The following is a 112392-nucleotide window of genomic DNA, read 5'->3' on the forward strand; positions in this document are numbered from 1 at the left end:
TCAATGGCCTGAGCCCTGTCGACTACAGGGCTCAGGCTGCTGGTTAATACTGTCCAACTTTAGGGGGGCAGTCCAGTGGATCTGCATGCACCAACCTGTGGGAGCTGGCCTTGCCAGCGATCGAGCGCGAAGCGGTCGTAATCCAGACAACACCAAATGTGTTTGATCTACCGGCCTCATCGCCGGCAACGCCGGCTCCCACAGAGGTTGCGCATGCCGGCCCATAGTTGCCAGGGCACAACCACTATGCCGATTTCGTCATCAGCGCGACATAAAGGCATCAAGCCTGAGCGCTGAGGGACAGGCCACTCTGTCGTTCACTTCCCTGAACGGACGCGGCCTTCGATGAAACGCATTACCGTGATCGACTCCCATACCGGCGGCGAACCGACCCGCCTGGTCACCGACGGATTCCCCGACCTTGGCAACGCCAACATGGCCCAGCGCCGCCAGCGCCTTGCCCAGGAATACGATCAATGGCGCACTGCCTGCATGCTGGAGCCGCGCGGCAGCGATGTGCTGGTCGGCGCGCTGCTGTGTGAACCGGTGGACCCGAGCGCCTGCGCCGGGGTGATCTTCTTCAACAACAGCGGTTACCTGGGCATGTGCGGCCACGGCACCATCGGCCTGGTGGTGTCGCTGGCGCACCTTGGCCGGATCGGGCCGGGCGTGCACCGCATCGAAACCCCGGTCGGCACCGTGCAGGCGACGCTGCACGAGGACCACTCGGTCAGCGTGCGCAACGTGCCGGCCTACCGTTACCGCAAGGACCTGGTGCTGGACGTGCCGGGCCTCGGCCGGGTGGTTGGCGATGTGGCCTGGGGCGGCAACTGGTTCTTCCTGATCGCCGACCACGGCCAGCAGGTCGCCGGCGACAACATCGAGGCGCTGACGGCCTACACCTACGCCGTGCAACAGGCGCTGGAGCATCAGGGCATTCGCGGCGAAGACGGCGGCCTGATCGACCATATCGAACTGTTCGCCGACGACCCCGGCGCCGACAGCCGCAACTTCGTACTCTGCCCCGGCAAGGCCTACGACCGCTCGCCCTGCGGCACCGGCACCAGCGCCAAGCTCGCCTGCCTTGCCGCCGACGGCAAGCTGCAGCCAGGTCAGAGCTGGCGCCAGGCCAGCGTGATCGGCAGCACCTTCGAGGGCTCGTTCGAGGCCGACGGCGAGCGCATCATCCCGACCATTCGCGGCCGCGCGCACATCAGCGCCGAAGCCACGCTGATCCTTGAGCAAGACGACCCGTTCGCCTGGGGCATTCGCCCGTGAGCGGCGCTGCCGTGGCCGATGTGATCGTGATCGGCGCCGGTATCATCGGCGCGGCCTGTGCGCAGTCGCTGGCCGCGCGCGGGCTGCAGGTGCTGGTACTCGATGCCGGCCTGCACGGCGCCACGGCAGCCGGCATGGGCCACCTGCTGGTGCTCGACGACAACCCCGCAGAGCTGGCGCTGAGCCAATATTCGCTGCAACGCTGGCGCGAACTGGCCCCGCGGCTACCCGAGGACTGCGCCTACCGCAGCAACGGCACCCTGTGGCTGGCGGCCAACGCCGAAGAAATGGCCGTGGCCGAGCACAAGTTCAACGTCCTGCAAGCACAGGGGGTGACCTGCGAGCTGGTCGCCGGGCACGCCCTGCGCCAGCGCGAACCGGCGCTGCGCGAGGGGCTGGAAGGGGGTCTGCTGATCAATGGCGACGGCATCCTCTACGCGCCGGCCACCGCCCGCTGGATGCTGCAATCGCCACGTATCGAACAGCGCCGGGCGCGGGTCACTGCGCTGCAAGGCAACCGCGTGCGCCTGGATAACGGCCAGTGGCTGAGCGCCGAGGCCGTGGTGCTGGCCAACGGCATCCAGGCCGTTGACCTATGCCCGGAACTGCCGATCGAACCGAAAAAAGGCCATCTGCTGATCACCGACCGCTACCCCGGCACTGTCACCCACACCCTGGTGGAGCTGGGCTACGTGACCAGCGCCCACACTGCCAGCGGCCCGTCCACCGCGTGCAATATCCAACCGCGCCCGACCGGCCAGCTATTCATCGGCGCTTCGCGCCAGTTCGGCACCACCGACCCGGCCGTGGAAGGCTGGATGCTCGCGCGCATGCTCAAGCGCGCCACTGAATACATGCCAGACCTGGCACACTTGAATGGCATCCGCGCCTGGACCGGCTTTCGCGCCGCCAGCCCCGACGGCCTGCCGCTGGTGGGCCGCCATCCGCACCAGGACGGCCTGTGGCTGGCGGTCGGCCACGAAGGGCTGGGGGTCACCACTGCCCCGGCGACCGCCGACCTGCTGAGCGCGCAACTGTTCGGCGAAACGCCGCCACTGGCGGCCAGACCCTACCTGCCAGATCGTTTCCTGGGAGCACTCGCCCATGCCTGACCTGACCCTCGATGGCCGCCCTCTGCGCGTGGCCGACGGCACCAGCGTGGTCGCCGCCCTGGCCCTGGGCGGCGATGGCTGCTCGCGCACCTCGGTAAGCGGCCAGCGCCGCGCACCGCTGTGCGGCATGGGCATTTGCCAGGAATGCCGGGTGCGCATCGACGGCCGCCAGCGCCTGGCCTGCCAGACCCTGTGCCGTGACGGCATGCAGGTGGAGACCCGCGCATGAACGAACACACCAACCTGCTGATCATCGGCGCCGGCCCCGCCGGGCTGGCTGCGGCACTGGCCGCCGCGCCGCGGGCCGCGCGCATCGTGCTGCTCGACGACAACCCGCTGCCGGGCGGGCAGATCTGGCGCGACGGGCCGCAGGCCAAGGTACCTGCCCAGGCCCGACAACTGCGCGACCAGGTACTCGCCTGTGTCAATGTGCAGTACTACAGCGGCACACGCGTGATCGCCCAGCCCGGCCCGGATACCCTGCTGGTGGAAGACGCCGAGCGTGGCTGGCAGATCCGCTACGACCGGCTGATCCTCTGCACCGGCGCCCGTGAACTGCTGCTGCCCTTCCCCGGCTGGACCCTGCCCGGCGTCACCGGTGCCGGTGGCTTGCAGGCACTGATCAAGGGCGGGATGCCGGTGCACAACCAGCGCATCGTCATCGCCGGCAGCGGCCCCTTGCTGCTGGCCAGCGCCGCCACCGCCAAACACCACGGCGCCCGGGTGCTGCGCATCGCCGAACAGGCCTCGGGCGCTGCCGTCACAGGCTTCGCCGCTCATTTGCCACGCTGGCCGCGCAAGCTGTTGCAATCGATCAGCCTGTTCGACCGCCAGTACCGCACCGCCAGCCATGTACTGGCCGCACTGGGCACCGACCGTCTCGAAGGCGTGCGCCTGAAGCACAAAGGCAAGGTGGTGGAAATGGCGTGCGACCGACTGGCCTGCGGCTTCGGCCTGATCCCCAACATCCAACTCGCCGAGGCTCTGGGCTGCGCCGTGGAACAGCAGGCCATTGCCGTCGACGCCTGGCAGGCGACCTCGCAACCCGGCATCTATGCAGCGGGCGAATGCACCGGTTTCGGCGGCAGCGAGCGCGCGCTGGTTGAAGGCGCGATTGCCGGCTGTGCAGCCACCGGCAATCGCCAGGCGGCGCAGCAGCTATGGCGCCGCCGCGCCCGCTGGCACGGTTTTGCCAGCGCGCTGAACAACGCCTTCGCCCTGGACCCTGCACTCAAGTCGCTGGCCACTGCCGACACCCTGGTGTGCCGCTGCGAAGACGTCCCCTATGCCGCCCTCGTCGGGCATCGCGACTGGCGCCAGGCCAAGCTTGCCAGCCGTTGCGGCATGGGCGCCTGCCAGGGCCGGGTGTGCGGCGCGGCCACCGCGCACCTGTTCGGCTGGCAACCCTCGGCGCCACGCCCGCCGTTCAGCCCGGCGCGCATCGACACCCTGCTGTGCCTGGAGGAAACCGGCGACGCTTGAGATAAACGCCGGGGGCGCACTATGATCCCGACGGTCGCCCCCGGAACGTCAGCGCCATGCACGCCACGCTCAACCACTTCGCGCCCTGCGACCTGCCGACCCTGCTCAGTAGCCTGCAACCCATTGCACCGCTGCTCGACACCCTCAACGACGTGGTGTTCTTCATCAAGGACCGCGAGGCGCGCTACGCCTTCGTCAACCAGACCCTGGCCCGGCGCTGCGGGCGCAAGCACCGCGAAGAACTGCTCGGGCTCACCGCCGAGCACGTATTCCCCGCCCGCTTCGGGCCGCTCTACACCGAGCAGGACCGCCGCGTGCTCAGCAGTGGCCGGGAACTGGCCGACCAGCTCGAACTGCACCTTTACTACGGCAATCAGCCGATCTGGTGCCTGACCCACAAACGTCCGCTCAAGGACGCCGAGGGCAACATTGTCGGGCTCGCCGGTATTTCCCGCGACCTGCAATTACCCCAGTCGAACCACCCGGCGTTCCACAAGCTTGCCGCCGTCGACGCGCATATCCGCGCCCACTTCAGCCGCCCGATCAGCCTCGCCGAACTGACCGCGATCGCCGGGCTGTCGGTGGCGCAACTGGAGCGCCACTGCAAGCGCATCTTCCAGCTCACGCCGCGGCAGATGATCCACAAGGCACGGCTGGAGGAAGCCTCGCGCCTGCTGCAAGACCTCGACCTACCGATCACCGACATCGCCCTGCGCTGCGGTTATACCGACCACAGCGCCTTCAGCCGCCAGTTTCGCGCCCTCACCGGGCTTTCGCCCAGCCAGTACCGCGACAGCCAGCGCTAAGTGTTCCTTTATCGGGCGCCGCGCACAGGCAGTGCTCCGATATGTAACACCTGCGCTACGCCCATCCGTCTGCGCTAAAACCGCCCGCACCCGCCCTTGTTTGCTTCAGGCGCCCTAGCTCACGGGCCGAAGAATTATTCCTACATCCACAACAGAACAGGCACGGCCATTGCACTAGAAAATATCGTATACGAAATTACCAATACGATATCTAACAGCACTTACCCACCCCCGAGGCACCTATGAAAAACCGCACATTTGCCGTAGCCCTCAGCGCTGTTCTCAGTACCGCCTGCATTAGCAACGCCCAGGCCGACAAGCTCGACGACATCATCGGTTCCGGCAAGCTGCGCTGCGCCGTGACCCTGGACTTCCCACCGATGGGCTTTCGCGACGAAGCCAACAAACCTGCCGGCTTCGACGTCGACTACTGCAGCGACCTGGCCAAGGTGCTGGGGGTCGAACCGGAAGTGGTCGAAACGCCCTTCCCCGACCGTATCCCGGCGCTGGTCTCCGGCCGTGCCGACGTGATCGTGGCGTCCACCTCCGACACCCTCGAGCGGGCCAAGACCGTCGGCCTGACCGTGCCCTACTTCGCCTTCCAGATGGTGGTGCTGACCCGCGACAACACCGGCATCAACAGCTTCGATGACCTCAAGGGCAAAGCGCTGGGCAACACCAGCGGCACCTACGAAGCCATTGCCCTGGAAAAAGATGTGAAAAGCTGGGGCAGCGGCACCTTCCGCGCCTACCAGTCGCAGAACGACACCCTGCTGGCCGTCGCCCAGGGGCACATCGACGCCACCGTGGTCACCAACACCGTCGCCGCGGCCACCCTCAAGTCCGGCAAGTACAAGAATCTCAAGGTCGCCGGCAATGCCCCCTACGTGATCGATTACGTGTCGCTGGGCGCCAAGCGCAACGAGTATGGCCTGCTGCGTTACCTGGACCTGTTCGTCAACCAGCAGGTGCGCACCGGGCGCTACAAGGAGCTGTTCACCAAGTGGGTGGGCACCGAGATCGCCCCGACCGACCTGACCGTGCCACAGGTCTACTACTGAGGTGGGCAGCATGACCAGCACACCCATTGCCCTGACCGGGCGCAGCCTGGTCGAGGGCGCGGCCCAGGGCCCCTTGCTGTTCGCCGATACCGGGTTGAGCTTCTGGGGCGGGGTTGACGCCTCAAGCGGCGAAGTCATCGACCGTCATCATCCACTGAGCGGCCAGCGCATCGCCGGGCGCGTGCTGGCGATTCCCAGCGGGCGCGGCTCGTGCACCGGCAGCAGCGTGATGATGGAACTGATCAGCAACGGCCACGCACCGGCGGCACTGGTGCTGGCCGAAGCCGACGAGATCCTGACCCTCGGCGTGCTGGTCGCCCAGACCCTGTTCGGGCGCTCCCTGCCGGTGCTGTGCATCGGCAAGGAGGCCTTCGCCGGTTTGCGCGGTGAAGGCTTTGCGCGGGTCGAAGGGGAGCGCCTGAGCCTGTTTGCCCAGGCGCCCGCCACCCACTGGCAGGCCCCGTCGTTTACCCCGGCTGACCGGCCATTCAACAGCGCCCTGAACCTGAGCCCGCAGGACCAGGCGCTACTCGATGGCAGCCATGGCAAAGCCGCGCAGATGGCGATGCAGATCGTCCTGCGCATGGCCGAGCTGCAAGGCGCCGAGCAGTTGCTGGACGTGACCCAGGCCCATATCGACGGCTGCATCTACACCGGCCCCGCCAGCCTGCGCTTTGCCGAACAGCTGGTGCAGTGGGGGGCGAAGGTGCGGGTGCCGACCACGCTCAATTCCATTTCAGTCGACCAGCGCCGCTGGCGCGAACTGGGCATTGACCCGGCACTCGGCGAGCCTGCCAGTGCCCTGGGCGATGCCTACATGGCCATGGGTGCGCAGATGAGCTTCACCTGCGCGCCGTACCTGCTCGACAGCGCGCCGAGCCAGGGTGAACAGATCGTCTGGGCCGAATCCAACGCCGTGGTCTACGCCAACAGCGTCCTCGGCGCGCGCACCCTCAAGTACCCCGACTACCTCGATATCTGCATTGCCCTGACCGGCCGCGCGCCGCGCATCGGCTGCCACCTGGACAGCCAGCGCAAGGCCCGGCTGATTGTGCAGGTGCCGGCGCTGGCAGCGCTGGACGACAGCTTCTATCCGCTGCTCGGCTACCACATCGGTGCCCTGGCCGGCTCGCGGATACCCCTGGTGTACGGGCTGGAACAGGCGCAGCCAAGCCTGGACGACCTCAAGGCGTTTGGCGCCGCCTTTGCCACCACCTCGGCGGCGCCGCTGTTTCATATCGCCGGGGTCACCCCCGAAGCGCTGGACCCGGCGCAAGTGCTCGAACCTGACGCCAGCCTGGCCACCGAGCGTATTGAACTGAAGGACCTGCTGCACAGCTGGCGCGCGCTCAACAGCGCCCGCGAGCCGCGGGTGGATGTGGTGTCGCTGGGCAACCCGCATTTTTCCTTCAGCGAATTCGCCGCGCTCGCGCAGCTGTGCCGGGGCCGGCACAAGCACCCGGAGGTGGTCGTGGCCATCACCTGCGGCCGCGCGGTGCTCGAACAGGCCCGCGCCGCCGGGCTGATCGCCGGGCTTGAACGTTTCGGTGTAACGCTGGTGACCGACACCTGCTGGTGCATGCTCGGTGAACCGGTGATCCCGCCAGCGGCGCGCACGCTGATGACCAACTCCGGCAAATATGCCCACTACGGGCCGGGCCTGGCCGGCCGCCCAGTGCATTTCGCCAGCCTCGCCGAGTGCGTCGAGTCGGCCTGCAGCGGCCAGGCCAGCGGCCGCTTGCCGGCCTGGCTGCAACCGGCTGCCTGCAAGGAGGGCCCCGCGCATGTTTGACTACACCTTCCAGTGGCGCTCGGCACTGCGCGCATTGCCAGACATGCTGGCCGGCGCCTGGGTCACCTTCGAGACCGCCGCGCTGTCGATGATCTTCGGGGTCCTGATCGCCCTGGCCCTGACCGTGATGCGCGAAGGCAAGCAGCCGCTGCTGCGCGGCTTTGCCAATGGCTGGGTGTCGATCGCGCGCAACACGCCCTCGCTGTTCCAGATCTACATCCTGTACTTCGGCCTCGGTTCCCTGGGCCTGCACGTCAGTTCCTGGATCGCCCTGCTGGCGGGCATCACCTTCAACAACGCGGGGTACCTGGCAGAAAACTTTCGCGGCGGCCTCAAGGCCGTGCCAACCACGCAGGTGCGCGCGGCGCGCTCGCTGGGCATGAGTGCCTTCCAGACCTACCGGATGATCGTCATCCCGCAACTGCTGCGGGTGGTGTTCTACCCCTTGACCAACCAGATGGTCTGGGCGGTGCTGATGACGTCGCTGGGGGTGATCGTGGGCCTGAACAACGACCTGACCGGCGTGACCCAGGACTACAACGTCAAGACCTTCCGCACCTTCGAATACTTCGCCCTGGCGGCGGCGCTGTACTACGTGATTGCCAAGGCGATCGTCGCGCTGGCCCGGCTGATGGCCTGGCGGCTGTTCCGTTACTGAGGAGCTCGGCATGTTTTCCACCGGTTTTACCTGGAACGACTTGGTGTTCCTGCTCGACGGGGCGCGCATCACCTTGCAGTTGACCTTCTGGGCCATCCTCCTGGGCACCTTTGCCGGGCTGCTGTTCGGCCTGGCCCGGGCCCTGTGGCCACGGCTCAGCCTGCCACTGGCGTGGGTACTGGATGTGTTTCGCAGCGTGCCGCTGCTGATCCAGTTCGTGTTGTTCAACTCGTTCAAGAGCATCGTCGGGCTCGACATCAGCGCCTTCAGCGTCGGCTGCATCGTGCTGGGTGTCTACACCGCCGCGTACTTTACCGAGATCGTCCGTGGCGGTGTCCTGGCGGTGTCGCTGAGCGTGCGCCGGGCCAGCCGTTCGCTGGGCATGAGTTACCTGCAGGACCTGCGCTGGATCGTCCTGCCGATGGCCACCCGGGTGGCGTTTCCCGGCTGGCTGAACCTGGTCCTGGGGGTGATGAAAGACACGGCGCTGGTGATGTGGATCGGCATCGTCGAACTGCTGCGCGCCTCGCAGACCATCGTTACGCGGATTCAGGAACCCCTGCTGGTGCTGTGCATCGCAGGCCTCATCTACTACGTCATGAGCCTGGTGGTTGCCCGCCTGGGCGCCCGTCTGGAAAGAAGGTGGCAGGAAAATGATTGAGATCGAGAACGTACACAAATCCTTCGGCGACCTCGAAGTGGTCAAGGGCGTGAGCCTGACCGTGGACAAGGGCGAAGTGGTGTCGATCATCGGCGGCTCGGGTTCAGGCAAGTCGACCTTGCTGATGTGCATCAACGGCCTGGAGCCGATCCAGAAAGGCAACATCCGCGTCGACGGCGTCGAGGTCCACCACCGGGCCACGGACCTCAACCGCCTGCGCCAGAAGATCGGCATCGTGTTCCAGCAGTGGAACGCCTTCCCGCACCTGACGGTGCTTGAAAACGTCATGCTCGCGCCGCGCAAGGTGCTCGGCAAGAACAAGGAAGACGCCGAGGCGCTGGCAGTGAAACAACTGACCCACGTGGGCCTGGGCGACAAGCTCAAGACCTTCCCCGGCAAACTGTCCGGCGGCCAGCAGCAGCGCATGGCGATTGCCCGGGCGCTGGCGATGTCGCCGGACTACATGCTGTTCGACGAGGCCACCTCGGCGCTCGACCCGCAACTGGTGGGTGAGGTGCTCGACACCATGCGCATGCTGGCCGAGGACGGCATGACCATGGTCCTGGTGACCCACGAGATACGTTTTGCCCGAGATGTGTCGGACCGGGTGGCGTTCTTCCGTAACGGCCTGGTGCACGAAATCGGCTCGCCGGACCAAGTCATCGGCAACCCGTTGCAGCCGGAGACGGCGGCGTTCTTGAAGTCGGTGAAATAGAAGCATCGCGGGGCAAGCCCGCTCCTACAGGGATCTTTGTAGGAGCGGGCTTGCCCCGCGATGAGGCCTGCCCTAACAACACAAGGAGTCCTGTGAATGCGTTCATCCAAGATCATCCACATCGTCAACTGCCACGCCGAAGGCGAAGTCGGCGACGTCATCGTTGGCGGCGTCGCCCCGCCCCCTGGCGCCACCGTCTGGGAGCAATCACGCTGGGTCGCCGCAGACCAGACCCTGCGCAACTTCGTCCTCAACGAGCCGCGCGGCGGCGTGTTCCGCCACGTCAACCTGCTGGTCCCGCCCAAGGACCCGCGCGCGCAAATGGCCTGGATCATCATGGAGCCGGCCGACACCCCGCCGATGTCCGGCTCCAACTCGCTGTGCGTGTCCACCGTGCTGCTCGACAGCGGCATCCTGCCGATGACCGAGCCCGAGACGCGCCTGGTGCTCGAAGCCCCCGGCGGCCTGATCGAGGCCGTCGCCCAATGCCGCGACGGCAAGGTGCAGCGGGTGGAGGTAAAAAACGTACCGTCCTTCGCCGACCGCCTCGACGCCTGGATCGAGGTCGAAGGCCACGGCTCCCTGCAGGTCGACACTGCCTACGGTGGCGACAGCTTCGTCATTGCCGATGCCCGGCAGCTGGGCTTTGCGATCCGCCCCGACGAAGCCAAGGACATTGTCGAGATCGGCCTCAAGATCACCCGCGCCGCCAACGAACAACTGGGTTTCAGCCACCCGCTGAACCCGGACTGGGCGCACATTTCCTTCTGCCAGATCGCCGCGCCCGTCGAGTACCAGGACGGCGTCGCCAGCGGCGCCAACGCCGTGGTCATCCGCCCCGGCAAGATCGACCGCTCGCCCTGCGGCACCGGCTGCTCGGCGCGTATGGCGGTGCTGCAGGCCAAAGGTCTGATGAAGGTCGGCGAGCGTTTCATCGGCCGCTCGATCATCGGCTCGCAGTTCGACTGCCGCATCGAATCACTGACCGAAATCGCCGGGCGCCCGGCCATCTACCCGTGCATTTCCGGCCGTGCCTGGATCACCGGCACCCATCAATTGCTGCTCGATCCAAGCGATCCCTGGCCGCAAGGCTACCGGTTGTCGGACACCTGGCCCGGCGCTTGAAGCCTAACCCCTTGATTTCTAACCACCCTTGAAAACCGATCAGCCACAGCCGTGAAAAAATGCTGGTCCACACCAATCACTTGAAATATCGTATACGAAATACAATAAACAACCGGAGAACACCATGAGCAAGTACGTAAACTGGAGCGGCGTCTTCCCTGCGGTCACCACTCAATTCAACGACGACTTCTCGATCAACCTGGAAAAGACCCACGAGGTGATTTCCAACGTGATCCGCGACGGCGTCTCGGGCCTGGTGGTCTGCGGTTCGGTGGGTGAGAACACCTCGCTGAGCGCCGAAGAGAAGATCGCCGTCACCGAGGTCGCCGTCGATGCCTCCCGCGGCCGGGTTCCGGTGATCTGCGGCGTAGCCGAGTTCACCAGCGTGCAGGCCGCCAAGGTGGCCAACGCGGTGCGCCAGGTTGGCGTCGACGGCGTGATGCTGATGCCGGCGCTGGTCTATGGCTCCAAGCCGTTCGAGACCGCCGAGCACTACCGTTACGTGGCCAAGCACACCGACGTGCCGCTGATGGTCTACAACAACCCGCCGATCTACAAAAACGACGTCACCCCGGACATCCTGATTTCCCTGGCCGACTGCGACAACGTGGTGTGCTTCAAGGACTCCTCCGGCGACACCCGCCGCTTTATCGACGTGCGCAATGAAGTGGGCGATCGCTTCGTGCTGTTCGCGGGCCTGGACGACGTGGTCCTGGAAAGCATCGCGGTCGGCGCCCAGGGCTGGGTCTCGGGCATGTCCAACGTGTTCCCCAAAGAGGGCGAGACGATCTTCCGCCTGGCCAAGGCCGGGCGCTTCGCCGAGGCCATGCCGATCTACGAATGGCTGATGCCGATCCTGCACCTGGACGCCCGCGCCGACCTGGTGCAGTGCATCAAGTTGTGCGAAGCCATCGCCGGTCGCGGCAGCGCGCTGACCCGTCCGCCACGCCTGGCCCTGCCGGAAGCGGATCGCGTCTACGTCGAACAGATCATGGCCAAGGCCCTGGCCAACCGTCCGCAGCTGCCGGACGTCGGCCTCTGAGTGATTGCCGGGCCGGCTCCGCCCAAGGAGACCGGCCTGCCTGTTTTGCGTCCATACAGGAAACGCCAGCATGTCCAGTCACCCTTCCAGCGCAACCAGCCCTTCGGGCTTGAAACGTGTCGTGGCCGCGGCCATGGCCGGTACCGTCGCCGAATGGTATGAATTCTTCCTCTACGGTACCGCCTCGGCACTGGTCTTCGGCCAGCTGTTCTTCCGCCAGACCGACAGCCCCGTCGACGGCATCATCGCTGCCTTCGCCCTCTATGCCGTGGGCTTTCTCGCCCGCCCGCTGGGCGGCTTGGTGTTTGGTCACTACGGTGACAAATTCGGCCGCAAGCGCTTGCTGCAACTGAGCCTGGTGGTGGTCGGCATCACCACCTTCCTCATGGGCTGCCTGCCGGGCTTCGACAGCATCGGCTATGCCGCGCCGGTGTTGCTGGTGCTGCTGCGGCTGATCCAGGGTTTCGCCTTCGGCGGCGAATGGGGGGGCGCCATCCTGCTGGTGTCCGAGCACTGCCCGGACAACCGCCGCGGCTTCTGGGCCAGCTGGCCACAGGCCGGGGTGCCGGCCGGTAATCTGGTGGCGACCGTGGCCTTGCTGCTGTTGTCGAGCAACCTCTCGGAAGAACAGTTCCTGGCCTGGGGCTGGCGCGTGGCCTTCTGGTTCTCGGCGGTAGTGGTGCTGATCGGCTACTGGATCCGCACCAGTGTCGACGACGCGCCAATCTTCAAAGAGGCCCAGGCGCGCCAGGCGCAGAAAGCCGAGCAACAACTGGGCGTGGTCGAAGTGTTACGCCATCACTGGCGCGCGGTGCTGGTGGGGATCGGCGCGCGCTTTGCCGAGAACATTCTCTACTACACCGTGGTGACCTTCTCCATCACCTACCTCAAGCTGGTGGTGCATAAGGACACCTCGCAGATCCTCCTGCTGATGTTCGGCGCACACCTGCTGCATTTTTTCATGATCCCGCTGATGGGTTACCTGTCCGACCTGGTCGGGCGCAAGCCGGTGTACCTGACCGGCGCGGTGCTCACCGCGTTCTGGGGCTTCGTCGGCTTCCCGCTGATGGACACCGGCAACAACTGGCTGATCATGGCCGCGATCACCCTGGGCCTGGCCATCGAGTCGATGACCTATGCGCCCTACTCCGCGCTGATGGCCGAGCTGTTCCCGACCCATGTGCGCTACACCGCCCTGTCGCTGTGCTACCAGGTGGCACCGATTTTCGCAGGCTCCCTGGCGCCACTGATCGCTATCAGCCTGCTCAATGAGTTCCACAGCTCGACGCCGATCGCCTGGTACCTGGTCGGCGCCGCGCTGATCTCGATCGTCGCCGTCGGCCTGACCCGCGAGACCCGCGGCAAGTCGCTGCACCAGGTAGACGCCGAGGCCGCTGCGCGTATCGCTGCCGGGCAAGCGGTGCCTGTTCGCCAAGGCCGTTCGCTGGCCTGACCCCCCCATTTTCTCAGGAGTGTTCCATGGCGGATATCATCGGCCACAACTACATCGGCGGCGCGCGCAGCGCCGCTGGCACCCTCACCCTGCAGAGCCACGACGCGGTCAGCGGCGAGGCCTTGCCCTATCAATTCCACCAGGCCACCGCCGACGAAGTGAATGCCGCCGCCAAGGCGGCTGCGCACGCTTACCCGGTGTTGCACAGCCTGTCGCCAGAGCGGCGAGCGCAGTTTCTTGAGGCCATCGCCGCGCAACTAGAAGCCCTGGGGGATGATTTCATCGCGCTGGTGACCCGCGAAACGGCGCTGCCCGCTGCCCGAATCCGCGGCGAGCGCGGGCGCACTTGCGGACAGATGCGCCTGTTCGCCCAGGTGCTGCGCCGGGGCGATTTTCTCGGCGCGCGGATCGACCGCGCGCAACCGGATCGCCAACCGCTGCCACGCGCCGACCTGCGCCAGTATCGCCTGGGCGTCGGCCCGGTCGCCGTGTTCGGCGCCAGCAACTTTCCGCTGGCCTTTTCCACCGCCGGCGGCGACACCGCCGCTGCACTGGCCGCCGGCTGCCCGGTGGTGTTCAAGGCCCATAGCGGCCACATGGCCACCGCCGAACGGGTCGCCGACGCGATCATCCGCGCGGCCGAACTCACCGGCATGCCCAAGGGCGTGTTCAACATGATCTACGGCGCCGGCGTCGGCGAAGCGCTGGTCAAGCACCCGGCCATCCAGGCCGTAGGCTTTACCGGCTCGCTCAAGGGCGGCCGTGCGCTATGCGACATGGCGGCGGCGCGGGCGCAACCGATCCCGGTATTCGCCGAAATGAGCAGCATCAACCCAGTGCTGGTACTGCCCCAGGCACTGGCCCAGCGTAGCGAGCAGATCGCCCGCGAGCTGGCCGCCTCGGTGGTGCTCGGCTGCGGACAGTTCTGTACCAATCCGGGGCTGGTCATCGGCCTGCGCTCACAGGCGTTCAGTGCATTTACCGAACAACTGGCCGCGCAACTGGCCGAGCAACCGGCACAACCCATGCTCAATGCCGGCACCCTCGCCAGTTACCGCAAGGGCGTCGAGGCGCTGCTCGCACATCCGGGTATCCGCCACCTGGCGGGGCGTCCGCAACAGGGCAACCAGGCGCAGCCGCAGCTGTTCAAGGCGGATGTGAGCCTGTTGCTCGACGGCGATGCGCTGTTGCAGGAAGAGGTTTTCGGGCCGGCCACCGTACTGGTCGAGGTGGCCGACAGCAGCCAATTGCAGCAGGCCTTGCACGGCCTGCACGGTCAGCTCACCGCCACCCTGATCGCCGAAGCCGCGGACCTGCACGCCCACGCCGGGCTGGTGCCGCTGCTGGAGCAAAAAGTCGGCCGCGTGCTGTTCAACGGCTACCCGACCGGCGTCGAAGTCTGTGATGCGATGGTGCATGGCGGGCCCTACCCGGCCACCTCGGATGCCCGCGGGACCTCGGTCGGCAGCCTCGCCATCGAGCGCTTCCTGCGCCCGGTGTGTTACCAGAACTGCCCGGATGCGCTGTTGCCGCCCGCATTGCAGAACGCCAACCCGCTGGGCATCGCTCGCCTGGTCGACGGCCTAAGCAGCCGCGCCGCTTTGTAGGAGCGGCGGCGACCCTACAGGGGTTCAGGCCAGCAGCGCCCTGAGATCGTGGTACAGGGCCTGCGGGATCTCCACGCCCTCCACCAGGCTGCGCGCGCGTGCTGCATAACGGCGCGCAGACGGCAGCCGCGCGCCCTGCCCTTCGATGCTCTCGAATACCGCTTCGGCGCGGGCCAGGTGCTGATCGGCGGCATCGCCCAGAAACCTGCGCGGGTCCAGGGCGATCAGCAATTCGCCGTGGTAGGGCGAGGCTTTGCTGCCGTCGGCATGGGCCAAGGATTCGGCACTGGTCAAGTCACCGATCAAGGGACCGGCGATCAGCTCGACCATCGCCGCCAGCGCCGAGCCCTTGTGCCCGCCGAAGGTCAGCATCGCGCCACGGTCCAGGACCACATTGGGGTCGGTGCTGGGCTGGCCGTGCTCGTCGACACCCCAGCCTACGGGAATGGCCTGGCCCGCACGCCGATGCAGTTCGATGTCACCCCGGGCGATGGCGCTGGTGGCGAAGTCGAATACGTAAGGAGGCTTGCCCGCCCGCGGCCAGCCGAAGGCGATGGGGTTGGTACCAAACACCGGCCGATGCCCGCCGGCAGGTGCGACCCAGGCATGGCTGGGGGTAAATGCCAGGGCCACCAGGCCGGCCTCGGCCAGTTGCTCGATCTCGACCCACAACGCGGAAAAGTGCACACAGCGGTTAATCGCCAGGGCTGCGATGCCGTTGCTGCGGGCCTTGGCTTGCAACACCGGCAAGCCGGCCTGGAACGCCAACTGGGAAAACCCGCCGCCGGCGTCCACCCGCACGATCGAGGGCGCCTGGTCAATGACGTCGGGGCGCGCATCGGCGACCACCTTACCGGCTTTGAGCGAACTGACGCAGCCCAGTACCCGGTACAGGCCATGGGACGCGCAGCCATCGCGTTCGCCGGCGACGATGGTGTCGCTCACCGCCTGGGCGTGGTCGGCGCCAAAGCCGTTGTGCAAGAGGATCGAACAGGCAAGCGAATGGGCTTCGGACAGGGTCAGTCGGGTCATGGTCATCTCCTTGGGCTGACTGTCCAGCCTGCCCTAAGCCAGCTGCGCCGACTTGATCGCTTTAGCCCCGTGCGATGACGAACTCGGCACAGTGGGAGCGGCGGTGCGACGACTCGACTTGCCCTGCGATGGCCTCACTCCACAATTAACTACCGCAGGCCGCCCCTATCTCGATGATTCCATGCCACCTCACTCACCACGAGATGCTTGTGATCATGTCCTTTTCCCAAACTTCCTCCTCTGCAAGTACCGTGCGGCATTTTCGCACCCTGCTCTCCCCGCTTGAAACCGCCGACCAACCGCAATGGTTGCTGGCTGCAACCCCGCCCCAGAAGCGTTTGCTCGCCGAACTGCAGCAGCACGGTCGCCAGGCCCGCAAGGCGGCCATGGAGCACTTTGCCAGGCTTTCCACCGTGTACGACTACGCCAGGCAATTCGATGACTTCGGCATCAAGGACAGCAAGGACATCACCCCCGCCGACCTGGCCAGGCACAGCAACGCCGACCTTGTGACCTACACCGCCTACCTCAAGCCGCACTTTCGCCTGGCATCGCTACGCGAGGACAAAATGGATGCCTTCGAAGCAACCCTGCGCGAAGAAGCGCTGATTGCGCAGATCCAGGGCCATGTACAGGCGAGCGGTTCGAGTTGCCTCAAACAGGTCCTGGCCAATCTGGCGCAGGACAAGCGAGGAGAAACACCCTCCCAGGTGCTCTTGAGCACTCGCCATCCGCTGCTGCACCTGACGGTGCTGGGTACTGTCCCCGTGCCGCAGATCCTGCTGATCTGCCACGACAGCAGCGACGATAGCCACTGCGTTGCCTTCGTGCCGGGCCACCCGCAACACCCGCTGAAGGAATACCCCAACCGCCGGCACTTCCTCGCCAGCCTGCAGCGGGAACTGGAGAACGCCGAGTTCCAGGCGTTCTTCGAACGTTTCATTCCCGTGCGTCATCATTCAGCCTTCTGGGCCGGCTGGCACGACACCAGCGATGCCGCCGCCGGCCCGGCGCTGGCCACCGCAGCAGTGGCATCCGGGTTGCGCGGCTGGGCGTTCGACAAGATGGTCGAACGTATCACCGACGATGCCTGGACCCTGGTGCGGGCCACCTTGGCGGATGGCCTGGGTAGCAGCGGCGAGATACGCAATTTTTCCACGCTGATTCAGAGCCACCTGATGTTGGGTGCGGGCGTCGGCGTCAGCGCAGGCGAAGAAGTGGAAGGACGCAGCCCCTCCGACAGCATCGCCCCCCTGCGCTGGGTGCGCTTGCCCGATGGCAGCCTCGAGCGCTGGCCTGTGGACCTGAGTCGCTACCGTCTGCGCGGCGATGTCGAGGCCGGCGAGCCTGATGAGCAAGGCCTCTACCAGATCAACGGCGGCAATGCGATCTGCATCAACGGACACTTCTATCTGGTCGAGAGGGACAACGCGCTGAAAAAATGGCGTATCACCAGCCGGACCGAAGAAAACCGCTACGCGCCGATCCTCGAGCACAACCAGCACGGTGCCTGGCACCATAGCCTGGAGCAGCCGCAGCATTGGAACAGGCTGGCGCTGCTGCGGCGCCTGGGGCCAATGGTGCAGGGCTTCAGCGATGATCAACTGCTGGATTTCGCCTGCATCAGTGGCGTCAGCAACGCCCAACTGCGCCGGGTCTACAGCCTCGACGAAGCGCCGCCGGCAATGTTGCGCGAAACCCTGCTGCGCGCGCGCATCCACGCCTCGGTGGCCGAAACCCTGCAATTGATCAAAGAAGGCAAACCCCTGCCCGACGGCGATGAAGTGCCCGTGCTGTACAGCTTCCGGCAACGGGTGGACATTCGCCTGGACCGCGGCCCGGCGTACAGCCGCCCGCGGCGCAGCCCGGGAGATGCCCCGCCGACGGGTACCTGCTCGGCCGATCAGGCCTGCAACAGGCCACCCGAGGACGTCTACCAGGAGTGGGTCAGCCGCCTGAACGCGGCCATTTTCAACCACCGCTACGAACTGGCGCAGATCAACGTCGACATCACCGTGGTGGAACTGCAACGCCACTACCCGGACATCCCTCTGACCCTGACCCGCTTTGCCCTCGACCGCGTCAGGGCAGAAGTGCGCAATGCGTTGCGCGCCCCCGGCCAGGGTCTGCTGCGCAGCCTGAGCGAAGACTTCGATCCGTTGCAGGAAGACGTGCGCATGACCCGGGCGCTGGAGGGTTTTATCAACCCATCCACCGCCAACGGGGACACCTACAGGCTGGCTGTGGGCTTGCTCGAATACCTACCGGGCTGGCCACCGGGCACCGGCCTGATCCTGCGCGAAACGTACCTGGGGCCAGTCCAGGCTTCGGTCGGCCCGGTACACGTGGATTCCACCAGTGTGTACCGGGACGAGGAAGAAGGCTGGTTCGCCAGCAGTGCGCATCAGGTCCTGCATAGCCAGGACTCCACCGCGCTGGGCTTTTACCGCAGCGTGCTGTACGCCCTGGGTGAATCACTGAGCCAGGGCCTGGGCTTTGGCCTGAACGAGCCTGAACGACTGCACCAGCAGCTTGGCGAGCTGGCCATGGCCCGCCCGGTGCGCGCGCGACTGCTGTTGGGAATGCCGGTGCATCGCCCCTGGCTCACTCCCGTAGCCCTGGATCCAGCCCAGCGCAGCGACCCGCAAGGCGGCGGCCCCGGCCTGTTCGAGCGTGAACCTGTCGCCGTGCGTCTGCGCGCGCTGCACAGCGGCCAAGGCATGTTCGTGCTGAGCGCCCCCTTCGCCGAAGACTTTATTCGGGAGCTGCTCAGGCGTGATGAGCCGGTTCTGGAGCGGGTCCAGCAACTGGAACGCGAACATCACGCCCTGCGCAGCTTGCAGGCCTGGGTCGCAGGCGGCGCGGACATTCGGACCCGGGCTGCCCGTGCCAATGCGGCAGACCGGGTGAGGTTTGCCTGGGAATCGCAACTCAACCTGCGCATGGTCCAACTCGATCTGACTGACGCGAATCTGGACGAGTTGCCACCTGTTCCAGTGCCCTTGCCGGCTGTCGAAGCGCTGACCATCAGCGAGGTGCCCATCACCACGGTGGGCGATGGCTTCCTGCAACGCCTGCCCAACCTGCGCCATATCGACCTCAATAGCCCCACGCTTGCCAACCTGCCGCAATCCCTTGGCGACCTGGCGCACCTGACGCACCTGGATCTGTCACGCACGCGAGTGCTGCCCGGGACCTTGCACATGCTGAGCCGGGCGCGCCATCTGCAGAATCTTTACCTCAATGACATGAACGTCAATGGTTTCCACTGGACTGCGCAGGATATGGCCGCTGTCAGCGCAAGCCCGGTCTTGAGTACCCTGACGATAGAGCGCACCGACGCCTCGTTCGCCGACGGAGTCTTCGAGGTGCTGAGCCGTGCACCCAGCCTTGTAGCCCTCAGACTGGGCGAAAACCACTTGCACCTGGGGGCAAGCGAAGTAGCGGCACTGGCCCGGATGACCCGCTTGCGCATGCTTGATCTGTCTGGCAATGCACTGGTTGCCGCACCTGACTTCAGCCAGATGAGCGACCTGGAGGATCTCAACCTGCGCAACACCGGCCTTACCCATTGGCCTGTCGGCCTGGAGCGGCTTGGGCATCTGGCCGAAGTGGATCTGCGCGGGTTGTTCTTCTACAGCGTGCCAATGGGTGCCGGGAGCAATGCCGCCCTGCAGATCCGTGAAGAGTCGATCCCCCAGGAAGATCGCGTACGTTTTCGCAGTGAACTGGAGGCCGCCGGCGGGGAATTTTTACTGGCGGATCACTCCAGCGCCTCGAGTGCCGGTTCAGAGAGCAGTGGCTCCGGGATTGGCGGCCCCCTGACCCCCGCGGCCCTCACTGCACAGCTGCTCGTCGGCCTTTCACCGCAGGATCGCCAGCAAGCAGACTCCCTGCGTGCCGACCCGGCGGCGGCGAATTTCTTCGCGGTTCTGCGGCGCATGCACGGGCGTAATCGCACGCGGCTGGCTGACATCCAGGCCGTGCTTCGCGCGGCATTCAGCGAAGAGGTACGCCACGCGCTGTTTGAAGTGGTCGACGAGATCACCTGCGTCGACCGGGATGCGCTGATGTTCTCGCAAATGCAGAACCTGGCCGAAGCCGCACGGATCATGTCCGGCATCCCGGAAGACAGCACACCCCATGAGATGCTCGGCTTTGCCATCAGCCAATGGCGTTCGGCGCGGCTGCAGGAATATGTGGCGGAAAGTACTGCCGCCTGGCGTCGCCAGGGCTTTGATGTCAGCGACCCGGTGGAGGTTGAGCTGTACTTTCGCCGGCACCTGGCCGAGCGTCTGGGCCTGAGGCACCCACCCACCGAGCAGGCCTTCAGTGTCTACACCCGCTGGGTAACCCCGAACATGCTTGAGCAGGCGGCCCGCAGTGTGATCGCCGAGCAGCAAAACCTGCTTGAGCTCTATCTGGTCAGGCAAGCGTTCTGGCAACGCTACCTGCGATTCGCCCATGCCCGCCAGATGTCGTTGATCGACACCTGGCGCGCGCAGGTGGGGGGTTACCTGGATAGCCTGGCCAGCGAAGCAGAACTGCCTGGCGAACTGCCCGAGTTCGAGCACCTGCAACTGAGCCGGGTGCTGGCCCAAGTACGCGGCGTGCCAGTAGCAGAGGCACTTTCCGTCGGTCTACGGCTGAACTCAGTCCAATACACCCGAGCCTACGAGGTACTGGCCACCTTGGTCGAGCAAGCCATGCTCGAGCTGAGCACGCCGTTGCTCAGTGCTTACCAGCAGCAAAGCGGCGAACCGCGTCCGGGGCCGTCCTGGCGTTCTTGAGCCAGTAACCCCATCGCAGGGCAAGCCCGCTCCCATGGTTGGAGCGGGCTTGCCCCGCGATGAGTGATATTCACACCCCCTCGACAATAATCACCTCGGCCCTCGCCACTCCCTGCCTGAACGCGCGCGCCTGTTGATACTCATCCGACCGGTAACACGCCAGCGCCCGCTCATAGGATTCGAACTCGATCACCACACTGCGCTGCGGCGTCGCCCTGCCCTCCATGGCCTCGCTGCGCCCACCTCGGGGTCGCTGACATCGACATGAGCAATCCAGTAAGCCTTCATTGCACGCTCCCGCCTTAGATTAATTTGTATTATGGTATACCACAAAATCTAACCCAGACAGCGAGCACGCCGCAATGCCCTTCAACAGCATCGAAGACATCCTCGAGGACTACCGCCAGGGCAAGATGGTCTTGCTGGTGGACGACGAAGACCGTGGCCTGATCTGCCTGACCCTGACCGACGAGCACTGCCAGCGACTGGGTCTTGAGCAAATGGTTCCGGCCAATGGCAGCGCCTTCAGCACCGCCTTTACCGTGTCGATCGAAGCGGCGCGTGGGGTCACCACTGGCATCTCTGCCGCCGACCGCGCCTGTGGCGTGCTGACCCGCGCCGGGCACACCGAGGCCGGTTGCGACCTGGCGCGCCTGGCCGGTTTCAGCCCGGCCTCAGTGATCGTCGAGGTGCTTAACGGTGACGGCAGCATGGCCCGGCGCCCGGACCTGGTCGGCGCCGAGTACACCGGCCCCGCCAACTGGACCTTGTGGGCGGCGCTGCAGAAAGTGGCTGACGAAGGCTGCGGGGTGGTGGTGATCCTCGCCAACCATGAGTCCTCGCAAGCCCTGCTTGAACGGGTACCGCACCTGACCCAGCCACCGCGCCCTTACCCGCGCGGGCAATCGCGCAGCTACTCGCAGGTGGGTACCGGCGCGCAGATTCTCCAGGACCTGGGCGTGGGCAAGCTGCGTCACCTGGGCCCGCCACTGAAGTATGCAGGACTTACCGGCTATAACCTGGAAGTGGTGCAGAGCATCCCGTTCAGCGCTGCCTTGTAGGGCCTATCGCGGGGCAAGCCCGCTCCCACAGTGTGGATCCCCGGGCTAGTCCTGCGCCTCGGGGAAATTGCGGCAACTCTTGCGCTCGGCCAGCTCCTTGTCACTCGGACGCTGCGCCACGAACACGGCACGGCCATCCTTGTAGATTTCCAGATAGCCCCATTCCAGGTCCTGTTCATGTTGACCAGGCTTGGGCGGATTGCGCCACCAGGGTTCGCGACTGATCAATTCCATGGCAATGGCTCTCGCTGAAACACATTACTTCACTATAGACGGTAGACCGCGACGGCTCTGTCTCGGGCATCTACGCCCGTGAACCGGCGCCGGGTGATAGCCGGTAGCCTGCAGCTTCTTGTCAAAAGTTTGGAATACCATGATATGACATCCCGTAGGCCGAAATACCTGTTGATGCTCCCCACTACAAGGCGGGCAACACAAAGCCCGCTCAAAACACAAGAAACGAGGGCGTACCTATGCTGTTCTCCAAACGCGCAAGCGCAGTGCTGGCTGCCAGCCTGCTGACATTGACCTGCCAGGGGGCCCTGGCCGCCGACAGCCTGAACTTCGTCAGCTGGGGCGGTACCACCCAGGATGCGCAGAAGCAGGCGTGGGCCGAGCCCTTCAGTGCCAGCAGCAAGATCCGCGTGGTCCAGGACGGCCCCACCGACTACGGCAAGCTCAAGGCCATGGTCGAAAGCGGCAACGTGCAGTGGGATGTGGTCGATGTCGAAGCGGATTTCGCCCTGCGTGCGGCAAGCGAAGGCCTGCTTGAGCCGCTGGACTTCAATAGCATCCAGCGTGATCGCCTCGACCCACGCTTCGTCTCCGATCATGGCGTCGGCTCGTTCTTCTTCTCCTTCGTCCTCGGCTGGTGGGGCGGTGGTGCGCAATCGCAGCAACTGCTGGCTTCCGGTGAGGCAAGCCTGGGCCAGTTCTGGAACGGCCGGGTCTACGCCCTGTGTTTGCCGTGGCCCTGGGCCTGCCCAGCGCCTTTGCCCTGGTGCGCGGGCGCTTCCCTGGCCGGGAGATGCTCTACGGCCTGTTCACCCTGCCGATGATCGTGCCGCTGGTGATCATCGCCGTGGCGGTGTACGCGCTGTTCCTCAAGCTCGGCTACACCGGCACGCTGTTTGCCTTCGTGGTCAGCCACGTGATCGTCGCCCTGCCCTTTACCATCATCTCGATCATCAACTCGCTGAAGCTGTTCGACCAGTCGATCGAAGATCGCCGCGGTGATCTGCGGCGCCTCGCGCTTGCAAGCGATCGTCAAGGTGACCTTCCCGGCGATTCGCCCGGGGATGATCGCCGGCGCGCTGTTCGCCTTCCTGGTGTCGTGGGATGAGGTGGTGCTCAGCGTGATGATGGCCAGCCCCAACCTGCAGACCCTGCCGGTAAAAATGTGGACCACCCTGCGCCAGGACCTGACCCCGGTGATCGCCGTCGCTTCGACGCTGCTGATCGGCCTGTCGGTGCTGGTGATGATGATTGCCGCCGCTCTGCGCCGGCGCAACCCGGTCAGCGCCTGAGCGCCTGGAGAACAACACGATGAGTGCAGTCCTCAACGACAAGCAACCGACCAGGCCCCTGGTCAGCCTGCGCAACCTGAACAAGCACTACGGCGATTTTGCCGCCGTGGACGACATCAGCCTGGACATCCAGGACGGTGAATTCCTCACCTTCCTCCTGGCCATCCGCAAACGCAGCGCCGCCGAACGCGACAAGCAGGTCGATGCCATGCGCCTGTCCCAGCGCATCGCCATTTTCAGCCACGGCAAGATCGTCGGCCTGGGCAGCGGTTACGACCTCTACCAGAACCCGCCGAATGCCTTTGTCGCCTCGTTTCTGGGCAACTCCAACTTCTTGCGGATCAAGGCCCATGGCAACGGCGCGGCGAGTTTCGAAGGGCAGCCGCTGGCGATGCGTCTTACCCCGGGGCTGGCTGAGGGGCAGGAGGTGCTGTTGATGGTGCGCCCGGAAAAAGCCCTGGCCCTGAGTGTCGAGCAAGCGGCGCGTGAAGCATTGCCAGCGGGCTGGAACGAGGTGACGGCCAAGGTCGGGGAAGTCTTGTTTCTAGGTGAGAGCCAGACCTGCAGCGTGCTGACCGCGGGCGGTACGGCGATGACGGTCAAGGCCTTGTCAGCGGCGGGGATGCCGATGCAGCCGGGCGATACGGTGAAGGTACGTTGGGCGGTGGCGGATGCTTGCGTCTATACCCAGTGGGCGGAGAGTGACCTGAACAAGGCCGCCGGGGCGCATTGAAGCCATCGCCGGCAAGGCCGGCTCCCACAAGGTTTGGTGTTGCTCTTGGGCTTGATGCTGGACCTGTGGGAGCTGGCCTTGCCAGCGATGGGCCGCAAAGCGGCCCCACAATCGATCAGGCTGGCGCCGAGGTGCGGATCAGGTGATCAAAGGCCGCCAACGAAGCCTTGGCGCCCTCGCCCACGGCAATCACGATCTGCTTATACGGCACGGTGGTCACGTCACCGGCCGCGAACACGCCCGGCAGGTTGGTCTGGCCGCGGGCATCGACGATGATCTCGCCGCGCGGGGTCAGCTCGACCGTACCTTTGAGCCAATCGGTGTTCGGCAGCAGGCCGATCTGCACGAAGATCCCTTCCAGCGCCAGGTCGTGCAGCTCATCACTGTTACGGTCCTTGTAGCGCAGGCCGTTGACCTTCTCGCCATCACCAAGCACTTCGGTGGTCAGCGCACTGGTGATCACCTTGACGTTCGGCAAGCTGTGCAGCTTGCGCTGCAGCACTGCGTCGGCGCGCAACTGGCTATCGAACTCGATCAGGGTCACCTGGGCGACGATACCGGCCAGGTCAATGGCCGCTTCCACCCCCGAGTTACCGCCACCGATCACCGCCACGCGCTTGCCCTTGAACAGCGGGCCATCGCAGTGCGGGCAGTAGGCAACACCGCGGCTGCGGTATTGCTGCTCGCCCGGCACGTTCATTTCGCGCCAGCGCGCACCGGTGGCGAGGATCACGGTCTTGGCCTTGAGCGAGGCACCACTGGCCAGGCGCACTTCGTGCAGGCCGCCGTCGGTGGCCGGGATCAGTGCTTCGCCGCGCTGCAGGTTGATGATGTCGACGTCGTACTGCTTGACGTGTTCTTCCAGGGCCATGGCCAGTTTCGGCCCTTCGGTTTCCTGCACCGAGATGAAGTTCTCGATGGCCATGGTGTCGAGCACCTGACCGCCGAAACGCTCGGCGGCAACACCGGTGCGGATGCCTTTACGGGCGGCATAGATCGCCGCTGCGGCGCCCGCCGGGCCGCCACCGACCACGAGAACGTCGAAGGCGTCCTTGGCGTTGATCTTCTCGGCCTGACGCTCACCGGCGCTGGTATCGAGCTTGGCGAGGATCTCTTCCAGGCCCATGCGGCCCTGGCCGAACACTTCGCCGTTGAGGTAGACGCTGGGCACGGCCATGACCTTACGGCTCTCGACTTCGGCCTGGAACAGCGCACCGTCGATGGCGACGTGGCGAATATTGGGGTTGAGCACCGCCATCAGGTTCAGCGCCTGGACCACGTCCGGGCAGTTCTGGCACGACAGCGAGAAGTAGGTTTCAAAGTTGAATTCACCCTTGAGCGCGCTGATCTGCTCGATCACCTCGGCGCTGGCCTTGGACGGATGACCGCCGACCTGCAACAGGGCAAGCACCAGCGAGGTGAATTCGTGGCCCATGGGGATGCCGGCAAAGCGCAGGCTAATGTCAGCGCCCGGGCGGTTCAGCGAGAACGACGGACGACGGGCGTCGCTGCCATCTTCACGCAGGGTAATCAGGTTCGACAGGCCGGCGATTTCCACCAGCAGGTCGCGCAATTCGCGGGACTTCGCGCCGTCATCGAGGGAAGCGACGATCTCGATCGGCTGAGTGACCCGCTCCAGGTAGGCTTTCAACTGAGTTTTAAGCGTGGCGTCCAACATACGGGCGATTCCTTTTTCAAACGGTAGAAATAACAACGCCCGGGCGAAAGCGCCCGGGCGTTTTGCAGGGCGGTGACAACGTCAGGTGCGGTAGACCACCGCCCTCGGCTGGCTCACGGTCTTAGATCTTGCCGACCAGGTCCAGCGATGGCGCCAGGGTCGCTTCGCCTTCTTTCCACTTGGCCGGGCAGACTTCGCCTGGGTGGGCGGCAACGTACTGGGCAGCCTTGACCTTGCGCAGCAGCTCGCTGGCGTCACGGCCTACACCACCGTCGTTGAGCTCGACGATCTTGATCTGGCCTTGCGGGTTGATCACGAAGGTGCCACGGTCAGCGATACCGGCTTCTTCGATCAGCACGTCGAAGTTGCGCGAGATGACGTGGGTCGGGTCACCGATCAGCGGGTACTGGATCTTGCCGATGGTGTCCGAGGTGTCGTGCCAGGCTTTGTGGGTGAAGTGGGTGTCGGTGGACACGCCGTAGATTTCCACGCCCAGGTCTTTGAACTGCGCGTAGTTGTCGGCCAGGTCGCCCAGCTCGGTCGGGCAGACGAAGGTGAAGTCGGCCGGGTAGAAGAACACCACGGACCATTTGCCTTTCAGGTCGGCATCCGAGACTTCGACGAACTTGCCCTGGTGGTAAGCGGTAGCTTTGAACGGTTTGACCTGGCTGTTGATGATAGGCATGAGTGACGCTCCTTCAGGGGGTTGAAAAAACTGATGGGAGAATCGTAGCCAATGCATTGGATTAATGCTCATTGGCAAAGCTCATGTTGGTGATTGGTTTTGGCTATAAGGCGGGGATATTAATAGAAGGGAATGATACTGAGGCTGCTGTGCAGCCTATTGCTGGCAAGCCAGCTCCCACAAAGCCAGTTGTACCTGTACCTGTGGGAGCCGGCCTTGCCGGCGATAGCGTACGCCGCTTAACGCGAAGGCGTACGCAAGGTGACGAACTCTTCGGCCGCCGTGGGGTGCACGCCAATGGTCTCGTCGAACTGTTGCTTGGTCGCCCCGGCCTTGAGGGCGATGCCCAGGCCCTGGATGATCTCGCCGGCGTCCGGGCCAACCATGTGGCAACCCAGCACACGGTCGGTGTCGGCATCGACCACCAGCTTCATCAGGGTCTTTTCCTGCACCTCGGTCAGGGTCAGCTTCATCGGCCGGAAGCGGCTTTCGAAGATCTGCACCTGGTAGCCCTGCTCCAGCGCCTGCTCTTCGGTCAGGCCAACGGTGCCGATCGGCGGCTGGCTGAACACTGCGGTGGGGATGTTCTGGTAATCCACCGGGCGGTACTGCTCTGGCTTGAACAGGCGCCGGGCGACGGCCATGCCTTCGGCCAGGGCCACCGGGGTCAGTTGCACCCGGCCAATGACATCGCCAATGGCCAGGATCGATGGTGCGGTGGTCTGGTACAGGTCATCGACACGAATGAAACCGCGCGGGTCGAGTTCGACACCGGTGTTTTCCAGCCCTAGGCTGTCGAGCATCGGCCGCCGGCCGGTGGCGTAGAACACGCAGTCGGCCACCAGTTCGCGGCCATCCTTGAGGGTGGCCTTGAGGCTGCCGTCGTCCTGACGCTCGATGCGCTGGATGTCGCTGTTGAACTGCAGGTCCATGCCGCGCTTTTGCAGCTCGTCCTTCAGGTGCTCGCGCACCCCGCCGTCGAAGCCGCGCAGGAACAGGTCGCCGCGGTACAACAGCGAGGTCTTGGCCCCCAGGCCCTGGAAGATCCCGGCAAATTCCACGGCGATATAGCCGCCGCCGACCACCAGCACGCGCTTGGGCAGGTCCTTGAGGTAGAACGCCTCGTTGGAGCTGATCGCCAGCTCCTTGCCCGGGATGTCCGGGATCTGCGGCCAGCCGCCGGTGGCAATGAGGATGTGCTCGGCGCTGTAGCGCTGGCCATCGATTTCCACCTCATGGGCGCCGGTCAGCTTGGCGTGGCCTTCGAGCAGGGTAACGCCGCTGTTGATCAGCAGGTTGCGGTAGATACCGTTGAGCCGCTCGATCTCGCGGTTCTTGTTGGCGATCAGCTGGCCCCAGTCGAACTGGGCATCTTCCAGCGACCAGCCAAAGCCTGCGGCCTGCTCGAAATCGTCGGCAAAGTGTGCGCCGTAGACCAGCAGTTTTTTCGGCACGCAGCCAACGTTGACACAGGTGCCACCCAGGTAGCGGCTTTCGGCAACCGCCACTTTCGCACCGAAGCCTGCGGCAAAGCGCGCAGCACGCACACCGCCAGACCCGGCACCAATCACGAACAGATCAAAATCGTAGGTCATCTCGATGCTCTCAAGCTGCAAGTCTCAAGCTACAAGCTACAAGAAAAAGCCACCCGAAGGTGGCTTTATCAAACCGCTAGCTACCAGGCTCAGTACGCTTTGCCGGTCTTGTAGAAGTTCTCGAAGCAGAAGTTGGTCGCTTCGATGTAACCTTCGGCGCCACCGCAGTCGAAACGCTTGCCCTTGAACTTGTAGGCAATAACGCAACCATCCTGGGCCTGTTTCATCAGGGCGTCGGTGATCTGGATCTCACCGCCCTTGCCCGGCTCGGTTTCTTCGATCAGTTTGAAAATGTCCGGGGTCATGATGTAGCGGCCGATGATCGCCAGGTTCGACGGGGCATCTTCAGGCTTTGGCTTCTCGACCATGTTGCGTACACGGTACAGGTCGTCGCCGATCAGGTCACCGGCGATCACACCGTATTTGCTGGTTTCCTGCGGGTCGACTTCCATGATGGCAACAATGGTGCAGCGGTACTGTTTGTACAGCTTGACCATCTGCTTGAGCACGCCGTCGCCTTCGAGGTTGACGCACAGGTCGTCAGCCAGCACCACGGCGAACGGTTCGTCGCCGATCAGTGGGCGACCGGTGAGGATCGCGTGGCCCAGGCCTTTCATTTCAGTCTGACGGGTGTAGGAGAACGAGCACTCGTCGAGCAGACGACGGATGCCGACCAGGTATTTTTCCTTGTCGGTGCCCTTGATCTGGTTTTCCAGCTCGTAGCTGATGTCGAAGTGGTCTTCCAGGGCGCGCTTGCCGCGACCGGTAACGATGGAAATCTCGTTCAATCCAGCGTCCAGCGCTTCTTCAACGCCGTACTGGATCAGTGGCTTGTTCACCACCGGCAGCATTTCCTTGGGCATGGCTTTGGTAGCAGGCAGGAAGCGAGTGCCGTAACCGGCTGCCGGGAACAAGCATTTCTTGATCATATACGTCCTTAACAAGGGCTTTGCGTACGAAATTCGGCGCAGTCTAATCAGGCGGCGGTCAGCTTACAATGCCCCACCACCTGGCGGCCGATGCCATGATAGAGAAATCCTGGGGTAGATAGTTCCCCAGGATCATAAATATTGCGCCGGTGAAAGACCACCGGCACATCACCAGGGGCTTTGTGCTACCTACATGCCCTGCCCGACCAGCACGCCGTCAACCTTCTGCCCATAGAGGTTCACGCCATCATTGGCATGGAACTTCAGCCGGGTTTTCTCGATCGAGCCGTCTACCAGGCGCGGGTCCTGCGGCCGCTCGTGGCGGTTGATGTACGCCGCCACATCCCAGGCCTGCTGGTCGCTCAAGCTGCCGGGCTGACCCAGCGGCATGTTGTGCTTGATGAAGGAGGCTGCGGTGTTGATCCGGTGCATGCCGGCGCCCCAGTTGTAGGAGTCTTTGCCCCATAACGGCGGCATCACGTAGTCCTTGGCCACTTTCTGCCCTTCGCCGTTGGCCCCGTGGCAAATGGAACACTGGGCCTGGTACACCTGCTCACCACGCTTGAAGTCATAGCCTTCAGCCGATTGCGGTACGTCCGGGTAGCCACGGCCAGCACTCTCGACGCCGATCGGCGCTTTGCTCGCCAGCCAGTAGGCATACACCGACAAGGCCGTCATCTGTGGGCTGTCAGCCGCTGGCGGCTTGCCGTTCATACTGAATTGAAAACAGCCCTGGATACGCTCGGCAAAGGTGTTGACCTTGTCGTTTTTTTTGCGATAGGCCGGGTACATCGGGTACGCGCCCCACAGCGGTGCCGAGTTGCCCAGGCGGCCCTGGTCGAGGTGGCAGTTGCTGCAGTTAAGGCCGTTGCCGACATTGTCAGGCATCAACCGCCGGGTATCGACGAACAAGGCATGGCCATCGCGGACCAGCTTGCCGAAGGCATTGTCAGGCAACTCACTCTCGGCAGGCGGGGTGAAGCTTGGTGCGCCAGGCGCAGGCTTGAGCTGCGACTGGTCTTCCATGGCAATCGGGGCGGCGTGAACAGTGCCAAGGTTCAGGGCCAAGGCGGCGAAAATCATCGGTTTCATGGCTTGACCTCCGGGCTGACGGGGTTGGCGAAATAGTTGGCCACAGCCTTGATTTCGTCATCGGTCATGGCCTTGGCCACGCCGACCATCAACTGATTGGGGTCGTTGCTGCGGCTGCCGTCGCGCCAGGCGTTGAGCTGGGCAATCAGGTAGCTTGCCGGCTGATGGGCCAAGGGTGGGAAATGCTCGCCAACACCCGCGCCTCCAGGCCCATGGCACTGCACACAACCGGGGATTTTGCGCTTCCAGTCGCCATACAACGCCAGCTTCTGGACCGGGTCGGCGGCCATTTGCTGGCGATGGCTGTCGCCGGCCGGTGCGCTGGGCATGGCCGCCAGGGTTGCGCTGACCGCCTGGATCTCCTCAGCGCTCAGGGCCTTGGCCAGCGGCTCCATGATCGGGTGCTTGCGGCTGCCATTCTGAAAATCATGCAGCTGCTTGCTCAGGTATGCCGCAGGCAGGCCGGCCAAGCGCGGGAACCCCGCCGGCGCGATACCCTTGGCGTCCGGGCCATGGCAGCCCAGACAGGCCATGGCGGCGGGGTTCTGGCCGCCCTGGGTAAAGATCTTTTGGCCGTCGGCGGCCTGTACAGCAGGCAGAGAAAACAGCAGCAGGCTGCTGATCAGGATGCGATCCAGTGGGATCATCACGGACTCCATTTTCTTGTTATAAGCTTAGGCTTAATAAGTATAAGCCTTTGGATAGTAGGCCTATACGCCGTGAGCTACAACGCAGAAAGATGGCTAGATGCCAGCTGAATCGGTTAGTTCGATCGCGGTGTTACCCGGAGATACAGCGTGTCGCTGCCGTCTTCACATCACCCAGGCGCAGCGGGAAATTGTTCAACCGCTCATACAGCTTGATGCTGCTGCCGCTGCCACGCTTGTCGATATCCACCAGCGCGGCCGGGCCGGCACCCACCTTTTGCGGCACGACCAGGCGCAAACCGTCGTGGCGTTCTTCCACGGCCAGCTGCCCGCGCGTCTCACTCAACTGCTGCTGCACGCAGTCGGCATATTCCTGGGGTTTCTTGCCAGAAATCACATTGAGGGTTTCCGGGCTGCGCTCCAGCTCCGACACACTTACACAGCCACCCAGCGTTACTGCCAACGCTGCTACGACCCACTTCATCAAGCACACCTCCACCACGGAAAAAGAATATGACCACACGCAGACCATTTCGCTCCCTTGATTGGCAGTTTTATCCTGGGCCTGGCATGAAGGCCGACAGTGTAACCGACATCATGGTATCGTTTTGATTTGCTGACAGATCCAATGCGGAGTGCAACATGAAATTCGTACACCAGCGCGAGCACCTCAACGAGGATGACATCGTGGTCATTCACTGCTCCCAGCGCTGTAATATCCGCCTGATGAACGACGCCAACTTCCGCAGTTTCAAGAACGGCGGCCGCCACACCTACCACGGCGGTGCCTTCGTTGACTTCCCGGCCAAGATCACCGTGCCCAGCACCGGCTTCTGGAACATCACGATCGATACCGTCGGCCCACGGGCCCTGTCGGCCGTGACCAAGCCGACCTTTACCCACACCATCAAGATCATTCGCCGTTCGTCGTCGAAGCTGAGATAAGCCCATGAGCCAGACCACCAAGTACGTCATCAAGTACAAGATCGATGGCGAGCAACGTTTCGACTTCGCCCAGATGACCAGTGATGCTCCCGAGCAAGTGCAGGCAGCGCTGCAACAGCTCCACGGCGAAGACGCCAAGAAAATCACTGATATCAAGGTGAGCAAAGCGCTGTAAAACCACCTCAGCACAAGGAACCCCAGGCATGCGCCAATGGCCGGACACCCGTCTCCTCGACCTGCTCGGTATCGAACTGCCGATCCTTCAGGCGCCAATGGCCGGTTCCACTGGCTCGGCCATGGCCATCGCCGTGAGCAATGCCGGCGGCCTGGGCTCGCTGCCTTGTGCAACCTTGAGCCTGGAACAGATCCGCGCCGAGCTTCAAGCCTTCCGCGAGGGCAGCAACGGACCACTCAACGTCAACTTCTTCTGCCATCAGCCAGCGCAGCCGGACCCTGCCCGCGACGCGGCCTGGAAACTGGCACTCAAGCCTTATTACGAGGAATTGGGCGCCGATTTCGATGCGCCGACGCCAGTGTCCAATCGCGCGCCATTCGATGACGCCACCTGCCAACTGGTCGAGCAATTCAAGCCGGCGGTGGTCAGCTTTCACTTCGGCCTGCCCGAAGCCTGCCTGCTCAAGCGGGTCAAGGCCACTGGCGCCAAGGTGCTATCCAGCGCCACCACCGTTGATGAAGCCCTGTGGCTGGAAGATCACGGCTGCGACGCAATCATTGCCATGGGCTATGAAGCCGGCGGCCATCGCGGGATGTTCCTTACCCGCGACCTCAATACCCAGGTCGGTACCCTGGCGCTGGTGCCGCAGGTTGTCGATGCGGTGAACGTGCCGGTGATTGCCGCCGGCGGCATTGGCGATCATCGCGGCATCGTTGCTGCCCTGGCCCTGGGCGCCTCGGCGGTGCAACTGGGCACCGCCTACCTGTTCTGCCCGCAAGCCAAGGTTTCGGCGGCCCATCGCCAGGCCTTGCACAGCGCCAAGGAAAGCGACACGGCCCTGACCAATCTGTTCACCGGGCGCCCGGCGCGCGGGATCAACACACGAATCATGCGCGAGCTGGGGCCTATGAGTGAGCTTGCGCCACACTTTCCGCTGGCTGGAGGTGCGCTGATGCCGCTGCGGGCAATCAGCGAGCCAAAGGGTAATAGCGATTTCAGCAACCTCTGGTCGGGCCAGGCGCTGCGCCTGGGTCAGGCGCTGTCGGCTGACGAACTGACGCGCACCCTGGCTGAAAAAGCCCTCGCCCAGCTCAAACGCTGAAGCAGTACTTCCCGTTGGTCGGGCATTCGCTATATATTCACCTATACAACGAATACCCCTCAGCCTGTGGAGCTGTTTTTCATGAGTAAGTGCGCACCGCGTTTTGCCATGGCCGCCCTGGCCACCTTCATGACCTTCAACAGCGCCTGGGCCGATGAGGTACAGGTGGCCGTCGCCGCCAACTTCACCGCGCCCATCCAGGCGATCGCCAAGGATTTCGAGAAAGACACCGGCCACAAGCTGGTTGCCGCCTATGGCGCCACCGGCCAGTTCTATGCGCAGATCAAGAACGGCGCGCCGTTCGACGTGTTCCTCGCCGCCGACGACAGCACCCCGGAAAAACTCGAGACTGAAGGCAATACCGTCAAGGGCTCGCGCTTTACCTACGCCATCGGCACCCTGGCGCTGTGGTCGGCCAAGGACGGCTATGTCGATGCCAAGGGCGATGTACTGAAGAAAAACCAGTTCAAGCACCTGTCGATCGCCAACCCGAAAGCTGCGCCGTACGGCCTGGCAGCGACCCAGGTGCTGGACAAACTGCAGCTGAGCGAGGCCACCAGGGCCAAGATCGTCGAAGGCCAGAACATCACCCAGGCCTTCCAGTTCGTCTCCACCGGCAACGCCGAACTGGGCTTCGTCGCCCTGTCGCAGATCTACAAGGACGGCAAGGTCAGCAGCGGCTCGGCCTGGATCGTGCCGTCCAACCTGCATGAGCCGATCAAGCAGGATGCGGTCATCCTCAATAAAGGCAAGGACAGCGCCGCTGCCAAAGCCCTGGTTGAATACCTCAAGGGGCCAAAAGCGGCTGCCGTGATCAAAGCCTACGGTTACCAAATCTGATGCCACTGGATGCCAGCGACCTCGGCGCTATCTGGCTGACCTTCAAGCTGGCCAGCCTGACCACGTTGATCTTGTTGCTGGTCGGCACCCCCATCGCCTGGTGGCTGGCACGCACCCGTTCGTGGCTGCGCGGTCCGGTGGGCGCGGTGGTGGCCCTGCCGCTGGTGCTGCCGCCGACAGTGATCGGCTTCTATCTGTTGCTGGCCCTGGGGCCCAACGGCTGGATCGGCCAGACCACCGAGGCGCTGGGCCTGGGCACCGTGGTGTTCAGCTTCAGCGGGCTAGTGATCGGCTCGGTGGTCTATTCCATGCCGTTCGTGGTGCAGCCGCTGCAGAACGCTTTCAGCGCTATCGGTGAACGGCCGCTGGAGGTGGCCGCCACCCTGCGCGCCAGCCCCTGGGACTGTTTCGTCCACGTGGTGCTGCCACTGGCGCGTCCAGGCTTCATCACTGCCAGTATCCTCGGCTTTGCCCATACCGTCGGCGAGTTCGGTGTGGTACTGATGATCGGCGGCAACATCCCCGACAAGACCCGGGTGGTCTCGGTACAGATCTTCGACCACGTCGAAGCCATGGAGTACCTGCAGGCCCACTGGCTGGCCGGGGCCATGCTGGTGTTCTCTTTCCTCGTGCTGCTGGCGCTGTACTCCAGCCGCCGGGGCAAATCGGCCTGGAGCTGAGCATGGCGGCGATGATTCATGCCCGATTGAAGCTTGCCCGCGACGACTTCAACCTGGACGTCGACCTGCAACTGCCCGGGCGCGGCATCAGCGCGCTGTTCGGCCATTCAGGCTCGGGCAAGACCACCTGCCTGCGCTGCCTGGCCGGGCTGGAGCGGGCCCCCGAAGCCTACATCGAGGTCAACGGCGAGATCTGGCAGGACTCGCGCCGCGAGCATTTCGTCGCCCCGCATCAACGCCCGATCGGTTATGTCTTCCAGGAGGCCAGTCTGTTCGCTCACCTGTCGGTGCGCGCCAACCTGACCTTCGGCTACAAGCGCATTCCCACCCAGCAGCGCAAGGTCAGCCTCGAACAGGCCTGCGCGCTGCTGGGCATCGAACACCTGCTTGAACGTAAGCCGGCGACGCTGTCCGGCGGCGAAGCCCAGCGCGTGGGCATTGCCCGGGCGCTGCTGAGCAGCCCGCAACTGCTGCTGATGGACGAGCCGCTGGCAGCCCTGGACGGCCCACGCAAGCGCGAGATCCTGCCTTACCTTGAGCGCCTGCACAGCGAACTGGACATCCCGCTGATCTACGTCAGCCATGCCCAGGATGAAGTCGCACGCCTGGCCGATTACCTGGTACTGCTGGAACAGGGCCAGGTCCAGGCCAGCGGGCCGATTGCCGCCACCCTCGCCCGCCTCGATCTGCCGCTGGCCCAGGGCGATGATGCCGGGGTGATCATCGAAGGCCAGGTCAGGGCCTACAACAGCGACTATCAGTTGCTCAGCCTGCAACTGCCACACAGCGACCTGCAGCTGCGCGTGGCCCACGAGCCGCTGGCCGTCGGCATGCCGTTGCGCCTGAAGGTCCAGGCGCGTGACGTCAGCCTGAGCCTGGGCGCCGACCAGCAATCGAGCATTCTCAATCGCCTGCCGGTGACCGTCAGCGGCCATCGCCCGGCCGACAACAGCGCCCATGTGCTGGTCAGCCTGGACGCGGCCGGCACCACCCTGCTGGCGCGCATCACCCGTTACTCCGCCGACCAGCTCAAGCTGCATGCCGGGCAAGCGCTGTGGGCACAGATCAAGTCGGTGGCACTGCTGGGCTAACCCTGCAGCCCATTGGGCAAGCCCCATCAGCGGCTGCGAGGAAGTGGCGTTGGCGCTGTTCATGTAAAACCTGGCCGTCCCTTGAAAAGCCATTCAGCGAAACCCACCTTGGGTATCATGCAGAGAAATTTCCCATATTCGTTCAACCCCCCTATGCTTGCGGGTACGGGCAGCACTCGCTGTTCGGGAGCGCTCATCCAGCCAATCGGCACCTGCGACTAAAGACTCACGACAGAATCTGTGTTCGGGGGAATTAATATCCGCCGAAAGCGTCTTTAATGAAGGGAAAGAGGGACTCACCCCCTGTGTGATCCCGGCTTCTGCGGGCCCCGCCTGCAAGGCAACTTACGTTACCAAGGAGATATACATGCTGATACTCACCCGCAAGGTTGGCGAAAGCATCGTCATCAACGATGACATCAAAGTCACCATTCTGGGCGTCAAAGGGATGCAAGTGAGGATCGGCATCGATGCACCAAAAGATGTACAGGTGCACCGCGAGGAGATTTTCAAACGCATTCAGGCCGGTAGCCCGGCACCGGAGAAAGGAGGCGACGAGCACTAAGTAGCCCCCCCAGCTGACTCAAGCCGCACGGATGCGCTTGATCCTGTACTGACGGCCCTGCGGCTGCCTCACCAGGTCTCAAGATGCCTCGGGCGCGTCGACCAGTTCCTTCACTTTGGCAATCAGTTGAACGATGTCGAAGGGTTTGTCGAACACGGCAGCGAACAGCCCGGGATTATCCCGCCCCATGTGAGCTTGTGCCCCGCTCATCAGTATGATCGGCAAGCCCTGTAGCAGCGGCTCTGCACGAATGCTGACGGCCAATGCCCCGCCATCCATCACCGGCATCATGTAATCGGTGATCACCAACTCCACTGGCTTGTCTTTCAATACGTCCAAGGCCTTCTGCCCATTGCTGGCCAGTTCCACGTCGAAACCTCTGTCCTCAAGGGCGTATCTGAGGATATCGGCGATCAGGTACTCGTCGTCGACGACCAGAATGGTACTCATGGTGTTACCACCCGCCTCTTCATGATCCCGACACCGGTGAAGGCGTGCCCGTTGAGGCCGCTCGGGTGGCTGTACAGCGACTCCAGGCGCGGGTACACCTGCAGGCCATCCACGTTGATCTCACACTCGTGAATGCCCGACAACGCACCGCTGCCGCGGGGCTTGCGCAACTGGATGCGGCGCAGCGAACGGCTGCCGAGCAACGTGTCTCCCAGCTCGATAACACCATCGACCATGGTGTGCTCCGGGCTTCCGTCATCCAGCTGCGAGCTGGTCAGAAACAGCACGGTGCAGCCGGCGAACGCGGCATGGCCATGCAACTGGGCAATGAATTTTTTGCTATCCAGCGGGGGTTTCGCCCGTGAGCGGGCATTGAGCAAGCCATCGACGATCAGCAAGCTGGCCTGGTGGCGGCTGATTTCACCGCGCAGCAGTTTCACCACTTCGTCCAGCCCCTCTTGCTCCAGGGTGTCGAAGGCCAGCTGGTTGGCAAAGATGGTCTTGCCCGAACCGGGCCGCCCTTGAACAATATAGGAGGCACCCACCACCAGCCCGCCCTTGAGCAATTCATCGAGCCCGGGGATGCCGGTGGCAAGGCGGTTGAGTTGCTCCACGATGCTATGCACCTCCGTACTCAGGTGTAAGGTCGGGGTCAAGAGCGGCGCAGTACAACGGCAGATAGACGCTCATGCAGGTGCCCTTGCCCGCTTCAGTGTTAACGCTGACCGTACCATTGCTCTGTTTGGCGAAACCATAAACCTGGCTCAGGCCCAGGCCTGTGCCCTTGCCAAGATTCTTGGTAGTGAAGAACGGCTCGAAGATGCGCGGCAGCACCTGGCCGTCGATTCCTCGGCCGGTATCGCGCACGCTGATGCAGACAAAGCACCCGGCCAGCCCGTCCGGCTGGCCATCCAGCTCACAATTTCGTGCGTGCACGCTGATCACGCCCTCGCCGTCGATGGCATCGCGGGCATTGAAGATCAGATTGAGCAAAACCATCTGCAACTGCCCGGCATCGACTGCGACATCCCACAGGTCCTCGGCAAGCTTTACCTGAAGCGCCACGGCATTGGGCAGGGCCTGCCCGAGCAGCGAGCGTGTCGACTCGATCAGTGCCGACACCTTGACACGGCCAGACTTCAGCGCCTTGAAGCGGGCAAAACTGAGCAGTTGCTGGGTCATCTGGCTGCCGCGTTCGCCGGCATCGAGGATATGCCCGAGCAGGCGCTGGGTACGTTGTGGATCCCGGCTAGTGAGCGCCAGCCGGGCCGAACCGATGATGATGGTCAGCAGGTTGTTGAAATCATGCGCCATGCCCCCGGTCAGCTGGCCGAGGGCTTCGAGTTTTTGCGACTGACACAGCTGCGCGCGCACTTCATCGAGTTGTAGTGCGGCCTCGCGCCGATCGGTGATGTCGCGAGTAATTTTCGCCAGCCCCAGCACTTCGCCATCGGGCGCCCTGATCACGTCCAGCACCACCAGCGCCCAGAACAACGAGCCGTCCTTGCGCAGGCGCCAACCTTCATCCTGGGCGCCACCGGTACTCAAGGCGCGATCGAGCAGCCAGGCCGGCTTGCCGTCGGCACAATCCTGCGGGGTGAAGAATATCGAGAAATGCTTGCCGATCACTTCATCGGCGCAGTAGCCCTTGATCCGTTGGGCACCGGCGTTCCATGACATCACGTGACCTTCGAGGTCGAGCATGTAGATGGCGTAATCAGCGACGGTTTGCACCAGTTGCTCGAAGCGACTGGCATGCAGATCGGAGTCGGATAAGACCATGGCTGCCCCACGAAACCGCAGATGGCTTGTCTGGATATGACAGCATACGCTGCACGCGATTCCCTTCGCTGGTCTAAAACTTAGTCGGATTCTTCACCCACTGCCAGACCTTGGCAAACGGCACAGGCCAATACCACTTGACCCGGGGGGTTGCCGACGGACGTTTCAGCAGCGCGAGGTGCCTGCCTGGACAGGTGTGCCTGCCTTGAATTGGATCAAACATGAAAGCAACAGTGGCCCAATGACAGTAAGGAGCCACTTGCTCTATAGTCGCCCCGAATTTGCTATCTGCCACCTACCTCGAGGGAACGACACGTGGCCGCAGACCTACGAATGAAAGCCATCCACGATGACCTGCAACACACCGCCGCCGACCTTGAGCGGGTGTCGCACGACTTGCGCGGGCACGTGTTGCACTTGCAGCACTCCATACACCAGGCCGATGCCGCCGCTGTACTGGGCAGGATCGCTGGCCTGCAGACGTCGGTGGCTGACTTGCGCAGCGTCGCCGATACGATCAGCTACTGACCACGCAGGCTGCGTGGCGTCTGCCCCAGCTTGCGGCGAAACAGGCTGGCAAACGCCACCGGGTGGTCATAACCAAGGTCCAGGGCAAATGCTCTGGCGCTCAGCACAGGCGCCGCCCAGAGCCTTGCGCGCGGTTGACTCGAATATAACGATGGGTTATAAAGCTCGCTTGATTGAGGGAGCAAATGCATTTTCCTCAAGGCAATGCGAGTGTGGTGGAATTGGTATACACAGCAGACTTAAAATCTGCCGGCGTGAGCCTTGCGGGTTCGAGTCCCGCCACTCGCACCATCTTCTGAAAAGGCGCCTTATCGGGCGCCTTTTTGCTGTCTGGCGTTTATCCAATTACAGCCTTATGCCCTTTTTGCACCGGCGAGCCGCAAATCCTTGCGGCAACTGCTAAGGTAAAATTGCCCAACAACAAAGGAAGGCCGCCATGCGCTATACCCTGTTCGACAACCAGCGCGACGTTATCATCCTGCTGGCGCGGATACTGCTGATGATCCTGTTCGTGATGTCTGGCTGGAGCAAGCTCACCGGCTTCGACGGCACGGTCGACTACCTGGCATCCCTCGGGGCTCCGCTGCCAACAGTCGCGGCTGGGGTGGCGATAGTCATGGAGTTTTTTGTCGCCATCATTCTCATCCTGGGCTTCTACACCCGACCGCTGGCCTTCCTGTTCGCCCTGTTCGTGATCGGTACCGCCGTCATCGGCCATCCGTTCTGGAACATGGTCGACCCAGCCAAGGCGGCCAACACCGTGCAGTTTTTCAAGAACATGAGCATCGTCGGCGGCCTGCTGTTGCTATCGGTCACCGGTGCCGGGCGCTTCTCGGTGGATGGACGTTAACCGCGCACCACCTCCAGGTGCCAGCGCTGTTGCTGGCGCCTAGAGGTCGTCGAGGGTGTCTACACCTTCATCCCAGAAGGCATCATCGCCCCCCGCGACAGCACCAGGCCCCTCCTCGTCCTCGTCGTCATCTTGCGGATCGAACAACGGATTGACCTCGTCCTGGAACGGGTAATCGTCTTCGGCGAACTCATGATCCAGCAGGTGATCATGTTCAGGTTCGTGAATGTCCAGTTCGTCGTCGTTCATTGCAGGGCCTGTCTTGCCGGTGTGGGGGGCGCCTGTATAAGCGCACTCGCCCACGCCGTCAACTGCGGTTTCAATCGAGCACGTGAGTCAGCACTTCATAAATGATGCCGGTGGCGATCGCCACCAGGATCAGGTCGGTTCCGGCCTGGCGCCATTCGTAACCATCGTAGTGCGGTAGCCTGCCGAGCAGGCGGTCATCGAGTTTTTTCGCAATGCCCGGCGGCAAGGGTTTGCCCCGCGCCAGGTTCTTGCGCACACCCGGGGGCAGGTCGGCGTCGCGGCTCCAGTAATCAGGATAGCCATGCAGCACTTTGATAACGCTGGTGCGATCGATGGTTGGGCCGCGGCTCCATTGCTCGGCGCCCTTGCCGCCTTTCTGGCCGGCACCCTGGCCACCCTGTTTGCCCTGGCCTTGGCCATGCCCCGGATTGCCTTTGCCATTGCCCGGATCGGCAACAGCGCCAAGCGAGCCGAGCATCAGGCTCAGCGAAGTGACAGCGATAACCAGCAAGCGTGATCTGGACATAACGATGCGCTCGATAATGGGATATCCCACAGCAGCTTAGACGTTGTACAGGCACAAGGTTCCATGCCAGGGTAACGGCACCAGGGAGCGGTGCCTGCCAAGGAGCGACAATGAAATACCTGCTGATCTTCATCGCCAGCTACGGGGCAACATTTTTCGTGGTCGGTTCGATCATCGAGGCTCGCCTACAGGACCTGGCCGAGCACCTGCGCTACCGCGAGCGGGCGCCAACCCAGGCGCAATTCCTGCGCGAAGTCCACGCCAGCGCGCGACGCTCGACGTTCGAAGTCAGCGCCTGGCTGGGTACCTTGTTGGCATTGGTTGTGTCGCTAGTGGTCTGGGCGCTGACATGACTGTCGCAGGCTTGCCCAGCGATCGGATCTATCCTCAACCGATAGGCACCTCGCGGAGCATCGCAGCATGTGCGGCAGGTTGTCCCAGTACCGTGGCATCCACGATTTCGTCGACGCCCTGAGCATGCCGGGGGCTCTGGTCAACAACGTCGGTGATCAACCGCTTGGGCACTTCAATCTGGCACCGAGCACACCGGTGGCCCTGCTGCATATCGCGGCCGCCAGCCTGCACGCGGACCTGCTGCCCTGGGGCTGGCGGCCGCACTGGGCCAGGGACCGCGCCGCGCCCATCAACGCGCGAGTGGAGAACGTCGCCCATGGCGCGTTCTTTCGCACCATCTGGCCACACCGGGCCATCGTGCCGATTGACAGCTGGTTTGAATGGGTCGATGAAGGCCACGCGAAAAAACAGCCTTATCTGATCCGCCGCGCCGATCAGCGCCCTGCCCTGTGCGCCGCGATCGCCCAGTTCAGCGGTGAGCACGCAGGGTTTGTCATGCTCACGGCGGACAGTGAAGGCGGCCTGCTCGATGTGCATGACCGCCGGCCGATCGTGCTGGCGCCGGCTTTCGCCCGACAATGGCTGGACCCGGCCACTGCCGGTGAGCACGCCGAACAGATCGCCTTGCACCGGAGCGAGCCGGCCACGCTGTTCGAGTGGTACCCGGTCAGCGCCGCCGTCGGCAATGTGCGTAATCAGGGCGCCGAATTGATCGCCCGCATCCCAGGGTAGCGGCTGATGACAGGTAGCTCGTAGAGCCCGATGACGGCGGCGGCAAGCGACCGGGTAATAGCGCAGTCGCTATCAAGCCGCGGCAAACCATCCGATGAAGGCGATCAATCCTATTACCTGAAGAATCAGTAAGGTAGCAGCGCCTGCGGGTTTTCCGGCGAGCCACCAATAGGCGCCCACCAACGGCAGGCATAAGCCATTGGTTACCCCCAGCGTCAATACCGCGAGTGCGCTACCAAGGCCCGGGAAAGGCCCTTCAGGGCTTAACAGGATAAACACGAAAACGCAGCCGCCTATCGCCGCGACAACAAGGGCGGCCAGTGCAAACAAGCGTTGGGGCAAAAAGGGGTCGTCCATGATCAGTCCTTTGCATGTGCGGGCTGGGCATTTTACCGATGCGCGCAACGTTTATCATGCACTGCATCACGGTGGCCGGCATCAAATTCGAGGTGTTCGCTGTACGCCATGTCCCGTTCGAGCGGCGGATGGCTAGGTCCGTTTACTCGCCCACCCTGCGGCCAGACCGTCGACCAGGCACCAGCCGTTACGCCCCTTGTCCTTGGCCTGGTAAAGCGCCGAATCGGCAGCACCCATCAGCACGTGCGCCGTGACCGGATCGCTGACCGGGTAACCCAGGGCAATGCCGGCACTGGCCGTGACCCGCCCTGACGGGCTTTTCACATGCTCGATAGCCAATGAGCGAATGGCTTCGAGGATGCCCTCGACAATCCGGCTGGCACCTGCGGCATCGGTGTTGGGCAGCAGCAGGGTGAACTCCTCCCCGCCGTAGCGCACGGCCAGGTCGCCAGGGCGCTTGAGGCTGCTCTGAATGGCGGCGCCTACTGCCCGCAAACAGTCGTCACCCGCCGGATGCCCATAGTTGTCGTTGTAGCGCTTGAAGTAATCCAGATCCATCATCACCAGTGCCAATGGATAGCCCTGGCGCTTGGCCCGGCGAATTTCTTCAGCCAAGGCGGTGTCCAGCCGACGCCGGTTGCCCAGGCCGGTGAGGCTATCGCTCAAGGCCAGGTCGCGGACGGTCTGGTGCGCACGGCGAAGCGCGGTCTCCATCACCATACGTTCGCGCAATTGCCTGAGCACCAAGGCGCCGAAGCTGCTCAAGCCCACCAGCAACAACAGCAACAGCACGGCGGTTTTGATCAGGTCTTCACGCCAAGGGTCGATGATCGAAGCCCTCGACAGCCCGGCTTCCACCACCAGCGGATAAGCGTCCAGAGCCTTGTAGGCGTACAGGCGCTGCGTGCCGTCGACCACTGCCGTGGTTTCGACTACACCTTCGGGGGATTGCGGAAGATAGTCCTGGAAAATCTCGCTACTGGCCAGGCTGCCGCCAATCACCCGTTCGACAAAAGGCCGGCGGACCAGGATGGTCCCGTCCCGTTTGGCCAGTACCAGCGCCCCTCGGTCATCGATCTTGAACGCACCGTAGAACTCGACGAAATAGTCGACCTTGACGGTGCCGAGCAACACCCCGAAAAACGACCCGTCGGGGTTGTTCAAGCGCCTGGAAACAGGAATGACCAGATCGCCGGTGGAGCGGCTTTTCACCACCGCGCCGATATACACGCCGCGATCTTCATGGGTGCGGTGATATTCGAAATAATCGCGGTCGGCGTTATTGGCGTTGGTTGGAGTGCCGCTCTTGTCGGTAACGATCCAGCGGCCGTCCGAGCCATACACGAACAAGCCGTGAAGCTGCGGCATCAGTGTTGCCTGCTGCTTGAGCAGCTTGTGCAGCCGCGCAATGTTCATCCGCGCAAACCCGTCGCCTTCCAGCCGCTCCCCAAGCATCGCGGTCACCACATCGACCTGACGAATCGCGTCTTCGGCATGCTGGGCAGTGGCACTGGCAAGGTTGGTCACCGAGTCATGAGCACTGGCGAAGGCGTGCCGGTAATCGCGCCAGATCCGCCAGCCTTCGATGCCGACGAACAGCAGCACGACCAGCAGCAGGAAACTCAGAATCAAGCGAAACAGTGGCGCCGAACGCCCTTCACGTGGCGAGAATGACTCCGCATCGTGCCCGTTCAAGTCATCGCAGGAGGGCATACAGGTCCCTGTTCCATAAAACTCCAACCACAGTGATAAACCACCTCCCGACTGTCTGATAGCGCTTGGCGTTTAACATAGACCACCCAGGCCCATGCACCTAGCGCTGACGTGCAAAAAGGCACGCTACGTCGGGCGCTATGCTCAACAATGGCTGATCAACGCGATGCACCAGGACCTGCGGTATCCGCTAGCCGCAGAAAGCCCCGACAATCCGCTTCTGCTCATTCACTTCCAGATTCAGCCGATCAGGCACGAAGCTCAGGTCGCGACCCGGCATCGACAACACTCGCACCGAACTGACGCCCGATAACACTTTGGCAACCAGCAGTACGTCCTTGCCCACTTCCTGGCCAAACAAGACCTCAACCGACTCTGACGTGCACGCCTGCTCATCGCTGAAATACGCACTGGAATCTTCGCTGATGGTCTGTGCAAGCTCGACGATCACTACACTGAACAACAACCAGCCGACCAGGGCCAGGGAGAGCCCGAGAATGATGCTCGGGAGCAGGTCAAGCACACCCCGCGCTGCACTTTTGTCCATAAAAAAGGCCTTCAAAGGCTGCTCAGACCGAACAGACCCACGCGAGTTCCCGATCGATCAGCGGGTGCGTTTGAAGTAGACAAGCTCCGGGTCGTGCTCATCGAGGTTGTCGATGACGCCGCTAGGCTCGAAACCGGCCTTGAGGATGAACTTGCGCGAAGGAAGGTTGGACTGGTTGGTCGAGATGAACAGCTTTGCTGTCTTGCAGGTCGCCTCGGCGGCGAGCAGTAGCCGACCTGCCATGCCCTGACGTTGATATTCAGGGGCAACGACGACCAGGTTGATAAAACCGTAATCGAAAAAGCTGTAGGTGAGCGCGACATAGCCAATCACCGCCCCAGCGTGCACGGCAACCAGGCATTGCTGTTTGTCGACGGCTTCGCCAAGAAATCGCCCGCGCCCGGCGTTGACACTGGCGTAGGCATCGAATGCGAGCATGGCGCTTACGTCTTCGGGCGTGGCCCTGCGGATGATGGTATCGTCGTGCGTTGCGCTCATTTGGCCTCCTGCCTTGAGTCAATACCGCGGCGGATCTATCCCTGGCCCAACAATGCCGCATTCGCCTGGCGGACCATGGCCACCCACTCCCCCGGGCTGACCAGACCGGACTGCTCAAGCTGCTGCGCGGCCATCAAGGCCTGGTCGTATTCGGCCTCCTGCAACGCACCTTCCCCCAGGAAGCGGGCCCGCCACTCAAGAATCGCCGCCATCCCTTTCTTCGTCTCCATCCCCGCCCCCGCGTCCACTGAAAACAGGCGTGCGACCGGGTCGCCACCTGAGCGGCGGCGAGATTACAGGAGAACGATAGCTTTGAGAATGCTTCGTAATACCGTTTGTTATCTCACACTGTGCAGCCACGTCGCTACCGCCACAGCGACAATGAGCCGCTAGCCCTGCGCGTGTTTGCGCTGCTCGAGGAACACCGCCAGCGCCGCCAGCACGATAGCCAGGCTATAGGCAAAAAGGCCAAGGTTAATCCCCAGGATCATCTTCTCTGAACCGTCCGTAAGCACCATTGACCCACCGTAGCCCTCCCGCAGCCAGTAAGCCATCAGGAAACCACCGGTGACGAACAGGGTCAGCAGGCTGGCCAGCCTGAGATTGTCCTTGATCCACACCAGCCAGACGCTATAGGCGCCAATCGCGGTATTGGTGAACAATTGCCAGGTCTCATGGAGCCGCGCATGGGGTTCCCACGCCGGGTTGAACACATGGGTCTGGTTGATCTCGAGAATGGGCACCACAACGGCGTAGAAGACGATCCCGATCGTTACCAGCAGCTTGGCCATCATCACAAACCTCCTTGTCCGTGTTTCCCGTTACCGGGCCGATTCTCGCAGGGCCAGCGGCAGTTCGCAGGAATGCTGGCGCCGCAAGGCGCACGCGGTGTTTTTCAGTCCTGCCCGGTGAGTTCGCAGCCGCAGTACAGCGCCTAACTCTAGCTGCTTCATCGAAGGACCTCCAGAACCCTGCGAAGTGATCCCGTCATCACGAAATAAATGAACTGTCAGGTCCTGGAATTCATTTAGTATTCACATCTATCAGGTGAACGTTGGCCACCTGCGCTCCAAGTCTCGGGCTGCCGGGAATGTTGCTACCCTGCGGACGACGGGAGCTGATGTTGCAGCACGACCAAACCCGGACCTGGCTTCGATAGGCATTCACCTCAGGCCCGCCAGGATTGACTGATCAAAGGAGTGAGCCGTTATGAAGCTATGGATTGCAGCCCTGCTGCTGGTGACACTGTGCGGATGCGCAACGGTCAGAACCGTGACGAACGAATCACGCGCAGTAGATGATCTGGCCAAATGGGAAACCAACTGCCATTCGATACCGCGCGCCTACAGTGGCGTTGCCTATCAGTTTTGCAACCTTGACGGACCGGCCAGATCGGCTGCTCACTGGGCGCCAGCGCCGATCCTTCTGGATATGGCCGCATCGGGTATCGCCGACACCGTCTTGCTTCCCTACACCGGCTACCGGCAGTTCAAACATGGAAATACCCCAGTACGGCGACTGGAGTATTGAGGCTTCGAGCACTGATGGCCGCGGTGGTGGTTATGTTCGCCAGGTGGCAGCGCATCGTCATCCCTTCTTTCTCTCTGCCCCCCTGATTACGAGGTACAGCAGAGGACCGATTGAAACGAAGACCAGCGTGATCAGCATGTAAGGCAGCACCCCAATCAGAGAGCCTCCTCGTGCGCGGGTGTCCGTTACCATCCACATGCAGGCCAGCGCAGCCATCAAGTAGAGGTCGACAACCACTTGCGCGGTGTCAGGCCGGGACAACAGCTCAAGACCGAAAGCGAGGAGCGATTGCTCTGTAATCAGCAGCGTCCAGCCGGTATATAGCGTGAAGGCCATCAGTGGGGGCAGTGCAAGATAGCGAGCTCTCACGTTTTTCTCCTTGGTGAGTCACCCCGGTACAGTAGTGATAGGGTTCCTCGCCGCTCAATGACCTCACAGGTCATGGACGTTTCCCACATGGACAGCCAAGGTAGAAGCATGAGTAACCATCACTTCCATCGCAGAGCCGCCGCTGCCGGTACAGAAGCCGGAGCCTATCTGCGCCGGTTCCGACAACACGCGGGGTTGAGCCAGTTAGACCTATCGCTCATGACCGGAATTTCCCAGCGCCACCTTAGTTGCATAGAAACAGGACGCGCCAACGCTAGCCCCAGCACCTTGCACGCAGTGCTCTCTGCGCTTGACGTTCCGCTGGAGCAAAGTAACGACGTATTCCTCGCGGCGGGGTACGCACCTCGCTATACCGCATCGCCGCTAAACGCACCGGAAATGGAGATGGTGTATGCAGCGGTCAATCATATTCTGCAGGCCAACAATCCGGCTCCAGCCATTGTCATTGCCAGCAACTGGGACATTACGGCCGCCAATGTCAGCACAGGATTGCTGTTTGACATGGTCGATCTTGCGCAAGGACATCGCTCAGGCCTCAATCTGCTGACGACGCTACTGTGCCCGGGAGGCTTGGGTGATTACCTGATCAATGCCGAAGAGATCAGGGCAATCGCCTGGCAGCGAGCGACGAGGGAGGCTGCAAGCAACGCTGATCTGTCTAATCTGCTAAGCAGTATTCCCGCCCCTGCCAACCTTCCTGCAGATGCGGCGCTCTCCCCCGTGGTGCTTACTCGCCTGCATTCAAAACAGGGGGAGTTGGCGTTCCTCTCAACCTTTACAACCTTCGGCATGCCGCTGGACATAACTGTGGCATCGTTGCGTATTGAGCACCTGATTCCCGCCGACACGCAGACCTGGAAAACGATGACGGCGGCCTATGAACAGTGGCTAGCGGTTCAAGCATAAGTGGCATAAGGGCACAACTAAACGGGTCAAGTAACCCTGGGAACGCGGCTACCTGCATGTACGCTACGCGATCGCCCTGATCGACCAGGAGACAAGTGGCTTTCGCGATGAGAAGTGTCCAGGAGACATAGGATCGTTAGTGTGATGGGCGATGACAGCCTTTGTTCTCGATTTGTGGCGTTGCTGAGAAAAACTAGATACCTTGATGTGCCCGGCCAGCGGGGTTCTCACTCAAATTTCAAAACAAGGAAGTGCAATGGGCGTCCCACTCCCCCTCTGGCTCATGCTCACGGGCGTGACCGCTTACGTTGCGAGTACACGCGGGCGATCAGGGCCACGATGGTTTGCAATCGGGCTTTTCCTTCCCGGCGTAGCCCTGATCGCCGTGTTGTTAATGCCACGGTTGGCAAAGACCGGTGTTGACGCGCTAGTACACGAAGATCTGCGCCCCTGCCCTGCCTGCACCCAAGCCATCCAAGCTGCAGCCTCACGATGTAAGCGCTGCGGGGCCGACGTGGAGCCTATCGCCCTGAGAAATCGCAGCGGCTGGGTAGCACGTATTACTGCCCGTACCGATGAGGAATTTGAACGGATGGCGGCACAAATGACACTGATCGACATACCCACAATTCTCGATGAAGCGCCCCACGTTTTCGCAGGCCCGTTTGAAGAAAAGGCCGAGGCGCAAAACATGCTCAAGTACCTGAAGTCCAACCATGACCTGGATGGACTGGTGACGTGGCGGTCAGTGACGAGGTAGCCAGACACTCCCATCATCGCGCCTGGCCTGTCTGCATACTTTACCTCCATGGAAACCGCAACACGCATCGTTAAGCCGGAAGAGCAGACGTGGGTCTAACCGTGACGACAGGCAATAATCGGCCAGCAGCTAACCTCGCGGCGGCACCGTTTACGCAGTTGCATCCAACGGCATTCGGTATTCGATAACGCCAGGCTTTTCGGCAATCCAGTCGTATAGCCTTTGGGCGGTTTGATTGGTCTCCTGGGTGTGCCAGTAAAGCCGGTCACAGTTTTTTTCCCGCGCTTGCCCTTGCACATATTCGATAAGCGTCTTACCGATCATCTGGCCGCGTACGCTTGGGCATACGTATAGATCCTCCAGGTAGCAGAAGTCATTGCGGCCCCAGGTGGATCGGTGAAAAACGAAGTTGACGAAACCGTAGATGTGCTCGCCGTCTGAGGCGACTGCACAATGCACAGGTTCGGTGCTGTCGAAGAAACGCGCCCAGGTGGTCTTGGTCGTCTCCATGCCCACATCCACCTTGTAGAACGCTTGATACTTAGCCCAATATTCGCACCACGTGTCGAAGTCCTTTTGCTCTACTGGGCGAACCGATAAAACCTGTTGTCCTGCTGTCATGCTCAATCCTTAATGACGGTAGAAACGATAACTAGAAATGTAGATGCCCCGCTCCGTTTCTATCCGGTACGGCGCCGACCCCACGTGGTATCAACACGCCTGGTAACTGATTTATAGCGTGCCAATGGCCGAGGTAGCCCATCCAGTTTTTGATCTGCGGCCAGACCATTTGCTTGATCTCCAGAGTTCTGCTTAACCTGCGAACATCAACTGGGCTTGTCTTTGTTCCTGATGAAATCCAGATAGAAGCCCACAGCGCCCACCAGCAGAATTGCGCTTACCACCAGCAAACCAACAACGGTATTGTTCATCTACATCTCCTTGGCAGATCGCTGCTCCGATCACGAGAACACACGTGTAAACAATCGCTTTGCGCCGCCCGGACGCGTGGCTGTAGCCACTCCCCCTGCTCGACTTCCCCCACGAAAATCCCGGGCCAGGCGCTTGAGAAACAAGACCATCACCCCGCCCAACAGCAGCATCGCCAGGACCAGCGCCGGATAAGCAAGCCACCACGGGACACCACTGGTCATCATGCTGAATTCGGACATGCCGCCGATGCTCGCGATCAGGTTCAAGGGCAGGAACACCACGTTGATCAAGGTCAGCTTGCGCAGCATTTCGTTCATGGTGTTGTTGGCCAGGTTGCCACGTGCATCCATCAGCCCGGCAAACACCGTGGAGTAGATCTCTGCCTGTTTGTAGCACTGGGTATTCTCGATGATCAGGTCGTCGATCAACTCGATGAGCGGCGCGTCAAAGTGGTTTTTCTGCGCATGATTGCGAAGACGCGAAAGCACCGTGCCATTGCTGTGGATGGCGTTGATGTAATAGATCAGGCTTTCACTGAGGTTGAACATCTGTATCAAGTGGTTGTTGTGCATCGAGCTGTTGAAGCGCTGCTGCAGCTCGCGGGCAACCCGCTTGATCACCTTCAAGTGCCCAAGGTAGTGATGGATATTACTGAACAGCATATCCAACAACACATCCAGCGGTGTCTGCAAGGCATGACGGGTACCCAGGCCTTGCAACTGCGAGTCGTCCGGCGCGATCAGCACCAGGCGCTCGGCGTGCAACAAAAGACCGAAGGAGGACACTTCAAAGGAGAAACTGTCGCCGCCTGAGTAGTTCTCAGGACGTTTCCAGATCAGGAACAGGCTGTCTGGGTGGAACTCGATGCGTGAGACCTCATCAGGGTCAAGCGCTGACGCCAGCGCGTGCTCATCAATGCGCAAGCGGTGCTTGAGCAGTTCGCGCTCAGCAGGGTCCGGATCGACGAACAGCAGTACCGGGCTGTCGAGGCCTTCACTCGGATGCAGCGCCCCTTGGGCGAGCAGGAAGCTTTTAATCATCGCGGCACTCCCGGATCGATGCCGACCCTCTACCAGGCCTGGCCGCGGCGCTTGTGTTCCAACCGGCGCACGAACTCCTCCAGCACCAGGGTGTACAGGTCGTCCTGCAAATAAGCGTCCTCGATGCCGGCGTCCAGATTGGGGTTATCGTTCACTTCGATGACCACCACTTTGTCTCCCGCTTGCTTGAGGTCGACACCATACAAACCGTCGCCAATCAGGCCGGCGGTTTTTACCGCCAGCTCTACCACTGCTCGAGGTACTTCGTGGACGGGCAACGTGCGGCATTCACCAATAACGTCGGCGCCATTGGCCTTGTGGTTGAAGATCTGCCAATGGCCTTTCGACATGAAGTACTGGCAGGCGAAGATCGGCTTACGATTGAGAATACCGATGCGCCAGTCGTACTCGGTATAGAGGTACTCCTGAGCCAGGAGCAGCACCGAGTGCTCGAAGAGTTCAGCCGTGGCCCGCAGCAACTGATCCTGGTTCTCCACTTTGATTACGCCACGGGAAAAGCAACCATCGGGGATTTTCACGACCAGCGGGAAACCCAGGCGTTCCCCCACGTGCTGCAGTTCCTGGAGGTTGTCCTTGTAGAGAATCTCGCTGGCCGGCATAGCCAGTTTGTTGCTGCGCAACAGGTCAGTCAGGTAGACCTTGTTGGTGCACCGCAGGATCGAGGTTGGATCGTCCATCACCACCAGCCCTTCGCTCTCGGCTTTTTTAGCGAAGCGGTAGGTATGATTGTCGACGCTGGTGGTTTCACGAATCAGCAGTGCGTCATATTCGGCCAAGCGCGAGTAGTCTTTCCTCTCGATCATCTCGACATCGATGCCCATGCCGCGGCCTACCCGCACGAAACTTTCCAGCGCCTTGGCATTCGAGGGCGGTAATGTTTCGTCGGGGTCATGCAAGATGGCCAGATCGTAGCGCGCCATGCGCCTGGATCGGGGGACACGCCAGATTTTACGACTGAACCCATCCAGTGCATTGGCGAACTGATCTTCCTGATCTTCGCGCAGCTTGTGCATTGACCCGGCTTTTACTCCAGCGATATGCCAGCCATCGGCCTTGCGAAATTCGACCAATAATATCGGACAGGGAAACGCCTCAAACAGCTGACGGGCAATGGACTGTAACGGTTCCAGGTGTGTCCAGCCAAAGTAAAGACTCAAGGTAAAACCTTCAGCGCTGGCATACACATTATTATTTAAACTTTTCTCCAGTGTCTTTTCCACGTCGTCCAGGGCCAAGCCATAGAGCGACTTGCGGGTGAGCTCACTGATGGTCTTGACCGACGGTATTACTGTGTGACCTCTCGCCTCGGCCAAAAGCGAACAGTAATAACCATGCCCAAGGTACTTGTAACTGCGGCATAGGTTAATGACCTGCACGCGCTTGCTTGGCTCGCGATCCCGCGGCCGTTCCAGGTATTCCTGGGCGCTCACCAGGTCTTCACTGGGAAAGTACTTACTCCAATCTTCCTTACGCTCAACAATAATAACAAGTTGACTTGAACTCTTGCTTTCAATTGAGCCACGCGGTTGACTGACTATTGCCGACTCAACACGTTTACCCAATACTGCGCGCAAACCTAACGGTGCCATTGTCATCTCAAGTGCCTAACGAAGACCAAGTGCTTATCTATTAAGCATGGAAAATTAAAAAAGTCTCGCTCCCTTACGAAAGTTTTACGGTGATCTATATGGAATTTATATTTCGCACCGCCTGCGCCCAAGACCTGCCCTCGTTACTGTCGTTGGAGAACCAGTGTTTCGAGCATGACCGGCTATCGCCTCGCAGCTTTCAATGGATGATCAGCCGTGCACACGCCAGCCTGATCGTCGCTCAGGCCGAGGGGCAGTTGATGGGTTACGCCTTGCTGTTGTTTCATCGTGGAACATCCCTGGCGCGCCTCTACTCCATCGCCATTTCGCCCGCCGCGCGCGGTCAAGGGCTGGGCAAGCGGTTGCTGGCTGAAGCGGAGCAAAACGCGCGCTGTTTCGACTGTGCCTACGTGCGTCTTGAGGTCCGTCACGACAACAAGACGGCGATCAGCCTTTATGAAGGCGTAGGCTATCGACGCTTCGCGGTGATCAACGACTACTACCAGGATCATGCTGACGCCCTGCGCTATGAGAAACGCATCATTGAACAGCCTTCCGGCAATGCGCGGCGGGTGCCTTACTATCAGCAGACCACCGACTTTACCTGTGGCCCGGCATGCCTGTTGATGGCCATGGCCGCACTGCAACCCGGGCGGGCGCTGGACAGACGTGAAGAGGTTCAGCTGTGGCGCGAAGCAACCACGGTGTTCATGACCTCGGGGCATGGTGGCTGCAGCCCGCAGGGGCTCGCATTGGCGGCCTGGCGCAGGAATTTTCGGGTGACTTTGCAGGTGAGTGTCGACGGCCCGCTGTTCCTCAATGGCGTACGCAGTGAGAACAAAAAAGCAGTGATCCGCCTGGTACATGAGGAACTCTGCGCAGCGCTGCAGGGTAGCGACGTGGTGCAGGTACAGAGCAAGAAAATCGACATCGCGGGTCTATTGGCGGCGGGCGGTCAGCCGCTGGTGCTGATCAGCTGTTTTCGCATGACCCGCAGCAAAGCACCCCACTGGGTACTGGTGACAGGATGCGACGAAGACTTTGTTTACCTGCATGACCCGGATATCGACCATAGCCGGCATCGCCACGCCCTGGATTGCCAGCACCTCCCGGTAACCCACCAAGAGTTTCAGCGCATGAGTCTTTTCGGCGGTAACAAATTGCGCGCGGCAGTAGTGCTTTATCCCCGCCCGACCGATGGGGTGTGATCGAACAGGCTAGCAGCCGCTTGAACTCCCGAGAAAAGCAGGATCGATTATCCGCGCTATGGCTCGCGCAAATGCCTGCGGATGTTCAAAACTGGGGCAGCTCGTTGGAGGCACAAAGCCACTGCGCCGTCGGCCAGCTCAGTGACTGGCGTTCCATCCACACTGGATGCCCGGACAGGAAGACGGTAGATTCAGTCTCTGAAGGATGCTTCTCACCCATGGAGTGGATTTTTGCGCAAACTGATTGTTGTGCTTATGCTCGGTTTCCCGTGCAGTTTTCCCGTAATCGCTGGTGATGGTGGCGTCAGAGTGTCAGGCATGGGAGCGGTTGTTTCATCGACTTTTGCTGTGACTTTTTTTCCTTTTACACTTACCCAAGACAGCGAAGAAAGTACCCAGAATAGTCGCAAGAGAGGTGACCAGAAGATTCTTGCCGCTCGCAATGATGCTGCAGCTTTTGTCGCGAGTGATGGATTAATTCGAGGCGTGAGCCTGGAGGCAGCATTCGAGGTGTTGCGTACTCAGAATGAAGTGAGCACAGTCAGCGACATCGAGCTAGCTCAAGCAGTTTTGATTTACGAATTTCGCTAGCAAGACGCATTTCAAGCACTGGTAACGAGCCCAGCCCCGCGCTGGGCTTTTTGCATCTGGATGCCCGGCCAGGTCCTCGCTACAGTCACCCATTTTAAAGGAGGGATCATATGCGAGTCCTGACCGCACCAATGCTGCCCGATGCACATGAAAAGCTTAAGTTGGCGTGTGACAGGTCCAAGGCCGGGAGGGAGGCAGAGTAGCGACGGCGCCCCGCCGTGCTGGATCATCCATACCTATACTCTCTTTGGGTGCGAAGAGGGAAGGACATGCAGAGGCCGTCAAATGAGACTTGGAAGCAACTAAGATTAGCCTCAGTTGTTCTGGGAGGGATCATGCTAGTCGTGCTCATGGTCGTCATCAGCAGGTCCTATGGATATCGTGGGGCCGACATTGAAGTCATGCGAGGAGTGGCGGTCCATCAAACGACTAGCAATCATCCCAAGATCACCCTCCGGGACCTGGACTCGGGACGACTTAAACAGCTCGACTCCAAACTGCTCCGTCCGTCGGACCTGTTTAGAAAAGCCCAAGGCAAAGAGATCGAACTGTCGTTCGTCGGTAGCAGCATTCTGCATTGCACAGTGGAAGGAGTGGACCTCTGTTCTCCCATGTGCCTCTCAGGCAACGAATGCGAGGAGTGGGCCTCTGCCAAGGAAACCCGTAAAGCTCGACTCTTTGTCTTCATGTGGCTCACAGTCGCGGTGGTTGCCCATGTGATGCTGATGATAAATAGCAGGAGGCACCCGCGATCTCTATGACCGCACAGGCCTTCCATTTGGTCCCCAGCAAATCCCTCGTCGCGCATGCCGGCGCTCGCGCAGCCGGCTGAAGGTGCTGACCACCGCTACCTTGTACGAATCCTGAATGCCAGAAAGGCGCTCGTTGTTGGTCTTGGTGATATCCGCGACGCGATCCAGGTATTGCTGTTCGTTCGTGCTTTGCTGGTCGGCCAGGATCTGGTCAGCTGCTTGGCCATTGCACGCGGATATGCGCTTGTTTCGTAAGCGTCTGCCGAAGTCACCTTGCTAAGCTAGACGGTCTTATGAAGGGTTTCACAGAGAGCAGTTCCTAGCAGCTGCGCTGACTGGATCAAACTCATGATCACCGCTGCCCGTTTTCCACTGCGTGGCGACCCTGCAAAGAGCCAGTTATTGCGTCCAAGAGCCCATGCTCGGATCTGGTTCTCTGCCCAGTTGTTGTCAATGGGTACGGCACCCGTACTTTTATTCGTAGTGTGCCGTTCGAAGAACTTACGCCTCGCATGGGCCATGCAGCCGATCTCGGGTACGCCGAGTTCAAAGCTGGCTTTGTAGCCGCCAAAATCATCGCAGACCAGCTTGCCCTTCCAGCCTTGCAGGAAGTTGCGAGCATGCTCCCTGGCGCGGCTGGGGCTGAAGTCGTAAACCACCGCTGCCAAGTCCGAGAACTGGCGGGTGGCGTAGGCCCAGACGTAAGAGCGATAGGTTTTTTTTGATCCCAGCACGAGCATCTATACGGTGTTTCATCGGCGTGGATGACCTGCTGCCCGAGCACTACGTCGCGTCGCGCAGTTAGGGTTTCCTGACATTCCAAATTAATAAACTGTGATCTATGTAGAAACGCGATCCGTTTTCGCAGTCGGCAAACACTACGATCCGATCGGTGGGACGACTATGTTTTTCCGACAGACCAATAGAATGGACATTGTCACACCTTATTTGCCTTGCCGCTTTAACTGCAGCAAGGCGCTCTACCCTCTTGATTTGCTGGACACCACGTTCACCCCAAGCCTTGTAAATTGTAGGGTACTGCTCCTTAGGGTATGAGGAAAAGACAGATTCACTGACCTTTACCTCAGACTCGGGCCGCTCGCCATAGTAATAGTAAGCTGCCCACAAAATAGCTCCAATTGCGGCGACGCCTATACCCAGCGTCCAGCGCAGCGCTTTCTCGGAGCCTGGCGACTCTGCCATTTCCTTATAGGTGGCAAACAACACGACTACAACCACAGTAACAACCCATAAAACCGCTGCCATGCATCGATCTCCCTTGCGAAGCCGGGGCACTCTACCATCTGCTCTAACGCCTGAAAAACCGCAGAGGTACTATCACGGGCTATTCGCTATCGACACTGGCCATGAGGAATGCCTTGAACAGCTCCTCTCCTTCCTCCGGTGTCTCTTCGGCTGAGCGCGCTAGGTCCGGTTTCCATTTCGGCAGATAATCGAGGCCTGGATATCACCCCTGGCATCGCTGAGCAACACCAGCTCTGGCTCCTCCTTCAGTCGTTTCCCGCTGCTTCCACTGGGTCTTGAGCGCCAGCGCCAGCCTCAACGCCGCTGAGCTCGAAGGCCTTGCCGGCAGGCGGTCGTGCACCGGGCTGAACGCCTTGGCCACCGTCTCCACATCCGCATCCTCGAAGGCCACTCGAAAGAGGGAAAACCTAGCGCGTTTACCGTCGCGTCGGGGCCATTGCTAAGCCCTCGAAAGGCTGAAGTTTCGGAACTCCACACTTTTAGTTTCGGAACTCCTGCCTTTTCAAGCCACAACGAAAAAACCCCGCAGACGTTAATCTGCGGGGCTTTCAATAATGGAGGCCGAGGTCGGAATCGAACCGGCGTAGACGGATTTGCAATCCGATAGAAAGAAACCCGCCCGCTGCGGCTTTGGACCGCTTTTCAGTTCCAAAGCTTTCCAGTTTCAGCACCCTTGAAAGCCGCATTCTACAAGGGTGCCCATGCTCAGTTTTGGAACTGATTTTCACCCCTCCTCCGGCGCCCTGCCGAACGAACACAATCCCCCATCCTCCTACAGCTCGTCACCCCGATCTGGTCAGAATTGCCCTACCCCCTATTACTGTACACCCGAACAGTAATGGTGGGCGGTACCGTGATCATCGAAGACGACAGCTTCGCACTGGGCATGCCCACGCCTGCCCAAATGTTGCGCCAGCACGCGCGCCTGGTCGAAGCCGAGTGCAAGCAGTTGCGGCACGAACTCGACCAAGCACGGGAGAACATCGAGAAGCTGGTGGCCATCCATCAGGCCCAGGCCGCCGAGATCACCAAGCTGAACGCCAGGGTCGAGCGCATGACCTGGGAGTTGTCCGATGCCCTTGTAGAAAACACCGAACTGAAGAATCGACATATTGGTGGCTGCCCGACCACCTGGGGTGCAATGCCGCCGAAGGGCTAGCTCTTCGTGCAGTGTGCGTGCAGGCCCGTCGAGCGACCGCAACTGGTACTCGGTGACAGCTTGGTATAGGGATTCGGCTTCCTGCCGCAGGCGCTCGATTTACTCCGCTGGCTCGCCGGCATCCTGAGCAGCGTGGTAACGTCGCAGCGCATCGATGGCCTGTTGTATCAGCGGCTCGCCGGCCTCGATAACTCCCGCCAGGGTCTTCTTCACGCTACTGCTCCGGCAATTTGACCAGGGCAGTATAGGCCAACAGCTATTCGGGCTTCGCTGCGGGTCAACCAGATCAGCGACAACCACCAGTGTCATCTTCCGGACATCACCAGCCGTTCGTCCTCGTGCTCAGATGGACTATACCGCATCGGACCGAACCTCCAGCGATGCTCGTATCCCGTCGAACGCTCGACATTCCCCCGCGATTTGCAAGGGAGAGACCGAGCGTCCTGTCGTTTTACCAAACGCCCTTTTCCTCAAAGACTCAGGCAGTTAGGACCCCTGGCCAAATCGCGTACAGCGTGCTCACCCGCTCCTGCCCCAACTCGTAGGCGTAGAACCCTCCGCTGACGTCCCGGGACTTCGCCCGCCACTCTGCTGAGCTCTCGGTCGCAGCATCGTCCACCCTGCGATACGCAAGCGTCACTGAAAGCTTGATGTACCCGTTTCTGGGTCAGCTTTCAATCAGCGCCAACAATCCAATTGCCCTTGCGCACGACTGCTGAAGATCTTCAGCAGCTCGCTCAGTGTATGCGGCGGCGGTTCGGCAGTGCGGGTCACCGCGTACAGGGTGATGGGCAGCGCTGGGGCCAGGGGGCGAATGGCGGTGGCCCCAGGCGACGCGCCAAGGGCGGTGAAGGGGTCGATCACCGCCAGCCCTGCACCGGACTCGACCATCGCCCTGGCCAGTGAATAGGTCTGCACCGCGATGCTCACCCGTGGCGGCGGCTCTACCGCCTCGAGGTAGCTGTCGAGGCGGGCCGACAGCGGGTCGGCGCTGGACAGCCCGATCAAGGGCGCATCGGCCAGGGCCATCAACGGCAGCGGCTTGCCTTCATCTTCCAGCGGCCAATAACCTGCCGGTGCCAACGCCACCAACACCCCGCTGGCCAGCGCCTGGGCCTTGAGCGCGGGGTGATCAGGCTGTTGCAGGGTCAGGGCGACATCAATTTCACGCATCAGCAGGTTCTGCACCAGTTCGCGACTGTGGGCGCTGGACAGCTCGCAAGCGATGTCCGGATAACGCTGGGTCCACTCATTAATGGCCGGCGGCAGCAGCGACAGGGCCAGTGCCGGGGTCGCACCGATCCGCAGGCTGTGGCCCGGCTCACGGCGCAGGCTTTGCGCCAGGCGTCGCACCCCTTGCAGGCTCTCCGTGACCTTGTCGACCTCGCGCTCCAGCTCCAGCGCTTCGGGCGTGGCCTGCAGTTTACCGCGCACCCGCAGAAACAAAGGGAAGCCCAATTGCTGCTCGGCGTGTTGCAGCACCTTGGTCACGCCAGGCTGGGAAACGTGCAGCAACTGCGCGGCACCGCTGACCGAGCCGGTCTGGCGGATGGCCTGGAAAATCTCGATATGGCGAAGGCGCATGGCAAGTCCATAACCTTTGTTTATGGGTTAGCCATCTTTATTCATTGTTCGACGCCTGTCACCTGGCTCTAACCTCGGGCTCGTCTCAACAACGATTAAGGACTGACATGGCTCAGCATGTATGCATCATCGGCGGTGGCGTCATTGGCCTGGCAACGGCTTACGCACTGGTGCGCGATGGCGTTGACGTGACGCTGGTCGAGGCTCGCGAGTCGCTGGGCAGTGAAACCAGCTTCGCCAACGGCGGCCAGTTGTCCTATCGCTACGTGGCGCCCCTGGCCGACGCCGGTGTGCCATTGCAGGCCATTGGATGGATGCTGCGCGGTGACTCCCCGCTGAAACTTCGCCCGCGCTTCGATCCTGCGCAGTGGCGATGGATGGCATCTTTCCTCGGTGCTTGCCGCTCCTCGGTCAACCGCGCCAACGCGGCCCATCTGTTGCGCCTCGCGCTGTTGAGCCAGTCCACTTTGCAAACCTGGCGTGAAGAGGATGCCTTGGGCGGTTTCCACTGGCGGCGCAACGGCAAGCTGGTGACCTTTCGCCAGGCCAGCAGCTTCGAACATGCCCGCAACAGCCTTGCCGCCCCCCGGCAACAACAGGTGCTGTCGCACGCCGACTGCGCCCGTCTGGACCCGGCGCTAGCGGGGCGCCCTTTGTCGGCGCCATTTATACCCCGGATGAAGAAGTCGGTGATTGCCACGGCTTTTGCCAGCAACTGGCGGCGCGCTTGCAGGCGTCGGGACGTTGCGAGTTCCGCCTGGGCCAGGCCGTGACCGGAATTCGCCATGCCCATGGCGCGGTGAGTGCGATTGAACTCGGCGACGAAGTGCTGCCGGTGGAGCAGTTGGTCATCGCGGCCGGCCATCGCAGTCCGTTGCTGGCACTGCCCGGAGTCAACCTGCCGCTATATCCCCTCAAGGGTTATAGCCTGACGGTACCGATCGGCGCCCAGCACTGGGCGCCGGACCTGAGCATCACCGACTACGACCGCAAGATCGTCTACGCCCGGATCGGCGAGCAGTTGCGGGTGGCGGCGATGGTCGACATTGTCGGTTTCGATCCGTCGCTGGACCCCAAACGCCTGGCCCTGATCAAGCGCCAGGCGCGCGATACTTTCGCCAATGCCGGCGACTACGACCAGGCCATTGAATGGGCCGGCATGCGTCCGGCGACCCCCAGCGGCGTGCCGCTGCTGGGCGCAACGGCGTATCGCAACCTGTGGCTGAACCTCGGCCATGGCGCACTGGGCTTTACCCTGGCCTGTGCCAGTGCACGATTGCTCAGTGAACTGATCGGCCAGCGCCGCCCCTCCATCGACCTGCAGGGTTTTACGCCCCGTGCGGCTTGAACGCTTACTCCTTAGAAGGACCACACGATGACCATTAACCGTATCCAGCCCAATCCACGCTTGTCCGGCGCCGTGACCTTTGGCGACCTGGTGTTTCTCTCCGGCCAGGTGCCGGGCGACGCCACCGATGCCGGCGGCCAGACTAGCCAAGTACTGGAAAAAATCGACGCATTGTTGGCCGAGGCGGGCAGTGACAAGGATCATCTGCTCAGCGCGACCATTTACCTGAAGGACATCGGCGAAGATTTCGCAGCGATGAATGACGTCTGGTCTGCCTGGTTGTCGCCCGGCCAGGCACCAAGTCGCACCACCTTGCAAGCCGAACTGGCGCGTCCGCAAGTGCGGGTGGAAATAACCGTTATCGCGGCACGCCGCTAACCCCCTCACCCACAACGGAGAATAACAATGCAAAAAATCACGTTGATCGGCTGCACCCTGGGCCTGTTGCTAGGTACTCAGGCTCATGCTGACGAAGCATCGCTGGGTCCTACCTTGAGCAAGATTGCCAGCGCCAATAGCATCACCCTGGGCTATCGCGATGCTTCAGTGCCGTTCTCCTACCTGGGCGATCACTCGGGACAACCCATGGGCTACTCGGTAGACCTAGCGAGCAAGATCGTTGAGCGGGTGCAGCAAAAGCTGGCATTGCCCCAGCTCAAGGTGAAGTACAACCTGGTGACATCGCAAACCCGCATTCCGCTGGTGCAGAACGGTACCGTTGACCTGGAGTGCGGCTCGACCGGCGTTACCGCAGAGCGACAAAAGCAGGTGGCGTTTTCCTATGGGTTTATCTATGTCAAAGGTCAATTGCTGACGGCCAATGACAGCGGGATCAAGCGTTTCGCCGATCTGCGCGGCAAGAATGTGGTAACCACCGCCGGCACCACCAACGAACGCTATCTGAAAAGCTACAACGTCAATCACAAGATCGACATGTTCGTGATCAGCGCCAAGGACCACGGTGAAGCCTTCCAGATGTTGCAGTCCGGTCGGGCGGTGGCGTTCTACATGGACGATGCGCTGCTCTACGGCGAACGCGCCAAGGCCCGCGATCCGCACAAGTGGGTGGTGGTCGGGGAAGAGCAGTCGCGGGAAATCTACAGCTGCATGGTGCGCAACGATGATCCGCAGTTCCTCGCGCTGGTGAACTCGTCGCTGGGCGAGCTGTACAGCTCCGGGGAAATCAACGGGATCTACCAGCGCTGGTTCGAACAGCCGATTCCGCCTAAAGGCTTGAACCTGGAGTTCCCGATGAGCAGCGAACTCAAGGCCATCATTGCCAATCCGGTGAGTGATCCGGTGCAGTAGCTTCAGCTCAGCGCCCATCCCCGTAAAGTCGGGTTGAGCAGCCCTATCGAATTGACCTGTTTGGTCGCCTTGGCTGCTTCAAGGCTCTGGAGCATAAAAACAGCCTTGAACGTCAGCACCGTTTTAGTAGTCACGGGTCGGCAGTGACCAGCGAGCGTCACTGCCAAAAGTCGTTACTGTGTGAGCGTTACCACCGCAGTAGCGACCTAGCACCCTCACTGGTTAGTCGGAGGCTTTATCCGCCACCAGGGCTTTGGGATTGCTACTCCCCAAACGGTAGTAAGGTCCACCAACAATGTTCCACTGAGTTCTTCAAGTTCACTCTGGGCGATCTCATTGTCGTCTTGTTTACCGAAGAGCACCACTTGATCGCCAGCGCACACAGCAGGGATATCTGTCACGCCCACCATGAGTGTATTCATGGAGACCTTCCATACCACTGGAGCACGCTGCCCATCTATAAGGACAACGCCTTTATTGGTAAACGCTCGACGATAGCCATCAGAGTAGCCCATTGGAATATTCGCAAGCTTTGAGTCACGACTCAGTGTCACTGTTCGGTCTTACCCCACTGCATTGCCTTTAGGGTATTAATTAACAGACGCCACGTATGACTTGACCTGCATGACCGGCTTGTACTCGGCATGCGAAGGTTCCATCATCCCATACAAGGTGCCTCCGGCACGTACCATGTCCAAATGCGACTCTGGCACTTCTAACGTCGCGTAAGCGTTCGCCGCATGAAGGGTGATTTTACTTCTATTAATTCTGGCGGCCTTTATCAGCCAAGCCGTTTGTTCAATGAAAGCCTTGAGCCCTTGCCGAACGTCATCCTTATCCTGCACCGCGAAGTGAGTCATGATTCTGACCAGCTCCAGAGGAGCTAAACGATTGATCGCCAAGGCTTCCTGCCGACCGTGCTCAGTGCTCATTTCCAGGCCGTTACGACTCATACCACCTGCGTTCAACGCCAAGTGAACCTTCAGGGGATTCCCATGCTTTCAGCAATAGCGGCCGTTTCTCGAGCATTATCGAGGCTACTGACTAACTCCTCTATCTTGTACGGCAATGCCCCTTCCACCTCGGCCAACGTCGCTGTACGCACTCGGACAAGTACCCCCTTGAATCCACTTTCACGTACAACTCGAGCCTCTTCATTGCTGGCAACGCCTACGCAGGGCACTTCCATTTTCATGACAGATGGCATCAATCACGCGACACCATGACCATAGGCATCCGCCTGGAGGATGGCACAAAGCCGTGATTTATTCGTCACGGTGTTCTGGCGCGTACGAATATTGTTTTCAAACGCCGCCTGGTTAATTTCAACCCATGCATTACTGGTTGCCACGGCCCGTTCAGACTGGCCATTATCCAAAAAAGCAGCGGTGCTTCCTGAGCATCCCCCTACCCTATAATCAGACCTAAAGAAAGAGCACTAACAGTCCGAGCAAAAGGAATACAGTACACCTCCTAATACAGAACGTTATTGATGACAACTAACGATTTGACGGCATACATAACTCTGCACAAGCCACTACCCAACTAAGGAAATGACCTGACTTTATGGGCGACAAGAAACACCACTGATAGCGACAAAAGCAAACTCAGTTCAGGGCGAACAACGTTATTGAAACGCTATCCTTGGCGTAACCCTTCCGGTGAAAATTTTGATAACTCGCGAAATCACTGGGCAGATATATGTTAAATTTTTATATAGATTCATCGGCGACACTTCCTAACCCCACTTTAACTTTGGGCGCTGGCAGGGTGATACCCAGGGATATATCAAGCAGTTATATCCATCACGCAACCGCGTTGTCCGCCAGCTCCCAGCCCTCAGGCCGTAGCGTGTGCCAATCGCTGACCTGTTGATAGGCATGGCCGATGCGCAGAATCAGCGGTTCGGCGAATGCCCGACCCACAATCTGCATCGAGACCGGCATGCGCTTTTCATCGAGCCCGATGGGCAGCGCCACCGAACACAGGTTCAGCAAGTTGGCGAACCGCCCCAACAAGGCCAGTGGCGTGCCATATTCATCGACCTCATCCAACGGCACACTGCCAATAGCGTTGGTCGGGAAAGCGCAGGCGTCTATGTTGGTCATGGCCTCCTGCATGGCGTGCCGAGCGGCGCGGCGCTGATTGTGCAACTGGATATACGACGCTGCGTCGATGGCGCGACCACTGAGTATGCGACGTTGAACATGGGGATCGAAACGCAAATCGTCGCGCTCGAACAAGCTACCCAGGCTGGCATAACCTTCGGCGCTCATCAGCCCACCAGCGATGCGCATGCACTGCTCCAACGACGTGGGTAGCGGTTGCTCGATCAGTTGCATGCCCAACGCGGCCAACTGCTTGAGCCCCAAATCGTAAGCCTTCAGCACCCCGGGAGCGACCTGCGCTCGTTCGGCCTGTGGCAACACCCAGATGCGCAAACCGGCTACCGGCTGATTGAGGCCGGCAGCGGCGCTGAATACAGGTGCCTGGGCCGAAACCGGATCCAGCGGGTCCGGGCCCAGCAGTGCATCCAACATCCACGCTGCATCTTCAACGGTGCGGGTGATAGGCCCTACCGAATCCAGCGAAGGACACAGTTCGATCAAGCCATGGCGACTGATAAGTCCACGCGTGGTTTTCAGCCCGACCAAGCCGCACATGCCCGCCGGAATCCGCACCGAGCCGCCGGTATCGGTGCCCAATGCAGCGCTCGCCAACCCGCTGGCCACGGCCACTGCCGAGCCGCTGCTTGAGCCACCCGGAGCGCGATGCACGTTACGGTCCCACGGGTTCCACGGCGTGCCCATCACCGCGTTAGTGCCCCAGCCACCGAAAGCGAATTCGACGGTGTGGGTCTTGCCAAGGATGATTGCACCGGCACGCTCCAGGCGTTGTACTGCAGTGGCGGTCAACCTCGAAACACGCGGTGCCTGTGCCAATGATCCACCCGTGATGGCCTGGCCATCGATCTCGAACAAGTCCTTGATCGCCAGAGGAATGCCATGCAGCGGTCCCAGGTGTATACCGGACGCACGCTGGCGATCAGCTGCGATGGCCGCGTTCAAAGCACGCGAGGGATAGGCCTCGACATAGGCATTGAGCTGCTTGTCAAAGCGCTCGATGCGCGCCAGTTGCGCACGAACCAGCGCTTCGCTAGTCAGCGATCCCGCCTGCAGCGCCTGCTGCAACTGGGCAATGCTGTGGGAAGTAACTCGATCTATGGTGCTCATATGTTCAACCTCGCACGGTTTTGCGCCCGCGTGAAAAGTGCTTTTCAAGCACACGCGACAGCATTGAAAGAGGGAAAGCGATAACAAAATAGAACAGCCCTACCAGCAGGAAGACATGCATTGGCAGGAAGGTTTCCGAAGCGATGGCCCGCGCCGCCAGCATCAACTCATCGGTGGCGATCAGAGCGCACAACGAGCTGTCCTTGAGGATCGACACGTAGGCGTTAAGCAGTGGCGGCAACATGCCGCGAATCGCTTGCGGCAGGATGACGGTGGTAAACGCTCTCAGCGGCGTCAGTCCGATGGCGATGGCGGCTTCGCGCTGGCCGCGATGCAGCGAATCCAGGCCGCCACGGAGGATTTCCGCAACGTAAGCGGCCCCCTGCAAACCCAGACCGATGGCCCCGGCCCAATAGCCGGACAACGTCAACCCCAGGCTGGGCAATGCGAAATACAGGGCCAGCAGCAACGCCAGAAGAGGTACAGCGCGCATGCTCTGAATAAAGAACGCTGCCAACCGTTTTAGGATGACACTCGGACTTCTCATCGCCCAGACCAACAACGCCCCCAGCACGACCGCCAGAGCGAACCCCATCAGGGACAATTCGGCAGTGATCCGTGCACCGAGCAACAGGCGAGCGATCCAGTCGCTCCAGTACTCCGGGTATTGCTGAAAAAAACTGATCATCGCGCGCTCCCAAAATGACGTTCGAGCCGAATGAATCCCACACTGATCGGTAAAATCATCGCGGCGTAGATGCACATCACAGCCAAATAGATCAGTGAAGTCTGGAAGGTGGAGGTCACCAGATTGCGCGCCAGGAACATGATTTCCGGCACGGCGATGGCCGAGGCGATGGACGTGTCCTTGACCAATTGCGTGACGTAGTTGGCGAACGCAGGCAACGTCACGCGCAGGGCCTGGGGCAAGAGAATGCAGTGCAAAATCTGCATCCGGCTCAGACCGACAGCCAACCCGGCTTCATGCTGACCGACATGCAGCGACTGCAAGCCGCTACGGAAAATATCAGCCAACACCGCGCTGCCCACCAGACTCAAGCCAACGATGGCGGCCAGCCACGCGGGCAAGTTGATGCCAAGGTAGGAGAGACCGAAATAGATCAGGAACAGATGCGCCAGCGCGGGAACATTGCGCATCCACTCAATGAAACAGCCGATCACCCCATGCAACACCCGTGACCGACTGAACGTCAGCAACACCGCCAGTACTACCCCTCCGGCACTCGCCAGCAGCAAGGTACACAGCGCGATTTCCAGGGCGGTGAGTGCGCCTTTCAACAACAGAGGCAGTAGCCCGAGAAAGACCTCGAAGTTCGCCATCAAGCGCCCTCCATGGCCATGCGCCCAAGAAAACTGCGGGTACGCTCATGGCTTGGGTTGTCGATTACCTGCGCCGAAGGCCCTTGCTCGACAATGTGTCCGCCGTCCATGAAGATCACCCGATCCGCCACATCCCGAGCGAAGCGCACTTCATGGGTCACCATGATCATGGTGCGGCCCTCTTGCGCCAGCTCACGAATCACGGCCAGTACTTCACCCACCAGTTCGGGGTCCAGCGCCGAGGTCGGCTCGTCGAACAGGATGACTTTAGGTTGTTGGGCCAACGCGCGGGCGATAGCGACCCGTTGTTGCTGTCCGCCGGACAACTGCTCGGGATAGACCTCGGCCTTGTGCCGCAGATGGACTTTTTCCAACATGGCATCAGCCAGCTCATAGGCCTGCTTGCGCGGCATACCCTGTGCCTTGATCGGCCCCAGTGCGACGTTGTCGCGTACGCTCAAATGTGGCCAGAGGTAGAAGAGCTGGAACACCATCGCGATCTCGCGTCGCTGCGGAGCCATTTCCCGATCACTCATCAGACGTATGTGTTTACCGTCCTTGATCTGCCCGATCAACTCGTCGCCCAGCCAGATATCGCCTCGAGTGGGTTTTTCCAGGTAATTGATGCAACGCAGGCAAGTGGACTTTCCCGACCCGCTGGGGCCGATCAACGACAGGGTTTCACCGGCTTTCAACTCCAGGTTGATACCCTTGAGCACCTCCAGATCACCATAACTTTTGTGCAGGTCATGCACTCGCAGCAACGCAGGTTCGGACAGGGTCGACATCTTGGTTAACCTCTTTTTGTTATAGACATGGCGATGAATCGGCACGGGCCATCAGGCCGATTCATCCGCTCAAGCGCTTACTTGCAGCCAGGCAGTTTCCAGTCCGCCGGGCGGTCGACACCCAGCCTCAGGTCCTTGCCTTCCGGCACATACCAGACATCCTGAGTCAGACCGTAGCGGGCACCGATCTTGCGCATTTCACAGCTTTTCCAGAGGGTCTGGATCTGCTCGTTCACGGCAGCCACCAGCTGCGGGCTGGCCCCTTTATTGAAGCCGTACACCACCTGACCCAACCCCGTCAGCAGTGGGAAATTCGGATCGTTATCGGTGAAAGCGTTGAAGTGCAGGTGCCACTGCTCGTTGCGAAAAATGGCGTATTGCATGACCGGGGGATCGCCAATCACTGCATCGATGCGCCCGGCGAGGAGATCGCGCACCGCGGCATCGGAGGTGTCGTACAGCGCTACTTGCAGCCCTTCGATCTTGCGCATCTCAGGGATGAACGAGAAACCCGTGATGGTGCCGACCTTCTTGCCCTGCAGATCTTTGAGGCTGCTCCAGTTGGTCTTGTCGGTCTGGGTGATGCCGTTCTTGAAATAGTGAATCGGGTCGCTCACGGTCATGATCTTCGCGCGCTGCTCGGTCCAGCCCATGGTCCCGGCCATGACATCCACGCGTTTAGCTTGTACTGAGGCGATAGTGCCGGCCCAGTCCATCAAGGCAGGTTTAACCTTCAAACCCAAATTCTCAGATATTTGTTGAAGGATTTCACCGTCGTAGCCGACCATCCGGCTGTCTTGATAACCGGTCCCCGGCATATCGCCAGTGAACGCGATCGTCAGGCTTCCCGGCTCTACCGTTTCCAGTGCGAATGCCGGTACCGAGGCCAGTATGGATACCAGCAGACCCGTATAGATACCGGCAAAACGTTGAACGTTGGGCTTCTTCATCACGTGCTCCTCGATTGTTTTTTTATGAACAGCATGGTGTTAGGCAGGAGCTCATCGTATGGTGATCAGCGGTATAACTTGTTGGATGGTTTGCATGAATGATTGAACATTTGCGACATTTCGGAAATGTACTGCCCAGGGCCTCCAGCGAAAGCATCGTGGAAGGGCTTGATAATGGTCAGGCACGACATCCGCCAAGCCGACGCGGCGCCACCGAGTTGTCTATTGGTATTGTGTTGTGGCCGCGCTTCCCCTTGCTGTCACTCTCAGGGCTGACCGATGCGTTGCGACATGCTGCCGATACGGGTGATCAGAGCCGTCCGATACGATGCCAATGGAAAGTACTCGGTACCCCTGGGCAAAGAGTCATCTCCAGTTGTGGACTGGATGTACCTATCGACAGTGAACTCACCCATCCTCATCAATTTGATTACATCGTGGTGATTGGTGGACTGCTGGATTCCCTTGAGACAGCACCAAAGACTTATCCGGCATTTCTGCATCAAGCGGCAGCCGCTGACGTGCCATTGATCGGTCTATGCACGGGCAGCTTCGTGCTCGCTCGACATGGCCTGATGGAGGGACGTACTGCTTGCGTGCATGCCTACCATTGCGACGACTGGAAACGTCTGTTCCCCAGATTGCGCTTTGTCAGCAACAATGACTTCCTCATCGACAAGGATCGGATCACCTGCGCAGGCGGTATCTCGGTGATTGAGTTGGCCATCCATCTTATTGGGGTGCATTGCGGCCCGGATCGGGCCGGCAAAGTTGTTCATCAGATGACGGTCGCAAAAAGCAGCTCCGGCAGTTTCGTCGACCGGCGCAAAGCACTTGGCTACGCCAGCTCTTCGAACAGGCGCCTGCACGAAGCCGTGATGCTGATGGAAAAGCACATGACCGAGCCCTTGGGTATTGACACAATCGCGAACCTTGTCGGTACCAGTAAACGGCAACTGGAGCGGCTGTTTGTCGCTGAAACCAGTAACACTCCGGCCCAATTCTATCGCCACGTTCGACTCAGGTTTGGCCGATGGCTTCTCATCAGCTCGGATCGACATATCGGGGAAATCGCTTTCGAATGCGGGTTCGCCGATGCGCCCCATTTCATTCGACATTTTCAGAACATGTTTGGCATGTCCCCCGGAAAATTGCGCAAAGAGTTGATGCGAAAAGCGACACTCACCCAAGGGGGGGGTGTATAGACAGTGAAGCATTGATAGCTCGCGGGGCAGAATGTGAAAACCAAGTTGGAGTGAAATTAACGGTTTTTCGACAGGCAGCTTTTGGCTGTGGATTCAACCGGTGGATGCAACACACTAGATTCTGTGTAAGCGGGAGGGGTGTTGCAAATGAAGCAAAGGCCACGGATCTATTACACCGAAACCCAGAAAGCGCTGATGTGGGAGCACTGGCGAACCTCCTTTGCTGGCTGTATAGAGTGCATCTCATGTAAGGCTCTACATATCGCGTCAGCCCCTCGGGCTTGTTGTTCCCCATCTACACTGACTTCGATGAAGCACATGTTGCGGTGTGCCGAGGGAGAGTAAATGAACGAGAAACAGTTTGAATTTCATCTCGAAGAGTTCAGGCAGCTGAAAGCTGAGATCTCCGCGCTTCTAGCCAGAATCGGCTTTTTGTTCAGAAACTCCATCATCGCCAGCTCCGTCTTGTATGCCTGGCTACTCTCTAAAGTCGGTGCGTTTTCAGGTAGCAATGATTGCATCGCCTTTCCGAAAGACATGGCGGCCTTCGCCATTTGGATTCCTCCAGCTTTCGTGGCGGCATCCTTTTCCTTCGGAATACTCACCTACCTACACGTCGTTGCGGTTGGAAAATACTTACGTAAATGCGAGTGTGAACTTGGAGCCGATGGACTCGGATGGGAGAAATTTTGGTCAGGGCAGCGTCCTTACCTGACTATTGGTCTCGCACTGATTTGGATTCTGCTATTGGCGAGTAGTGTTTATGTGAGTTACCAAACGCGACAAAAGCTTGAACCCCTTCCAAATTGTCCCAATCCCAAAATTTCTCTAGAACTTCCGGAGCTTTCCAGGGCCGGTGCAGTAGTTGATGGCAGGTATATTCAGCTTCCAGTAGCTGTCCCTCACATCAAAGATCCTTTGGCCAAAGAGGAGTAGGACGTCTCGCAGGCCTGACCGGCTATTCGGGCTCGGTCATACGCTTTCGCCAGCTCTCCCGCTCGAGCATCAGCCCGTGCGAGCAGGTGGGAGAGCACCATGGCTACGCGGGTGGCTGACTGACCTCGGCCGGCAGCGGCAGTATCCGTGCCGGGGCTATTGACGGCGGAGGCGATTGGGGCTGCTTCGTCGCTCAGCCGCTGGCCACCAGTATCAGAGCCAACGGCTTTTTGGTGTGATAGCGTAAGCCCCGATAAAACACTGCGAGGAAAAAATGCCAAGGATCTTCAGGCCGGACGAGAACCCCTATAACGCTGCTGATAGCGTCCGACACCATGGATATGCGGCTGTCGAGGGCACCAAGTCATCCGCAACCCCCTATTGTAAGCGAGTTATCGCGGTGCTTGGGGTAAACGAGGCAGTGAAACCTGTGATGTCTTACTTAAATATCCCAAAACTTGGATACCTTTACTTCGTATACGACACTGCCAAGCTCAAGCACGAACAAGCAGCGGCACTGATCCAAGCCTACGGTCAGTAAACAATATCGTATGGCTTTGGTAGAAAAGTTAGCGGCAAGACTCGACAGAGGCCTCTAGGTGCTGATCACCTCGCCAGCAGCGTTGATGAACTGCATGTACTGGGCGAAGCCTTTGCCATTGGTTCCCCGCGCGTAAGCGCTCAGCACATAAGAGGCGCTCTCCCGCACCTTGATGTAGGGCAGGCCATCGGTAGGCGTGTAGGTCACCTCAGCCAGCTCATTGAGCGCCGCGCCGACCCGGTACACCCGCTGAGCCTTCTTGCTCTGCGCCAGCGACGAGTCGACCAGTGAGCCGGTACCGCCACTGGCCAGCCAGTATTTGGCACGGCCATCTGCCCCAGCACTTCACCGAGCACGCCGATGTCGTGATGGTTGGCGACTACGTGCTGATCGACATAACCCTGCGGATGCTCAAACCCCACGAGCTAAAGCGCGCCCAGGGATTCCGGGCTGACTCTATCATCGACCGCGGGCTGTTCCTTGATAAGGAGACTGGCCAGCTGTATTGGAAAGGCATCTCGAACGCCGACCAGGTAAAGCTGCTGGGCAATAGCGTCTGCAAGGACGAAGCCCGGGCACTCGTTGCAGCCAATGCTTCCGACCTCATCAAACTTTATCAGCGCTTGGCGGCATGATTAGGGCATGAACAGCATGGATCTCTCCCGCGCTTCCTCTCTGGACGAAGCCGCAAAAGGGGTCGAGACATCAAAGTCAGGCATGTTCAACTTGGTTTTCCGCCTTCCACTTTTGCATTTCTCATTCGTGAATGGCCCCTCAAGCAAAAGATTGCCTCCCCCCTTCTGCCTGATCGCGTACCAATACTCGTTCATAAATCCTCCTGATTTCATTCCCCAACAGAGTAGGCAACTACCAACTGATTAGGTATCCCCATGCCCACAGAAAACCGATCCAGCAACACCGAACAGATGGTCAGCGTGCCGCGCGCAGAGATCGAAGCGGCTGCCGAGCGTTTCGCCCGAGCGCAGATGTTCGACTTCTCCTCGAAGCTATACGCCCTTCTCGCCCAGCCAGCCGCCCAGCACCAGGGCGAGCCCGTGGGGTACCGATGGGAGCAGCTTGGCGGCAACGGGTGGTGTTATGGCGAGGCGCTGCCGGCGATCATCATCGGCGCCTGGCAAGAGCTCTACACCCACGCCGCTGCAAGCGAAGTTGAGCAGCTGCAATCCCAGTTGATAGACGCCAAGGACGACTTGAGGACGGCTATCAGCCGGAACGAGAGCCTTATGCGCCAACTGGCCGAGCAGCAACGCCTGCTGAAGGAGGCGTCCTACTCACTCGAGCGTGAGCGCTGCGACATGCCGGATGATCCCCTGACCAAGCGAATCGACGCCGTCCTCTCCGCCAGCACAGAGCCTGCACCAACCTCCGACGGCTTCAGCGCCGAGCAGATGACAGCCCAGGGCGCCGATGGGTACCGGAACGAGATAAAGGCAGCCGCTGAGCTTGCCGAGGCCTACCCAGAATTGGCCCAGGCCATCCGCGCATTGCCGCTGCCGCAGTAGCTTTTGATGCATGGAGTACATTTGTACTCCAGCCAGCTTTAACCCCTCTCCCCTCTATTGAACAGCCGTGATATGGCGGCAAGGACGAAGTCATGCCCAGGAAGAAGCACCTCATCGTCGACTCAGGATGCACTCAGGACAATGAGCGCTGGTCGCTCTCGGCCTGCGGGTTGAATGAGGACTCCGATGTGGAGTGGGACGGCACCCGTGATCGGGAGTCGGTCAGCTGCAAGCGGTGCCAGGCGCACATGGCGAAGCCGAGAAAGGCACCAGATCCATTCCACGAAGAGCGCCCCATTCTGTTCAACGGCGCGATGATCCGCTCAATCTTATCTGGGCAAAAGACGGTGACGCGGCGGCCGATCAAGGGCCGCCAAGTACCCAGCCGTAGCGAGTCCGACTCCCCCGAGCACCAATGGATCGCGGTGGTTCAAGATCATCCGCGCTGGGGATTCGCTGTTTTTGGCGCGACCGAGGAGGAATGCGCCGGCGAACTGGCTATGTATGGTGCCTGCCCATATGGCCGCCGCGGTGACCGGCTATGGGTACGCGAGGCCTGGGCCGAGATCAACGTAGCTCAAGCGCCTGGTGAAACGTGGGTGGTGTACCGCGAACACGACAACCGCACCGATTACGGCGGCCCCTGGAAGCCGAGCATCCACATGCGCCGCCGCGACAGCCGCATCCTGCTGCTGGCCACCGGCGCCAGCGCAACCGAGAACGTCATCGACGTGCAGCACGACAGCCAGCGCGGCGTCACTTGCTACCTACTGAACGGGGTCGGCATCAGCTGCATCCCCGATAGCCAGCTGCAGGCCGGAACCGAGCGCCAGCTCTCCCTGCACGAACCAGACACCCCTAGCCCGACCAAATAATGCGCTGATGCGGAAACGATGCCTATTCATGCGGAAATGATCGACTTTTCGAGCGCGCAAAGAAAAACCCCGCAGACGTTAATCTGCGGGGCTTTCAATAATGGAGGCCGAGGTCGGAATCGAACCGGCGTAGACGGATTTGCAATCCGGAGCATAACCACTTTGCTACTCGGCCTCAAATGCCCGAGACCCTGAAACTGCGATCTCAAACATGTACAACTCTTTAAGGAAACAACTTACTAAAACCGCTATCCCCTTGAAAACGCTAGGCTTTTTAAGTGCCTCGTTTTCGATGGACGCAATTATGTACTCATTCCCCTGCTCTGGCAACCCCTTGAATTCAAAAAGTTTATTTTTTCTTCGAAGGGCCCTGGGCACCCTGAAGTGCGGGCTTTGCGCGCAATAAACAGGGGACGGCGCAGGTGCCAAAGCGCGTTACTATACAGACTCTGCACCCCGCCCGCTGCCTGAATCGCCGCTTATGATGCAAACCGAACTGGACCTGTTCAACCCCGCCAACCCCGCCGAGCCACAATGGATCGGCAAGCAGGCGGTAGTGTTGCCCGGGTTTGCCCTGGCCTGGGTCGACGCCCTGCTACCTGAGCTGCGCCAGATCATCGCCCGCGCGCCCTTCCGGCACATGGTCACCCCCGGTGGCCTGAAAATGGCCGTGGGCTTGACCAACTGCGGAGCACTGGGCTGGGTCAGTGATCGGCGCGGTTATCGCTACAGCCCGGTCGATCCTCTAAGCCTGCAACCCTGGCCGGCATTGCCAACTGCCTTCAGCGAACTGGCCGCCCTCGCCGCTTCGTCTGCAGGCTTTAGCGATTTTCAGCCGGACGCTTGCCTGATCAATTGCTACAAACCCGGCAATCGCCTGAGCCTGCATCAGGACCGCGATGAGCGCGATTACAGCCAACCGATCGTCTCGGTGTCGCTGGGTTTGCCAGCGGTGTTCCAGTTCGGCGGCCATAACCGCAACGACCCCTGCCAACGCATCGGCCTGCACCATGGCGATGTGATGGTCTGGGGCGGCGAGGACCGCCTGCGCTTTCATGGGGTGCTGCCTCTCAAACCGGGCAACCATCCCTTGCTGGGCAGCCGGCGCATCAACCTGACCTTGCGCAAGGCCGGCTAGGTAGAACGCTATCGCGGGGCAAGCCCGCTCCCACGGACCTTGACCGTCACTCGCTTCGCGCTCCATGCTCTAGCCCCTTCCTCCCGACTTTCAAGGAACGATTGCATGAAGCTGGAAACCCTGGCCATCCACGCGGGCTTCAGCCCCGACCCGACCACCAAGGCCGTCGCGGTACCGATCTACCAGACCACCTCTTTTGCCTTCGACGACACCCAGCACGGTGCCGACCTGTTCGACCTGAAAGTCGCCGGCAACATCTATAGCCGGATCATGAACCCCACCAATGATGTGCTCGAGCAACGCATGGCGGCGCTGGAAGGCGGCGTCGGTGCCCTGGCCGTTGCCTCGGGCATGGCTGCGATCACCTACGCGATCCAGACCGTGGCCGAAGCCGGCGACAATATCGTCTCGGTGGCCAAGCTCTACGGCGGCACCTACAACCTCTTGGCCCATACCCTGCCACGCTTCGGTATCCAGACCCGCTTCGCCGCCCATGACGACATCGCCGCCCTCGAAGCGCTGATCGACAGCCGCACCAAGGCAGTGTTCTGCGAGTCGATCGGCAACCCAGCCGGCAATATCGTCGACCTGCAAGCCCTGGCCGATGCCGCGCACCGCCATGGCGTACCGCTGATCGTCGACAACACCGTGGCCACGCCGATTCTCTGCCGCCCATTCGAACACGGCGCCGATATCGTCGTGCACTCGCTGACCAAGTACATCGGCGGCCACGGCACCAGCATCGGCGGCATCGTCATCGACTCGGGCAAGTTCCCTTGGGCGCAAAACAAAGAACGCTTCGCCCTGCTCAACACCCCCGACCCGTCGTACCACGGCGTGACCTACACCGAAGCCTTTGGCCCGGCCGCCTTTATCGGCCGCTGCCGGGTGGTGCCGCTGCGCAATACTGGCGCGGCGCTGTCGCCATTCAACGCCTTCCTGATCCTGCAAGGCCTGGAGACATTGGCCCTGCGCATGGAGCGTCACACCGAGAACGCACTCAAGGTCGCCCACTACCTGCAGAACCACGAGCAGGTCGCCTGGGTGAAGTACGCCGGCCTGCCTGATCACCCCGAGCATGAACTGGCCCGGCGCTACACCGAAGGCAAGCCGGCCTCGATCCTGTCATTCGGGATCAAGGGCGGCCAGGAGGCCGGCGCGCGTTTTATCGATGCACTGCAGCTGGTGGTGCGCCTGGTGAATATCGGCGACGCCAAGTCGCTGGCCTGCCACCCCGCCTCCACCACCCACCGCCAGCTCAACGACGAAGAACTGGAGCGCGCGGGCGTGCCACGGGACATGGTGCGCCTGTCGATCGGCATCGAGCACAGCGATGACATCATTGCCGACCTTAGCCAGGCCCTGGAGGCCAGTCGCGGGTAAGGCGCTACAGGTCACCTGCGCAGCATAGGGTTGGTTTTGCTCAATATCAGCGATGAACCCTGGGCATCGTTTAACGTTGCCTGGGGCACAACCATCCTGAGACAGCCCGCCGTACTGACCGCTTCAATCTCGGCGCCGTGCCAGCCGGCACTGGCAAGGGTAAGAATCGGAGCACGGCTTGCTGACGGCGGGGTCAATGAAGCTCCCGGGGTTTGCATAGCCGTCAACTGCCCGGCAGTAAACGGTCGGTGGGCAACCACTGCGGGGCTGTTGGCGCCTGCTGCGAACGACAGGGTATGGGTTTGTAGTCCCGCGCGGGTCTGTACCCGGACCGGCACCCGGATCTGCTCGGCAATGAGCTTGCTGTCAAAACCGCGACTCGTCGCTGACAGTGCGGCCAACCCGGCCGGCACCAGGTCGCTGTAGTTGCCGGGGCGTCTGTCCCCCCACTCGATACTTTGCAATGCCGCCACCGGGACACCGTCCACAACGGGGCCGGGCGATAGCCTTGGCAGCGAGCCGCTTACCGCGGTCAACGCCGGTGAAGCGTGTGAAAATAGCGCCAGTGCTTGCTGCGCCTGCTGCTCGATTGCCTTTTTGCCGGCCTGTTTCTGCACTGCCATGTGGTAAGCCGCTACCGACTGGGCGGCCGTCAGCTCATTGACCTGGCGCTGTTGCATGCGCCGCTGTTCACCAGCCAGATGCTTGTACTGCACTTCGCGCGATTTTGCCTCGATGGCGTCCTGCGCCCTGGTCTGAGCACGCGCTGCTGCCAGGGCATTCTCGCGGGTAGTGAGCGCATGCAGGTGGGTGCGAGCGTCAGCATCAAGCCGGGCGTGTTTGTCTTTCCGCGCCTGCTCGCAGCGCAGGTAGTACGGGCTCATGGTGCTTTGCACTGAGGGCGCCGCGACGGTGTTGGCGTCATCTCGCAACGCCTGGGCAAACCGGCTCGGGGACTTTTCTGCGCCCGCTGGAGGCGCAATGGGCAGGCCGCGCTTGAGTTGCTGCCTGAGCGAGTCGAACCTGAGCCGGACATCAGCGCCCTGGCCGGGATTACCTTTTTGTTCGAGCAGCTTCGCCAGGCCAGTGGGCTTGTTGGCAGCGATACCCAGCCACTGCCGGGCCGAATCGCGCAACTCGGGGGCTACCGCCAGGCTGGCTTGCAGTACATCCAGCAGCGCCAGGCACGGCTTGCGCATGCCCGGCTGGCGATGCTCGGCGGCGATGCCCTCGGCCAGCCCGGAACCGGGCTCGAACAAACGCTGCATTGCCGTTCGGGCAAGGCTTGTTCGCTGCCCGGCCTGTGGCTCGGTGGCAATGGCGTGAGCAATGCGGTGCAAGGCCAGGGCCAGTGGTGCTGTAGCCCGGGGAGCGAGGCTCTGACCCGGTTGGACCTCACAGTTCTGCACCAGATGCGACAACGTGACAGGTGACAGCAGGATTTGCTGTTGCACCAGCACGGGAAGCGCGTCAAGCCAGTTCGTGTCGAAGTCCTGACAATAAGGCCAGCCTCCATCAGCAATGCCCAAGGAGTCATGGCTCCCCAGCAACTGAAAGATCTCCAGGCCCCTCGCCTCATCGGCCATTACGGCTTGTTCATAATGCTTCAGGTTTGTGTCAGCCAAGTGCACCAGAAAGGGCTCAAGCAACACTCGCAATTCGATGAGCCCCGGTTGGCCGAACTCAAGACTCCAATTGTCTATCAGTGCGCAGAACTGTTGCGAAGGCTCGTCCACGTTGCCGCGTTGAGCCAAGGCATAGATGAACATCATCCAGGTCTCGGCATTTCTCTGGGCGCTATGCGCATGCCTAGTCGCCAGGTCGATGAGATTGCTGACATCAGCGTACTGCCCCTCAGTTATGGCATAGCGCATGTCCAACGACCCGAGGCTATGACTGCTCTCATGCAGCAACGTCATGGCGGCTGCCTTGATACTGCGCGCCTCGCCGATATGTACATCCCCATTCACCACAACCTGGCCGGATCGCGGTCCGAAAGCCGCGGTGGTCCTGGTCCCGGCCATCTTCGAACTGGCTGGATTACGCGCGAAGAACCCATCAGGCACCACCACCAGGTTGCCCTCCTGGTGAAGCGTCCCCAGGTAGTCGTGCAAGGCGCCGGCAAACACTTCAAAGTCCAGCGGCACTGCCGCACTGCCAAGAAACAGCTTGGACGTTGCCGACACCCCGGCCTGATGCTCGTCGCTGACGTAAACCGCCCGAGCTTGATCGAGCCAGTATTGGGCCAGGACAATTGCCTGCTGATAGTCCTGCCCTACCCGCTCATACATCACCCGCTGCTCGGGCGAAAGAGACTCGCCGGTCAGCAGCGACAGCAGCGAGATCTCCTCGGCCCCAGGTGCCGGCGACACCGGCGGCATAGGGGGCGGCACAACGCTTGAGACAGGAAACATGCAGGAACTCCTCGGCTTGATTCGGCGATCTTTTAGCCGATCCGCCTGGTAGCCGCCTGCATATTTCGCTCATTGTCGTCAGGCGATGACGATCTGCGCCGAACCCAGACTGTCTGCCGACACCCCGACCAGGGTCACGCTATCGCTACCAAAACTCAGTACCGCATCGCTGCCCACCTGGCTCAGGTGCTGACGAAAGTCTGGCTGCGCGGTGCCGCCATCGACGCCGATGAACACCAGCCGATCATCCGCGGTAAAGCCCTGAACCTGGTCCTGGCCAAAGTGACCGCTGAACAGGAAGGTATCCTGACCGCCGCCTGAAACCAGCACATCGTTACCAGCGCCGCCGACGAACACATCGTTGCCACGGCCACCCAGCAAGTGGTCATTGCCGTCCAGGCCAAACAACCAGTCACCCTGGGCGCTCGCGGTCAGGCTGTCATTAGCCGCCGTGCCGTTCTGGCTCGCCGCATAGGCGTGCAGCTTGCCACTGCTGAGCACACCCTGCGGGTCGATCTGGTGGCTGACCTCCTTGCTGAAGAGCACCAGGCTCGACTCCTTGCTGACCAGCGTCTCGACCTGATTGACCAGGCTGATGCCGCCCGCTGCGTCGCGCAGGTACAGGGTGCCGTTGCCATCGCGGGCGATATCGAAACTGCCAAGGGCCTGGCCGAGTTTCAGGGTGTCGTGCCCGGCGCCGCCGTCGATCAGGTTGTAGCCGCCGTCGTCACGGAAGGTGTCATTGCCGCCGCGCCCTTCCAGGTAGTCATTGCCGCGCCCGCCATGAATCAGGTCGCCGGCTTCGGAGCCGATGATGAAGGTACTGCCCGTGTGCGTCTCGGCATTGCGATTCAGATCCTCAACCCAGGTCGAGCCACGGGTAACGTCGGAGAGGTTGCTGACGACGATGGTCGAGTCCTTGGCCGTCCAGGCGTAGAACTTCGAGTCCAGCACCCGGCCCAGGCCGTCACCGTACGCCGTGGGCAAATGCGACAACCAAGTAGCGATATTGCCGATCGAATACGGCAGCAGGTTCCAGGCATCGGAGGCGTAATGGTCATTGAAGTTGACGATGTTGTCGGTGCTCGAAGGCTTGGCGCCGTCGTGCACGCCGACGGTTGCCCAGTCGAAACTCGAACCATTGAGGGCGCGGAACACCGGGTCGTTCTCGTAGCCGATATTCAGCACCTTGCCGCTGTCACTGGCCTGGGTCGGTGAGGCAAAGGCTACGTAACGGGCATCCTCATAAAAGCCCCCCCACTTGTCGTGACTGAGCTCAGCCAGGCTGTTGACGCCCAGGCCGCCAAGGCTGTGGCCACTGACGGTGATATCGGCGCCTTTGAGGCCATTGGCCTTGGCGAAGGCGGCGACATCGTCGAACAACCGGCCAAAGGCATTGGCGGCGTAATTTTTCGCGTAGCCGTCCGGGCCAATGGCGGCCATCAGGTCGTTGATGGCATCGGCGATGGTATCGCCCACCAGGTTTTCCCGTGGCCCGCTGGTACCGCGAAAGGCAATGCCCAGCCCACTCAACTGGCCGGCGGCGTCATACTTGCCGAGGATCTCGACCTGGGCACTGGTGTAGCCGGCGGTTTCGCCGTGGAAGGTTCCGCGAAAATCCGTGCTGCCCTGATAGCCCAGTTGCTTGGCGCTGATCGGCGTCCAGCCCGCGGCCTTTACAGCGGCCAGGGCCTGGGCTTCGGAGTCGGGGTTCCAGGGGATGCCCGGGATCGCGCCCTGGCTGTCGGTGCCGCCAATCAGTGCCTTGACCAAGGTGGCGGGCAAGCCCAGGCCAAAACCGTTCTGCTGGTAACCAACGGCAAAACCGTTGTCGAGGCCATGATAGGCATAGAGGGTCAGGGCCATGGCGTCGCTGTACAGCGCCTTGGAAGCGGCGCTGTCGAGGTTGCGATAATCGAAAACAGGCATGGGGGTACATCCTTGTGCAGGTGGCGGAAAGCCCTGGCGACATCGTCCATTGACACACCCGAGGGCAAGGTCAAACGCTGCCACAAGGGCAATTCTCCCGTCCACGGTCACGTCGAGGGCAAGCTGGCCAAATGCGAGGAGTTTTCGTTACCACCCGCGGCAACACCAAGCTGTATATCCATACAGATAAAACTTGCCACGCCTATCAATCCTGCGCATCCTATGGCCTTCACCAGCCATAGATCGAACGGCATGCGCCTGTTTCTCTGCGAAAAGCCTTCCCAGGCCAAAGACATCGCCAAGGTGCTCGGCGCCAACCGCCGCGGCGACGGCTGCTGGGTCGGCACCGATGTCACGGTCACCTGGTGCATCGGCCACCTGCTGGAAACCGCTCCGCCCGACAGCTACGACGCGCGCTACAAGCGCTGGGTGCTGGCCGACCTGCCGATCGTGCCCGAGAAGTGGAAGATGCTGGTCAAGCCCAAGACCGCCAGCCAGTTCAAGGCGGTCAAGCGCCTGCTCGGCGAGGCCCGCGAACTGGTGATCGCCACCGACGCCGACCGCGAAGGCGAGATGATCGCCCGTGAGCTGGTCGAGCATTGCCGCTACCGGGGGCCGATCAGCCGGCTATGGCTGTCGGCGCTCGACGACGCGTCCATCCGCAAGGCCCTGGCGACGCTCAAGCCCGGTAGCGAAACCTTCAGCCTTTACCATTCGGCCCTGGGGCGCTCGCGAGCCGACTGGCTGATCGGCATGAACATGAGCCGGCTGTTCACCCTGCTCGGCCGTCAGTCCGGTTACCAGGGTGTATTGCCGGTAGGCCGGGTACAAACGCCGACATTGCGCCTGGTGGTCGATCGCGACCGCAGTATTGCCGACTTCGTGCCGGTGGCCTACTGGGCCATCGACGTGCAGCTACACAGCGCTGGCGAGCAGTTCACTGCCCAGTGGCGGGCGCCGGAGGACGCCTGCGACGACCAGGCCCGCTGCCTGAACCAGGCCCTGGCCCAGCAGGCCGCTGCGGCCATCGGCGCGGCCAGCAGTGCCCGGGTAATGAACGTCGCCACCGAGCGGGTTCGCGAAGCGGCGCCGCTGCCCTTCGACCTCGGCACCCTGCAGGAGCTGTGCTCGAAAAAACTCGGCCTCGGCGCCCAGGAGACCCTGGACATCGCCCAGGCACTGTACGAAACCCACAAGCTGATCACCTACCCGCGCAGCGACTGCGGTTACCTGCCAGTGAGCCAGCACAGCGAGGCAGCGGCCATTCTCGCCGCCTTGCAGCGTGCCGATGCCAGCCTTGCGCCCTTGCAACCCTACCTGCAAGCGCAACGCCGTTCACGGGCCTGGAACGACGCCAAGGTCAGCGCCCACCACGGCATCATTCCCACTGCGGCGGCCAGCGACCCGTCGCGTTTGCCGGCCAGGCACAAGGCAGTCTATACGCTGATCCGTGCCCGCTACCTGGCGCAGTTCCTGCCCAACCACGAGTACGATCGCACCCAGGCCGAGTTCGATTGCGCAGGCCAGGCATTACGTGCGGTGGGCAAGCAGATCGTCGAGCCAGGCTGGCGCCGCGCCCTGCCTGAGGCCCTGACGCCTGGCAAAGGCCGCGAAGCGCCGGTGGCTCAGGTGCTGCCGCTGCTGCGTGAAGGGCAGGATTGTGCCGTGGCCGGGGTCAACCTCAAAGACTTGTGGACCCAGCCGCCCAAGCCATTTACCGAAGGTGACCTGATCAAGGCGATGAAAAACGTCGCCAAGCTGGTGGACGACCCGCGCCTCAAGCAAAAGCTCAAGGACACCACCGGCATCGGCACCGAAGCCACCCGTGCCGGGATTATCCAGGGCCTGCTCGATCGTGGGTACCTGGTCAAGAACGGCAAGGCCCTGAGTGCCACCCCGGCGGCCTTCAGCCTGATCGACGCGGTGCCGCGGGCGATTGCCGACCCGGGCACCACGGCGATCTGGGAACAGGCGCTGGACATGGTGCAAAGCGGCGAGATGAGCCTGGAGGACTTCGTCGCCAAGCAGTCGGCGTGGATGAGCAAGCAGGTCGAGCGCTGCGCCGGCATGCGCCTGACCATCAGCGGCCCGGCCACCCCGGCCGGACGTGGTGCTGCGCCGTGGAAGAAAAAACGCAAAAGCAGCGCGGCGGCGGGCAAGCGAACGCGTAAGCCGAAGGCGGCAGCGCAATGAGGCCCTCAAGGTCCACAGCCGTTAGCCCTGCTTGACTGCCTGCAAGGTGTAACTCAACGGCAAGCGCCAGCGATCCTTGTCCAGCGACCACTCACCTGCCCCGTCTTGGCTCATCTGCCCCGGCAGCGCCTCCCAGGGAATGCTGTCATGCTCTACCAGCGCGGTGAGCTGCAGCCCATGCTTGAGCAAGGCACTGATGATCTCACCCAGGCCGTGGTTCCACTCATGGGTAACCGTTTGCTCAAGCAACCTGTCAGTCTCGACATACGTCTGGCCGCTGTCCCACACCGTCGGCGCCTCGCGCTCGAAGTACGGGTACTCGATCACCAACTGGTCCTGATGATCTTCGTTCACCGCCAGCAGCATCGGATGACCTTCACGCAGGAACAGCCGCCCACCCGGTTTGAGCAGCGTCGCCACGGTACGCGCCCAGCGCTCGATGCTCGGCAACCAGATCAACGCGCCGATGCCGGTGTACACCAGGTCGAAAGACGCCGGCGCCAGCACCTGGTCGGCGGCGTACACATCCGACTCGACATAGTCGATCCTGGCCCCACAGCGTTCAGCCAAGGCCCGCGCCTGAGCCAAGGACTGCGCAGAAAAATCCAGCCCGCTGACCTCGGCCCCCAAACGCGATAGCGACAAGGTGTCGGTTCCGATATGACACTGCAAGTGCACCGCCCGCAGGCCACGGATATCGCCCAGGCGCGGCAAGTCGAAACGCACCACTTCAGACAGGTGCGCAGGGTCGGCGACGAATGTGTCTACTTCATAGTCTTTGGATGCCGCGTGCAATGGCGCACGCTCATCCCAGTTGCGGCGATTGAGTTCGATCGGGTCGGTCATCAGGGCTCTCCTTTGCAGCCACAACCTTAGCGACGTACCCAAGCCCCCGGCAAGTGCTGTATAAACCGCCCACACCCTCTTCAATCAAGGAAGCATTGATGAAACTCGGATACACCATCGTCTACGTCCCGGATGTCGCCGCCTCGCTGGCATTCTTCGAACAGGCCTTCGGCCTGGGCCGGCGCTTTCTCCATGAGTCCGGCGACTATGGCGAGCTGGACACCGGCGCCACTACCCTCGCCTTCGCCTCATTGGCCCTGGGCAACAGCCACTTTCCGGGCGGTGTGCTGGCGGCCAGCGAATCGGCAAAACCGCTGGGCATGGAAATCGCCCTGGTCACCGACGATGTCGCTAGCGCCCATGCCCGCGCCGTGGCTGCCGGCGCCATCGAGTTGAAAACCCCCGAAGCCAAACCCTGGGGGCAAACACTGTCGTATGTGCGCTGCCCCGATGGCACCTTGGTGGAGCTGTGCACGCCAGTTGGCAACTAGCCCGGAGATCACCATGGACGCAGAAACCTACAGCGGTGGCTGCCTGTGCGGGGCGATCCGCTTTGAAGCCACAGGGCCGGTACTGAACCCGCACCGCTGCTCGTGCAAATGGTGCCAGCGCCATACCGGCGCGCTGACAGCCACCTGGGTCGAATTTGCCCGCGAGCAGGTTCGCTGGATCGGCCCAGCAGGCGCTCCGGCCACCTTTCGCTCCTCGGACTATTCCCGCCGCGCCTTCTGCCCCACCTGCGGCAGCTCGCTGGGTGCCATCGATGATGAGCCTACAGTGGCCCTGCTGCTGGGTAGCTTCGACAGCAACCAGCATCAGGCCCTGGCGCCGACCGCGCATTCATTCAACGACCAGTTGCCGCGCTGGTGGTGCGTGCAATAACGCACCGCCGACTTACAGCGCCAGGCTCAGGCTGACCATCAGATTGCGCGGCTCCCCCGGCAGGTTCCACGCCGCGTTGTAGCCGCGCTCGTAGTACTTGCGGTCGAACAGGTTGTTCAGGTTCAGGCCCACCGTGGCCTGTTCGCTGACCTTGTAGTGGGCCAGCAGGTCCACGGTGCTGTAGCTCGGCAGGCGCAAGCTGCTGCCGGCCTGGCCGGAGCGCTCGCCGACATAATTGGCCGCAGCGCCAATGTCCGAACCGAGCAAGGGGCCGCTCTGGAACTCATACACCGCCATCAGGCTACCGCTGTGCCGGGGGATGCCCAGCAGGTCGCTGCCCTTGGGCAAGGCGGCATCGCCCTTGGTCACTTCGGCATCGATATAGGCATAGGCACCGATCACCCGCACGGCGTCGCTGAGCTGGCCACTGAACTGCAGGTCGACACCCTGGCTGCGCGCCTTGCCGGCGGCGATGCTGTCACCGAAGGCATCGGTGGTGATGACGTTTTCCTTGTCGATCTGGAACAGCGCGATGGTTGCCCCCAGACGGCTGTCGAACAGGTCGAGCTTGAGCCCGGTTTCATAGCCCAGGCCCTTCTCCGGCTTGTAGATCTGGCCCTGGGTGCCGATGCTGTTGGGCTTGAACGAAGTCGAGGCATTGGCGAACACACCGACTTCAGGTGTGAGCTGGTACAGCAAACCCACACGCGGCGTGGCAACGTCCTTTTCCTGGCGGTTGCTGACCTGCGCAGTGCGGTTCTGCGCGGTCTGCTCGATGTGCTCCAGGCGCACGCCCAGCAGGCCGCGCAAACGGTCGGTAAAGGCAATCTGGTCCTGCACGTTGAGCGCGTAGCTTTCAGTGTGCTCGAAGAAGTCATTGGGGTTGATCAGCGGCGGTTTCGCCTGGCCGTACACCGGGTTGTAGATGTCCAGGCCATAGCCGAGCGAGGTGGCGCTCTGCGGGTACTTCTGGCTGTTGCGGTAATTCTCGTACTCCAGGCCGATCAGGCTCTGGTGCTCCCAGCCGGCGAACTGGAACTGGCCATGCAGTTCGGCCTGGGTGATGTTGTCGTTCCACTCGAAATCGCGCTCGCGGTAGAAGCGGCTGATGGTGCTGCCGACCACCCGCGACGGCTCCGAGCTGTTGCCCGTGAGCCGGCCCTGGGTGTAATGGTTGGCCAGGCGCAGCGTCCAGCTGTCGCTGAGGCTGTGCTCCAGGGTCAGGTCGAGGGTTTGGTTGTCATTGCGGATGCGCCCGTCATTGGGCTCACCGAGAAAGGTCGAACGGCTGACCGAGCCCAGCTCATTGTTGACCGCCGGGATACCACGGTCGAACACCGACTCGGTGCGCGAGAATTCGGTGTCGATCGACAGCAGGGTCTCGGGGCTCAATTGCCAGCTCAGCGACGGGCTGACGATGCGCCGCTCGCTGCCGACATAATCGCGAAAGCTGCCGTTATCCTCCACCGCCATGTTCACCCGCGACAGCACCCTGCCGTCTTCGCTCAGCGGCGTGTTCACGTCCAGGCTGCTGCGGTAGCGGTCCCAACTGCCGGCGCTGGCCTTGAACTGGGTAAAGGCTTCGGCTTGCGGGCGCTTGGTGACGATGTTCACCAGCCCACCCGGATCGCCGCGCCCATACAAACTGGCCGCCGGACCCTTGAGCACTTCGATGCGTTCGATGTTCGAGGTGTCGGGGGCACTGTAGCTGCCGCGGTTGACGGCAAAGCCGTTCTTGTACAGCTCACCGGTGGTGAAGCCGCGCACGCTGTAGTTGAGGAAGGTCAGGCCACCAAAGTTGTTCTGCCGGCTGACCCCGCCGGCAAAGTCCAGGGCGCGGTCGATGCGCGTGCTGTTGAGGTCCTCTAGCACTTGGCTGGGCACCACGGCAATGCTTTGCGGGGTGTCGCGGATGTCAGTGTCAGTTTTGGTCGCGGTGCTCGAGCGGGTTGCGCGATAGCCTTGCACCGGGCCGGTCGCGGTTTCTTCGTAATGGCGCTCGTTGACGTTGAGGGCATCGAGTACTACGGCGTCGGCGGCAACGGCTGGCAGGGCGAGCAGCGAGGCGGACAGGCCTAGGGACAACCTTCCTACGGGGTAGTTCATGGGGGCTCCTTAAAATTATGTAATAACATAACAATTTAAGAAGAAATATAAAAGCATCGCGACGCAAGCGCTCCTGCAGGAGCGGGCTTGCCCCGCGATCAAACCTCAACAGCTGCGAATCACCGCCTGCAGCACGGTCTTGAAGGTCGCAATCTGCTCCTCGCTGAACGTCCCGAACACCTTGTCCTGCTGCTCGCGGGCAATACTCCACAAGCCTTCGGTCTGGTCGATGCCGGCGCTGGTCAGGCGCACATGCCCGGCCGCCTGACTGTCGCAGACCAGGCCCTTGCGCTTGAGGTTGGCCACCGCCTCGTCGATTTCCCGCGCCGGCATCGCCACTTCACGCTGCAGGTCGGCCAGGTTCAGCCCGGCGTCATTCTCCAGCACCATGAGCATCCGCGCCTCGCTGGTGCGCAGGCCGCTGGACAATTGCCGTGGCTGGTAGCTGCTCTGGTAGGCACGCAGGGCCTGGGTCATCAGGTAATAGAGGTTGTGGCTCAAGCGGCCCTGGAAGTGGCTGCTCGGTGGCTGGCCTTCTTCGCGGCGGGTCATGCGGGTGTGCGGCAGCACCATGGAGTAGGCGCCCTGGTGATAGAGCAAGGGCGAGCGCCCGCAATCATCGAAGGCCACCACCTTGCCGAGCATGATCCAGTGATCGCCGCCGTCGAGGATCTGGTGGGTTTCACACTGAAAGCATGCCGAGCAATCGGCCAGGATCGGCGCGCCGCCCTCGCCTGCTTGGTAACTGATGCCGGCGAAGCGATCATCCTTGGGCTTGGCGAAGTTATTGGACAGATCGATCTGGTCGGCGGCGAGGATGTTCACCGCAAAATGGCTGGCCGCCTCGAACACCGCCAGGCTGCTGGAGCGTTTATCCAGGCTCCAGAGGATCAGTGGCGGGTCGAGGGACACCGAGTTGAAGCTGTTGGCGGTGACGCCGACCAGGTTACCCCGAGGGTCGGCGGCGGTGACCACGGTGACGCCGGTGGCGAAGTTGCCCAGGGCGCGGCGAAAGGCGCGGCTGTCGAAGGCGGTTGCGGTTGCGCTAGACATGCAAGACTCCCCGGCTGCCTTGGGCGGCAGCCGTCATTGTTGTTATCGGCGGTACACTTCAGACCATGCTCGGGTCAGGCTCCAGGCCCATCAGCTCGCGGCCGAGGATCTGCGCGCAAACGTCGTAGTCGGTGTAGGCATGGGCGCCGGTCATGTGCGCGTCGCGCCACAGCCGCTGCATCTCGTTACTGTCAAACCAGGCGGTGCCGCCAGCGGCCTCGAACAGGCGGTCGACCGCCTGGATGCACATCTTCACCGCATAGCCCTGATTGGTACGCCAGAACGCCAGGGTCTGCGGCGATGGGTACTGGTGACGCTCGCTGTGTTCGGCGTGTTCTTGCCAGGTCTTTTCCAGAAAGGCGCGGGCGGCGGCGACCTGGTGGGTCGACTCGGCCAGGCGCATCAGCGCTGGCGTGGCGGCGCCGACATTGACCCCGGTGTAGGCCCGCACGCGGTTCTTGGTTTTCTCGCGGAAGGCCTCGAGCATGCGTTCGGCGATGCCCAGGCTGACGGTCGAGAAGCCACTGGCAAAGTACGGCCGGTACGGCGAGTAGAACACCTTGCTGTCCGGGTACAGGCCAAAGCCTGCGGACTTGCCTTCCATCATGTCCTTGGCTTTCTGGATGCGGTGCTCGGGGACGAACACCTTGTCGATCACCAGGGTCTTGGTGCCGCTGCCTTTCATGCCGGCGGCGAACCAGTCGTCACGGATTTCGTAGTCACTGCGTGGCAGCACGGCGAAGCAGTAGTCCTGGGTGCCTTCGGCATTGGCCCGGCGGCAACCGACAATCGCCCACTCGGCATGGTCACTGCCGCTGCTCCAGCCCATCTCGCCGCTGAACAGCAAGCCGCCTTCGACCTCTTCGACCTTGCCGAACGGAGCGATACTGCTGCTGGCGGTGGCGTCGGGGTTATCGCCCCAGATTTCTTCCTGCAGCTTGGCCGGGAACATTGCCAACTGATGACTGTGGGTGCACAACAGGCTCATGGCCCAGGCGGTGCTGGCGCACGCGCCGGCAAGCAAGGCGATGCAGTCGGCGAACTGCGGCAGGGAGATTTCCAGGCCGCCGTACGGCTTGGGCAGGAAGGCACGGTGCAGGCCGATGCTTTTGAGCAGGGCGATGTTTTCGTCCGGGACTTTGCGGTCTTGCTCGGCACGGGTGGCATTGGCGGCGATGGTGGGTAAAATCGAACGAAGGTCTTCGAGCAGCGGATTTGGCTTTTTCATGAGGGGCCCTGCTTATTATTGGATGTCCGCCGAGGCCTGCGAAGTGGCAGGTGGCAGCGGATGCAGGGGCCAGTATGGGAGGCTTGGCTCAGGGGGAAAATGCAACTTCCATAGGCAAGATTGTACTTTTCATAGACCTTTAAAAACATCGCGGGGCAAGCCCGCTCCCACAGAGAGCACCATCAATCCTGTGGGAGCGGGCTTGCCCCGTGATGGATTCACCCCGCCACGACGTTCTGCAGATTCTGCCAAAGCTCAGCCACATGCTCACGCTCGGTCGGCAACGCCCCCACCGACACCCGCACCATCCAGCGGCCGTTCAAGGTCGCCGGGGTGACATAGGCCACCCCCGAAGCATTGAGCCGATCAGCCCAACGGCGGGTATGCGAGTCCAGCGCCTCCCCCTCCAGGCCGTCACCCCGATGGCGAATGCACAGGGTCTGCAACTGCACCGGCGCCAGCAATTCCCAGCCCTGCGCATTGCGCACCTGTTCGGCCAGCCACTGGGCGTTGTCCAGGTCGCGGCGCAAGCGCTGCTGCAAGCTCTCGATACCTTCGCTGCGCAACATGAACCACAGTTTCAGGGCACGGAACCGCCGCCCCAACGGAATGCCCCAGTCGCGCAGGTTCTTGACCTTGCTGTCGACCGCCGACTGCAGGTAGCTGGGGTTGGTGCTCATGACCCGGATCAGGTGCTGCGGATCACGGACGAAATACAGCGAGCAATCAAAGGCCACGCCCAGCCACTTGTGCGCGTTGACTACAATCGAATCGGCCTGCTCGATGCCGTCCCACATCCAGCGGTATTCCGGAAGGATCATCGCGGAACCGGCCATGGCGCAATCCACGTGCAGCCACAGGCCGAACTGGCGCGCGATCTCGCCGACCGGTTGCAGCGGGTCGATGGCGGTGGTTGTCGTGGTGCCGGTGGTTGCCACTACCGCGCAGGGTTGCAAACCGTTGGCCAGGTCCTCTTCGATGGCCGCGGCCAGGGCTTGCGGGCGCATGGCAAAGTGGTCGTCGGTTTCGATGTAGCGGATGTTGTCCTTGCCAAAGCCTGCCAGCAGCGCGGCCTTGTCCACCGAGCTGTGGGCCTGGGCGCTGGTGTAGATCATCAGCGGCTTGCCCTGCCCTTGCAGGCCACCCTTGGCCAGGGCGTAGTCGCTGCTGCGCTCGCGGGCGCTGATCAAGGCGACCAGGGTGCTGGTGGAAGCGGTGTCCTGGATCACCCCGCTCCACTGATCCGACAGGCCGACCATCTGCCGCAGCCAGTCGACGGTGGTTTCTTCCAGTTCGCTCAAGGCCGGGCTGGATTGCCACGACAGGCCGAGTACGCCAAGGCCGGTACTGAGAAAGTCACCGAGCACCGACGACAAGGTGCCATTGGAGGGGAAGTAGCCGAAAAAATCCGGGTGCTGCCAGTGAGACAAGCCGGGCATTACCAGTTGGTCGATGTCTTTGAGGATGTTTTCAAACGGCTCGCCTTGGGTTGGCGCCGAGGCTGGCAATGCCGCCTTGAGGTAACCGGGCTCGACCTGGGCCATCACCGGCAACGCGCCGACACCCTGGCGGTAGTCGGCGATCAGGTCGATCAGTTGGTGGCCATGTTTGCGAAATGCTTCCGGGCTCATGCAGCGGCTCCTGTTGTTGTCGGTAAGTGGGCCTGAGTCTAGGCCCTGGCCCACCGACAAAAAACGCCGCCCGGCGCATAGCTGCTATGGCGAATGCGCATGGCCGCCGTGCACGCCGAACTGCGACTGCTGCCACTGCTCGAACACCAGGTTGCGCAACCAGCGGTGCTCGGCCGAGGCGTGCAGGCGCTGGTGCCAGACCACCCAGTAGCGCTGGCTGTGCTCGACAAAGGCCAGTGGCCGCCAGGTCAGCGGATGCAGGCGGCTGAGCTGACGGGCGATGTGCTCGGGTACGGTGACCAGCGCCTGGCTGCTGCCGACCACCTGCACCGCCGCCGAGTAGAACGGCACCTGCAGGCTGACGCGCCGGCTCAGGCCCTGCTCGCGCAGGTGGCGGTCGATAAAGCTGTCCTTGTCGCCACCACCGGAAATACGCACATGGTTCCAGGCGCGGTAATCGTCCTGGGTCAGTTCGGTTTTGCTCGCCAGCGGGTGTTCGTGATGCATCAGGCAGACCGCGCGGTCTTCACCGAGCATGCGCCCGTGCAGGTTGGCCGGCGCATCGTCGAACAGCGTGGTAGCCAGGTCGACTTCGCCACTGGCGAGCAGTTCATACTGCCCCGGTTGCCAGGTGCGGTACTCGATCGACACCCCCGGCGCTTCGCGCTCCAGGGTGCTGACCAGCAGCGGCAGCATGTGCTCGGCGATGTAGTCCGAGGCCGCCAGGCAAAAGCGCCGCTCGCAGCGTTGGGGATCGAAGGCCTGCGGTTGGCGCAAGGCCTCAAGCTCGGCCAGCACCTGGCCCAGCGGCACCAGCAGGCTTTCGCCGCGTTCGCTCAACACATAGCCGCGGCCCTGACGCACCAGCAGCGGGTCGTCGAACGCCTCGCGCATATGTGCCAGCTGACGGCTGAGCACCGACTGGCTGCTGCCCAGGCGTTCGGCGGCGTGGCTGAGGTTTTTCAGCTGCAGCATGCTTTGCAGCGCCCGCAGGTGGGCGATGCTCAGGGAAGCGAAGATCGGATTCAAGGGGCGCTCCTGCACAGGCGGATGCCGCAGCCTACGGGCAAAACCTGCAGATTACAAAGCGCCTGGCAGGCCGGTGCATGGCCGGCGGCAGGCTCAGTCAAGCCGGCGCCGGTATGCTGCGCTAGGGTCGGGGCCTTGCTTTCCCTTGAGGTTCGTCCCATGAGCAACATCAGCCTTTTGCCCCAGGTGCGCACGTTTCTGCAACGCGAGCACAGCAGTTTTATCGACGGTCGCCAACAGCCTGCAGACCATGCCCGGCGCCTTGAGGTGATTGACCCGGCCAGCGACCAGGTCATCAGCCGCGTGGCCGAAGCCTGCGTGCGCACTGTCGACGCCGCCGTCGCCTCTTCGCGCCGAGGCTTTGCGCAATGGTCGCAAACCGCCCCGGCCGTACGGGCCAGCGTGCTGCTGAAACTCGCCGATCTGATCGAACAGCACCGTGAAGAGTTGGCGCAGCTGGAGACCTGCCAGTCGGGCAAGCTGATCACGCTTGCGCGCAACTTCGAGGTCGACCAGGCCGCGCATTTTTTGCGTTACTACGCCGGCTGGGCCACCAAGCTCAGCGGCCAGACCCTCACCCCATCGCTGCCCTCGTTCAACGGCGAGCGCTACACCGCCTTCACCCTGCGCGAACCGGTGGGGGTGGTGGTCGGCATCGTGCCCTGGAACTTCTCGACCATGATCGCCCTGTGGAAACTCGGCTCGGCCTTGGTTACCGGTTGCAGCATCATCATCAAGCCCAGCGAGTTCACCCCGCTGACCATCCTGCGCATCGCCGAGCTGGCCATTGACGCAGGCCTGCCCGCTGGCGCACTGAACGTGGTGACCGGCACCGGCCTGGCCGGCAAGGCGCTGATCGAGCACCCGGGCACCGACAAGGTCTCGTTCACCGGCTCCGTGCCCACCGGCCTTGCTGTTGGCCAGAGTGCCATGGCCGCCAACCTGACCCGCACCACCCTGGAGCTGGGCGGCAAGAATGCGGCCGGGTTCCTGCGCGATGTGCCGTTGAACAAAGCGGTGGACGGCATCATCGAAGCGGGCTTTTTGCATGCCGGGCAGATCTGCGCCGCAGCCGAGCGCTTCTATGTGCATCGCTCGCAAATCGAGGCGGTGACCGGCGCCTTGAGCGAGCGCCTGGCAACGTTGAAGATCGGCTCACCGCTGGATGAAACCAGTGAATTCGGCCCGGTGAGCAACAAGCAGCACCAGGCTAAACTCGGTGCGCTGTTTGCCAAGGCGCGCCGCGAGAACAGCCAGATCATTCATGGCGGGCGCCTGATCGAAGGGCCGGGTTGCTATGTGGAGCCAACGGTGATCCTGGCCCATTCGCTGAACGACAGCCTGCTCACTGAAGAGACCTTCGGGCCAGTGGCGACCTTTTTGCCTTACGACGATGAAGAGCAACTGATCGCCCTGATGAATGACAGCCCCTATGGCCTGAGTGCCAGTGTGTGGACCAACGACCTGAGCAAGGCCTTGCGCCTGGTCCCGCAGGTGCAGGCCGGTACGGTGTGGGTGAACATGCATACCCTGCTCGACCCGGCGGTGCCGTTTGGCGGGGTGAAGGCTTCGGGAATTGGCCGTGAATTTGGCGGGGCGTTTATCGAGGATTACACCGAGCTCAAGTCGGTGATGATTCGCTACTGACCCCCTCTACCCTGCACCCGCCAATACGCCAGCGCCCCAAGCGCTTTAGGCTCGCGGCCGGGCCCGGCTCTGACGGCTAAAAGCGGGTCGTCGCACTCACCCCGAACGTGCGCCGATCGCCCCGCGCGTCCCAGGCAATGTCGAACGGCAACGGCACGCTGTCGGTCTTGTACTGCTTGTCGGTCAGGTTGTTCACATACGCCGTCAGATCCAGGTCATAGCGCCCGCCCAGGTGATAGGTGGCACTGGCATTGCCCAAGGTATAGCCGCCCTGGGAAACGCTGTGATCCTGCTGCGCCGTCGGCAAGAAGAAGATCCGGCTCTGATAGCGCCACTCCGTGCCCAACCGCACTTCATCGCCATTCTCCAGCGGTATTCGGTAACTGCCGCCCACGGCCAGGGTCCGCGACGGCGAGCGGGCAATGCGGTTACCCGAATAATCCACCCCGCCGGACTCGAAATCCTGCAGCTCGGTATGCAGCAAGCCCAACGAGCCATGCAGCTCCAGGTTGCTGAACGGCAACGCCTGCAGCTCGAACTCAGCCCCGCGAATCACCCCTTGGCCACTGTTGGTCAGCAGCGACACCACCTGGCCGTCGCGCACCGACACGGCGTTGACCTGGATGTCCGAGTAGTCGTAGTAAAAGACGTTGGCATTGGCGATCAGGCGCTCGTCGAACCACTCGCTCTTGACCCCCAGTTCGTAGGCATCGACGTTCTCCGGCGCCACCACCGAGGCCTCGGCCTGCACCTGCGCACCGCCGCTGAAACCACCGGAACGAAAACCCTTGGCATAACGGAAATACACCCGCGCGTTGTCGTTGAGCTGGTACTCGGGGGTGAAGTCGTAGGTGAGCTTGTTCCAGGTGCGTTTTTCATCCTGCTCGACGCGGGTCACCAGGTCGCCGGTGTAGTTTTTCCACCAGTCGCGTTCGCTGTTGTAGCTGACCGCATCGGCATCCGGCGCGGCTGCGCGGTGCAGGTCGATGTCCTTGGTTTCGCGGGTCCAGCGCAGGCCGGCGGTGAGGCTCAGGTTGTCGGTGGCCTGCCAGGTGCTGCTGCCGAAAATCGCGAAGCTGTCGGTGCTCTGGTCGATATCGGTGCGGCCATAGTCGGCCACGCCCAAGGCCTGGTTGTAGGGCTTGGGCAACAGGCCGTTGTCGTTGCGGCTGTCGAGTTGTTCTTGGAACACATGCGTACCGACGATCCAGCTGACCGGCTGGTTTTTCGCCGAAGACAAACGCAACTCCTGGGACACCTGCTTCCAGCGGTCATCGTTAAAGCCGCGGCCGAATTCGTAGAGGCTCATGTTCGGGCTTTCGGCTTTTTCGTGGATATCGTCGAAGGCGGTGATCGAGTCCAGTTGCAGGTCGCCCAAATCCCACTTCAGTGCCAACTGCACACCGTTGTGCTCGATGCGGTCTTCGGCCTTGCCAGTGAACGCGGCCTCGTCGGTATCCGGCTTCGGCGCCGGGCCAAACAGCGTGCTGCCACCCGGCCCCGAACCCCAGGCGCGGGTGGCGATGCCCTGCCCCTTGTAGTCGCGGCCATGCAATTGCAGGGTGGCCTGCAGGTCGTCGTTGATCTGCGCCAGCAACTGCAGGCGCAAGGCCTGATCGTGGATATCGCCAACCGTGTGGCCATCGACCTGGTTCTCCAGCTGGCCATCGGCGCTCTGGTCGATAAACGCCACCCGCGCCGCCAGCTTGTTGTCGATCAGCGTGTCGCCATAGGCACCTTCGTACAAGCGAGAATTGTAGTTACCCAGGTCGAGCTTGAAATAACTGTTGGCCTTGCCGAAGTCCGGCTTGCGCGAAACGAAGTTGATCGCGCCTCCGGTGGTGTTCTTGCCCCACAAGGTGCCCTGCGGCCCGCGCAGCACCTCGACGCGTTCCATGTCATAGAGCGGAAAACCAGTGGCCACGTGAGGGTCGATATACACGTCATCGGTGTAGATGCCCACCGGGTAAACGGTGGTCGAAGCCATGTCCCCCGAGCCCATGCCGCGAATGTACCAGCGCGGCCGCTGGTGCCCGGCGAACTCCGGGGCGATGGCGTTGGGCACATTCTGCAGGGCCTTGCCGGCACTGAAGCCGCCACCGCTGTCGGCGATCTGCTTGGCGCTGACCACAGAGATGGCCGAGGGCACATCCTGCACTGACTCTTCGCGCTTTTGCGCGGTGACAGTGACGGTGGGCAGGGCTTCGGGGGCTGGCTCGGCGGCGAAGCTCGGTAGCGTGGGTAAGGCGGCGGCGATGGCCAGTAACAGGGGCACGCGGGCGAAGGGAGCGGTCATGAACGTCGATGTTCCACAAGGGGAGAAGAGACGGTGGGCTTCGCAATGGTTGTGCCAGGTGGGTAGTGGGTTGATTTGTATAATTTTTTTTACTGATTGCGTAACCGAGTGTTGCGGGATCAGCAGTGGCGAAGCATTGGTTGCGGGGAGATCAGCAATGGACTTGCTACGAAGTCGACTGTGGGAGCGGGCTTGACCCGCGATCGAGCGCGAAGAGATCACCGGATCTACTGTAGGCATGCAAGCATCAGAGTTTAGCCTCAACAGCTCAACCTACCGCTCGCTCCAACCCCGGGTTCAATTATCTGTCACCGCACTCCTGTGGGAGCTGGGCTTGCCAGGGTAAGGCCTTGCTAAAACCAGCCAACCTCAAGTCTCTGTCTGAGCGTCAAGTGGCTCTGCCAACTGGCAACGACAGAACTGATGGCAATTCGTCACTACAAAAAGTAGGATTCAATTACTGACTCAAGATCGTAAAGGTTCACAGCGCGGTTCTTGGACTGATAAAAGTGCGGGAAATTTTGTACCTGGCGGTAGCAACCCTACGCAGGGGCTCCCCAGTAAGCACAAGTGATGATATAGGAAAAAGAAACAAGCATGTCTACACCTCCACCACTTAGCCAAGACCAACTAAAAAAACTCGCACTTTTGGAGCCTTCGCTTCGGCTGTGTGTTAAATCGGCAAATTTAGACCGCGCCAAAGACATTACTTATAAAATACAGCTTATCCTCAGACCGACCGGCCATGAAACCAGACTTCTCCACTCAAAAAACTGGTTATTCGAAACAGCGATGGAGGCAAATAATCTTTCATTTGCAAAACTAGGTTTTGAAGGAATAATAAAAAAAGCAAATGAAGGCACCCGTCTGAGCCTAGAAGCAACCTCACTTTTAGCAATATGCTACTTACGGGAAAAAAACTTAGAAAAGGCCGCACCATTAATAATCAAAGCGATAAGCAACATTGGCAATATAAAATCTGAAGAGCGAAGAAAACAATTCCACAGAAGACTAATAGAGAGATTAGAGGAAGAGAGCATCCTTGTCGGTCTAAGGGATGAAAACGGCGCCACTCTGGACATTGCAACAGTAGATCAAGAAGCAGTGGCTTTGATCATGAGCAAGAATGAAGATCAGATCTTGATTGAAATGGGAAAAGCGATACCCAAAAGTTCTATTGACATACTAAAGACAGTTAGGACCACCTATCAACTCAACCTGCCTAAGCCTGACATAAAGCTTTTGCCACCACCGTTGACGGAAGACGCGAAATTAGAACTTGGCAAAAGAGCAAGCTCGGCTCTTAAACGTGTCGCATGGCGAGCTTTATGCAGCCCGGACAGTGAAGTCTACAAAGCTTGGAGTCAAGGCTTGTCGGTTGTGTACGATAAAAAATACATCGCAGGCGCGATAGTTACATCTTTCACTTCTTTTAGCATCTCAGCCACCATGATTGCAGCTAGCGCAGCAGCTCTTGCCATCAAATTTGGGGCTGAGGTTTTTTGTGAGACCTTTGCTCCAAGTGGACTAATGATTGACCGGACAAAAAAATAACTCGCATCAATCATACTTATTACCTAGACACAACACTTCGCTTTTTTGATCGGAGCAACGTTACGATCTCACAGCAACTGAGAATCGCGACAAGGTAAAATCCGGAAAATTAAAAAACCACTACAACACCCCACACAAAATAACACACCCAAGATCCCGGCCTAACGCAATTTCTGCTAACACCTAACAACTTCTCCCCTTAGGCTCTTATTAGCTCAGAGTGGGTAGAAGCCAAAGCCCACTGCCCACTCTGAGAGGAGGCCTGCGATCTCACCTACTCAAACGGCAAGATCTCGAACTTTACTAGCCAGTTCCTCGAATGTCTTAGCAAAATCATTTCTGCTCAACTTCATATTATCCAAAATATTCCCGCCCTGCTCGATCTGCTCATCGGTTAGCGCATAAACTGGAACATTGTGCTTTTGTGCCTGTGCTATGAGCGAGTTGAAATCAGAAATATTTGCCAAATTAAATGGCTCACCTCGAACAGAATGCTTATTAAAGTCCGCCTCATCAATCGACATGCCAACTGGCATCAAAGCAGGAACCAATGCGTTCGCCACCTCGTTGTTAATTATGTCAATCCAGCGCTGAAATGATTTGGCAGGCGCTCCATTTCGCGGCCTATATTTTTGAGAAATTATCCCAATAAACTTAGGCGGACTAACTGGCAGATGATAGTTAAACCCTGGATCTCTAAATTCGGCCACCTCACGATTCCATTTTGGGATAACTCGAGTCAGCGACTTGATCGCTTGAGCACAAAAGAAATCTGGCGCCGTGGGCACGATAAAATAGTCACTTGACATTAACAAACATTGATTTAAGGCACCTACACTTGGGCTCATATCAATTAAAACATAGTCATAACCGTATTTTTCAGCGGTAGAACGTATACACTCACCTAGCACCCCAGGGATGTTACGCATTGCTGGCAGCTTGGCGGCGGTGGTTAACGCCACACTGATTTGCGTTTCAGCCTCAGAAAGTTGCAAATTACCGCAAAGCAAGGATAGCTTTGGATGGGCAGTATCTACCGGGACCGCCTGAATGTGCCTACCTTCACCATTTAAAACAGGTAGGATACAGCTATAAAGATCACAATTTGGATTTCGCGCATAAAAATCTGAGGTATCATCTATAGATGTATATCCAAGAACCAACGCAGTTAAATTACACTGTGGATCAGTATCAACAATTAATGTCTTGTAGCCTTGTTCAGCAAGCATCCAACCTAGATTGAAGGTAGTTGTGGTCTTGCTCACCCCACCTTTATGGTTAAATAACGAGATAATTTTCATAAGCAAAATCCTTTTCTAATTTACCGAAGCACAAGGCTAGCCCTTGTGCCATCATCATGTCTACTGATTTCACGCAACACATTAATATTTTTACAAACCATTTCTCTATGAGAAGGCAAATCTTCGGACAGCTAAATCCATTTAGCTTATTCTTTATGACACGTGCTATCAGCATTCAAATACATACTTATTAGCTCTCCACATTCCTAGGACGCTGAATTCCTGATCATTTATCAGCATGTTAAGACAGTGGTCCTTGCGTACCTAGCTCAGACGACAAAAATAGCCCTTGAATCCATTCTGCAACCTCGCTACCCTCCCCCAGTCGCTGTAAATCCAGCGACCGGGTTTGGTAGCCCGAGTACTCTAAGGCGTGCAGACGCCGCTCCTGATCAGCCGGCGTTTTTTTGTGCCTGCTGTTCGTGTTATGGCGGCTGTGCGTGGGGCGCATTCGTGCGCGCTGGGTTCCTAGAGTCCCGGTCTACCAACCTGCGTACAGCCGTCACCAATCGTTTGGTAGCGATTGATGCTGGCTCCACCACTCTAGGAGCACAACAATGACAAAGCCCGTCCCCGATCCACCACTCATCACCAAAACCGCCACCACCTTCGGCTCCTGCAACGGCAGCCACGCTCCACTGTTCGCCGTGCGCACGGGTGCTTCAGCCGAAGACGCCCTGGTCCATGCCACCGTTCTGCTCAAAAGCGCGTACCAGACCAACGCCCAGGCCTGTGAAAAGGTCGACCCCGAAGTGCGCGGCCTGCTCTGGGCTACTCAGCACTCGCTGGAAATGAGCATTGCGCTGGTCGAGGCGTGCCTGGATGAAGTCGAGGCACACGCCATGACTGCAGCCTTGCAGCGGCGCGCTACACAGCTGGATCAAGCTTCGGCCAAGTAAACGCCGAGGACCAAGCCCCGGCCGCCGATGCGGCCCATCGAGCGAATGCTCATCCCCGTGAAAAACACACCTTGAGCAAACACGGCTAGGCACTGCCACGCGGGTATAGTCGATTCTATGCCGACCGTACTTCCAAGAGCCTCCAGCCGTGCCCGACCTGCCGCCCAACGCCGCCTACACCCAGCGCTTCAGCGCTGTGCTCGCCTACATCGACGCCAACTTCGAAGGTGATCTGTCGGTAAAAACCCTGAGCCAGGTGGCGAACTTTTCGGTGTTTCACTTCCATCGCCAGTTCACGGCGTACGTCGGGGTGCCGGTCTCGCGTTATGTGCAGTTGATGCGCTTGCGCCAGGCGGCGCATCGTTTGGCTGCCAATGCCGATCACTCGGTGCTGGAGGCTGCGTTAGCTGCTGGTTTCGAAAGCCCCGAGGCGTTTAGCCGTGCATTTCGGCGGGCGCTGGGCATGTCGCCGAGCGCCTTTCGCCGCCAACCGAACTGGCAGGCCTGGAATGCGGTGTTCGCTATCCCTCACTTTTCCAGGAGCGTCATCATGCAGGTTCGTATTGTGGAGTTTGTTCAAACCCGGGTCGCAGCGCTGGAGCACTGCGGGCCGGCCGCGCAGGTCGACGAGAGCGTGCGCCAGTTCATCGACTGGCGCATGGCGAGCGGGCAGTCACCAGTGGCGTCGAGCCGCAGCTTTGGCATCCCCTATGGCAACCCAGATACCACGCCGGCGGAGGATTTTCGTTTCGCTATTTGTGGTGAGATTGATGAGGCGGTGGCGGCGAATGAATTCGGCGTGCACGAACGGCTGATTGCTGGCGGGCGTTATGCGGTGGTGCGGCATGTGGGTTCGCCGGACCATATTGGTGAATCCATCTATCCGCTTTATCGCGACTGGTTGCCGGACAGTGGTGAAGAGTTGCGCGATCAGCCGCTGTTTTTTCATTACCTGAGTGCTTATCCGCAAACGCCGCAGGAGCAGTGGCAGACGGATATTTATGTGCCGTTGCGGTAGTCGGCGTCTTGGGGCTACTGCGTAGCCCATCGCCGGCAAGTCCGGCTCCCACAGTGGATCTGTGTACGCCGGACTTGTGGGAGCTGGCATTGCCAGCGATCGAGCGCGCAGCGGTCGTAATCCAGGCAACACTTGATGTGCTAGCTGTACCGGCCTCATCGCCGGCAAGGCCAGCTCCCACAGAGGTCGTCATCCAGGCGCCACCTGATGTGCTGGCTGTACCGGCCTCATCGCGGGGCAAGCCCGCTCCTACATGAAAAACAGCGCCTACCTAGCCACAATCCTGATTCGCGCTTACTATAGCGCCAACTCGTATTACTGCGGCTGCTGAACCCGGTACTCACGAGGACAAGATCATGGAAAGAACCCGCGCCTGGAGACGCTCACAGGCCCGTAAAAGTGGCAAAACCAAAGCGGTGCATCCGCTGGAGTTCAAGCCCGAAAAGAACTGGAAGCTGCTGTACACCCGTGCCGACAAGCTGATAAGGGCACGCCAACTCGGCATGAGCTATCCCATCCGCTCCACCCGCCAACTGTTGGATCAAGAGTGACTAACCTCCTGTTCGTCTGCAGCCGTAATCAATGGCGCAGCCCTACCGCAGAAGCGCTCTGGCGCCGCCGCCCCGGCTTCGATGCCCGGTCGGCGGGCACCAGCCCGAATGCACGTAAACCCATCGGCCCGGCGGATATTCGCTGGGCCGATGTGATTTTTGTCATGGAACGCAAACACCAGAATCGCCTGCAGGCGCAATACGCGCGGCTGCTTGAGCACAAGCGGCTGTATACCCTGGATATACCGGATGATTTTCGCTTCATGGACCCTGAGTTGGTGGCCATGCTCGAAGATGCGGTCGCGTCCTGTCTGGCGCTGTAGAAGCAGACACGCAAAGCCTGCGACAGCGAGAGTGTCGCCAGATCAAGCGCAAGAACGCGCTATTTGATCTGCACAATGACCGGACCTTCCGTTACGATCGGCGGCTCCGCGTGGATACTCGAGGCATTTTTCTGAATCCAGTCACGGGCGACTTTCAAACTCGCATCGCTGCCGGCCTTGTCCGTACAGACAGTTATCGACGTACCGCCATCACCCGTATTCAGCAGCGTATAGCTGACCAGCCCAGGCACTGTCCGCAAGGCAGCTTCGACGTCGGCTTTGCGCACTTCTAAAAGCTCGAAAAGCTGCTTTGCTCCAGTACCTAGATAGGTTCTGATAACCGCATACATGTTCGTCTCCTTTGGGGCGCCGCCTTGATGCTAATCCAGGTCCACTGATGGCCGCTTTCAGCCACGTTTCAATTCGCCCCGGTTTATTAAGCTTAGCCACACGCCGACGACAAGCGAAATGCAACGACCACCGGCAGCTTCTTCTGGCCGCTGGCCGCGACCCGCAGCGGGATGTGCGCGTTCAGGCAGACTCGTCAGCGCATAGCGACTTGAAAGTCGATAGCGAACGGTCAACGATGGGCGTTGGGCCCACGCTTGCGCGCGCTCCCGCTAAAGCTCAAAACCGCTGCGTTTTGGCCTGAAGCAGGCGTGTCGTGATGAGCACATAGATCGCCCTAGGCGCTCCTGCCAGCCTGTAAGAACTCATGCATCAAGTTCAGCAAGCACCTCTGCCCGGGTAGTCACCTGGCGGAAGTGATGCTGCCACAGATCGATGCCCAACCGACCTGACCTGTCCAGGGATGAGCCAATGGTCAGGTCGGTCACCAGCGTCGGCATGAGCCCTGCATCGAACAGTGCAAACCCGGCGGCAAGCACGCAGGTTTCGGTCTGCAGGCCACAAACCAGCACGCGCTCCACGCCGAGCTGCTTGATGTACTCGATGGTTTCAGCGGTCTGCCCATAGCCGTGCTTTACAAACACTTTGTCGGCTTCGACCAGGCTTTCGTCTTCGGCCGCGGGATGCCAGCCGAATTGTTTGGCAAACGGGGTTACCTGCTCATCATGCAGCTCGACCGAGGCAATCGTGACAATTCGCTCTGACAACGCCCGCACCCCATCGACCAGCCACTCGGGTGGACTGAACGTGGACTGGACATCAACGATAAGCAAAACCTGGCGCATAAGCTTTTCTCGGGCATCAACCAATGGCCCGGAGTATATCGCCCTGCGGCGGATTATTTAGCCCTGTTTGCCTGGCCAATGACCACGCGTTTTCAAGGTCGCGCAGACAAACCGCAGCGCTCGTTGAAACACGGGGTGGCAGTCGGCAAGGGGTAAATGCTCAAGCGCCGCCCAGAAGAATGTGAACACGTGGCCATGATCGTCGAGCGTCTGATGAGACCACTGCTCAGGCAGCGGTCCGCTCGCCCGGCACAATTGAAACGACCAGGTCTGGCCAAGGTGCTCGGCATCCCAACACCCCAGGTCGTCCACGATGCTGGCGGCATTGATGCCAGACTCTTGCGCCAGTTCTCGCAGCGCTGCCTGAGCAGGTGTTTCGCCGGTTTCAATGCTGCCCTTCACCAGTTGCACTCCGGCCAGCGGATGACGAAACAACAGGAGCCTGGGGTGCGGCGTGGATGAAAGAACCACTGCGCAGGCCTTGTCAGGGAGCATGGCGATTTCCTTATCGGCAAAGACGGTTGAGCATCATACGCCAGGAGCAGGCCTGCCTCGCGATGGCGGTTTGGCGGTCATATTGATTCGCGGGTCAAGCCCACGCCTAATTAAGCAGCGGCGCCTTAGAACTTTTCCCTTTTTATCGGTCTATGTGGATACGTTCAATCGTCCTTCAGAGGTTGTCATCGCTCATGAAATTCCAAGCCCCACGGATGGTGCTCGTTGCCCTGTTCGCATTCGCGGCAGTGGGCTCGGCATCAGCAACACAGATGAAGACCTCAACCCCTGCTGTCGCCGCTCCAACGCCAGTTGTCCAGGCGCCAGCCCTGGCGGCCGGCAACCCGTGGCCAACTATCGCCAGCATGGCCGAAAACCAGCCTGGGCCGTTGCTTGCCCATGATGACCGCTACCGGCATGACGAGCGTTGGCATGATCGTCGAGACGATTGGCGCCGAGACAACTGGCGCAGGGAACAATGGCGTCGCGAGCAAGCCCGCCGCGAAGCCGAGCGCCATCGTTACTGGGAACGCCACCATGATCGGGCCATGCGTTACCGTTATGAGGACGATCGCCGCTACTATCGTCGCTAAGGCGTAACGGCGGGTCGCTCGCGTCCCCCATAACCGTCAGCCATTGGCCGGACCGCGGCAGCTTACGTTGCTCCGATCCACACTGTATTGGCCCAGCGCGATAGCGTTATGATCGGGCGATCTGAACCGGACGTCCCAGCCTATGCCAATAGACCTCCAAGCGCTCTACCCCAAACTGATCCATCTGATGCTGGACACGGTCTTCGTGGTCGACAGGGATAACCAGATTGTATTTGTCAGTGATGCTTGCGAGGCACTGCTCGGCTACGGCGCCGACGAGCTGACCGGTACCCCGATCACCGACTACATCCATCCTGACGATCTGGCGGTCACGCGGGCCTCCATTGTCCGGGTCATGAATGGCCAATCCCACGTTGACTTCCGCAACCGTTACATCCGCAAGGATGGCGGTGTCGTGCATATCCTGTGGGCGGCCTTCTGGTCCGAGGAGGTGGGTGCGCGAATCGGTGTGGCGCGGGACGTCACGGCCCTCAGGCAGGCCGAGGAGGAATTACGCTTCCTCGCCCATCATGATCCATTGACAGCACTGACCAACCGCTCGCTGTTCAATCAACGAATGGAGTCGGCCCTTCGAGCGGCGCAGCACCACCAGAGCACCCTGGCGCTGCTGTTTCTGGATATCAATGACTTCAAGGGCATTAATGATGTCCATGGGCATGCCATGGGTGATCGGATTCTCTGCATGATTGCCCGACGCCTGGAGGGCTGCGTACGTGAAACCGACACGGTAGCCCGGATGGGGGGCGATGAATTCACCGTGCTGCTGCCGGGTATCCAGTCACACGATGCCGTTTACGCAAAGGTGGAGCAGATTCTCGCGGCCATGGCCGAGCCGCTCGGCGCTGAATTTGGCGGGATCAAAATGCCCTCCTGCAGTGTCGGCGTGGCCTTTTACCCCAAGGACGCAGAGGATGCCGACACGTTGCTCAGCCATGCGGATGGCGATATGTACCGGATCAAAAAACAACGTGGCGCGCAGCTGATATCATTCAAGCATTTACCAGCCGAGTAACAACGTGAATCGTCAAAAGAAGATAAAGCAGCTGTTAAAGGCTCATGCCAAAAAGGCCAGTGCCAAACTGGCACCGAAGAGCAAGCCTAAATACATCAGTAAAGCTGACCGCTTGAAACTGGCCGCTGAGCCCAGTCACGACGCCGTCACTCAGGGCGAATGAATCGCCGCCAACTGGATGGCCCCCCATACGAAGCTCAGCGTGGTGCGCCCGGCCTGATCAACACCTACCGTACCGCGCGACCAGCATCGCAGTCCTGATGCTCAAGCTCGGCAAAACGCCGCCGATACCCCTTTAACTAGTATGGAAACTACGGGTACCGACCATGAGCCCAATCATCGCAGGATTGCGTATTGCCCCTGCATACACGGCCCCCCAGCCGACACCGGCCAGCACCGCCAATACCCGCACCGAGCAGGTCGCGGCGACCCCGAGTACTACCGTCAGCCTGGGCCAGAACCCCCGTGGCGACGACGCAGGCACCTATTCGTCCCGTGGGGCAGTCGCCGTGCCGATGCGCTACGTGCTGGAACACGACAGCCTGAACAAGCTCAGCATGAACCTGCTCGGCGGCGTCCAGTCTTCCGCTATCGGCTCGCGCTTGCACGGGCTTGGCGCTGCCGTGCTGAATCAGCTGGTGGCCAACGGCGGGCAGTCCTTTACGCAATCGGTATTCGCCTTCGCCGACGGGGCCCAGCCAAGCGCCGAAGTCCTCAAGCTTCAAGGCGATAACCTGCGCCAACACCCGGCCAATGGCGTGAGCCTGAGCCTGACTACCGCCTCCGGAGCCACTGTCACCCTGTCCCTGGCCAGCAATGAGCAAGGCCTGGCGGTGAGCGCCGAGGTGCAGGGCGGCCAACTCAGCAGCGATGAGCTCGAGGGCCTGGCGGCGCTGTCCGATAGTTTCCAGGCGACCATCAATGGCCTGAGCGCACAGCCCCCACGCCTGCAATTGGGCAAACTGGCCACGCTCGACCCGGCGCTGTTCCGCTCGCTGCAGATGAACGCCAGGCTCGACACACCCAGCGGCGAGCCGCTGAGCTTTGACCTGAGCCTGAACGACAGCGCACGCACCCTCAGCCTGCAAGGGCCTGACGGTAACGTGAAACTGAACCTCGATACCCGCGACACGTCATTACTGGGCACCAGCGCCCAGCGTCAGGCGGCGATCAGTCATTACCTGAAGCAGTTCGACGCGGCGCAAAGCCGGGGCAACGGCGACGAGGGCCTGGTGAGCCTGTTCAAGGACGCCTTCGTCCAGCTCAACAGTGCCGACGACACAGGCAAACCGTCGAGCGGCCGTATCCCGCTGCTGGCGGCCAAAGACACTGCCCTGCTCAGCGGCCTGGCCGACTTCAGCGCCTCGATCAGCCAGTCAGTCCAGCAGATCAACCCGATGCGGCCGACAGAAACCGACCACTTCGACTATCAGGTCTCCCAGTCGACCACGATCCGCGGCACGGCCCAGTTGGGTCGCACGGTGCAACAGGATCAGCAGGCACGGCTGACGGCCGCCTATCATGCAGACTTCAACCCCCAGGTGGGGCTGAGCCTTGACCCGGCGTCGCAGAACTACCGCTACCACGAGATCAACGATCAATCGAGCAGCAGTACCCGCCTGGTCTACGACAAAAGTCGCCTGGTAGAGGCCAGCGTCACCCAGCAGGCCAGCCGCAATGAACGGGTGCGCACCTACGCCAATGGCCAGGTGGAAAACGACGTGAACACACCGACCTCGGCCACTGAATCGCGCAACCTGGTCGGCCTGCTCAACGACCTGTTCGAGCGCGAGCGCACCGCCCAGCGCGAGCGCGGCGTGTCGATCCTGGAGGCGCAGTTGCAGTCGCTACGCAGCCAGTGGCAATTGCAGGCCGACCCAACGGATATACAAAGGCTTACGCCAGCAGCTCGGTAATCCACCGGGCCTGCCGGGCAACTTGCTGAACCTTCGCCTCGGGCACGGCGTGCCGCGCCCGGGCGAAGTTGGCCAGGGTCTGCTGCTTGCGCCGCAGGATGCTCTGCCACTTGGCCAGGAACGCCGGGCTACGGGCCTGCATCTGCAGCGGGCCGAAGTACAGCTGTTCGGCGCTGTAGGTCACAGGGCCTGCGCGCTCGGCAACGATGATTTCGTAGTCGAAGCGGTTTTCCCGCAGTATTTCTTCGCAGAGTATCCGGTAGCCGTTTTCCATCAACCACAGGCGCAAAGGCTGCTCGCCGCCGTTGGGTTGCAGGATCAGCCGTTCCTGCCCGTTCAAGTGCGCCTTGCCACTGTCGAGGATGTCGCGAATGGTCTCGCCGCCCATGCCGCAGATGCTGATCGCGCTGATGCCATCAGCCGGCTCGATCGCCGCCAGGCCGTTGGCCAGGCGCACGCTGACCTGCTGCTCCAGGCCGTTGTCGCGCACGGTGCGTTGGGCCGCGCTGAATGGCGTCAAGGCCACCTCGCCAGCCACCGCCGCCGCAATCGCGCCACGGCGCAGCAACGCCACCGGCAGGTAGGCATGATCCGAGCCAATATCGGCCAGCCGCGCCCCCGCTGGCACCTGCGCCGCGACGCGCTCCAGGCGCATGGACAATGTCTGTTCGTTCAACTGCAGCCCCTTTTCACCCGCAACATCCGGCACCTCTGGCCGGACCGGGGCGCGATTCTGGCGGGCAATGCGGGGTATTTCAACTTAATGCGACCGGGCACCGTTTGATCTGCTGGCTGCACTGGCCTCATCGCCGGCAAGGCCGGCTCCCACAATGGATCTGTATACACCCCACCCTGTGGGAGCTGGCTTTGCCAGCGATCGAGCGCGCAGCGGTCGTAATCCAGGCAGAACTGGTTTCCAGCCACCCTATCCAGCCTTTATCCTGCGCCACCTTGCCCACTGGTTTTCGGGAGTTGCAATGTACATTGATGTACCACGCCGCCTGGTGTTCTTCGACAAAAGCGACAGCATTCGGCCCACCTGCCTGACCCAGTACGATCCGGACACCGGCGCATTGACCCGGCCAGCCGGCCCCCAGGCCGATGATAGTGTCTGCGACATCTCCCGCGATGGTCGGCGCATGGCCCTGCTAGGTTGCGACTGGCAGGTGGTGCGTGGCGCCAGCCGTTCGCGCCTGAGCTTTCTTCAGGGCGGCACACAGCTGCATGAGACCGACAGGTATCTGTCGTACTGGTCACGCCTGGACCCCAGTGGCCAGTACGCGCTGGTCAGCGTCGGCAACGATAAAAAGCGCCCCGTGATCATCGACCTGGACAACGGTAAGTGCAGCGAGCCTATCGCCCGTGATGTCGATGCCAGGTTCGGCTGTATCGACCCTGTGCAAGGCAAACTCTGGGCACCCGATGAACGTGCCCGCAACAGCGTGCTGACGGTTGACTGCGCCAGTGGCGAGATCAACAAGATCAGCCTGGCGCTGGAGGCCAAGGTCAAAAGCCTGCGTTTTTCCCGTGATGGTCAGTACCTGTTCGCCACCGGCGAAAACAACCGCCTGCTGTGCTGCGATCGCACTGGCGCGACGCGCTGGGCCAGGGACATGGGCGAATACGGCCAGATAGGTGCCGGAAACATCCTGTTCAATGAATCCGGCAGCCACCTGTGCATGCCGATCCCGGCAACACAACGCTCCAATTGGGGCGAAGACGTCATCATCGCAACGGCCAGCGGCCAGACCGAGACCACGGTGGTACGCCAGAAGGGCCCACCCGGCCGGCTTGCCGCCGACTGGTTTGGTGATCGGCTGTTGACCCATCGTCTGGAGGTCGTGGACTTCTTCACTGGTGATGTCGTCGATGTGCTTGATCTGAACAGCACCCTACCCGCTGATAGCCACATTTGAGAGCGCAAACCATGCTTGTACTGCCAAAGGGAGAAAGCCACGGGATAATGGTAGGCCCGCGCTGGCCGTCTTCTGAAGTAGCCATCGATCAAGAAACGTTGCAAAAGCTGGTTGAGGCCCAGTCGACACTGCCCCCCTCCATTGAGCTGTTGCTGGTGCGCGGATATGAGGACAAAAGCAGCAGTCTCGGTTTTTTCAGAACGCTCTCACGCTGGCTGGGCATCAAGGTGTTTTGCGCCTGCTATCCCGGGCGCAAGGATGAAGTCGGCGAGATTTTCGGCGCCAATGGCCATGACGTCGATGGCTCACATGTCGATGTGTCCATTGTGTTAAAGGGAAAACGGCTGCGTTTCCTGCCCTTTGGGGTCTTTACCTCGCTGACTCGCCAGCGCGCACGCGCAGCGAAGTACCTCGATGTTGTCGATAGGGTCAAAGACGCATTAAAACAATGCGGCTTTGACATCCATCGGAATGAGACTGAGAGCATGCAGATCCATTGCGACTACAAACCTCGGAAGGCATAACCCGCCCTCAACATACCGGCTCTCACAGCGTTGATGATGCAGGTACTTCAGCGGCGAGTGATGACGATCTCCAGATACTCGCTGGGCACCACCAGCGACGCCTCCCCCGCCACATTGTTGTCATTGAGCAACTGCATCAGATCGCGCTCCAGCGCATTGGCCGCGTCACCTTCCAATGACGCAAATGCCTTGTGCACCGGCCCGTACCAGGTCCTGAACACCTCGATGAAATGCGCCGGCGAACGATAACGAAAATTGAAATGCTGACGGCTGACCTTGATCGCGCCAATGTCATCACCGAACAGGTTGTGCAACTGCTCTTCATCGCCCCAGCGCGACGGCGGTTGCGCTCCGACAGGCGGCGGCACGTGGCGGCCGAGGGTCTTGAACATCTGCCCGACAAACCCTTGCGGGGTCCAGTTGGCCAGGCCAATGCGCCCACCCGAACGGCACACGCGGCCCAGCTCCTTCGCCGCTTGTGCCTGGTCGGGGGCGAACATCACGCCGAAGGTCGACAGCACGGCATCGAAGGTGCCGTCCTGGAACGGCAAGGCTTCGACATCGGCGACTTGAAAGGTTACGTTCAACCGCTCAGCCCGCGCGCGCTCCTCACCTCGTTTGAGCAACTCGGGTACGTAATCGGTGGAGGTCACCTGGCAGCCACGGCGTGCGGCGGCCAGGGTGGCATTACCGTTGCCGGCCGCAACATCCAGGACCTTTTCATCCCAGCGCAAGTCGCAGGCTTCAGCCAAACATTCGCCAACCAGTTGCAAGGTCGTACCGATCACCGCGTAATCGCCACTGGCCCACGCCGCCTGCTGGCGCGCCTTCAATGCATTCAAATCCAGGGGTGTGCTCATGGTCTGCACCTGATGAGGTTGTACACACGAGCGTTCAGCTAAACGCTAACCCCATCATCCAGCAAGGGCTGCTGTTTCGGTGGCAAGACCCGTTGGCTACATGGCTATAACCCGGGCGAATAAACACAAAAAAAGCACCCGAAGGTGCTTTCTCTGTTAGCGCGATTTAACGGGACAGGTTCGCTACCTTGGCCCGGGCCGCGTGCAACTTCTTATAGCTGTCGATCAAGCGCAGGTGGCGATCGAGCCCTTCGAGTTTCAGGCTGGTCGGCGTCAGGCCATGGAAGCGCACGCTGCCGTCCACCGAGCCGAGCACCGCATCCATGCGCGGGTTGCCGAACATGCGGCGGAAGTTGACTTCGTAATCGGCCAGTTCCAGCTCGTCATCCAGCGCCACCTCGAGCACCACATTCAGCGCCTGATAGAACAGGCCGCGCTCAACGGTGTTGTCGTTGTACTGCAGGAAGGTTTCGACCAGCTCTTTTGCCGGCTCAAACTGCTGCAGCGCGAGGTGGATCAGCAGCTTCAACTCAAGGATGGTCAACTGCCCCCAGGCGGTGTTGTCGTCAAACTCGACGCCGATCAAGGTGGTGATGTCGGTGTAATCATCCAGCTCGCTTTCTTCCAGACGCTCGACCAACGCGTGCAGTTGCTCATCATCCAGGCGGTGCAGGTTGAGGATATCTTCGCGGAAAAACAGCGCCTTGTTGGTGTTGTCCCAGATCAGGTCGTCGACCGGATAGATTTCCGAATAGTCCGGCACCAGGATGCGGCAAGCGGTAGCACCCAGGTGCTCGTACACCGCCATGTACACTTCTTTGCCCATGTCTTCGAGAATGCCGAACAGCGCCGCGGCTTCTTCGACGTTGGCGTGTTCACCCTCGGCAGCGAAGTCCCACTCGACGAATTCGAAGTCTGCCTTGGCACTGAAGAAGCGCCACGACACCACACCGCTGGAGTCGATGAAGTGTTCGACAAAGTTGTTTGGCTCGGTCACCGCATGGCTTTCGAAAGTCGGTTGCGGCAGGTCGTTCAGGCCTTCGAAACTGCGGCCCTGGAGCAATTCGGTCAAGCTGCGTTCCAGCGCCACTTCAAAGCTTGGGTGCGCGCCGAACGAGGCAAACACGCCGCCGGTGCGCGGGTTCATCAAGGTCACGCACATCACCGGGAAGGCACCGCCCAGCGATGCATCCTTGACCAGCACCGGGAAGCCCTGCTCTTCCAGGCCCTGTATACCGGCAAGAATTCCCGGGTACTTGGCCAGTACGTCCTGTGGCACATCCGGCAATGCCAGCTCGCCTTCGAGGATTTCACGCTTGACCGCCCGTTCGAAGATCTCCGACAGGCATTGCACCTGGGCTTCAGCCAGGGTGTTACCGGCGCTCATGCCGTTGCTCAGGTACAGGTTCTCGATCAGGTTGGAGGGGAAATACACCACCTCACCGTCGGACTGGCGCACGAACGGCAGCGAGCAGATGCCACGCTCGATATTGCCGGAGTTGGTGTCGTACAGGTGCGAGCCAAGCAGCTCGCCATCGGGGTTGTAAATCTCGCGGCAGTACTCGTCGAGAATCTCCGCCGGCAGCGCATCTTTACGCCCGGGCTTGAACCAGCGCTCGTCCGGGTAATGGACGAAGTCGGCGTTGGCGATGTCTTCGCCCCAGAACTGATCGTTGTAGAAGAAGTTGCAGTTGAGCCGCTCGATGAATTCGCCCAGCGCCGAGGCCAGCGCGCCCTCTTTGGTTGCGCCCTTGCCATTGGTGAAGCACATCGGCGACTGCGCATCGCGAATGTGCAGCGACCAGACATTGGGCACGATGTTGCGCCACGAGGCGATCTCGATCTTCATGCCCAGGCCGGCGAGAATCCCCGACATGTTGGCGATGGTCTGCTCCAGCGGCAGGTCCTTGCCGACGATATAGGTGCTGGTGTCCGAGGCCGGGTCGAGCATCAGCAAGGCCTGGGCGTTGGCATCGAGGTTTTCCACCTCTTCGATGACAAACTCGGGGCCGGTCTGCACCACTTTTTTCACCGTGCAACGGTCGATCGAGCGCAGGATGCCCTGGCGGTCCTTCTCGCTGATATCGGCCGGCAGCTCGACCTGGATCTTGAAGATCTGCTTGTAGCGGTTTTCCGGGTCGACAATGTTGTTTTGCGACAGGCGGATATTATCGGTGGGGATATCGCGGGTCTGGCAGTACAGCTTTACGAAGTACGCCGCGCACAGGGCCGACGAAGCCAGAAAGTAATCGAACGGCCCCGGTGCCGAGCCATCGCCCTTGTAGCGGATCGGTTGATCGGCCACCACCGTGAAGTCATCGAACTTGGCTTCAAGTCGAAGGTTGTCGAGAAAGTTAACCTTGATTTCCATGCGGGAATACCATACGAGCAAAACGATTTGGCCGCCATTATCCGGGTTTTCGCCGGGAAGTCTTGTGCCGGGCGCAATTACTCGGGCAAACCCGCCAGGCGTAGCCCCTGGGCAAACCGCTCAAAGTCCTCGCCCTGCTGGATCGGCAGCCATTCCTTGAGCCTCGACACCCGCAAGGTCGGGTCCATCGCCCGCAGGCGCTGCATCGCCAGCTCGACTTTGTCCTGCCGGCCGGCGTGGGCGTAGCTGGCCGCCAGCAGGGCTGCAGCCGGCAGCAGGCTGGGCAGGTTACCCAGGGCCTTTTCGGCCCAGCTGGCGGCGATGTCGAAGCGGCCGGCAAAAAAGTGCGCCAGGGCCATGCCCACCTGCATGCGAAACATCTCCGGGTCCAGCGGGCTCAGGCGCACGGCATGGTTGAGGTTGTCGATGGCCGCCTCGGTTTCGCCGCGCAGGGCACGCAAAATACCGCCCAGGTACCAGGCCGGAGCCAGGTTGGGGTTGAGCAGCCGGGCGCGGTCGAGCAAGGCGATGCCGCTGTCGACATCGCCCGCCAGGTGCGCCAGGGCATGGCCACCACGGGTCAGGGCCACGGCGTCGTCGCGGCCAAGCACCACGGCCAGGCGCGCCAGCCGCGTGCCTTCGGCGATCTCCCGCGGGCGATCGCTCATCCAGCCATTGATCTTGCGCCAGAAGTGGCACCAGGCGGCCATGCCGTAGGCCGAGGCGAATTCCGGGTCCAGTTCGATAGCCCGGTAGAACAGCGCCAGGGCCTGTTCGATGGCTTCGCGGGTACCGTTATGCAGTTTGGCCGTACCGCGCAGGTAGTAGTCGTAGGCATCGAGGCTGTCGGTGGGTTTGCGCTTGGCCCGCTCGATTTCGGCCCGTTCCAGCTGTGGGGCAATGGCGCCGACCACGCTTTCGGCAATGCGGTCCTGCAGGTCGAAAATGTCGTCGAGCAGGCCTTCGAAGCGCTCGGCCCACAGATGCGTGCCGCTGCTGGCATCAATCAACTGGCCGGTAATACGCACCTTGTTGCCGGCCTTGCGCACGCTGCCTTCAAGCACGTAGCGCACACCCAGCTCCTGGCCGATGCCCTGCACGTCCACCGCGCTGCCCTTGTAGGTAAAGCTGGTGTTGCGGGCGATGACGAACAGCCAGCGCAGACGCGACAAGGCAGCGATGATGTCTTCGACCATGCCGTCGGCGAAGTAGTCCTGCTCGGGGTCGCCGCTGAGGTTGTGGAACGGCAGCACGGTGATCGACGGTTTGTCTGGCAGGTTCAGTGTGGCGGCTGGCGCCGGCAGTGGTTCGGCTGACAGTACAGGCTCATCGGCCAGGCCCTCGCAACGGCTGACCACGCCTGTGAAGCGGTAGCCCTTGCGCGGCACGGTGCGCACCAGGCGCTGCTGCTCGCCGGTGTCGCCGATGGCCTTGCGCACGGCGTTGATGTGGCTGGTGATGGTCGATTCGGAGACGATGCGCCCGCTCCATACCGCCTGCAGCAGGTCGTCCTTGCTGACCACCCGTTCGTGGTTGCTGACCAGCAGCAGCAACAGGTCGAACACCTGCGGGCCGATGGCCACGACCTGGCCGCGCTGGGTCAGCTCCCGGCGCTGCTGGTCGAGCACGTAGTCTTCAAACACGAATTGCACGGTGGCTATCCCCTGGGTCGAGCGCCCCCGACTCCGTGTCCGAGCTGGCGATTGGTCGTGGTTTCGATCATACGGCAGGCCGTGGCCGGCTGCACCG

Annotated in this window: 107 protein-coding genes, 2 tRNA genes and 9 pseudogenes; 63 read left to right on the plus strand and 55 right to left on the minus strand. The window is 61.1% G+C overall.

What is annotated here, in order from left to right; translation table 11 throughout:
- The first annotated feature begins 345 nt into the window (after positions 1 to 345).
- The 14 genes from NLX68_RS16485 to NLX68_RS16550 all read left to right on the plus strand — a co-directional run bounded on the left by NLX68_RS16485 (position 346) and on the right by NLX68_RS16550 (position 14792).
- Positions 346 to 1278, plus strand: a complete 933-nt coding sequence (locus NLX68_RS16485; protein WP_254284840.1) for a 4-hydroxyproline epimerase — start codon at positions 346 to 348, stop codon at positions 1276 to 1278.
- Positions 1275 to 2390: an FAD-dependent oxidoreductase gene (locus NLX68_RS16490; protein WP_254284841.1), complete on the plus strand. Its 1116-nt coding sequence runs from the start codon at positions 1275 to 1277 to the stop codon at positions 2388 to 2390. The genes NLX68_RS16485 and NLX68_RS16490 overlap by 4 nt, the downstream gene beginning before the upstream one ends.
- Complete coding sequence (locus tag NLX68_RS16495) at positions 2383 to 2619, plus strand: (2Fe-2S)-binding protein (protein ID WP_254284842.1); 237 nt, start codon at positions 2383 to 2385, stop codon at positions 2617 to 2619. The genes NLX68_RS16490 and NLX68_RS16495 overlap by 8 nt, the downstream gene beginning before the upstream one ends.
- A complete protein-coding gene (locus NLX68_RS16500; RefSeq protein WP_254284843.1) occupies positions 2616 to 3872 on the plus strand; it encodes an FAD/NAD(P)-binding oxidoreductase in 1257 nt (418 codons plus the stop codon). The genes NLX68_RS16495 and NLX68_RS16500 overlap by 4 nt, the downstream gene beginning before the upstream one ends.
- A 56-nt stretch (positions 3873 to 3928) precedes the next feature.
- Positions 3929 to 4678 (plus strand): AraC family transcriptional regulator, encoded by a 750-nt coding sequence (locus NLX68_RS16505; protein WP_254284844.1) that lies wholly within the window; start codon positions 3929 to 3931, stop codon positions 4676 to 4678.
- Between the two features lie 242 nt (positions 4679 to 4920).
- A complete protein-coding gene (locus NLX68_RS16510; protein ID WP_254284845.1) occupies positions 4921 to 5739 on the plus strand; it encodes a transporter substrate-binding domain-containing protein in 819 nt (272 codons plus the stop codon).
- A gap of 10 nt (positions 5740 to 5749) precedes the next feature.
- Entirely contained in the window at positions 5750 to 7531 is a 1782-nt protein-coding gene (locus NLX68_RS16515; RefSeq protein ID WP_254284846.1) for an aconitase X, read from the plus strand.
- Positions 7524 to 8189, plus strand: coding sequence for an amino acid ABC transporter permease (locus NLX68_RS16520; RefSeq protein WP_010223883.1), 666 nt, complete (start codon positions 7524 to 7526; stop codon positions 8187 to 8189). Before NLX68_RS16515 ends, NLX68_RS16520 begins: the two co-directional genes overlap by 8 nt.
- A gap of 10 nt (positions 8190 to 8199) precedes the next feature.
- Positions 8200 to 8850, plus strand: a complete 651-nt coding sequence (locus NLX68_RS16525) for an amino acid ABC transporter permease (RefSeq protein ID WP_010223884.1) — start codon at positions 8200 to 8202, stop codon at positions 8848 to 8850.
- The gene (locus NLX68_RS16530; protein ID WP_010223885.1) at positions 8843 to 9565 is read left to right on the plus strand and encodes an amino acid ABC transporter ATP-binding protein; all 723 of its coding nucleotides are present in this window, start codon (positions 8843 to 8845) and stop codon (positions 9563 to 9565) included. Before NLX68_RS16525 ends, NLX68_RS16530 begins: the two co-directional genes overlap by 8 nt.
- 96 nt (positions 9566 to 9661) lie before the next feature.
- Positions 9662 to 10690 carry a proline racemase family protein gene (locus NLX68_RS16535; RefSeq protein WP_254284847.1) on the plus strand — a complete coding sequence of 343 codons (1029 nt, stop codon included), beginning with the start codon at positions 9662 to 9664 and terminating at the stop codon, positions 10688 to 10690.
- 124 nt (positions 10691 to 10814) lie between these two features.
- On the plus strand, positions 10815 to 11732 hold the full coding sequence (locus NLX68_RS16540; protein WP_010223887.1) for a dihydrodipicolinate synthase family protein: 918 nt from the start codon (positions 10815 to 10817) through the stop codon (positions 11730 to 11732).
- Between the two features lie 70 nt (positions 11733 to 11802).
- Positions 11803 to 13185, plus strand: a complete 1383-nt coding sequence (gene abaF / locus NLX68_RS16545) for a fosfomycin efflux MFS transporter AbaF (RefSeq protein ID WP_254284848.1) — start codon at positions 11803 to 11805, stop codon at positions 13183 to 13185.
- A 26-nt stretch (positions 13186 to 13211) separates the two neighbouring features.
- Complete coding sequence (locus NLX68_RS16550; RefSeq protein ID WP_254284849.1) at positions 13212 to 14792, plus strand: aldehyde dehydrogenase (NADP(+)); 1581 nt, start codon at positions 13212 to 13214, stop codon at positions 14790 to 14792.
- Between the two features lie 24 nt (positions 14793 to 14816).
- On the opposite strand, the gene NLX68_RS16555 is transcribed toward NLX68_RS16550, so the two are convergent.
- Complete coding sequence (locus NLX68_RS16555; RefSeq protein WP_254284850.1) at positions 14817 to 15824, minus strand: Ldh family oxidoreductase; 1008 nt, start codon at positions 15822 to 15824, stop codon at positions 14817 to 14819.
- A gap of 215 nt (positions 15825 to 16039) precedes the next feature.
- Between NLX68_RS16555 and NLX68_RS16560 the strand changes: the two genes are divergently transcribed.
- The gene (locus NLX68_RS16560) at positions 16040 to 20614 is read left to right on the plus strand and encodes an NEL-type E3 ubiquitin ligase domain-containing protein (protein ID WP_254284851.1); all 4575 of its coding nucleotides are present in this window, start codon (positions 16040 to 16042) and stop codon (positions 20612 to 20614) included.
- A gap of 70 nt (positions 20615 to 20684) precedes the next feature.
- Here the strand turns inward: NLX68_RS16560 and NLX68_RS16565 are convergent.
- Positions 20685 to 20902: pseudogene (locus NLX68_RS16565) on the minus strand (DUF1330 domain-containing protein).
- A gap of 74 nt (positions 20903 to 20976) precedes the next feature.
- On the opposite strand from NLX68_RS16565, the gene NLX68_RS16570 reads away from it, so the two are divergent.
- Complete coding sequence (locus NLX68_RS16570) at positions 20977 to 21675, plus strand: 3,4-dihydroxy-2-butanone-4-phosphate synthase (protein WP_254284852.1); 699 nt, start codon at positions 20977 to 20979, stop codon at positions 21673 to 21675.
- 45 nt (positions 21676 to 21720) lie between these two features.
- On the opposite strand, the gene NLX68_RS16575 is transcribed toward NLX68_RS16570, so the two are convergent.
- The gene (locus NLX68_RS16575) at positions 21721 to 21909 is read right to left on the minus strand and encodes a hypothetical protein (RefSeq protein WP_254284853.1); all 189 of its coding nucleotides are present in this window, start codon (positions 21907 to 21909) and stop codon (positions 21721 to 21723) included.
- Between the two features lie 239 nt (positions 21910 to 22148).
- Here NLX68_RS16575 and NLX68_RS16580 point away from each other — a divergent pair.
- The 3 genes and pseudogenes from NLX68_RS16580 to NLX68_RS16590 all read left to right on the plus strand — a co-directional run.
- Positions 22149 to 22634: pseudogene (locus NLX68_RS16580) on the plus strand (hypothetical protein); the annotation flags it as partial.
- 5 nt (positions 22635 to 22639) lie between these two features.
- Positions 22640 to 23201: pseudogene (locus NLX68_RS16585) on the plus strand (ABC transporter permease); the annotation flags it as partial.
- Positions 23202 to 23220: 19 nt separating this feature from the next.
- A complete protein-coding gene (locus NLX68_RS16590) occupies positions 23221 to 23934 on the plus strand; it encodes a TOBE domain-containing protein (protein WP_254284854.1) in 714 nt (237 codons plus the stop codon).
- Positions 23935 to 24049: 115 nt separating this feature from the next.
- On the opposite strand, the gene ahpF is transcribed toward NLX68_RS16590, so the two are convergent.
- The 7 genes from ahpF to NLX68_RS16625 all read right to left on the minus strand — a co-directional run bounded on the left by ahpF (position 24050) and on the right by NLX68_RS16625 (position 31044).
- Positions 24050 to 25612 (minus strand): alkyl hydroperoxide reductase subunit F, encoded by a 1563-nt coding sequence (ahpF, locus tag NLX68_RS16595; RefSeq protein WP_036994787.1) that lies wholly within the window; start codon positions 25610 to 25612, stop codon positions 24050 to 24052.
- 121 nt (positions 25613 to 25733) lie between these two features.
- Positions 25734 to 26297, minus strand: coding sequence for an alkyl hydroperoxide reductase subunit C (gene ahpC, locus NLX68_RS16600; RefSeq protein WP_130264974.1), 564 nt, complete (start codon positions 26295 to 26297; stop codon positions 25734 to 25736).
- Between the two features lie 239 nt (positions 26298 to 26536).
- The gene (gene gorA, locus NLX68_RS16605) at positions 26537 to 27892 is read right to left on the minus strand and encodes a glutathione-disulfide reductase (protein WP_254284855.1); all 1356 of its coding nucleotides are present in this window, start codon (positions 27890 to 27892) and stop codon (positions 26537 to 26539) included.
- A gap of 89 nt (positions 27893 to 27981) precedes the next feature.
- Entirely contained in the window at positions 27982 to 28821 is an 840-nt protein-coding gene (gene galU, locus NLX68_RS16610; RefSeq protein ID WP_010223914.1) for a UTP--glucose-1-phosphate uridylyltransferase GalU, read from the minus strand.
- Positions 28822 to 29010: 189 nt separating this feature from the next.
- The gene (locus tag NLX68_RS16615; RefSeq protein ID WP_254284856.1) at positions 29011 to 29913 is read right to left on the minus strand and encodes a c-type cytochrome; all 903 of its coding nucleotides are present in this window, start codon (positions 29911 to 29913) and stop codon (positions 29011 to 29013) included.
- On the minus strand, positions 29910 to 30560 hold the full coding sequence (locus tag NLX68_RS16620) for a cytochrome c (RefSeq protein ID WP_254284857.1): 651 nt from the start codon (positions 30558 to 30560) through the stop codon (positions 29910 to 29912). The genes NLX68_RS16615 and NLX68_RS16620 overlap by 4 nt, the downstream gene beginning before the upstream one ends.
- 133 nt (positions 30561 to 30693) lie before the next feature.
- On the minus strand, positions 30694 to 31044 hold the full coding sequence (locus tag NLX68_RS16625; protein ID WP_254284858.1) for a hypothetical protein: 351 nt from the start codon (positions 31042 to 31044) through the stop codon (positions 30694 to 30696).
- Between the two features lie 158 nt (positions 31045 to 31202).
- Here NLX68_RS16625 and NLX68_RS16630 point away from each other — a divergent pair, with 158 nt between their 5' ends.
- The 7 genes from NLX68_RS16630 to csrA all read left to right on the plus strand — a co-directional run bounded on the left by NLX68_RS16630 (position 31203) and on the right by csrA (position 35958).
- Complete coding sequence (locus NLX68_RS16630) at positions 31203 to 31505, plus strand: DUF1883 domain-containing protein (protein WP_028941873.1); 303 nt, start codon at positions 31203 to 31205, stop codon at positions 31503 to 31505.
- 4 nt (positions 31506 to 31509) lie between these two features.
- Entirely contained in the window at positions 31510 to 31680 is a 171-nt protein-coding gene (locus NLX68_RS16635) for a hypothetical protein (RefSeq protein WP_254284859.1), read from the plus strand.
- A gap of 28 nt (positions 31681 to 31708) precedes the next feature.
- Positions 31709 to 32782: a nitronate monooxygenase family protein gene (locus NLX68_RS16640; RefSeq protein ID WP_254284860.1), complete on the plus strand. Its 1074-nt coding sequence runs from the start codon at positions 31709 to 31711 to the stop codon at positions 32780 to 32782.
- 81 nt (positions 32783 to 32863) lie between these two features.
- Positions 32864 to 33622: a molybdate ABC transporter substrate-binding protein gene (gene modA, locus NLX68_RS16645; protein WP_254284861.1), complete on the plus strand. Its 759-nt coding sequence runs from the start codon at positions 32864 to 32866 to the stop codon at positions 33620 to 33622.
- Entirely contained in the window at positions 33622 to 34302 is a 681-nt protein-coding gene (gene modB, locus NLX68_RS16650) for a molybdate ABC transporter permease subunit (protein WP_254284862.1), read from the plus strand. Before modA ends, modB begins: the two co-directional genes overlap by 1 nt.
- Positions 34303 to 34304: 2 nt before the next feature.
- The gene (gene modC, locus NLX68_RS16655) at positions 34305 to 35393 is read left to right on the plus strand and encodes a molybdenum ABC transporter ATP-binding protein (RefSeq protein ID WP_254284863.1); all 1089 of its coding nucleotides are present in this window, start codon (positions 34305 to 34307) and stop codon (positions 35391 to 35393) included.
- Between the two features lie 367 nt (positions 35394 to 35760).
- Positions 35761 to 35958, plus strand: a complete 198-nt coding sequence (gene csrA, locus NLX68_RS16660; protein WP_010223936.1) for a carbon storage regulator CsrA — start codon at positions 35761 to 35763, stop codon at positions 35956 to 35958.
- A 78-nt stretch (positions 35959 to 36036) separates the two neighbouring features.
- Here csrA and NLX68_RS16665 read toward each other — a convergent pair whose 3' ends face one another.
- The 3 genes and pseudogenes from NLX68_RS16665 to NLX68_RS16675 form a co-directional block, all read right to left on the minus strand.
- A complete protein-coding gene (locus NLX68_RS16665) occupies positions 36037 to 36408 on the minus strand; it encodes a response regulator (RefSeq protein ID WP_254284864.1) in 372 nt (123 codons plus the stop codon).
- Positions 36409 to 36461: 53 nt separating this feature from the next.
- Positions 36462 to 37025: pseudogene (locus NLX68_RS16670) on the minus strand (RAD55 family ATPase); the annotation flags it as partial.
- A gap of 1 nt (position 37026) precedes the next feature.
- Positions 37027 to 38190, minus strand: a complete 1164-nt coding sequence (locus NLX68_RS16675) for a nitrogen regulation protein NR(II) (protein WP_254284865.1) — start codon at positions 38188 to 38190, stop codon at positions 37027 to 37029.
- 315 nt (positions 38191 to 38505) lie between these two features.
- On the opposite strand from NLX68_RS16675, the gene NLX68_RS16680 reads away from it, so the two are divergent.
- From NLX68_RS16680 to NLX68_RS16690, 3 genes are all read left to right on the plus strand, one after another.
- Entirely contained in the window at positions 38506 to 38718 is a 213-nt protein-coding gene (locus tag NLX68_RS16680; RefSeq protein WP_254284866.1) for a hypothetical protein, read from the plus strand.
- 206 nt (positions 38719 to 38924) lie between these two features.
- Positions 38925 to 39009, plus strand: a tRNA-Leu gene (locus NLX68_RS16685).
- Between the two features lie 145 nt (positions 39010 to 39154).
- Complete coding sequence (locus NLX68_RS16690; protein ID WP_254284867.1) at positions 39155 to 39568, plus strand: DoxX family protein; 414 nt, start codon at positions 39155 to 39157, stop codon at positions 39566 to 39568.
- A 39-nt stretch (positions 39569 to 39607) separates the two neighbouring features.
- Here the strand turns inward: NLX68_RS16690 and NLX68_RS16695 are convergent, their stop codons facing one another.
- Positions 39608 to 39817, minus strand: coding sequence for a hypothetical protein (locus NLX68_RS16695; protein ID WP_254284868.1), 210 nt, complete (start codon positions 39815 to 39817; stop codon positions 39608 to 39610).
- A gap of 70 nt (positions 39818 to 39887) precedes the next feature.
- Positions 39888 to 40343: an anti-virulence regulator CigR family protein gene (locus NLX68_RS16700; RefSeq protein WP_254284869.1), complete on the minus strand. Its 456-nt coding sequence runs from the start codon at positions 40341 to 40343 to the stop codon at positions 39888 to 39890.
- 110 nt (positions 40344 to 40453) lie between these two features.
- Between NLX68_RS16700 and NLX68_RS16705 the strand changes: the two genes are divergently transcribed.
- On the plus strand, positions 40454 to 40696 hold the full coding sequence (locus tag NLX68_RS16705; protein WP_254284870.1) for a hypothetical protein: 243 nt from the start codon (positions 40454 to 40456) through the stop codon (positions 40694 to 40696).
- A gap of 67 nt (positions 40697 to 40763) precedes the next feature.
- Positions 40764 to 41429, plus strand: a complete 666-nt coding sequence (locus tag NLX68_RS16710) for an SOS response-associated peptidase family protein (protein WP_254284871.1) — start codon at positions 40764 to 40766, stop codon at positions 41427 to 41429.
- Between the two features lie 72 nt (positions 41430 to 41501).
- Here NLX68_RS16710 and NLX68_RS16715 read toward each other — a convergent pair whose 3' ends face one another.
- The 6 genes from NLX68_RS16715 to NLX68_RS16740 all read right to left on the minus strand — a co-directional run bounded on the left by NLX68_RS16715 (position 41502) and on the right by NLX68_RS16740 (position 45338).
- Entirely contained in the window at positions 41502 to 41786 is a 285-nt protein-coding gene (locus NLX68_RS16715) for a hypothetical protein (protein WP_254284872.1), read from the minus strand.
- Positions 41787 to 41918: 132 nt separating this feature from the next.
- Positions 41919 to 43499, minus strand: coding sequence for a sensor domain-containing diguanylate cyclase (locus NLX68_RS16720; protein WP_254284873.1), 1581 nt, complete (start codon positions 43497 to 43499; stop codon positions 41919 to 41921).
- Between the two features lie 190 nt (positions 43500 to 43689).
- Positions 43690 to 44046 carry an I78 family peptidase inhibitor gene (locus NLX68_RS16725; RefSeq protein WP_254284874.1) on the minus strand — a complete coding sequence of 119 codons (357 nt, stop codon included), beginning with the start codon at positions 44044 to 44046 and terminating at the stop codon, positions 43690 to 43692.
- A gap of 57 nt (positions 44047 to 44103) precedes the next feature.
- On the minus strand, positions 44104 to 44544 hold the full coding sequence (locus NLX68_RS16730) for a GNAT family N-acetyltransferase (RefSeq protein ID WP_254284875.1): 441 nt from the start codon (positions 44542 to 44544) through the stop codon (positions 44104 to 44106).
- Between the two features lie 35 nt (positions 44545 to 44579).
- On the minus strand, positions 44580 to 44774 hold the full coding sequence (locus NLX68_RS16735; RefSeq protein ID WP_254284876.1) for a hypothetical protein: 195 nt from the start codon (positions 44772 to 44774) through the stop codon (positions 44580 to 44582).
- A 159-nt stretch (positions 44775 to 44933) separates the two neighbouring features.
- Positions 44934 to 45338: a hypothetical protein gene (locus NLX68_RS16740; protein ID WP_254284877.1), complete on the minus strand. Its 405-nt coding sequence runs from the start codon at positions 45336 to 45338 to the stop codon at positions 44934 to 44936.
- 415 nt (positions 45339 to 45753) lie between these two features.
- Here NLX68_RS16740 and NLX68_RS16745 point away from each other — a divergent pair, with 415 nt between their 5' ends.
- On the plus strand, positions 45754 to 46074 hold the full coding sequence (locus tag NLX68_RS16745; protein WP_254284878.1) for a YceK/YidQ family lipoprotein: 321 nt from the start codon (positions 45754 to 45756) through the stop codon (positions 46072 to 46074).
- A 57-nt stretch (positions 46075 to 46131) separates the two neighbouring features.
- Here NLX68_RS16745 and NLX68_RS16750 read toward each other — a convergent pair whose 3' ends face one another.
- Complete coding sequence (locus NLX68_RS16750) at positions 46132 to 46443, minus strand: DUF2834 domain-containing protein (protein ID WP_254284879.1); 312 nt, start codon at positions 46441 to 46443, stop codon at positions 46132 to 46134.
- A 108-nt stretch (positions 46444 to 46551) separates the two neighbouring features.
- Here NLX68_RS16750 and NLX68_RS16755 point away from each other — a divergent pair, with 108 nt between their 5' ends.
- Together NLX68_RS16755 and NLX68_RS16760 are read left to right on the plus strand one after the other, a co-directional pair.
- A complete protein-coding gene (locus NLX68_RS16755; RefSeq protein ID WP_254284880.1) occupies positions 46552 to 47370 on the plus strand; it encodes a helix-turn-helix domain-containing protein in 819 nt (272 codons plus the stop codon).
- A 514-nt stretch (positions 47371 to 47884) separates the two neighbouring features.
- Entirely contained in the window at positions 47885 to 48130 is a 246-nt protein-coding gene (locus NLX68_RS16760; RefSeq protein WP_254284881.1) for an SPOR domain-containing protein, read from the plus strand.
- A gap of 150 nt (positions 48131 to 48280) precedes the next feature.
- Here NLX68_RS16760 and NLX68_RS16765 read toward each other — a convergent pair whose 3' ends face one another.
- The 3 genes from NLX68_RS16765 to NLX68_RS16775 all read right to left on the minus strand — a co-directional run bounded on the left by NLX68_RS16765 (position 48281) and on the right by NLX68_RS16775 (position 51719).
- Positions 48281 to 48751, minus strand: coding sequence for a GNAT family N-acetyltransferase (locus NLX68_RS16765; RefSeq protein ID WP_254284882.1), 471 nt, complete (start codon positions 48749 to 48751; stop codon positions 48281 to 48283).
- 341 nt (positions 48752 to 49092) lie between these two features.
- Complete coding sequence (locus tag NLX68_RS16770; protein WP_254284883.1) at positions 49093 to 50103, minus strand: magnesium transporter CorA family protein; 1011 nt, start codon at positions 50101 to 50103, stop codon at positions 49093 to 49095.
- Between the two features lie 29 nt (positions 50104 to 50132).
- Entirely contained in the window at positions 50133 to 51719 is a 1587-nt protein-coding gene (locus NLX68_RS16775; RefSeq protein ID WP_254284884.1) for a RimK family protein, read from the minus strand.
- A gap of 92 nt (positions 51720 to 51811) precedes the next feature.
- On the opposite strand from NLX68_RS16775, the gene rimI reads away from it, so the two are divergent.
- The 3 genes from rimI (at position 51812) to NLX68_RS16790 (ending at position 54519) form a co-directional block, all read left to right on the plus strand.
- Complete coding sequence (gene rimI, locus NLX68_RS16780; RefSeq protein ID WP_254284885.1) at positions 51812 to 52921, plus strand: ribosomal protein S18-alanine N-acetyltransferase; 1110 nt, start codon at positions 51812 to 51814, stop codon at positions 52919 to 52921.
- 231 nt (positions 52922 to 53152) lie between these two features.
- The gene (locus tag NLX68_RS16785) at positions 53153 to 53512 is read left to right on the plus strand and encodes a DUF2388 domain-containing protein (RefSeq protein WP_254284886.1); all 360 of its coding nucleotides are present in this window, start codon (positions 53153 to 53155) and stop codon (positions 53510 to 53512) included.
- Between the two features lie 806 nt (positions 53513 to 54318).
- Entirely contained in the window at positions 54319 to 54519 is a 201-nt protein-coding gene (locus NLX68_RS16790) for a hypothetical protein (RefSeq protein WP_254284887.1), read from the plus strand.
- Between the two features lie 62 nt (positions 54520 to 54581).
- On the opposite strand, the pseudogene NLX68_RS16795 reads toward NLX68_RS16790, so the two are convergent.
- Together NLX68_RS16795 and NLX68_RS16800 are read right to left on the minus strand one after the other, a co-directional pair.
- Positions 54582 to 55069, minus strand: a pseudogene (locus NLX68_RS16795) (transposase); the annotation flags it as partial.
- Positions 55066 to 55530: a hypothetical protein gene (locus tag NLX68_RS16800; protein ID WP_254284888.1), complete on the minus strand. Its 465-nt coding sequence runs from the start codon at positions 55528 to 55530 to the stop codon at positions 55066 to 55068. The gene NLX68_RS16800 and the pseudogene NLX68_RS16795, both read right to left, overlap by 4 nt.
- A gap of 853 nt (positions 55531 to 56383) precedes the next feature.
- Between NLX68_RS16800 and NLX68_RS16805 the strand changes: the two genes are divergently transcribed.
- On the plus strand, positions 56384 to 56689 hold the full coding sequence (locus tag NLX68_RS16805; protein ID WP_254285080.1) for a hypothetical protein: 306 nt from the start codon (positions 56384 to 56386) through the stop codon (positions 56687 to 56689).
- 30 nt (positions 56690 to 56719) lie between these two features.
- Here the strand turns inward: NLX68_RS16805 and NLX68_RS26520 are convergent.
- Both NLX68_RS26520 and NLX68_RS16815 read right to left on the minus strand, forming a co-directional pair.
- Positions 56720 to 56902: pseudogene (locus NLX68_RS26520) on the minus strand (hypothetical protein); the annotation flags it as partial.
- Between the two features lie 465 nt (positions 56903 to 57367).
- A complete protein-coding gene (locus tag NLX68_RS16815; RefSeq protein WP_254284889.1) occupies positions 57368 to 58273 on the minus strand; it encodes a LysR family transcriptional regulator in 906 nt (301 codons plus the stop codon).
- Between the two features lie 143 nt (positions 58274 to 58416).
- Here NLX68_RS16815 and NLX68_RS16825 point away from each other — a divergent pair.
- The 3 genes and pseudogenes from NLX68_RS16825 (at position 58417) to NLX68_RS16835 (ending at position 60929) form a co-directional block, all read left to right on the plus strand.
- Positions 58417 to 59621, plus strand: a pseudogene (locus tag NLX68_RS16825) (D-amino acid dehydrogenase).
- Between the two features lie 27 nt (positions 59622 to 59648).
- Positions 59649 to 59999 (plus strand): RidA family protein, encoded by a 351-nt coding sequence (locus tag NLX68_RS16830; RefSeq protein ID WP_254284890.1) that lies wholly within the window; start codon positions 59649 to 59651, stop codon positions 59997 to 59999.
- A gap of 27 nt (positions 60000 to 60026) precedes the next feature.
- A complete protein-coding gene (locus NLX68_RS16835) occupies positions 60027 to 60929 on the plus strand; it encodes a transporter substrate-binding domain-containing protein (RefSeq protein WP_254284892.1) in 903 nt (300 codons plus the stop codon).
- Positions 60930 to 61144: 215 nt separating this feature from the next.
- Here NLX68_RS16835 and alr read toward each other — a convergent pair.
- The 6 genes and pseudogenes from alr to NLX68_RS16875 all read right to left on the minus strand — a co-directional run bounded on the left by alr (position 61145) and on the right by NLX68_RS16875 (position 67241).
- Positions 61145 to 62390, minus strand: a pseudogene (gene alr / locus NLX68_RS26525) (alanine racemase).
- 344 nt (positions 62391 to 62734) lie between these two features.
- On the minus strand, positions 62735 to 64162 hold the full coding sequence (locus tag NLX68_RS16855) for an amidase (protein ID WP_254284895.1): 1428 nt from the start codon (positions 64160 to 64162) through the stop codon (positions 62735 to 62737).
- Between the two features lie 4 nt (positions 64163 to 64166).
- Positions 64167 to 64850: an amino acid ABC transporter permease gene (locus NLX68_RS16860; RefSeq protein ID WP_254284896.1), complete on the minus strand. Its 684-nt coding sequence runs from the start codon at positions 64848 to 64850 to the stop codon at positions 64167 to 64169.
- Positions 64847 to 65503, minus strand: a complete 657-nt coding sequence (locus tag NLX68_RS16865) for an amino acid ABC transporter permease (RefSeq protein WP_254284897.1) — start codon at positions 65501 to 65503, stop codon at positions 64847 to 64849. Before NLX68_RS16865 ends, NLX68_RS16860 begins: the two co-directional genes overlap by 4 nt.
- On the minus strand, positions 65503 to 66291 hold the full coding sequence (locus NLX68_RS16870; RefSeq protein ID WP_254284898.1) for an amino acid ABC transporter ATP-binding protein: 789 nt from the start codon (positions 66289 to 66291) through the stop codon (positions 65503 to 65505). Before NLX68_RS16870 ends, NLX68_RS16865 begins: the two co-directional genes overlap by 1 nt.
- 77 nt (positions 66292 to 66368) lie before the next feature.
- On the minus strand, positions 66369 to 67241 hold the full coding sequence (locus tag NLX68_RS16875) for an ABC transporter substrate-binding protein (protein WP_254284899.1): 873 nt from the start codon (positions 67239 to 67241) through the stop codon (positions 66369 to 66371).
- A gap of 98 nt (positions 67242 to 67339) precedes the next feature.
- On the opposite strand from NLX68_RS16875, the gene NLX68_RS16880 reads away from it, so the two are divergent.
- On the plus strand, positions 67340 to 68446 hold the full coding sequence (locus NLX68_RS16880) for a GlxA family transcriptional regulator (protein ID WP_254284901.1): 1107 nt from the start codon (positions 67340 to 67342) through the stop codon (positions 68444 to 68446).
- Positions 68447 to 68791: 345 nt separating this feature from the next.
- Positions 68792 to 69382 carry a hypothetical protein gene (locus tag NLX68_RS16885; protein ID WP_254284902.1) on the plus strand — a complete coding sequence of 197 codons (591 nt, stop codon included), beginning with the start codon at positions 68792 to 68794 and terminating at the stop codon, positions 69380 to 69382.
- Here NLX68_RS16885 and NLX68_RS16890 read toward each other — a convergent pair.
- Positions 69349 to 69663, minus strand: coding sequence for a DUF2514 family protein (locus tag NLX68_RS16890; RefSeq protein ID WP_367949540.1), 315 nt, complete (start codon positions 69661 to 69663; stop codon positions 69349 to 69351). The genes NLX68_RS16885 and NLX68_RS16890 overlap by 34 nt on opposite strands.
- A gap of 314 nt (positions 69664 to 69977) precedes the next feature.
- Positions 69978 to 70169, minus strand: a complete 192-nt coding sequence (locus NLX68_RS16895) for a hypothetical protein (RefSeq protein ID WP_254284903.1) — start codon at positions 70167 to 70169, stop codon at positions 69978 to 69980.
- Positions 70170 to 70252: 83 nt separating this feature from the next.
- Between NLX68_RS16895 and NLX68_RS16900 the strand changes: the two are divergent.
- The 3 genes and pseudogenes from NLX68_RS16900 to NLX68_RS16910 all read left to right on the plus strand — a co-directional run.
- Positions 70253 to 70558: pseudogene (locus NLX68_RS16900) on the plus strand (DNA cytosine methyltransferase); the annotation flags it as partial.
- A gap of 255 nt (positions 70559 to 70813) precedes the next feature.
- The gene (locus NLX68_RS16905; protein ID WP_254284904.1) at positions 70814 to 71446 is read left to right on the plus strand and encodes a hypothetical protein; all 633 of its coding nucleotides are present in this window, start codon (positions 70814 to 70816) and stop codon (positions 71444 to 71446) included.
- Positions 71447 to 72108: 662 nt separating this feature from the next.
- Entirely contained in the window at positions 72109 to 72321 is a 213-nt protein-coding gene (locus tag NLX68_RS16910) for a hypothetical protein (RefSeq protein WP_254285075.1), read from the plus strand.
- Between the two features lie 101 nt (positions 72322 to 72422).
- Here the strand turns inward: NLX68_RS16910 and NLX68_RS16915 are convergent.
- Positions 72423 to 72496, minus strand: a tRNA-Cys gene (locus tag NLX68_RS16915).
- 306 nt (positions 72497 to 72802) lie between these two features.
- Here NLX68_RS16915 and alkB point away from each other — a divergent pair.
- Positions 72803 to 73459 carry a DNA oxidative demethylase AlkB gene (gene alkB / locus NLX68_RS16920; RefSeq protein WP_254284906.1) on the plus strand — a complete coding sequence of 219 codons (657 nt, stop codon included), beginning with the start codon at positions 72803 to 72805 and terminating at the stop codon, positions 73457 to 73459.
- A gap of 105 nt (positions 73460 to 73564) precedes the next feature.
- The gene (locus NLX68_RS16925) at positions 73565 to 74842 is read left to right on the plus strand and encodes a bifunctional O-acetylhomoserine aminocarboxypropyltransferase/cysteine synthase (RefSeq protein ID WP_254284908.1); all 1278 of its coding nucleotides are present in this window, start codon (positions 73565 to 73567) and stop codon (positions 74840 to 74842) included.
- 11 nt (positions 74843 to 74853) lie between these two features.
- Here the strand turns inward: NLX68_RS16925 and NLX68_RS16930 are convergent, their stop codons facing one another.
- Together NLX68_RS16930 and NLX68_RS16935 are read right to left on the minus strand one after the other, a co-directional pair.
- Complete coding sequence (locus NLX68_RS16930; RefSeq protein ID WP_254284909.1) at positions 74854 to 77256, minus strand: hypothetical protein; 2403 nt, start codon at positions 77254 to 77256, stop codon at positions 74854 to 74856.
- A 78-nt stretch (positions 77257 to 77334) separates the two neighbouring features.
- The gene (locus NLX68_RS16935) at positions 77335 to 79185 is read right to left on the minus strand and encodes a polyurethanase (protein ID WP_254284911.1); all 1851 of its coding nucleotides are present in this window, start codon (positions 79183 to 79185) and stop codon (positions 77335 to 77337) included.
- Between the two features lie 252 nt (positions 79186 to 79437).
- Here NLX68_RS16935 and NLX68_RS16940 point away from each other — a divergent pair, with 252 nt between their 5' ends.
- Positions 79438 to 81378, plus strand: a complete 1941-nt coding sequence (locus NLX68_RS16940; protein WP_254284913.1) for a DNA topoisomerase III — start codon at positions 79438 to 79440, stop codon at positions 81376 to 81378.
- 21 nt (positions 81379 to 81399) lie between these two features.
- Here NLX68_RS16940 and NLX68_RS16945 read toward each other — a convergent pair whose 3' ends face one another.
- The gene (locus tag NLX68_RS16945) at positions 81400 to 82224 is read right to left on the minus strand and encodes a bifunctional 2-polyprenyl-6-hydroxyphenol methylase/3-demethylubiquinol 3-O-methyltransferase UbiG (RefSeq protein WP_254284914.1); all 825 of its coding nucleotides are present in this window, start codon (positions 82222 to 82224) and stop codon (positions 81400 to 81402) included.
- A gap of 98 nt (positions 82225 to 82322) precedes the next feature.
- On the opposite strand from NLX68_RS16945, the gene NLX68_RS16950 reads away from it, so the two are divergent.
- Together NLX68_RS16950 and NLX68_RS16955 are read left to right on the plus strand one after the other, a co-directional pair.
- On the plus strand, positions 82323 to 82715 hold the full coding sequence (locus tag NLX68_RS16950; protein ID WP_010223993.1) for a VOC family protein: 393 nt from the start codon (positions 82323 to 82325) through the stop codon (positions 82713 to 82715).
- 13 nt (positions 82716 to 82728) lie between these two features.
- The gene (locus tag NLX68_RS16955) at positions 82729 to 83106 is read left to right on the plus strand and encodes a GFA family protein (RefSeq protein ID WP_254284915.1); all 378 of its coding nucleotides are present in this window, start codon (positions 82729 to 82731) and stop codon (positions 83104 to 83106) included.
- Positions 83107 to 83118: 12 nt separating this feature from the next.
- On the opposite strand, the gene NLX68_RS16960 is transcribed toward NLX68_RS16955, so the two are convergent.
- The 5 genes from NLX68_RS16960 to NLX68_RS16980 all read right to left on the minus strand — a co-directional run bounded on the left by NLX68_RS16960 (position 83119) and on the right by NLX68_RS16980 (position 90153).
- Positions 83119 to 85212 (minus strand): TonB-dependent siderophore receptor, encoded by a 2094-nt coding sequence (locus NLX68_RS16960; protein WP_254284916.1) that lies wholly within the window; start codon positions 85210 to 85212, stop codon positions 83119 to 83121.
- Between the two features lie 105 nt (positions 85213 to 85317).
- Positions 85318 to 86265, minus strand: a complete 948-nt coding sequence (locus NLX68_RS16965) for a p-hydroxyphenylacetate 3-hydroxylase reductase component (protein ID WP_254284917.1) — start codon at positions 86263 to 86265, stop codon at positions 85318 to 85320.
- A gap of 58 nt (positions 86266 to 86323) precedes the next feature.
- The gene (locus tag NLX68_RS16970) at positions 86324 to 87493 is read right to left on the minus strand and encodes a p-hydroxyphenylacetate 3-hydroxylase oxygenase component (protein ID WP_254284919.1); all 1170 of its coding nucleotides are present in this window, start codon (positions 87491 to 87493) and stop codon (positions 86324 to 86326) included.
- A 218-nt stretch (positions 87494 to 87711) separates the two neighbouring features.
- Entirely contained in the window at positions 87712 to 89124 is a 1413-nt protein-coding gene (locus NLX68_RS16975; protein ID WP_254284920.1) for a DOPA decarboxylase, read from the minus strand.
- An 84-nt stretch (positions 89125 to 89208) separates the two neighbouring features.
- The gene (locus tag NLX68_RS16980; RefSeq protein WP_254284921.1) at positions 89209 to 90153 is read right to left on the minus strand and encodes a LysR family transcriptional regulator; all 945 of its coding nucleotides are present in this window, start codon (positions 90151 to 90153) and stop codon (positions 89209 to 89211) included.
- Between the two features lie 159 nt (positions 90154 to 90312).
- On the opposite strand from NLX68_RS16980, the gene NLX68_RS16985 reads away from it, so the two are divergent.
- Positions 90313 to 91800, plus strand: a complete 1488-nt coding sequence (locus NLX68_RS16985; RefSeq protein ID WP_254284922.1) for an aldehyde dehydrogenase family protein — start codon at positions 90313 to 90315, stop codon at positions 91798 to 91800.
- A 76-nt stretch (positions 91801 to 91876) separates the two neighbouring features.
- Here the strand turns inward: NLX68_RS16985 and NLX68_RS16990 are convergent, their stop codons facing one another.
- Positions 91877 to 94096, minus strand: coding sequence for a TonB-dependent receptor (locus NLX68_RS16990; protein ID WP_254284923.1), 2220 nt, complete (start codon positions 94094 to 94096; stop codon positions 91877 to 91879).
- A 597-nt stretch (positions 94097 to 94693) separates the two neighbouring features.
- Between NLX68_RS16990 and NLX68_RS16995 the strand changes: the two genes are divergently transcribed.
- A complete protein-coding gene (locus NLX68_RS16995) occupies positions 94694 to 95650 on the plus strand; it encodes a hypothetical protein (RefSeq protein ID WP_254284924.1) in 957 nt (318 codons plus the stop codon).
- 278 nt (positions 95651 to 95928) lie between these two features.
- Here the strand turns inward: NLX68_RS16995 and NLX68_RS17000 are convergent, their stop codons facing one another.
- Complete coding sequence (locus NLX68_RS17000; protein ID WP_254284925.1) at positions 95929 to 96951, minus strand: ParA family protein; 1023 nt, start codon at positions 96949 to 96951, stop codon at positions 95929 to 95931.
- 557 nt (positions 96952 to 97508) lie between these two features.
- Here NLX68_RS17000 and NLX68_RS17005 point away from each other — a divergent pair.
- The 4 genes from NLX68_RS17005 to NLX68_RS17020 all read left to right on the plus strand — a co-directional run bounded on the left by NLX68_RS17005 (position 97509) and on the right by NLX68_RS17020 (position 99742).
- Positions 97509 to 97850: a DUF3077 domain-containing protein gene (locus tag NLX68_RS17005; RefSeq protein ID WP_254284927.1), complete on the plus strand. Its 342-nt coding sequence runs from the start codon at positions 97509 to 97511 to the stop codon at positions 97848 to 97850.
- A 148-nt stretch (positions 97851 to 97998) separates the two neighbouring features.
- Positions 97999 to 98868: an AraC family transcriptional regulator gene (locus NLX68_RS17010; protein WP_254284928.1), complete on the plus strand. Its 870-nt coding sequence runs from the start codon at positions 97999 to 98001 to the stop codon at positions 98866 to 98868.
- 356 nt (positions 98869 to 99224) lie between these two features.
- Positions 99225 to 99419 (plus strand): hypothetical protein, encoded by a 195-nt coding sequence (locus NLX68_RS17015; protein ID WP_010224009.1) that lies wholly within the window; start codon positions 99225 to 99227, stop codon positions 99417 to 99419.
- Positions 99416 to 99742 carry a phosphotyrosine protein phosphatase gene (locus NLX68_RS17020; RefSeq protein ID WP_254284929.1) on the plus strand — a complete coding sequence of 109 codons (327 nt, stop codon included), beginning with the start codon at positions 99416 to 99418 and terminating at the stop codon, positions 99740 to 99742. The genes NLX68_RS17015 and NLX68_RS17020 overlap by 4 nt, the downstream gene beginning before the upstream one ends.
- Positions 99743 to 99801: 59 nt before the next feature.
- On the opposite strand, the gene NLX68_RS17025 is transcribed toward NLX68_RS17020, so the two are convergent.
- The 3 genes from NLX68_RS17025 to NLX68_RS17035 form a co-directional block, all read right to left on the minus strand.
- Positions 99802 to 100092: a hypothetical protein gene (locus tag NLX68_RS17025; RefSeq protein WP_254284930.1), complete on the minus strand. Its 291-nt coding sequence runs from the start codon at positions 100090 to 100092 to the stop codon at positions 99802 to 99804.
- A gap of 363 nt (positions 100093 to 100455) precedes the next feature.
- Positions 100456 to 100935, minus strand: coding sequence for an isochorismatase family protein (locus NLX68_RS17030; protein ID WP_254284931.1), 480 nt, complete (start codon positions 100933 to 100935; stop codon positions 100456 to 100458).
- Between the two features lie 57 nt (positions 100936 to 100992).
- Positions 100993 to 101430, minus strand: a complete 438-nt coding sequence (locus NLX68_RS17035) for an NUDIX domain-containing protein (RefSeq protein ID WP_254284932.1) — start codon at positions 101428 to 101430, stop codon at positions 100993 to 100995.
- A 194-nt stretch (positions 101431 to 101624) separates the two neighbouring features.
- On the opposite strand from NLX68_RS17035, the gene NLX68_RS17040 reads away from it, so the two are divergent.
- The 4 genes from NLX68_RS17040 to NLX68_RS17055 all read left to right on the plus strand — a co-directional run bounded on the left by NLX68_RS17040 (position 101625) and on the right by NLX68_RS17055 (position 104972).
- Entirely contained in the window at positions 101625 to 102023 is a 399-nt protein-coding gene (locus tag NLX68_RS17040; RefSeq protein ID WP_254284934.1) for a hypothetical protein, read from the plus strand.
- Positions 102024 to 102165: 142 nt separating this feature from the next.
- Positions 102166 to 103056 carry a sensor domain-containing diguanylate cyclase gene (locus NLX68_RS17045; protein ID WP_254284935.1) on the plus strand — a complete coding sequence of 297 codons (891 nt, stop codon included), beginning with the start codon at positions 102166 to 102168 and terminating at the stop codon, positions 103054 to 103056.
- Positions 103057 to 103060: 4 nt separating this feature from the next.
- The gene (locus NLX68_RS17050; protein ID WP_081492815.1) at positions 103061 to 103219 is read left to right on the plus strand and encodes a DUF2986 domain-containing protein; all 159 of its coding nucleotides are present in this window, start codon (positions 103061 to 103063) and stop codon (positions 103217 to 103219) included.
- A gap of 163 nt (positions 103220 to 103382) precedes the next feature.
- Entirely contained in the window at positions 103383 to 104972 is a 1590-nt protein-coding gene (locus tag NLX68_RS17055) for a hypothetical protein (RefSeq protein WP_254284936.1), read from the plus strand.
- Here the strand turns inward: NLX68_RS17055 and NLX68_RS17060 are convergent.
- Positions 104953 to 105648 (minus strand): tRNA (adenine(22)-N(1))-methyltransferase TrmK, encoded by a 696-nt coding sequence (locus NLX68_RS17060; RefSeq protein ID WP_302056234.1) that lies wholly within the window; start codon positions 105646 to 105648, stop codon positions 104953 to 104955. The genes NLX68_RS17055 and NLX68_RS17060 overlap by 20 nt on opposite strands.
- A gap of 301 nt (positions 105649 to 105949) precedes the next feature.
- Here NLX68_RS17060 and NLX68_RS17065 point away from each other — a divergent pair, with 301 nt between their 5' ends.
- On the plus strand, positions 105950 to 106888 hold the full coding sequence (locus NLX68_RS17065; RefSeq protein WP_254284937.1) for a WD40 repeat domain-containing protein: 939 nt from the start codon (positions 105950 to 105952) through the stop codon (positions 106886 to 106888).
- 11 nt (positions 106889 to 106899) lie between these two features.
- Positions 106900 to 107412 (plus strand): hypothetical protein, encoded by a 513-nt coding sequence (locus NLX68_RS17070; RefSeq protein WP_254284938.1) that lies wholly within the window; start codon positions 106900 to 106902, stop codon positions 107410 to 107412.
- A gap of 47 nt (positions 107413 to 107459) precedes the next feature.
- Here the strand turns inward: NLX68_RS17070 and NLX68_RS17075 are convergent, their stop codons facing one another.
- The 3 genes from NLX68_RS17075 to NLX68_RS17085 all read right to left on the minus strand — a co-directional run bounded on the left by NLX68_RS17075 (position 107460) and on the right by NLX68_RS17085 (position 112295).
- Positions 107460 to 108272 carry a class I SAM-dependent methyltransferase gene (locus NLX68_RS17075; RefSeq protein ID WP_254284939.1) on the minus strand — a complete coding sequence of 271 codons (813 nt, stop codon included), beginning with the start codon at positions 108270 to 108272 and terminating at the stop codon, positions 107460 to 107462.
- 166 nt (positions 108273 to 108438) lie between these two features.
- Positions 108439 to 110643: an OsmC domain/YcaO domain-containing protein gene (locus NLX68_RS17080; RefSeq protein WP_254284940.1), complete on the minus strand. Its 2205-nt coding sequence runs from the start codon at positions 110641 to 110643 to the stop codon at positions 108439 to 108441.
- Positions 110644 to 110720: 77 nt separating this feature from the next.
- On the minus strand, positions 110721 to 112295 hold the full coding sequence (locus NLX68_RS17085) for a winged helix-turn-helix domain-containing protein (RefSeq protein ID WP_254284941.1): 1575 nt from the start codon (positions 112293 to 112295) through the stop codon (positions 110721 to 110723).
- Between the last annotated feature and the right edge of the window lie 97 nt (positions 112296 to 112392).

This window comes from Pseudomonas sp. SBB6 (assembly GCF_024213215.1).
Lineage (GTDB): Bacteria > Pseudomonadota > Gammaproteobacteria > Pseudomonadales > Pseudomonadaceae > Aquipseudomonas > Aquipseudomonas donghuensis.

Bases quoted from the DNA above. Each gene is read 5' to 3' on its own strand.
- NLX68_RS16705 (WP_254284870.1), top strand. From the start codon at position 40,454: ATGAAATACCTGCTGATCTTCATCGCCAGCTACGGGGCAACATTTTTC.
- NLX68_RS16715 (WP_254284872.1), bottom strand. From the start codon at position 41,786: ATGGACGACCCCTTTTTGCCCCAACGCTTGTTTGCACTGGCCGCCCTT.
- NLX68_RS16525 (WP_010223884.1), top strand. From the start codon at position 8,200: ATGTTTTCCACCGGTTTTACCTGGAACGACTTGGTGTTCCTGCTCGAC.
- NLX68_RS16675 (WP_254284865.1), bottom strand. From the start codon at position 38,190: ATGGTCTTATCCGACTCCGATCTGCATGCCAGTCGCTTCGAGCAACTG.
- NLX68_RS17030 (WP_254284931.1), bottom strand. From the start codon at position 100,935: ATGCGCCAGGTTTTGCTTATCGTTGATGTCCAGTCCACGTTCAGTCCA.
- NLX68_RS16880 (WP_254284901.1), top strand. From the start codon at position 67,340: ATGATTGAACATTTGCGACATTTCGGAAATGTACTGCCCAGGGCCTCC.
- NLX68_RS17045 (WP_254284935.1), top strand. From the start codon at position 102,166: ATGCCAATAGACCTCCAAGCGCTCTACCCCAAACTGATCCATCTGATG.
- NLX68_RS16955 (WP_254284915.1), top strand. From the start codon at position 82,729: ATGGACGCAGAAACCTACAGCGGTGGCTGCCTGTGCGGGGCGATCCGC.
- NLX68_RS16860 (WP_254284896.1), bottom strand. From the start codon at position 64,850: ATGATCAGTTTTTTTCAGCAATACCCGGAGTACTGGAGCGACTGGATC.
- NLX68_RS16800 (WP_254284888.1), bottom strand. From the start codon at position 55,530: ATGGCAGCGGTTTTATGGGTTGTTACTGTGGTTGTAGTCGTGTTGTTT.
- NLX68_RS17015 (WP_010224009.1), top strand. From the start codon at position 99,225: ATGGAAAGAACCCGCGCCTGGAGACGCTCACAGGCCCGTAAAAGTGGC.
- NLX68_RS16590 (WP_254284854.1), top strand. From the start codon at position 23,221: ATGAGTGCAGTCCTCAACGACAAGCAACCGACCAGGCCCCTGGTCAGC.
- galU (WP_010223914.1), bottom strand. From the start codon at position 28,821: ATGATCAAGAAATGCTTGTTCCCGGCAGCCGGTTACGGCACTCGCTTC.
- NLX68_RS16985 (WP_254284922.1), top strand. From the start codon at position 90,313: ATGAGCAACATCAGCCTTTTGCCCCAGGTGCGCACGTTTCTGCAACGC.
- NLX68_RS16960 (WP_254284916.1), bottom strand. From the start codon at position 85,212: ATGAACTACCCCGTAGGAAGGTTGTCCCTAGGCCTGTCCGCCTCGCTG.
- NLX68_RS16815 (WP_254284889.1), bottom strand. From the start codon at position 58,273: ATGCGCCTTCGCCATATCGAGATTTTCCAGGCCATCCGCCAGACCGGC.
- NLX68_RS16740 (WP_254284877.1), bottom strand. From the start codon at position 45,338: ATGATGGCCAAGCTGCTGGTAACGATCGGGATCGTCTTCTACGCCGTT.
- NLX68_RS16725 (WP_254284874.1), bottom strand. From the start codon at position 44,046: ATGGACAAAAGTGCAGCGCGGGGTGTGCTTGACCTGCTCCCGAGCATC.
- NLX68_RS16925 (WP_254284908.1), top strand. From the start codon at position 73,565: ATGAAGCTGGAAACCCTGGCCATCCACGCGGGCTTCAGCCCCGACCCG.
- NLX68_RS16865 (WP_254284897.1), bottom strand. From the start codon at position 65,503: ATGGCGAACTTCGAGGTCTTTCTCGGGCTACTGCCTCTGTTGTTGAAA.
- NLX68_RS16745 (WP_254284878.1), top strand. From the start codon at position 45,754: ATGAAGCTATGGATTGCAGCCCTGCTGCTGGTGACACTGTGCGGATGC.
- NLX68_RS16975 (WP_254284920.1), bottom strand. From the start codon at position 89,124: ATGAGCCCGGAAGCATTTCGCAAACATGGCCACCAACTGATCGACCTG.
- NLX68_RS16635 (WP_254284859.1), top strand. From the start codon at position 31,510: ATGAGCCAGACCACCAAGTACGTCATCAAGTACAAGATCGATGGCGAG.
- NLX68_RS16560 (WP_254284851.1), top strand. From the start codon at position 16,040: ATGTCCTTTTCCCAAACTTCCTCCTCTGCAAGTACCGTGCGGCATTTT.
- NLX68_RS16550 (WP_254284849.1), top strand. From the start codon at position 13,212: ATGGCGGATATCATCGGCCACAACTACATCGGCGGCGCGCGCAGCGCC.
- NLX68_RS16720 (WP_254284873.1), bottom strand. From the start codon at position 43,499: ATGCCCTCCTGCGATGACTTGAACGGGCACGATGCGGAGTCATTCTCG.
- NLX68_RS16950 (WP_010223993.1), top strand. From the start codon at position 82,323: ATGAAACTCGGATACACCATCGTCTACGTCCCGGATGTCGCCGCCTCG.
- NLX68_RS17070 (WP_254284938.1), top strand. From the start codon at position 106,900: ATGCTTGTACTGCCAAAGGGAGAAAGCCACGGGATAATGGTAGGCCCG.
- NLX68_RS17025 (WP_254284930.1), bottom strand. From the start codon at position 100,092: ATGTATGCGGTTATCAGAACCTATCTAGGTACTGGAGCAAAGCAGCTT.
- NLX68_RS16485 (WP_254284840.1), top strand. From the start codon at position 346: ATGAAACGCATTACCGTGATCGACTCCCATACCGGCGGCGAACCGACC.
- NLX68_RS16495 (WP_254284842.1), top strand. From the start codon at position 2,383: ATGCCTGACCTGACCCTCGATGGCCGCCCTCTGCGCGTGGCCGACGGC.
- NLX68_RS16555 (WP_254284850.1), bottom strand. From the start codon at position 15,824: ATGACCCGACTGACCCTGTCCGAAGCCCATTCGCTTGCCTGTTCGATC.
- abaF (WP_254284848.1), top strand. From the start codon at position 11,803: ATGTCCAGTCACCCTTCCAGCGCAACCAGCCCTTCGGGCTTGAAACGT.
- NLX68_RS16935 (WP_254284911.1), bottom strand. From the start codon at position 79,185: ATGCCTGTTTTCGATTATCGCAACCTCGACAGCGCCGCTTCCAAGGCG.
- modA (WP_254284861.1), top strand. From the start codon at position 32,864: ATGAGTAAGTGCGCACCGCGTTTTGCCATGGCCGCCCTGGCCACCTTC.
- gorA (WP_254284855.1), bottom strand. From the start codon at position 27,892: ATGACCTACGATTTTGATCTGTTCGTGATTGGTGCCGGGTCTGGCGGT.
- NLX68_RS16640 (WP_254284860.1), top strand. From the start codon at position 31,709: ATGCGCCAATGGCCGGACACCCGTCTCCTCGACCTGCTCGGTATCGAA.
- NLX68_RS16500 (WP_254284843.1), top strand. From the start codon at position 2,616: ATGAACGAACACACCAACCTGCTGATCATCGGCGCCGGCCCCGCCGGG.
- NLX68_RS17075 (WP_254284939.1), bottom strand. From the start codon at position 108,272: ATGAGCACACCCCTGGATTTGAATGCATTGAAGGCGCGCCAGCAGGCG.
- NLX68_RS16665 (WP_254284864.1), bottom strand. From the start codon at position 36,408: ATGAGTACCATTCTGGTCGTCGACGACGAGTACCTGATCGCCGATATC.
- ahpC (WP_130264974.1), bottom strand. From the start codon at position 26,297: ATGCCTATCATCAACAGCCAGGTCAAACCGTTCAAAGCTACCGCTTAC.
- NLX68_RS16875 (WP_254284899.1), bottom strand. From the start codon at position 67,241: ATGAAGAAGCCCAACGTTCAACGTTTTGCCGGTATCTATACGGGTCTG.
- NLX68_RS16710 (WP_254284871.1), top strand. From the start codon at position 40,764: ATGTGCGGCAGGTTGTCCCAGTACCGTGGCATCCACGATTTCGTCGAC.
- NLX68_RS16570 (WP_254284852.1), top strand. From the start codon at position 20,977: ATGCCCTTCAACAGCATCGAAGACATCCTCGAGGACTACCGCCAGGGC.
- NLX68_RS16790 (WP_254284887.1), top strand. From the start codon at position 54,319: ATGCCGGCGCTCGCGCAGCCGGCTGAAGGTGCTGACCACCGCTACCTT.
- NLX68_RS16625 (WP_254284858.1), bottom strand. From the start codon at position 31,044: ATGAAGTGGGTCGTAGCAGCGTTGGCAGTAACGCTGGGTGGCTGTGTA.
- NLX68_RS17080 (WP_254284940.1), bottom strand. From the start codon at position 110,643: ATGGAAATCAAGGTTAACTTTCTCGACAACCTTCGACTTGAAGCCAAG.
- NLX68_RS16905 (WP_254284904.1), top strand. From the start codon at position 70,814: ATGCCCACAGAAAACCGATCCAGCAACACCGAACAGATGGTCAGCGTG.
- rimI (WP_254284885.1), top strand. From the start codon at position 51,812: ATGGAATTTATATTTCGCACCGCCTGCGCCCAAGACCTGCCCTCGTTA.
- NLX68_RS16700 (WP_254284869.1), bottom strand. From the start codon at position 40,343: ATGTCCAGATCACGCTTGCTGGTTATCGCTGTCACTTCGCTGAGCCTG.
- NLX68_RS16630 (WP_028941873.1), top strand. From the start codon at position 31,203: ATGAAATTCGTACACCAGCGCGAGCACCTCAACGAGGATGACATCGTG.
- NLX68_RS16535 (WP_254284847.1), top strand. From the start codon at position 9,662: ATGCGTTCATCCAAGATCATCCACATCGTCAACTGCCACGCCGAAGGC.
- NLX68_RS16540 (WP_010223887.1), top strand. From the start codon at position 10,815: ATGAGCAAGTACGTAAACTGGAGCGGCGTCTTCCCTGCGGTCACCACT.
- csrA (WP_010223936.1), top strand. From the start codon at position 35,761: ATGCTGATACTCACCCGCAAGGTTGGCGAAAGCATCGTCATCAACGAT.
- ahpF (WP_036994787.1), bottom strand. From the start codon at position 25,612: ATGTTGGACGCCACGCTTAAAACTCAGTTGAAAGCCTACCTGGAGCGG.
- NLX68_RS16945 (WP_254284914.1), bottom strand. From the start codon at position 82,224: ATGACCGACCCGATCGAACTCAATCGCCGCAACTGGGATGAGCGTGCG.
- NLX68_RS17055 (WP_254284936.1), top strand. From the start codon at position 103,383: ATGAGCCCAATCATCGCAGGATTGCGTATTGCCCCTGCATACACGGCC.
- NLX68_RS16695 (WP_254284868.1), bottom strand. From the start codon at position 39,817: ATGAACGACGACGAACTGGACATTCACGAACCTGAACATGATCACCTG.
- NLX68_RS17000 (WP_254284925.1), bottom strand. From the start codon at position 96,951: ATGAAAATTATCTCGTTATTTAACCATAAAGGTGGGGTGAGCAAGACC.
- NLX68_RS16520 (WP_010223883.1), top strand. From the start codon at position 7,524: ATGTTTGACTACACCTTCCAGTGGCGCTCGGCACTGCGCGCATTGCCA.
- NLX68_RS16515 (WP_254284846.1), top strand. From the start codon at position 5,750: ATGACCAGCACACCCATTGCCCTGACCGGGCGCAGCCTGGTCGAGGGC.
- NLX68_RS16730 (WP_254284875.1), bottom strand. From the start codon at position 44,544: ATGAGCGCAACGCACGACGATACCATCATCCGCAGGGCCACGCCCGAA.
- NLX68_RS16970 (WP_254284919.1), bottom strand. From the start codon at position 87,493: ATGAAAAAGCCAAATCCGCTGCTCGAAGACCTTCGTTCGATTTTACCC.
- NLX68_RS16930 (WP_254284909.1), bottom strand. From the start codon at position 77,256: ATGTTTCCTGTCTCAAGCGTTGTGCCGCCCCCTATGCCGCCGGTGTCG.
- NLX68_RS16835 (WP_254284892.1), top strand. From the start codon at position 60,027: ATGCAAAAAATCACGTTGATCGGCTGCACCCTGGGCCTGTTGCTAGGT.
- NLX68_RS16885 (WP_254284902.1), top strand. From the start codon at position 68,792: ATGAACGAGAAACAGTTTGAATTTCATCTCGAAGAGTTCAGGCAGCTG.
- NLX68_RS16990 (WP_254284923.1), bottom strand. From the start codon at position 94,096: ATGACCGCTCCCTTCGCCCGCGTGCCCCTGTTACTGGCCATCGCCGCC.
- NLX68_RS17040 (WP_254284934.1), top strand. From the start codon at position 101,625: ATGAAATTCCAAGCCCCACGGATGGTGCTCGTTGCCCTGTTCGCATTC.
- NLX68_RS16940 (WP_254284913.1), top strand. From the start codon at position 79,438: ATGCGCCTGTTTCTCTGCGAAAAGCCTTCCCAGGCCAAAGACATCGCC.
- NLX68_RS16830 (WP_254284890.1), top strand. From the start codon at position 59,649: ATGACCATTAACCGTATCCAGCCCAATCCACGCTTGTCCGGCGCCGTG.
- NLX68_RS16690 (WP_254284867.1), top strand. From the start codon at position 39,155: ATGCGCTATACCCTGTTCGACAACCAGCGCGACGTTATCATCCTGCTG.
- NLX68_RS16995 (WP_254284924.1), top strand. From the start codon at position 94,694: ATGTCTACACCTCCACCACTTAGCCAAGACCAACTAAAAAAACTCGCA.
- NLX68_RS16615 (WP_254284856.1), bottom strand. From the start codon at position 29,913: ATGAAACCGATGATTTTCGCCGCCTTGGCCCTGAACCTTGGCACTGTT.
- NLX68_RS16510 (WP_254284845.1), top strand. From the start codon at position 4,921: ATGAAAAACCGCACATTTGCCGTAGCCCTCAGCGCTGTTCTCAGTACC.
- alkB (WP_254284906.1), top strand. From the start codon at position 72,803: ATGATGCAAACCGAACTGGACCTGTTCAACCCCGCCAACCCCGCCGAG.
- NLX68_RS16770 (WP_254284883.1), bottom strand. From the start codon at position 50,103: ATGATTAAAAGCTTCCTGCTCGCCCAAGGGGCGCTGCATCCGAGTGAA.
- NLX68_RS16735 (WP_254284876.1), bottom strand. From the start codon at position 44,774: ATGGAGACGAAGAAAGGGATGGCGGCGATTCTTGAGTGGCGGGCCCGC.
- NLX68_RS16765 (WP_254284882.1), bottom strand. From the start codon at position 48,751: ATGACAGCAGGACAACAGGTTTTATCGGTTCGCCCAGTAGAGCAAAAG.
- NLX68_RS16505 (WP_254284844.1), top strand. From the start codon at position 3,929: ATGCACGCCACGCTCAACCACTTCGCGCCCTGCGACCTGCCGACCCTG.
- NLX68_RS16575 (WP_254284853.1), bottom strand. From the start codon at position 21,909: ATGGAATTGATCAGTCGCGAACCCTGGTGGCGCAATCCGCCCAAGCCT.
- NLX68_RS17065 (WP_254284937.1), top strand. From the start codon at position 105,950: ATGTACATTGATGTACCACGCCGCCTGGTGTTCTTCGACAAAAGCGAC.
- NLX68_RS16775 (WP_254284884.1), bottom strand. From the start codon at position 51,719: ATGACAATGGCACCGTTAGGTTTGCGCGCAGTATTGGGTAAACGTGTT.
- NLX68_RS16530 (WP_010223885.1), top strand. From the start codon at position 8,843: ATGATTGAGATCGAGAACGTACACAAATCCTTCGGCGACCTCGAAGTG.
- NLX68_RS16910 (WP_254285075.1), top strand. From the start codon at position 72,109: ATGCGCCGCCGCGACAGCCGCATCCTGCTGCTGGCCACCGGCGCCAGC.
- NLX68_RS16620 (WP_254284857.1), bottom strand. From the start codon at position 30,560: ATGATCCCACTGGATCGCATCCTGATCAGCAGCCTGCTGCTGTTTTCT.
- NLX68_RS16755 (WP_254284880.1), top strand. From the start codon at position 46,552: ATGAGTAACCATCACTTCCATCGCAGAGCCGCCGCTGCCGGTACAGAA.
- NLX68_RS17035 (WP_254284932.1), bottom strand. From the start codon at position 101,430: ATGCTCCCTGACAAGGCCTGCGCAGTGGTTCTTTCATCCACGCCGCAC.
- modC (WP_254284863.1), top strand. From the start codon at position 34,305: ATGGCGGCGATGATTCATGCCCGATTGAAGCTTGCCCGCGACGACTTC.
- NLX68_RS16870 (WP_254284898.1), bottom strand. From the start codon at position 66,291: ATGTCGACCCTGTCCGAACCTGCGTTGCTGCGAGTGCATGACCTGCAC.
- modB (WP_254284862.1), top strand. From the start codon at position 33,622: ATGCCACTGGATGCCAGCGACCTCGGCGCTATCTGGCTGACCTTCAAG.
- NLX68_RS17005 (WP_254284927.1), top strand. From the start codon at position 97,509: ATGACAAAGCCCGTCCCCGATCCACCACTCATCACCAAAACCGCCACC.
- NLX68_RS16855 (WP_254284895.1), bottom strand. From the start codon at position 64,162: ATGAGCACCATAGATCGAGTTACTTCCCACAGCATTGCCCAGTTGCAG.
- NLX68_RS16965 (WP_254284917.1), bottom strand. From the start codon at position 86,265: ATGTCTAGCGCAACCGCAACCGCCTTCGACAGCCGCGCCTTTCGCCGC.